90 protein-coding genes, 1 other RNA gene and 2 pseudogenes (2 of these 93 only partly in view) are annotated in these 115,343 nt (G+C 63.4%); 49 read left to right on the top strand and 44 right to left on the bottom strand.

Annotation, left to right across the window (positions count from 1 at the left end):
• The 5 genes from ACMGGG_RS06720 to ACMGGG_RS06700 form a co-directional block, all read left to right on the top strand.
• A protein-coding gene (locus tag ACMGGG_RS06720; RefSeq protein WP_226938276.1) for an ABC transporter ATP-binding protein crosses the window boundary here: on the top strand, positions 1–176 show its 3' end. It extends 640 nt beyond the left edge of the window; only the last 176 of its 816 coding nucleotides appear in the window; its start codon lies beyond the left edge, outside the window; the stop codon is at positions 174–176.
• An 11-nt stretch (positions 177–187) separates the two neighbouring features.
• Entirely contained in the window at positions 188–682 is a 495-nt protein-coding gene (locus ACMGGG_RS06715; RefSeq protein WP_054892429.1) for an Lrp/AsnC family transcriptional regulator, read from the top strand.
• A 300-nt stretch (positions 683–982) separates the two neighbouring features.
• Positions 983–2,293, top strand: coding sequence for a C4-dicarboxylate transporter DctA (locus ACMGGG_RS06710; protein WP_054892430.1), 1,311 nt, complete (start codon positions 983–985; stop codon positions 2,291–2,293).
• A gap of 70 nt (positions 2,294–2,363) precedes the next feature.
• A complete protein-coding gene (locus ACMGGG_RS06705) occupies positions 2,364–3,071 on the top strand; it encodes a FadR/GntR family transcriptional regulator (RefSeq protein ID WP_414155095.1) in 708 nt (235 codons plus the stop codon).
• A 16-nt stretch (positions 3,072–3,087) separates the two neighbouring features.
• Positions 3,088–3,783, top strand: coding sequence for a GntR family transcriptional regulator (locus ACMGGG_RS06700; RefSeq protein WP_054892432.1), 696 nt, complete (start codon positions 3,088–3,090; stop codon positions 3,781–3,783).
• Here the strand turns inward: ACMGGG_RS06700 and ACMGGG_RS06695 are convergent.
• Positions 3,765–4,730: a GlxA family transcriptional regulator gene (locus tag ACMGGG_RS06695; protein ID WP_414155094.1), complete on the bottom strand. Its 966-nt coding sequence runs from the start codon at positions 4,728–4,730 to the stop codon at positions 3,765–3,767. The two genes, ACMGGG_RS06700 and ACMGGG_RS06695, sit on opposite strands and share 19 nt — an antisense overlap.
• 177 nt (positions 4,731–4,907) lie before the next feature.
• On the opposite strand from ACMGGG_RS06695, the gene ACMGGG_RS06690 reads away from it, so the two are divergent.
• From ACMGGG_RS06690 to ACMGGG_RS06680, 3 genes are all read left to right on the top strand, one after another.
• Positions 4,908–5,549, top strand: a complete 642-nt coding sequence (locus ACMGGG_RS06690) for an HD domain-containing protein (protein WP_063544044.1) — start codon at positions 4,908–4,910, stop codon at positions 5,547–5,549.
• A gap of 67 nt (positions 5,550–5,616) precedes the next feature.
• A complete protein-coding gene (locus ACMGGG_RS06685; RefSeq protein ID WP_112897857.1) occupies positions 5,617–6,060 on the top strand; it encodes a GNAT family N-acetyltransferase in 444 nt (147 codons plus the stop codon).
• A gap of 98 nt (positions 6,061–6,158) precedes the next feature.
• On the top strand, positions 6,159–7,157 hold the full coding sequence (locus ACMGGG_RS06680) for a hypothetical protein (protein ID WP_414155093.1): 999 nt from the start codon (positions 6,159–6,161) through the stop codon (positions 7,155–7,157).
• Between the two features lie 4 nt (positions 7,158–7,161).
• Here ACMGGG_RS06680 and ACMGGG_RS06675 read toward each other — a convergent pair whose 3' ends face one another.
• Positions 7,162–7,590, bottom strand: a complete 429-nt coding sequence (locus tag ACMGGG_RS06675) for a PACE efflux transporter (RefSeq protein ID WP_054892437.1) — start codon at positions 7,588–7,590, stop codon at positions 7,162–7,164.
• Between the two features lie 101 nt (positions 7,591–7,691).
• Here ACMGGG_RS06675 and ACMGGG_RS06670 point away from each other — a divergent pair, with 101 nt between their 5' ends.
• From ACMGGG_RS06670 to ACMGGG_RS06655, 4 genes and pseudogenes are all read left to right on the top strand, one after another.
• Complete coding sequence (locus tag ACMGGG_RS06670; RefSeq protein ID WP_063544036.1) at positions 7,692–8,570, top strand: LysR family transcriptional regulator; 879 nt, start codon at positions 7,692–7,694, stop codon at positions 8,568–8,570.
• Positions 8,497–9,741 (top strand): annotated as a pseudogene (locus tag ACMGGG_RS06665) (cache domain-containing protein); the annotation flags it as partial. The gene ACMGGG_RS06670 and the pseudogene ACMGGG_RS06665, both read left to right, overlap by 74 nt.
• Entirely contained in the window at positions 9,718–10,596 is an 879-nt protein-coding gene (locus ACMGGG_RS06660; protein WP_371926246.1) for a methyl-accepting chemotaxis protein, read from the top strand. The pseudogene ACMGGG_RS06665 and the gene ACMGGG_RS06660, both read left to right, overlap by 24 nt.
• A 316-nt stretch (positions 10,597–10,912) precedes the next feature.
• The gene (locus ACMGGG_RS06655) at positions 10,913–11,698 is read left to right on the top strand and encodes a sulfite exporter TauE/SafE family protein (protein ID WP_414155092.1); all 786 of its coding nucleotides are present in this window, start codon (positions 10,913–10,915) and stop codon (positions 11,696–11,698) included.
• Positions 11,699–11,707: 9 nt separating this feature from the next.
• Here ACMGGG_RS06655 and ACMGGG_RS06650 read toward each other — a convergent pair whose 3' ends face one another.
• Positions 11,708–12,253: a histidine phosphatase family protein gene (locus ACMGGG_RS06650; protein ID WP_414155091.1), complete on the bottom strand. Its 546-nt coding sequence runs from the start codon at positions 12,251–12,253 to the stop codon at positions 11,708–11,710.
• Between the two features lie 97 nt (positions 12,254–12,350).
• Here ACMGGG_RS06650 and ACMGGG_RS06645 point away from each other — a divergent pair, with 97 nt between their 5' ends.
• Positions 12,351–12,956 carry a biliverdin-producing heme oxygenase gene (locus ACMGGG_RS06645; protein ID WP_414155090.1) on the top strand — a complete coding sequence of 202 codons (606 nt, stop codon included), beginning with the start codon at positions 12,351–12,353 and terminating at the stop codon, positions 12,954–12,956.
• A gap of 193 nt (positions 12,957–13,149) precedes the next feature.
• On the opposite strand, the gene ACMGGG_RS06640 is transcribed toward ACMGGG_RS06645, so the two are convergent.
• The 4 genes from ACMGGG_RS06640 to rlmM form a co-directional block, all read right to left on the bottom strand.
• On the bottom strand, positions 13,150–15,345 hold the full coding sequence (locus tag ACMGGG_RS06640; protein WP_414155089.1) for a TonB-dependent siderophore receptor: 2,196 nt from the start codon (positions 15,343–15,345) through the stop codon (positions 13,150–13,152).
• Between the two features lie 195 nt (positions 15,346–15,540).
• Positions 15,541–16,683 carry a 4-phosphoerythronate dehydrogenase PdxB gene (pdxB, locus tag ACMGGG_RS06635; RefSeq protein WP_414155088.1) on the bottom strand — a complete coding sequence of 381 codons (1,143 nt, stop codon included), beginning with the start codon at positions 16,681–16,683 and terminating at the stop codon, positions 15,541–15,543.
• A 56-nt stretch (positions 16,684–16,739) separates the two neighbouring features.
• A complete protein-coding gene (gene tusA, locus ACMGGG_RS06630) occupies positions 16,740–16,982 on the bottom strand; it encodes a sulfurtransferase TusA (protein ID WP_054892445.1) in 243 nt (80 codons plus the stop codon).
• An 81-nt stretch (positions 16,983–17,063) separates the two neighbouring features.
• On the bottom strand, positions 17,064–18,128 hold the full coding sequence (rlmM, locus tag ACMGGG_RS06625; protein WP_414155087.1) for a 23S rRNA (cytidine(2498)-2'-O)-methyltransferase RlmM: 1,065 nt from the start codon (positions 18,126–18,128) through the stop codon (positions 17,064–17,066).
• Positions 18,129–18,342: 214 nt separating this feature from the next.
• On the opposite strand from rlmM, the gene acnA reads away from it, so the two are divergent.
• The 3 genes from acnA to ACMGGG_RS06610 all read left to right on the top strand — a co-directional run bounded on the left by acnA (position 18,343) and on the right by ACMGGG_RS06610 (position 23,729).
• Positions 18,343–21,084, top strand: coding sequence for an aconitate hydratase AcnA (gene acnA, locus ACMGGG_RS06620; RefSeq protein WP_414155086.1), 2,742 nt, complete (start codon positions 18,343–18,345; stop codon positions 21,082–21,084).
• 103 nt (positions 21,085–21,187) lie between these two features.
• Complete coding sequence (locus ACMGGG_RS06615) at positions 21,188–21,964, top strand: lysostaphin resistance A-like protein (RefSeq protein ID WP_414155085.1); 777 nt, start codon at positions 21,188–21,190, stop codon at positions 21,962–21,964.
• Between the two features lie 199 nt (positions 21,965–22,163).
• Complete coding sequence (locus ACMGGG_RS06610) at positions 22,164–23,729, top strand: methyl-accepting chemotaxis protein (protein ID WP_054892449.1); 1,566 nt, start codon at positions 22,164–22,166, stop codon at positions 23,727–23,729.
• Between the two features lie 36 nt (positions 23,730–23,765).
• Here ACMGGG_RS06610 and ACMGGG_RS06605 read toward each other — a convergent pair whose 3' ends face one another.
• From ACMGGG_RS06605 to ACMGGG_RS06585, 5 genes are all read right to left on the bottom strand, one after another.
• The gene (locus ACMGGG_RS06605; RefSeq protein WP_414155084.1) at positions 23,766–24,650 is read right to left on the bottom strand and encodes a pseudouridine synthase; all 885 of its coding nucleotides are present in this window, start codon (positions 24,648–24,650) and stop codon (positions 23,766–23,768) included.
• Between the two features lie 49 nt (positions 24,651–24,699).
• Complete coding sequence (locus ACMGGG_RS06600; RefSeq protein ID WP_054892451.1) at positions 24,700–25,008, bottom strand: hypothetical protein; 309 nt, start codon at positions 25,006–25,008, stop codon at positions 24,700–24,702.
• 71 nt (positions 25,009–25,079) lie between these two features.
• Positions 25,080–25,511, bottom strand: coding sequence for a D-Ala-D-Ala carboxypeptidase family metallohydrolase (locus tag ACMGGG_RS06595; protein WP_414155083.1), 432 nt, complete (start codon positions 25,509–25,511; stop codon positions 25,080–25,082).
• 90 nt (positions 25,512–25,601) lie between these two features.
• The gene (locus ACMGGG_RS06590; protein ID WP_414155082.1) at positions 25,602–25,838 is read right to left on the bottom strand and encodes a glutaredoxin family protein; all 237 of its coding nucleotides are present in this window, start codon (positions 25,836–25,838) and stop codon (positions 25,602–25,604) included.
• 68 nt (positions 25,839–25,906) lie between these two features.
• On the bottom strand, positions 25,907–27,115 hold the full coding sequence (locus tag ACMGGG_RS06585; RefSeq protein WP_054892452.1) for an ammonium transporter: 1,209 nt from the start codon (positions 27,113–27,115) through the stop codon (positions 25,907–25,909).
• Between the two features lie 312 nt (positions 27,116–27,427).
• Here ACMGGG_RS06585 and ACMGGG_RS06580 point away from each other — a divergent pair, with 312 nt between their 5' ends.
• From ACMGGG_RS06580 to ACMGGG_RS06555, 6 genes are all read left to right on the top strand, one after another.
• Positions 27,428–27,742 carry a DUF883 family protein gene (locus ACMGGG_RS06580; RefSeq protein WP_054892453.1) on the top strand — a complete coding sequence of 105 codons (315 nt, stop codon included), beginning with the start codon at positions 27,428–27,430 and terminating at the stop codon, positions 27,740–27,742.
• A gap of 9 nt (positions 27,743–27,751) precedes the next feature.
• On the top strand, positions 27,752–28,126 hold the full coding sequence (locus tag ACMGGG_RS06575) for a phage holin family protein (protein WP_063544010.1): 375 nt from the start codon (positions 27,752–27,754) through the stop codon (positions 28,124–28,126).
• On the top strand, positions 28,123–28,452 hold the full coding sequence (locus ACMGGG_RS06570) for a hypothetical protein (protein ID WP_063544008.1): 330 nt from the start codon (positions 28,123–28,125) through the stop codon (positions 28,450–28,452). The genes ACMGGG_RS06575 and ACMGGG_RS06570 overlap by 4 nt, the downstream gene beginning before the upstream one ends.
• A gap of 75 nt (positions 28,453–28,527) precedes the next feature.
• On the top strand, positions 28,528–29,859 hold the full coding sequence (locus ACMGGG_RS06565) for a deoxyguanosinetriphosphate triphosphohydrolase (RefSeq protein WP_125930368.1): 1,332 nt from the start codon (positions 28,528–28,530) through the stop codon (positions 29,857–29,859).
• A 277-nt stretch (positions 29,860–30,136) separates the two neighbouring features.
• Positions 30,137–30,757: a response regulator transcription factor gene (locus ACMGGG_RS06560; RefSeq protein WP_063544006.1), complete on the top strand. Its 621-nt coding sequence runs from the start codon at positions 30,137–30,139 to the stop codon at positions 30,755–30,757.
• A gap of 8 nt (positions 30,758–30,765) precedes the next feature.
• A complete protein-coding gene (locus ACMGGG_RS06555) occupies positions 30,766–34,365 on the top strand; it encodes an ATP-binding protein (RefSeq protein WP_414155081.1) in 3,600 nt (1,199 codons plus the stop codon).
• Between the two features lie 7 nt (positions 34,366–34,372).
• Here ACMGGG_RS06555 and ACMGGG_RS06550 read toward each other — a convergent pair whose 3' ends face one another.
• The gene (locus ACMGGG_RS06550) at positions 34,373–34,717 is read right to left on the bottom strand and encodes a YggL family protein (protein ID WP_054892459.1); all 345 of its coding nucleotides are present in this window, start codon (positions 34,715–34,717) and stop codon (positions 34,373–34,375) included.
• A gap of 186 nt (positions 34,718–34,903) precedes the next feature.
• Between ACMGGG_RS06550 and dacB the strand changes: the two genes are divergently transcribed.
• A complete protein-coding gene (dacB, locus tag ACMGGG_RS06545) occupies positions 34,904–36,367 on the top strand; it encodes a D-alanyl-D-alanine carboxypeptidase/D-alanyl-D-alanine-endopeptidase (protein ID WP_054892460.1) in 1,464 nt (487 codons plus the stop codon).
• A gap of 42 nt (positions 36,368–36,409) precedes the next feature.
• On the opposite strand, the gene ACMGGG_RS06540 is transcribed toward dacB, so the two are convergent.
• Positions 36,410–38,797 (bottom strand): diguanylate cyclase, encoded by a 2,388-nt coding sequence (locus tag ACMGGG_RS06540; RefSeq protein ID WP_414155080.1) that lies wholly within the window; start codon positions 38,795–38,797, stop codon positions 36,410–36,412.
• 94 nt (positions 38,798–38,891) lie between these two features.
• Positions 38,892–41,084 (bottom strand): bifunctional 23S rRNA (guanine(2069)-N(7))-methyltransferase RlmK/23S rRNA (guanine(2445)-N(2))-methyltransferase RlmL, encoded by a 2,193-nt coding sequence (gene rlmKL / locus ACMGGG_RS06535; protein WP_414155079.1) that lies wholly within the window; start codon positions 41,082–41,084, stop codon positions 38,892–38,894.
• A gap of 549 nt (positions 41,085–41,633) precedes the next feature.
• Here rlmKL and rmf point away from each other — a divergent pair.
• The gene (gene rmf, locus ACMGGG_RS06530; RefSeq protein WP_080642046.1) at positions 41,634–41,849 is read left to right on the top strand and encodes a ribosome modulation factor; all 216 of its coding nucleotides are present in this window, start codon (positions 41,634–41,636) and stop codon (positions 41,847–41,849) included.
• Between the two features lie 102 nt (positions 41,850–41,951).
• Here rmf and ACMGGG_RS06525 read toward each other — a convergent pair whose 3' ends face one another.
• The gene (locus ACMGGG_RS06525; RefSeq protein ID WP_414155078.1) at positions 41,952–42,974 is read right to left on the bottom strand and encodes a quinone-dependent dihydroorotate dehydrogenase; all 1,023 of its coding nucleotides are present in this window, start codon (positions 42,972–42,974) and stop codon (positions 41,952–41,954) included.
• A 128-nt stretch (positions 42,975–43,102) separates the two neighbouring features.
• Here ACMGGG_RS06525 and ACMGGG_RS06520 point away from each other — a divergent pair, with 128 nt between their 5' ends.
• From ACMGGG_RS06520 to ACMGGG_RS06505, 4 genes are all read left to right on the top strand, one after another.
• Positions 43,103–44,317 (top strand): CmpA/NrtA family ABC transporter substrate-binding protein, encoded by a 1,215-nt coding sequence (locus ACMGGG_RS06520; RefSeq protein WP_414155077.1) that lies wholly within the window; start codon positions 43,103–43,105, stop codon positions 44,315–44,317.
• A gap of 11 nt (positions 44,318–44,328) precedes the next feature.
• Complete coding sequence (locus ACMGGG_RS06515) at positions 44,329–44,904, top strand: ANTAR domain-containing response regulator (RefSeq protein WP_054892484.1); 576 nt, start codon at positions 44,329–44,331, stop codon at positions 44,902–44,904.
• A gap of 181 nt (positions 44,905–45,085) precedes the next feature.
• Positions 45,086–46,297: a nitrate/nitrite transporter gene (locus ACMGGG_RS06510; protein WP_414155076.1), complete on the top strand. Its 1,212-nt coding sequence runs from the start codon at positions 45,086–45,088 to the stop codon at positions 46,295–46,297.
• 4 nt (positions 46,298–46,301) lie between these two features.
• Positions 46,302–47,972 carry a protein kinase domain-containing protein gene (locus tag ACMGGG_RS06505; RefSeq protein WP_414155075.1) on the top strand — a complete coding sequence of 557 codons (1,671 nt, stop codon included), beginning with the start codon at positions 46,302–46,304 and terminating at the stop codon, positions 47,970–47,972.
• A 122-nt stretch (positions 47,973–48,094) separates the two neighbouring features.
• Here the strand turns inward: ACMGGG_RS06505 and ACMGGG_RS06500 are convergent, their stop codons facing one another.
• The 8 genes from ACMGGG_RS06500 to ppsA all read right to left on the bottom strand — a co-directional run bounded on the left by ACMGGG_RS06500 (position 48,095) and on the right by ppsA (position 56,247).
• The gene (locus tag ACMGGG_RS06500) at positions 48,095–49,132 is read right to left on the bottom strand and encodes an OmpA family protein (protein WP_054892467.1); all 1,038 of its coding nucleotides are present in this window, start codon (positions 49,130–49,132) and stop codon (positions 48,095–48,097) included.
• A gap of 111 nt (positions 49,133–49,243) precedes the next feature.
• Positions 49,244–49,834, bottom strand: a complete 591-nt coding sequence (sigX, locus tag ACMGGG_RS06495; protein ID WP_172964783.1) for an RNA polymerase sigma factor SigX — start codon at positions 49,832–49,834, stop codon at positions 49,244–49,246.
• Positions 49,835–49,921: 87 nt separating this feature from the next.
• Positions 49,922–50,746 carry a mechanosensitive ion channel family protein gene (locus tag ACMGGG_RS06490; RefSeq protein ID WP_414155074.1) on the bottom strand — a complete coding sequence of 275 codons (825 nt, stop codon included), beginning with the start codon at positions 50,744–50,746 and terminating at the stop codon, positions 49,922–49,924.
• A gap of 2 nt (positions 50,747–50,748) precedes the next feature.
• Positions 50,749–51,003 (bottom strand): hypothetical protein, encoded by a 255-nt coding sequence (locus ACMGGG_RS06485; RefSeq protein WP_054892470.1) that lies wholly within the window; start codon positions 51,001–51,003, stop codon positions 50,749–50,751.
• Positions 51,004–51,101: 98 nt separating this feature from the next.
• On the bottom strand, positions 51,102–52,097 hold the full coding sequence (locus ACMGGG_RS06480; protein ID WP_054892471.1) for a zinc transporter ZntB: 996 nt from the start codon (positions 52,095–52,097) through the stop codon (positions 51,102–51,104).
• A 27-nt stretch (positions 52,098–52,124) separates the two neighbouring features.
• On the bottom strand, positions 52,125–52,616 hold the full coding sequence (gene rraA / locus ACMGGG_RS06475; protein ID WP_054892472.1) for a ribonuclease E activity regulator RraA: 492 nt from the start codon (positions 52,614–52,616) through the stop codon (positions 52,125–52,127).
• A 122-nt stretch (positions 52,617–52,738) separates the two neighbouring features.
• Positions 52,739–53,704 (bottom strand): alpha/beta fold hydrolase, encoded by a 966-nt coding sequence (locus ACMGGG_RS06470; protein ID WP_414155073.1) that lies wholly within the window; start codon positions 53,702–53,704, stop codon positions 52,739–52,741.
• A gap of 167 nt (positions 53,705–53,871) precedes the next feature.
• Positions 53,872–56,247, bottom strand: coding sequence for a phosphoenolpyruvate synthase (gene ppsA / locus ACMGGG_RS06465; RefSeq protein WP_054892474.1), 2,376 nt, complete (start codon positions 56,245–56,247; stop codon positions 53,872–53,874).
• A gap of 181 nt (positions 56,248–56,428) precedes the next feature.
• On the opposite strand from ppsA, the gene ACMGGG_RS06460 reads away from it, so the two are divergent.
• Complete coding sequence (locus tag ACMGGG_RS06460; protein WP_054892475.1) at positions 56,429–57,247, top strand: pyruvate, water dikinase regulatory protein; 819 nt, start codon at positions 56,429–56,431, stop codon at positions 57,245–57,247.
• A gap of 120 nt (positions 57,248–57,367) precedes the next feature.
• On the opposite strand, the gene ACMGGG_RS06455 is transcribed toward ACMGGG_RS06460, so the two are convergent.
• Positions 57,368–62,233: an NAD-glutamate dehydrogenase gene (locus ACMGGG_RS06455; RefSeq protein ID WP_414155072.1), complete on the bottom strand. Its 4,866-nt coding sequence runs from the start codon at positions 62,231–62,233 to the stop codon at positions 57,368–57,370.
• Between the two features lie 331 nt (positions 62,234–62,564).
• On the opposite strand from ACMGGG_RS06455, the gene ACMGGG_RS06450 reads away from it, so the two are divergent.
• On the top strand, positions 62,565–62,918 hold the full coding sequence (locus ACMGGG_RS06450) for a hypothetical protein (RefSeq protein ID WP_063543983.1): 354 nt from the start codon (positions 62,565–62,567) through the stop codon (positions 62,916–62,918).
• Between the two features lie 122 nt (positions 62,919–63,040).
• On the opposite strand, the pseudogene ACMGGG_RS06445 reads toward ACMGGG_RS06450, so the two are convergent.
• The 5 genes and pseudogenes from ACMGGG_RS06445 to uraH form a co-directional block, all read right to left on the bottom strand.
• Positions 63,041–63,232 (bottom strand): annotated as a pseudogene (locus ACMGGG_RS06445) (hypothetical protein); the annotation flags it as partial.
• Positions 63,233–63,329: 97 nt separating this feature from the next.
• Positions 63,330–63,845: a hypothetical protein gene (locus ACMGGG_RS06440; protein ID WP_155738201.1), complete on the bottom strand. Its 516-nt coding sequence runs from the start codon at positions 63,843–63,845 to the stop codon at positions 63,330–63,332.
• Between the two features lie 3 nt (positions 63,846–63,848).
• A complete protein-coding gene (locus tag ACMGGG_RS06435) occupies positions 63,849–74,543 on the bottom strand; it encodes a DUF637 domain-containing protein (RefSeq protein ID WP_414155071.1) in 10,695 nt (3,564 codons plus the stop codon).
• 89 nt (positions 74,544–74,632) lie between these two features.
• Entirely contained in the window at positions 74,633–76,327 is a 1,695-nt protein-coding gene (locus ACMGGG_RS06430; protein WP_112897795.1) for a ShlB/FhaC/HecB family hemolysin secretion/activation protein, read from the bottom strand.
• A 249-nt stretch (positions 76,328–76,576) separates the two neighbouring features.
• Positions 76,577–76,930: a hydroxyisourate hydrolase gene (gene uraH, locus ACMGGG_RS06425; protein ID WP_054893660.1), complete on the bottom strand. Its 354-nt coding sequence runs from the start codon at positions 76,928–76,930 to the stop codon at positions 76,577–76,579.
• A 400-nt stretch (positions 76,931–77,330) separates the two neighbouring features.
• On the opposite strand from uraH, the gene puuE reads away from it, so the two are divergent.
• The 7 genes from puuE to ACMGGG_RS06390 all read left to right on the top strand — a co-directional run bounded on the left by puuE (position 77,331) and on the right by ACMGGG_RS06390 (position 84,372).
• Complete coding sequence (puuE, locus tag ACMGGG_RS06420) at positions 77,331–78,257, top strand: allantoinase PuuE (RefSeq protein ID WP_054893659.1); 927 nt, start codon at positions 77,331–77,333, stop codon at positions 78,255–78,257.
• A complete protein-coding gene (gene uraD / locus ACMGGG_RS06415; RefSeq protein WP_197892486.1) occupies positions 78,257–78,772 on the top strand; it encodes a 2-oxo-4-hydroxy-4-carboxy-5-ureidoimidazoline decarboxylase in 516 nt (171 codons plus the stop codon). The genes puuE and uraD overlap by 1 nt, the downstream gene beginning before the upstream one ends.
• Before the next feature lie 105 nt (positions 78,773–78,877).
• Complete coding sequence (locus ACMGGG_RS06410; protein ID WP_054893657.1) at positions 78,878–79,381, top strand: ureidoglycolate lyase; 504 nt, start codon at positions 78,878–78,880, stop codon at positions 79,379–79,381.
• 56 nt (positions 79,382–79,437) lie between these two features.
• Complete coding sequence (locus ACMGGG_RS06405) at positions 79,438–80,757, top strand: urate hydroxylase PuuD (RefSeq protein WP_414155070.1); 1,320 nt, start codon at positions 79,438–79,440, stop codon at positions 80,755–80,757.
• A gap of 199 nt (positions 80,758–80,956) precedes the next feature.
• A complete protein-coding gene (locus ACMGGG_RS06400) occupies positions 80,957–82,312 on the top strand; it encodes a nucleobase:cation symporter-2 family protein (RefSeq protein ID WP_112897792.1) in 1,356 nt (451 codons plus the stop codon).
• A 137-nt stretch (positions 82,313–82,449) separates the two neighbouring features.
• Positions 82,450–83,235, top strand: a complete 786-nt coding sequence (locus ACMGGG_RS06395; protein ID WP_063543971.1) for an outer membrane protein OmpK — start codon at positions 82,450–82,452, stop codon at positions 83,233–83,235.
• Positions 83,236–83,589: 354 nt separating this feature from the next.
• Complete coding sequence (locus ACMGGG_RS06390; RefSeq protein WP_054893653.1) at positions 83,590–84,372, top strand: outer membrane protein OmpK; 783 nt, start codon at positions 83,590–83,592, stop codon at positions 84,370–84,372.
• A gap of 54 nt (positions 84,373–84,426) precedes the next feature.
• Here ACMGGG_RS06390 and ACMGGG_RS06385 read toward each other — a convergent pair whose 3' ends face one another.
• Positions 84,427–85,341 carry a DUF808 domain-containing protein gene (locus tag ACMGGG_RS06385; RefSeq protein WP_414155069.1) on the bottom strand — a complete coding sequence of 305 codons (915 nt, stop codon included), beginning with the start codon at positions 85,339–85,341 and terminating at the stop codon, positions 84,427–84,429.
• A 273-nt stretch (positions 85,342–85,614) separates the two neighbouring features.
• On the opposite strand from ACMGGG_RS06385, the gene ACMGGG_RS06380 reads away from it, so the two are divergent.
• A complete protein-coding gene (locus ACMGGG_RS06380; RefSeq protein WP_054893651.1) occupies positions 85,615–86,226 on the top strand; it encodes a TetR/AcrR family transcriptional regulator in 612 nt (203 codons plus the stop codon).
• Positions 86,227–86,292: 66 nt separating this feature from the next.
• On the opposite strand, the gene ACMGGG_RS06375 is transcribed toward ACMGGG_RS06380, so the two are convergent.
• On the bottom strand, positions 86,293–86,733 hold the full coding sequence (locus tag ACMGGG_RS06375) for a GlcG/HbpS family heme-binding protein (RefSeq protein WP_054893650.1): 441 nt from the start codon (positions 86,731–86,733) through the stop codon (positions 86,293–86,295).
• Between the two features lie 257 nt (positions 86,734–86,990).
• On the opposite strand from ACMGGG_RS06375, the gene gcl reads away from it, so the two are divergent.
• From gcl to ACMGGG_RS06335, 8 genes are all read left to right on the top strand, one after another.
• On the top strand, positions 86,991–88,766 hold the full coding sequence (gcl, locus tag ACMGGG_RS06370; RefSeq protein ID WP_054893649.1) for a glyoxylate carboligase: 1,776 nt from the start codon (positions 86,991–86,993) through the stop codon (positions 88,764–88,766).
• A gap of 54 nt (positions 88,767–88,820) precedes the next feature.
• Positions 88,821–89,603 carry a hydroxypyruvate isomerase gene (hyi, locus tag ACMGGG_RS06365; RefSeq protein WP_063543965.1) on the top strand — a complete coding sequence of 261 codons (783 nt, stop codon included), beginning with the start codon at positions 88,821–88,823 and terminating at the stop codon, positions 89,601–89,603.
• 154 nt (positions 89,604–89,757) lie between these two features.
• Positions 89,758–90,651, top strand: coding sequence for a 2-hydroxy-3-oxopropionate reductase (locus ACMGGG_RS06360; RefSeq protein WP_063543963.1), 894 nt, complete (start codon positions 89,758–89,760; stop codon positions 90,649–90,651).
• Between the two features lie 241 nt (positions 90,652–90,892).
• Positions 90,893–92,167, top strand: a complete 1,275-nt coding sequence (locus ACMGGG_RS06355) for a glycerate kinase (RefSeq protein ID WP_197892479.1) — start codon at positions 90,893–90,895, stop codon at positions 92,165–92,167.
• Complete coding sequence (gene pyk, locus ACMGGG_RS06350) at positions 92,164–93,579, top strand: pyruvate kinase (protein ID WP_054893645.1); 1,416 nt, start codon at positions 92,164–92,166, stop codon at positions 93,577–93,579. Before ACMGGG_RS06355 ends, pyk begins: the two co-directional genes overlap by 4 nt.
• A 231-nt stretch (positions 93,580–93,810) precedes the next feature.
• Positions 93,811–94,686: an urea transporter gene (locus ACMGGG_RS06345; RefSeq protein ID WP_112897790.1), complete on the top strand. Its 876-nt coding sequence runs from the start codon at positions 93,811–93,813 to the stop codon at positions 94,684–94,686.
• A 47-nt stretch (positions 94,687–94,733) separates the two neighbouring features.
• Positions 94,734–95,570: an ion transporter gene (locus tag ACMGGG_RS06340; protein WP_414155068.1), complete on the top strand. Its 837-nt coding sequence runs from the start codon at positions 94,734–94,736 to the stop codon at positions 95,568–95,570.
• A 93-nt stretch (positions 95,571–95,663) separates the two neighbouring features.
• Positions 95,664–96,662, top strand: a complete 999-nt coding sequence (locus ACMGGG_RS06335; protein WP_414155067.1) for a sulfate ABC transporter substrate-binding protein — start codon at positions 95,664–95,666, stop codon at positions 96,660–96,662.
• 29 nt (positions 96,663–96,691) lie between these two features.
• Here the strand turns inward: ACMGGG_RS06335 and recR are convergent, their stop codons facing one another.
• The 3 genes from recR to dnaX all read right to left on the bottom strand — a co-directional run bounded on the left by recR (position 96,692) and on the right by dnaX (position 99,827).
• Complete coding sequence (recR, locus tag ACMGGG_RS06330) at positions 96,692–97,294, bottom strand: recombination mediator RecR (RefSeq protein ID WP_063543953.1); 603 nt, start codon at positions 97,292–97,294, stop codon at positions 96,692–96,694.
• Positions 97,295–97,377: 83 nt separating this feature from the next.
• Positions 97,378–97,713 carry a YbaB/EbfC family nucleoid-associated protein gene (locus ACMGGG_RS06325; RefSeq protein ID WP_054893640.1) on the bottom strand — a complete coding sequence of 112 codons (336 nt, stop codon included), beginning with the start codon at positions 97,711–97,713 and terminating at the stop codon, positions 97,378–97,380.
• Between the two features lie 62 nt (positions 97,714–97,775).
• Complete coding sequence (dnaX, locus tag ACMGGG_RS06320; RefSeq protein WP_414155066.1) at positions 97,776–99,827, bottom strand: DNA polymerase III subunit gamma/tau; 2,052 nt, start codon at positions 99,825–99,827, stop codon at positions 97,776–97,778.
• Between the two features lie 132 nt (positions 99,828–99,959).
• Between dnaX and ACMGGG_RS06315 the strand changes: the two genes are divergently transcribed.
• The gene (locus ACMGGG_RS06315) at positions 99,960–100,718 is read left to right on the top strand and encodes a substrate-binding periplasmic protein (protein ID WP_125930391.1); all 759 of its coding nucleotides are present in this window, start codon (positions 99,960–99,962) and stop codon (positions 100,716–100,718) included.
• Here the strand turns inward: ACMGGG_RS06315 and ACMGGG_RS06310 are convergent.
• The 4 genes from ACMGGG_RS06310 to ACMGGG_RS06295 all read right to left on the bottom strand — a co-directional run bounded on the left by ACMGGG_RS06310 (position 100,712) and on the right by ACMGGG_RS06295 (position 104,847).
• Positions 100,712–102,652: a hypothetical protein gene (locus ACMGGG_RS06310; protein ID WP_414155065.1), complete on the bottom strand. Its 1,941-nt coding sequence runs from the start codon at positions 102,650–102,652 to the stop codon at positions 100,712–100,714. The two genes, ACMGGG_RS06315 and ACMGGG_RS06310, sit on opposite strands and share 7 nt — an antisense overlap.
• A gap of 9 nt (positions 102,653–102,661) precedes the next feature.
• Positions 102,662–103,072 carry a hypothetical protein gene (locus ACMGGG_RS06305; protein ID WP_063543945.1) on the bottom strand — a complete coding sequence of 137 codons (411 nt, stop codon included), beginning with the start codon at positions 103,070–103,072 and terminating at the stop codon, positions 102,662–102,664.
• A 106-nt stretch (positions 103,073–103,178) separates the two neighbouring features.
• Positions 103,179–103,799 carry a hypothetical protein gene (locus tag ACMGGG_RS06300; protein ID WP_414155064.1) on the bottom strand — a complete coding sequence of 207 codons (621 nt, stop codon included), beginning with the start codon at positions 103,797–103,799 and terminating at the stop codon, positions 103,179–103,181.
• 1 nt (position 103,800) lies between these two features.
• Positions 103,801–104,847: an N-acetylmuramidase family protein gene (locus ACMGGG_RS06295; protein WP_054893635.1), complete on the bottom strand. Its 1,047-nt coding sequence runs from the start codon at positions 104,845–104,847 to the stop codon at positions 103,801–103,803.
• A gap of 240 nt (positions 104,848–105,087) precedes the next feature.
• On the opposite strand from ACMGGG_RS06295, the gene ACMGGG_RS06290 reads away from it, so the two are divergent.
• A complete protein-coding gene (locus ACMGGG_RS06290; RefSeq protein WP_414155781.1) occupies positions 105,088–106,032 on the top strand; it encodes a GNAT family N-acetyltransferase in 945 nt (314 codons plus the stop codon).
• A 129-nt stretch (positions 106,033–106,161) separates the two neighbouring features.
• Here ACMGGG_RS06290 and ffs read toward each other — a convergent pair.
• The 5 genes from ffs to ACMGGG_RS06265 all read right to left on the bottom strand — a co-directional run bounded on the left by ffs (position 106,162) and on the right by ACMGGG_RS06265 (position 114,314).
• An RNA gene (gene ffs, locus ACMGGG_RS06285) (signal recognition particle sRNA small type) lies at positions 106,162–106,258 on the bottom strand.
• Between the two features lie 237 nt (positions 106,259–106,495).
• Positions 106,496–108,826: an NAD-dependent DNA ligase LigA gene (gene ligA, locus ACMGGG_RS06280; protein WP_414155062.1), complete on the bottom strand. Its 2,331-nt coding sequence runs from the start codon at positions 108,824–108,826 to the stop codon at positions 106,496–106,498.
• Positions 108,827–109,073: 247 nt separating this feature from the next.
• On the bottom strand, positions 109,074–109,958 hold the full coding sequence (zipA, locus tag ACMGGG_RS06275) for a cell division protein ZipA (protein WP_054893632.1): 885 nt from the start codon (positions 109,956–109,958) through the stop codon (positions 109,074–109,076).
• 204 nt (positions 109,959–110,162) lie between these two features.
• Positions 110,163–113,651: a chromosome segregation protein SMC gene (gene smc, locus ACMGGG_RS06270; RefSeq protein ID WP_414155061.1), complete on the bottom strand. Its 3,489-nt coding sequence runs from the start codon at positions 113,649–113,651 to the stop codon at positions 110,163–110,165.
• A gap of 3 nt (positions 113,652–113,654) precedes the next feature.
• Complete coding sequence (locus ACMGGG_RS06265) at positions 113,655–114,314, bottom strand: GntR family transcriptional regulator (RefSeq protein WP_063543931.1); 660 nt, start codon at positions 114,312–114,314, stop codon at positions 113,655–113,657.
• Between the two features lie 269 nt (positions 114,315–114,583).
• Here ACMGGG_RS06265 and xdhA point away from each other — a divergent pair, with 269 nt between their 5' ends.
• A protein-coding gene (gene xdhA / locus ACMGGG_RS06260) for a xanthine dehydrogenase small subunit (protein WP_063543929.1) crosses the window boundary here: on the top strand, positions 114,584–115,343 show its 5' portion. The gene runs 695 nt beyond the window's last position; 760 of the gene's 1,455 nt are visible here — the first part of the coding sequence; its start codon is at positions 114,584–114,586; its stop codon lies off the right edge, out of view.

The raw sequence follows: 115,343 nt of genomic DNA, 5'->3' as shown, positions 1-115,343 counted from the left end.
CCGAGGAAGGACGTACCATGCTCATGGTCACCCACGAGATGGGCTTTGCCCGCCAGGTGTCCAGCCAGGTGCTGTTCCTGCACCAGGGACTGGTGGAGGAGCACGGCAGTGCCGACATCCTGGACCACCCGCAGAGCCCACGCCTGCAACAGTTTCTCTCAAACCGTTTGAAGTGAAGTCACGCCGTATGGATAGCAAGGCCACCCGCTCCCCCGCCAATCCGCCGCTGGACCGCATCGATGAAGCGATCATCGATGTGCTGCGCCACCACGGCAGGATCACCTACGAGAAGCTCTCGACCCTCGTGCACCTGACGCCCAGGCCTTGCCTTGAGCGGGTGCGCAAGCTGGAGCGCCGAGGTGTGATCCGCGGCTACGGTGCGATCATCGACCTGCAGCAGGTGTCGCCTGGCCTGTCGCTGCTGGTCCTGGTGGCCTTGTCCAACCAGAGCGGACGTTCCGCCCAGCGCGCCTTCGAGGCCACCGTGCGGGCCTGCCCGCAGGTCTATGAATGCCAACTGATCAGCGGCCATTTCGACTACAGCCTGCGCATGCGCTGCCGCGACATGGAGCACTACCGGGTGCTGACCGAAGCCTGGATGAACGACGACGAACTGCATATCGACAAGCTGGTCGCCCACCCGGAACTGGCGTCGGTCAAGAGCCTCGCACCACAAGCCTGACCCCTTCAAAATCCCCCATTCGCTGATATCGGGCCGCCTGTCGGCCCGGTATCCAGCGACGCCACACCCGTCAAAATTTATTTTCCCCTCCAACACCCCACGCAGAGCGCCTGCAGTGCGCCCGCCTGCAACTGGTCAGACCGGTAAGTCCAAAAGCCCTTGCCAAGCTCGGAAATTCGCGCTTACATTTACCCCGCACTGGACAAACCGGTAAGACCACAATAATTAAGTCCTGCGCTCTTTCGCCCGCCATCCCCTGGCGTGCATCGAAGCAGGGACACCGAATCAGAGATCCCTCCCATGCTCAAATGGTGCTCGCGTTCGATCTTCCTCCAAGTTGTCCTGGGCCTCGCCCTGGGCGTTATCTGCGGTCTCAGCTTTCCCGAAGTTTCCCTGCAGCTCAAACCCCTCGGTGACGGCTTCATCAAGCTGATCAAGATGCTCATCGGCATCATCGTGTTCTGCGTGGTGGTCAGCGGTATCTCCGGCGCGGGCGACCTGAAGAAGGTCGGACGCATCGGCCTGAAGTCGGTGATCTACTTCGAAATCCTCACCACCATCGCCCTGGTCATCGGCCTGGTGCTGGCCTTCTCCACCGGCATTGGTCAAGGTGCCAACATCCACCTCGACCAGCTCTCCAGCGCCGATGCCGGCGCCCTGGCCGATCGCGGTGCGCACATCCACGGCGCCACGGCGTTCTTCATGGAGCTGATCCCGACCTCGGTGATCGGTGCCTTCGCCGACAACAACATCCTCCAGGTCCTGCTGTTCGCCGTGCTGTTCGGCAGTGCACTGAACCTGGTCGGCGAGTCGGCCTCGGGCATCTCGCGCCTGATCAACGAACTCAGCCATGTGATCTTCCGCATCATGGGCATGATCGTGCGCCTGGCGCCGATCGGCGTGTTCGGCGCCATCGCCTTCACCACCAGCAAGTACGGCCTGGAATCGCTGCAGCACCTGGGCGGGCTGGTGGCGCTGTTCTACATCACCTGTGCAGGCTTCGTGCTGCTGATCCTGGGCACGGTAATGCGGGTGTCGGGCCTGAAGCTGATCCCGTTCATCAAGTACCTGCGCGAGGAACTGACCATCGTCCTCGGCACCGCCTCCTCCGACGCCGTACTGCCACAGGTGATGCGCAAGCTCGAACACCTGGGGATCGGCAGTTCCACCGTGGGACTGGTGATTCCGACCGGCTACTCGTTCAACCTGGACGGTTTCTCGATCTACCTCACCCTGGCCATCGTGTTCATCGCCAACGCCACCGGCACGCCACTGGCCATGACCGACCTGCTGACCATCCTGCTGGTGTCGCTGGTCACCTCCAAGGGCGCCCACGGCATCCCGGGCTCGGCGCTGGTGATCCTGGCCGCCACCCTGACCGCCGTGCCGGCGATCCCGGTGGTCGGCCTGGTGCTGGTGCTGGCCGTGGACTGGTTCATGGGCATCGGCCGGGCACTGACCAACCTGATCGGCAACTGTGTCGCCACCGTGGCCATCGCCCGTTGGGAGAAGGACATCGACATGGAGCGCGCCAACAACGTGCTGGCCGGCAAGCCCGGCTTCGCACCGGTAGCGCGCAAACCGGGCCAGGCCCATCAGCAGGAATTCTGACCGTGCCAGGGCCGGCGTTCAGCGCCGGCCCACAGGCGCCAAGACTCAGGTTTCGATCAGGGAGCGAACCGTGATCAGCTCATCGACCGTCGTCAACTCCGTGGTGGAAAAGCTGCGCAAGGCCCTGGCCCGCGGCCAGTGGCGTAGCGGCGAAATGCTGCCAGGCCAGCGCGAGCTGGCCGAACAATTGGGCATCAGCCGCCCCAGCCTGCGTGAAGCGGTGACCGTACTGGAAACCCTCGGACTGGTGCGTTCGATGCCTGGCAAAGGTGTGCTGGTGCTGGAGGCCGACGCCACGCTGGTACAAAGCACCGATAGCGTCGGCGCTGCCAGCCTGGCCGATGTGCTGGAGCTGCGCTACACCCTCGAGCCCTTCATCGCCGGGCTGGTCGCGCAATCGGCGGGCAACCAGGACATCGGCCAGCTGCGCCTGACCCTGATGGACCTGCGCGAAGCCGTTGACGCCTGCGACAGCGAGGCAGGCGTAGCCGCCTACATCGCCTTCCACGAGGCGCTGTTCGCGCTGACCACCAACCCGATCTTCCAGAGCGTGGTGCAGCAGACCAGCAACGCGCTCAAGCAGAGCGCGGCCATGCTGCACGACTCCCCTGAACACCTGGCCGCACGGCTCGACGAGAACGAGGCGGTGGTGCGCGCCATCCGCGCACGCAACAGCGCCCAGGCCAGCGCCCAGATGCGCCGGCACATCCTCGCCGAGGGCCAGCGCATGGGCATCGAACTGAACATCCCGGACGACCATCCGGACCCGCATCTTTGACGTCAGGAGAGCGATCATGACCGCCTTCGCCCACGCCGACCCGTGCCTGCCCCAGTTGATCAAGACCGGCGAAGGCCGCCTGGGAGCCGAACAGATCTACCCGCGCCTGTTCGACGCCATCCTCGAACAGCGCCTGCCACCTGGCAGCGCCCTGCCCGAGCAAGCGCTGGGCAATGCCTTCGGCGTCAGCCGCACAGTGATCCGCCGGGTGCTCGGGCGCCTGGCCGACCAGCAGGTAGTGGTGCAACGCCCCAGCCACACCGCACACCTGGCCGCGCCCGATCCACAGCAGGCGCGCCAGGTGCTGAGTGCACGGCGCCTGGCTGAAACCACACTGATCGGCCTGGCCACCCAGCGCGCGCGTCCGGGGCAGATCCGGCAACTGCGCCAACTGGTCGAGCGCGAGCGCCTGCACCACGAACGCGGCGAGCGCTGCACGGCCATCCGTCTGGGCGGCGAATTCCACCTCAAGCTTGCGCAAATGGCCAACAACGCACCCTTGGCGCGCTTTCTCAATGGCCTGGTGCCGATGACTTCGCTGATCATCGCCCGCTACGAGTCGCCCTGCTGCGAGCACTGCGCCTGGGAAGAGCACGCGGCAATCATCGACGCGGTGGAAGATGGCGACAGCACCGCGGCGCTGGCGTTGATGCACCAGCACCTGGACCGCCTCGAAGCCAAGCTCGACCTCGATCAGAGCGTGCGCGCGTAACGTTTGCGGTAGTCCGCCGGGGTGACCCCGACATGCCGCACGAAGGCGCGGCGCAGGGTGTCGACATTGGCGAAGCCACACAAGGCGGCCACCTGCTTGGGCGGCTCGCGTCCGCCCTCGAGGCGCTCACGGGCGGCATTGACCCGTGCCAGTTCCACCCAGGCCGCCGGGGTCATGCCCACATCGGCCTGGAACAGCCGGGCGAAGTGCCGCGGGCTGAGACCCGCCCGCTGCGCCAGGCTGGCGATGCTGTGATCCTCGGCCGGATTGGCGGCCACATAGCGCTGCAACCCCTGAAGCACCGAGCGCCCGACCGGCGACGAGGCGCCCTGGCGACTGAACTGCAATTGCCCGCCCGGACGCTTGAAGTACATCACCAACTGCCCTGCCACCTGCTTGGCGAGCTCTCGCCCCAGGTCCTCCTCCACCAGGCTCAACGCCAGGTCCAGCCCGGACGTCACCCCCGCCGCAGTGCGCACCTTGCCGTCATGGACCTGGATCGCATCGGCGTCCACCTGCACCTCGGGATAGCGCTCGGCCAAGGCCTCGGCGACCGCCCAGTGCGTGGTGATGCGTCGGCCATCGAGCAGGCCGGCAGCCGCCAGGGCGAAGGCGCCAGTACAGACTGATCCGTAGCGTCGACAACTGGCGGCGCGCCCACGCAGCCAGTCGAGGATGCCGCTGCGCAGGTGCTGGCTGGCCGCCTGCGGCGTACCGGCGATCAGCAGGGTGTCGATGGGCTCGTGGGTGTCGTCGATCCAGCCATCGGGCAGCAGGCGTGCGCCGGATGAACTGACCAGTGGGCCGGGTTCACAGGCCAGCAGGCGCAGGCGATACACCTCGCGACCGGCCTGGCGGTTGGCCTCGGCGAAGACATCGAGCGGGCCGCTGGCATCGAGCAACTGGACGCCGGGCATGGCAAGGATGGCGAGGGTCAGCGAGGGCATCTGGAGATCCTGTAGGCGCGCAAAAGGGTGAGTAGCGACAGCATAAAACCCCGGCCGAACCCGTGCGCAGGCCATGTCTGTCGCAGACCGACAATGGCAGGATATGACGCATAACGTCAATTGAGGACAATCACTCGCCCCGCCACACTGACTCCACCACCACACCAGGAGTCACCCATGTCCACCTCCATCGCCGGTATCCAGGTGCCTGACAGCGCCATGGCCCGTGAAATCACCGAACTGGTCCGCGACACCGCCTCGCCGCTGCTGTTCCACCACTCCAGCCGGGTGTTCTACTTCGCCGCCCTGGCCGGCAAGCGCCTGGGTCTGAAGTTCGACAGCGAACTGCTGTACTGCGGCTGCATGTTCCACGATATGGGCCTGACCCATCAGCACAGCAGCGACTGCTGCCGCTTCGAGGTCGACGGTGCCAACGCCGCCCGCGACTTCCTCAAGGGCCATGGCATCGCCGAACGCGACATCGAGCGGGTCTGGACCGCCATTGCCCTGCACACCACACCGGGTATTCCGGAGTTCATGCACCCGCTGATCGCACTGGTGACCGCCGGTGTCGAGACCGACGTCCTCGGCCTGCACCACGAGGGGCTGAGCACTACCGAGCGCGACGCCGTGGTCCAGGCCCACCCTCGCGGCGAGCAGTTCAAGGAAGCGATCATCCAGGCCTTCTACGATGGCATCCGCCACAAGCCGCAGACCACCTTCGGCAACGTCAAGGGCGATGTCATCGCCGACAAGGAACCGGGTTTCCATCCCGGCAACTTCTGCAGCGTGATCCGCCAGTCCTGCTGGCCGAGCTGAGGCCTCGCTGGCCAAGGCTTGCCGGGCGCCTTACCATGCGCCCGGCAATTACACGCCAGGAGGTCTTATGCAACACACCATCGCGCCAGTCGGCGCAGAGCAGTTCGAGCGACTGACCGAACTGTGGGAAGCCTCGGTGCGGGCCACGCACGATTTTCTTCCCGAAGGCTACATCGAACGCCTGCGCCCGCTGGTACGCGACCAGTACCTGGGCTTCGTCCAGCTGCGCGCCGCGTACGATGAACAGGGGCAGATCCTCGGCTTCGCCGGGGTACACGAGGGCAAGCTGGAGATGCTCTTCGTCGATCCGATCTACCGCGGCCAGGGCATCGGCAAGACGCTGTTGGCTGACGTCGTCGCCGAACTGGGCGTGCGCGAGGTCGATGTCAACGAACAGAACCCGCAGGCCGTGGGTTTCTACCTCAGCCAGGGCTTCGTCCAGACCGGACGCAGCGAAGTCGATGGCCAGGGCGATCCGTATCCGCTGCTGCATCTGAAACGCGAGGGCTGAACATGGCTTTCGCACTGCAAAAAGGGGCCGCTCTGCGGCCCTTCCCGCTCCTATAATCAGAAGACCTCATCCAGCCTCTACCCAGGGAGGCTACCCGCGTGAACCCGCGCATTCCCCTCTTGCTGCTGTGCCTGCTGCTGGCCCTGGCTGGCTGTGCCGGCAAACGCACCTCACCCGCCCCGCCCCCGGCCACGCTCACCCCCGCCCTCTGGCAACAGATCGACCAGGACCTGATTGGCGCCTCGGTTGCCGCCACCGGCTCGGCCAGCGACTATGCCCGTCGCTCGATGCGGGTCTGGCGCGAACAGGTGCAGCAACGCACCGAAAGCGACTTCATCCCCTGGTTCACCGGCTACTGGACCCAGCAGTGGCTGACTCTCAAGGTTGCCTGGTACAAGATGAACAGCGGCAACGGCAGTGACCCACCGGAAAAACGCCTGGCGCTGTACCTGCAGGCGCAGTACCACGAACGGGTGATCGAACCGGTCGCCGAGCAGATCAACCCCGAAGGCATCCGCGACCGTGCCAGCGCGCTGTACCTGGAACTGTTCGCCAAGCAGTTGCCGACAATCATCCAACGCTACAACGCCCCGCCCGATCAGGTCAGCCAGCGTCTGAATCACCTTGCGGCCATCGCCCTGGGCCCGCCCGCGGCCAGGGATGCGACGCTCTACCAACTGCTGCGCGCTCAGTCACTGGACCAGCAGCCCGCCTGGCAGGCGCTGCGCCAGCACCTGCACGGCCAGGCTGCCAAGGCTCCCGGGCAAACCGAGGTAGGGCTGTCGTCGGTGGCCACCCGCGCCAGCGAAAAACTCGGCGCCACCCTGGCCCCGCGCGGCATCGCCAGCGCGGTGGCGGCCGCAGTAGGCAAGGCCGCCGGAGCGATGATCTCGGTGGCGGTGGCCGGTTTCGGCATGATGACCCATGACCGCGAACAGCCGCAGATGGTCGAGCAACTGCGGGTGATCCTCAACGTGGCGCTGAACGAGGAATGGCGCGAACTGATGGAAAACCGCCAGAGCGGTGCGCTCTCGGGGGTGTACTACCTGTCGGGGCAGGTCGAGGATGGCTTGCTGTCGGGTGCTGGCCGGCCCTGACGCCTCAGGCCACTGCCATGGCCGAGGTCGGCAGGCCGAAGATGCGGTCGAACGCCCAGTTGTAGGCGAAGGTGTAGCACGGCACCAGCACGATGAACGCCAGGTCCACCACGAATGCCTCGACCAGGCTCATGTCCAGCCACCAGGCAATCAGCGGAATCAGGTACAGCACCAGCGTCAGCTGGAAGCCCACCGCGTGCGCCACACGACGTGCCAGGCTGCGCCCACGCTTGGCCTGACGGCTCTCCCAGTGTTCGAACAGGCTGTTGTAGACCAGGTTCCAGAACATGGCGATGGTGGTGATCATTACCGCCAGGGGGCCGGTGTGCGAGGCCGGGGTATCGGAGAGATAGGCCAGCCCCAGGGTCGACATGCCCAGGCCGATCAGTTCATAGAAGGTCACGTAGACCAGTTTGCGCTTGACGCCTTGCACCGTGATTACCTCGGAACGCAGGAAATGAAGGCGACGAGAATGAGTCAATATTCTTGACAGAAAAAGTCAGCACCTTTCAGATTGACTGAAAGGAGAACTGCATGAACTTTTCCAGCGACAACATCCAACTGTTCCTCGCCGTGCTCGACCGCGGCTCGTTCTCCGCTGCCGCACGGGTGCTGGGGCGGGTGCCATCGGCGGTGAGCATGGCCATCGGCAATCTCGAGGCCGAACTCGGCTACGCGCTGTTCGAGCGCGGAGCACGCGAGGTCCGCGCCACAGACCGCGCCCGCGCTCTGGAGCCGCACGCACGGCTGATCGCCGAGCAACTGGGGTTACTGCAAGTGCATGCGCTTGAACTGTCGCGAGGGCTGGAAAGCAGCCTGGCGATCGCCGTGGTGCCGGACATCGACCCGCGTCCGCTACTGGCCGCCATTGCGCGGCTGGGCGAACGCTATCCGCTGCTGGACATCGAGCTGCTCAGCGCACCGCAGGAGGACGCCCTGCACCTGCTGGACAGCGGCCGCGTCGGGCTGTGCCTGGCCTTTGCCGGGTTGCAGGTCGATCCGCAGCGCAGCTTCCAGCACCTGGGCAGCGAGTCGCTGGTGGCAGCCTTGTCGCCCAACCATCCAGCACTGCGCCAGGGGCGCATCCGCGACCTCGAAGACCTGGTCAGCCTCCGTCAGATCCTGGTACACAGCCGCGACCTGCCGCTGCGCGACACCCGCTCGCTGATCGGCACCACGCACTGGCGCACCGACAGCGTCGACCTGGCCCTGCAGATGGTCGAAGCAGGCCTCGGCTGGGGCGACCTGCCGGCAACACGGGTCGCCCCCTTGGTGGAAGCCGGGCGGCTGGTGCGCCTGGCGTTTCGCAACACCCGCAACGAACTGCAGTTGCCGGTGCATGCGCTGTGGCTCAAGCAACAGCCCCTCGGGCAGGCCGCGCGGGCGCTGGTGGAGCTGCTGGCTGGCGGTTGATCCGCACATGGCCGCTCGTCGGCCAGAACAACGTCTAACTCAACCTTTTGACCGGCAGGCCGATACCGATCCCGACAGGCGTCGCTACGCGCCAAAAGTGCATGGCGGCCTCCCCAGCATCGGCTCAAGGTCTCGAAACATGAACCTGAAGTTCCGCCACAAGATCCTCCTCAGCGCCTGCGGTGTCGTGGTATTGGCATTCGCATTGTTTACCCTCTACAACGACTACCTGCAACGCAACACCATCCGCCAGAACATCGAATCCTCGGTCCAGCAGGCCGGCGCGCTCACCGCCAGCAGCGTGCAGAACTGGATGGGCGGACGCATCCTGATCCTGGAGAACCTCGCCCAGGACATCGCCCAGCAAGGCACCGGCAATCAGGTCGCCGGGCTGGTCGACCAACCCTCATACACCAGCAACTTCCAGTTCACCTACTTCGGCCAGAACACCGGGCTGTTCACCCAGCGCCCCGACGCACAGATGCCCGAAGGCTACGACCCGCGCAAACGCCCTTGGTACACCGCTGCGGTGAGCGCCAACCAGACCCTGCTGACACCGCCCTACCAGGCATCGGTGGGCGGCCTGGTGGTGACCATCGCCATACCGGTCAAGGCCCGCAACAATGGTGAGCTGCTCGGGGTTGTCGGTGGTGACCTGAGCCTGGACAGCCTGGTCGACATCATCAACGCGGTGGACTTCGGCGGTATCGGCCACGCCTTCCTGGTCGACCGTGAAGGCCAGGTAATCGTCAGCCCCGACAAGGACCAGCTGATGAAGAACCTCAAGGACATCTACCCCGGCAGCGGCCTGCGGGTCGAGCCGGGCATGCAGGACGTGACCCTCGGCGGCGAAGAGCGGATCGTCTCCTTCACCCAGGTCAAGGGGCTACCCTCGGCGCAGTGGTACATCGGCCTGTCCATCGACAAAGACAAGGCCTACGCCGCCCTCGGCCAGTTCCGCAGTTCGGCCATCATCGCCATGATCATTGCCGTGGCTGCCATCGCTGCCGTGCTCGGCCTGCTGATCCCCCTGCTGATGCGCCCGCTGACCACCATGGGCCGCGCCATGCACGATATCGCCGAAGGCGAAGGCGACCTCACCCGTCGCTTGCAGGTGCAGCACAAGGACGAGTTCGGCGAGCTGGCCATGGCCTTCAACCGCTTCGTCGAGCGTATCCACGCCTCGATCAGTGAAGTGGCCTCGGCCACGCGGCAGGTGCACGACCTGTCCGAACAGGTGATGAGTGCTTCCAACGCCTCGATCAACGGCTCCGAGGAACAAAGCCTGCGTACCAACAGCGTGGCGGCAGCGATCAATCAGCTCGGCGCCGCCACCCAGGAAATCGCACGCAATGCCGCCGATGCCTCGCAGCACGCCAGCGGCGCCAGCGATCAGGCCAACGACGGGCGCCAGGTGGTGGAGGATGCGATCAACGCCATGACCGCGCTGTCGCACAAGATCAGCGAGTCGTGCGAGCAGATCGAAACCCTCAACGCCAGCACCGACGAGATCGGCAAGATCCTCGACGTGATCAAGGGCATCTCCCAGCAGACCAACCTGCTGGCGCTCAACGCCGCCATCGAAGCCGCGCGCGCCGGGGAAGCGGGCCGAGGCTTCGCCGTGGTCGCCGACGAGGTGCGCAACCTGGCACACCGCACCCAGGAGTCGGCCGAAGAGATCCACCGCATGATCACCAGCCTGCAGGTTGGCTCGCGCGAGGCGGTGCACACCATGAACGCCAGCCAGGTCTCCAGCGAGCAGACCGTGCAGGTGGCCAACCAGGCGGGCGAGCGCCTGGCCAGCGTGACCCTGCGCATCGGCGAGATCGATGGCATGAACCAGTCGGTGGCCACGGCGACCGAGGAACAGAGCGCGGTGGTCGAGAGCTTGAACTTGGATATCACCCAGATCAACGCACTCAACCAGCAAGGGGTGCAGAACCTCAACGAAACCCTGCGCCACTGCGATGCGCTGACCCAGCAGGCGGGACGCTTGAAGCAGTTGGTGGGCAGTTTCAGGATCTGAAACTGCTTCACTGCACTTGGAGGAGCAGCTGTCTTATTCAAAATCTGACAGCCAGCTCAATCCCTGTGGGAGTCACTGTCTTACTCAAAATCTAAAGGTCAGCCCAATCCCCTGTGGGAGCGGGCTTGCCCCGCGATCACCGGCGCAGCCGGTGCCATGCTCCGCGGTGTTCTTTTCGCGGGCAAGCCCGCTCCTACAGGAGACCTGTGGCGCTGCCGCGTTATAACCTAATAACGAACAATTCTATTTGGCTATAAAGAACAATCTATATCCTTCTGCCATCCGACAACGGGCTAGCGGGCAGATTGAGTAGCGTATGGATGTAGGTTCTTTCGGTTTCACCATTGCCGGGCTGGTCGTGGGCTTCATCGTTGGCATGACCGGCGTCGGCGGCGGTTCGCTGATGACGCCGATCCTGCTGTGGTTCGGTATCAATCCCGCCACCGCCGTGGGCACCGACCTGCTCTACGCGGCAATCACCAAGGCCAGTGGCGTCTGGGTGCATGCACGCAACAAGAACATCGACTGGAAGATCACCGGCTGGCTGAGCCTGGGCAGCGTGCCCGCGGCAGCGCTGACCCTGTGGTTCCTCAGCACCCTGCATGCCGATACCTCGGCACTCAACGCCATCATCAAGCAGGGCCTGGCGGTGGTGCTGATCCTTACCGCCCTGGCGATCCTGTTCAAGTCGCGCCTGCAGGCCTTCGCCAGCAAGCATGCAGGCGATCACTACCATCTCAGCGACCGCAGCCTGAACCTCCTCACCGTGATCACCGGTGTAGTGCTCGGGGTCATGGTCACCCTGACCTCGATCGGTGCCGGCGCCCTGGGCACCGTGGCGCTGTTCCTGCTCTACCCGTTCCTGGTGACCCGGCGCCTGGTCGGCACCGAAATCGCCCACGCCGTGCCACTGACCCTGGTCGCGGGCCTGGGCCATGCCGGCATGGGCAACATGGACTGGTCGCTGCTCGGCTACCTGCTGCTCGGCTCGCTGCCGGGCATCTACCTGGGCAGCCACCTCACAGGCCGCATCTCCGATCGTGTGCTGCGTCCCTGCCTGGCGGGCATGCTGCTGCTGATCGGCTACAACCTGGCCTTCTGATCCCGCCCCTCAGGCCGGGCCCAGGCGCATGCGCCAGACCTCGGTTCGGCTGAGTTCGAGCCGTGAGCACGGCGGGATATCGATACGCTGGTCGGCCCCGAGCGAACTGCCGAGCACTTCGACCATCGCGGCGCGCATCACCATCGGGTGCGTGACCGCCCACCAGTCGCCCGGCGTGTCGAATGCCTCCAGCCACTGCGCCACGCGCTTGTGCAGCGCGGCGAAGGACTCTCCACCATGGGGCGCCGCGTCCACGTCGACCTGCCACCACGCCAGGGCTTCGCTCTGCTCGCGCTGCAACTGCTTGAGCGCAACGCCCTGCCAATGCCCCATGTCACAGTCGGCCAGCGCCGTCTCGATACGCACCTCGGGGGCGAGCCAGGCGGCGGTTTCACGGGCGCGCAGTTCGGGTGCGCTGAGTACTTGCACTCCGTCGGGCACAGCCTTCAACAGCGGGGCATCGCCCAGTACGGGATCGTCGGCCAGCGCAAATCGCCCGGTTTTCTGGGCGTGGGTCAGGGCATGGCAGACCAGGGTCAGACGGACGGCTTTCACCTTGGAGTTTCTCTGGCAAATGAGGATTAGGGCATCGAGGAACGCTGCGTTAGGATCGCCAGTCTAACCCAGGCAATTAGCCATCAGAGTCGATTCGATGACCATCACCTCCCGCCCCCCTCCCGGTCCTGTCCTGCTCGCTCTGCGTGAAGGTACACAAGCCTGTCACAAGGCCCTGGAGGCGCGCCTGCCGTTTTTCAGCGAAGGTTTCGACCATGACGCCTATCGCCGCCTCATCGAGGCGTACTACGGCTTTCACGCACCGCTCGAAGCATTGTTGGCCATGCACCAGGGCAGTGAGCGCAACAAGGCTGAGGCGCTGTGCCGCGACCTGCAGGCCCTCAAGCTGAGTGCCGAGCAGATAGACGCGCTGCCGCTGTGCCGGGACTTGCCAGCCATCACCGATGAGGCCAGCGCGCTGGGTGTGATGTACGTACTGGAGGGCTCCACCCTCGGTGGCCAGGTGCTCAAGCGTGCCATGGCGCAGCGCCTGGGTATCGACGCCGACAGCGGCGGTGGTTTTCTCGATGTGTATGGCAGCGCCACCGCCAGCCACTGGCGCGGCTTTATCGAACGCCTGGATCGGCGCCCCCTGTCACCCGAAAACCAGGCCCGCGCCGTGGCTGCGGCGGTCGCGACCTTCACCTGCTTCGAGCGCTGGCTGGAGCAGCGCGCGGTGTTGTTGCCCGCAATTGAGTGCTAAGCGCCACCGTTGATCGACCTGAAAAACGTCACATACCCTGTAGGAGCGGGCTCGTCCCGCGATCGGGCGCGAAGCGGCCGTAAAACAGGGCTTCGAGGTGTTTCAGGAATACCCCGGTTGCCTGATCTACGGCCGCTACGCGCCCGATCGCGGGACGACCCCGCTCCTACAGGGGGGCGCCCGTGTTTTGATATCAGAACGAAATATTCAACGCCGCAAACAGCGCCCGGCCCGGCTGGTTGTAGGTGTTGGCACCGGCGCTGCTGGCGTTGCCGCCGCGCAGGATCTGCTTGTCGAACACGTTGTTCACCCCCACCCGCACATCGTAGTTGGCGTTGAACTTGTACCCGGCACTCACATCCACCAGCCCATAGGCTTCGACATCCTTCTGCGCCGACTCGTCATAGCGCTCCTGGGTGCGGTAGTTCCAGGTCGGCGACTTCTGCTTGCCGAACCAGGTACCGGCCAGCTGCAGCGACAACTTGTCGGTCGCACGCCAATCCAGGGTGGTGTTGACCGTGTACTCGGGGATCACCGACAGCGGCTCGCCGGTCTCGCGGTTGTCGTTGTCGAGCATCCAGGTCAGGTTGGTGTTCCAGTCCAGGCTCGGGGTGAGCTCGACGAACAGGTTGCCCTCGAGGCCCTCTACCCGTGCCTTGCCGGCGTTTTCCCACTGGGTCACACGACTGCCGCCATTGATCGCGTAGACCACGTCGGTGCCGCCAATGATCTTGTTCTGGTAGTCGTTGCGGAAATAGGTCGCACTGGTGCGCCAGGTGCCGCGGTCATACAGCAGGCCGATCTCCTTGTTGACGCTGATCTCAGGCTTGAGGTCGGCGTTGCCCTGCAGGTAGCAGCCGCCGGAGTTGGTCTGCTGCACGCTGCAGCCATTGCCGCGGCTGTAGAGCAGGTAGCTGGGGTTGGACTGGTACAGGTTCGGCGTCTTGTAGGCACGGGCGATGCCGCCCTTGAAGGTCAGTTCGTCGGTGATCTTGTGCGACAGGTTCAGGCTGGGGCTGAAGTTGTCGCCGAAGGTCTCGTGGTGATCGAAACGCAGACCCGGCGTGACGGTGGTCGCGCCAATGATGATGTTGTCCTCGACGAACAAGGCATGGCTGCGCGCCTGCATCTTCGAATCGCTACGGTCGAAGCCTGCGATCACGTCGTTGCCAACGCCTGTCGGGTCGGAGCTCTGCGGACGGAACGAGCCCTGGTCGTTGAGGGTTTCATAGAGGTACTCGCCGCCAACGGTCAGCACGTGCTCCGTGGCGCCCACGGCGAACGGCAAGTTGACCTCGCTCGACAAGCGCGTGTTGCGCAAGCGCGAGAATGCCGCATCGTTGCCGTCGATCGCCCCTTCGGTACGCCCGGCCATGCCCTCGTTCAAGCGCCAGTTGCGCACGTACTCATAGGCCAACACGGTCTTGCTGGTGCCCCAGGTGAAGTCGCCCAGGTGCGTCAGGTCGTAGGTGTTGCGCTGCATCACGTTGGTCTCGTGGCCATACAGGCTGGAGATCAGTTGCGCGTTGCCACCGCCGTTGCTGTTCATGGTGTCGCCAGCGTAGATATTGCCCTGGCGGCTGTAGCCTGCGCTCATCTCCAGGCGATGCTCGTCGTTGACCTTCCAGCTCAGCAGGCCGTTGATATCCTTGTTGCGCACACCCTCGCGCCCGGCCACGGTCGAGCTGCCGGCGTGTGCGGCGTTGATGCCCAGGTCGTCGGCGTCGGTCTTGGCCAGGCCGCCGTAGAGACGGAACCCCAGGTTGTCGGTCAGGCCACCACCGAGATTGAAGTTGGTCCGGTGGCTGGCGCCCTCGGCGCTGTCCTCAGGCATCAGGGTGTACAGGCTGACGCTGCCCTTGAGTGCTTCGCTGGGGCGCTTGGTGATGATGTTGACCACCCCGCCCATGGCGCCCGAGCCATAGCGCGCGGCTGCGGGGCCACGCAGGATCTCGATGCGCTCGACCGCTTCGGCCGGCACCCAGTTGGTCTCGCCGCGGGTATCGCGGTCGCCGTTCCAGCCATAGCGCACCGAGTTGCGTGCACTCGATGGCTTGCCATCGATCAGGATCAGGGTGTTTTCCGGGCCCATGTCGCGCAGGTCGATCTGCCGGTTGTTGCCACGGGCGCCGCTGGCACTGTTGCCGGTGAGGTTGACCCCCGGTTCGCGGCGGATGATGTCGGACAGGTCATTGGCCGGCGGGCGGCGCTTGATGTCCTCTTCGGTGATGACCGACGATCCCAGCGCCTGGCGCGCCTCACGCTCGGCGGTCACCAGCGTGTCTTCGATGACCAGCGCCTGCTCGGCGAATGCTGAAGTCGTTGCCACGGGCGCGGCCAGGGCAACGATGGCCAGCGCCAGGCGGTGCGGGGAAGGTCGGGTGTGCATCGGTACATCTCCTGAAATCGTGTGCGAGAAGCAAGCCGCGCCCCGGTCGGCAGGCCCCTCGCCCACCGGCCCGGCAAAAAGGCGGGTCCGTCAGGGATGGCGAATATAATGATTCTCAAATAGGTTTAAATCTTATTTACGAAATTTACAGATTGCCCGTAAACCCGCCTGGCAGACACCCGCACCCGACGTGGGCTAGACCAGCACCGCGCCCAGAGCATTGATGGCCTGCACCAGCTGTGGCGCGTCACCCTGTACCCGTACCGCCAGCCCTTCGATCTCGCGACGGACCGGATACTGCTTGCGCAGCAGGTCGAATGCCGCACGTTGCTCGGTGGGATCCTCGCTCAGGCTGCGACGAAAATCCGCATCGTCGCGACGCGGGTCGTAGACCGCACGGCACAGGGTTGCCAGCGCCCAGGCCGGGTCGGCGCTGGCATCGAAGTCCAGGCGTGCCAGCGCTGGCGACGGCAGCAGGTCGGCCAGGTGCACCTGCTCCGGCAAACCTTGCGAACGGCAGAAGGCCTGGTAGATCTGCGCGGTCCCGCGCTGCTTGCCATCGAGGCTGTAGCCGGCGATATGCGGCGTGGCCAGGGTGCACAGGTCGGCCAGCGCCAGGTCGACCTGCGGCTCGCCCTCCCAGACATCCAGCACCGCGTGGACATCCTCGCGGTCCAGCAGCAGCTCGCGCAGGGCGTCGTTGTCCACTACCGGCCCGCGGCTGGCATTGATCAGCCAGGCCCCTGGGCGCAGGCGGGCCAGTTGCCGCGCACCGAGCAGATGCCAGGTCGGATGTTCGCCGCCGCGTTGCAGCGGGGTATGCAGGCTGATGGTGTCACACTGTTCAAGCAACGTGTCCAGGCTGACGAAGTCGCCCTCTTCGCTGGCTGCGCGCAGCGGATCGCACACCAGCACCTGCCAGCCCAAGCCCCGCAGTACACGGACCAGACGCCCGCCCACCTCACCGGCTCCAACCACGCCATACACCCGCTTGGGCAGCTCCACGCCATCGAGCTCGGCCAGGGTCAGCAGGCTGCCCAGCACGTAGTCCACCACGCCGCGGGCGTTGCAGCCAGGCGCGCTGCTCCAGTGGATGTCGGCCTGAGCGAAGTATTCGAGATCAAGGTGGTCGGTGCCGATGGTGCAAGTGCCGACGAAGCGCACCTTGCTGCCTTCGAGCAGTTGCCGGTCGACGCGGGTGACCGAGCGCACCAGCAGCAGATCGGCATCCCTGACACAGGCTGCATCGATGGCCCGGCCAGGGTAACGGCGGATTTCGCCGAATCCGGCGAAGAAGGCATCGAGCAGCGGGATATTTTCGTCGGCAACGATCAGCATGGGCGCTCTCCTTTCAGGGGAGCGCAGTGTAGGCGCTGTGGCCTGTGCGATCCAGCTCAGTCGGCCTTCTTGCGAATCCAGTACAGGTAGGTGCCGGCGTCTTCCTGCTGTTGCACCAGCTCATGGCCGAGGAAGGTGCAGAACTTGGGGATGTCGCGGCGGGTCGAGGGGTCGGTGGCGATGACCTTGAGCAGGCCGCCGGCAGCGAGGTTGCGCACGTGTTGGTGCAGCATCATCACCGGCTCCGGACAGTTCAGGCCGGTGGCGTCGAGGGTCGCGTCTGGAGTGAAGTCGGTCATGGTGGGCTCCGCAAATTGTGGGGTATTGTCGCGCAAACCGCGTGCAGGTCAAACAGGGGCCGCAGCACGGCCCCGATCGTCTCAGCGCGGCTTGAGGTCGAGCCGGCGAAGGTGGCAAGTGACCTCTTCGCGGTCGTGGTACAGCTGTTTGCAGGCTATCGACACCTTGACCTTGCGCGCCTTGAACGAGGCCTCGATGCGATCGAGCAGCTTGCGCACCTCGGCGTGACGCTGCTTCATCGGCAGCTTGAGGTTGACCACGGCCTCGCGGCACAACCCCTCGCCCAGCCAGGTTTCGATCAGCGAGGCCGTGCGTGCGGGCTTCTCGACGATGTCGCAGACCATCCAGTCAACGGTCTGCTTGGGCTTCCAGGTAAAGCCGTCGGCCATCAAATGCTGCACCAGCCCCGTATCCATCAGGCTTTCAGCCATCGAGCCGTTGTCGATGGCGGTGACCAGCATGCCACGCTTGACCAGCTGGTAGGTCCAGCCGCCCGGTGAAGCGCCCAGGTCGACGCCGGTCATGTCGTCGTTCAGGCGTTGGTCCCATTGATCGCGCGGGATGAACTGGTGCCAGGCTTCCTCAAGCTTGAGGGTCGAGCGGCTCGGCGCCTCGCGCGGGAACTTCAGGCGCGGGATGCCCATCGGCCACAGTGCCGAATTGCCCGCTTCGGCCAGGCCGAGAAACACCCGTCGGCCACTGATGAACGTCAGCAGCAGGCGTGGCTTGCTGGCATCCTCGACCAGACGCCCGGCCTTCTCCAGCGCCTTGCGCAGCGGCACCTCGAATTTGCGGCAGAAAGTCGACAGCTCCTTGCCGTCGTTGCTGTCGAGCACCTCCAGCCACAGGCTGCCACACACCGGCAGGCCCGCCAGGTGCTCGAGCAGCACACTGATCCGGTCAGTCTCCGGCAGCTCGACGAAGTCGCCGCGCGCCCATTGGCGCGGGAAGATCAGCCGGTCGAAGCGCAGCTCACGCATCAGGCGTTCGGCACCGCCTTCGTCGAGGCAAACGAATTCGGCGCTGGCGCTCTGCGGCTTGCCCTTGGCATAGCCGGCCACGCCCAGGTGCGCGGCGTGTTCGCTGATTTCGGCGCAGACCTCGCCCTCGAAGCCGGGCCGGCAATGCATGAACAGGGTATTCATCTCTTACTCCACATCACTGGCGCAGACAGCGCCAGGGCGGCGAATGATAAAGGAAGTTCGGAACCTGCGACATGCCCCGCAGGTCCAGAACAACGTCAGGCCCGCCAAAGCGGTCTAACCTGATTGTTCAGCCTGGCCCGTGCCGTGCGGGCCGATACAGAGCGGTGATACCGGTAACCACGACTGCCGGGCACCGGAGCACAAGGAGTTGGCAATGCCCTCGCTCGATAGCCTGAAAACCCTCAAGACCCTCCAGGTGGCCGACCGCGCCTACCACTATTTCAGCCTCACCGAGGCCGCCAGCCAGTTGGGCGACCTGCAACGCCTGCCCATGTCGCTCAAGGTCCTGCTGGAAAACCTGCTGCGCTGGGAAGATGGCAAAACTGTCACCGGCGACGACTTGCGAGCCCTGGCCGGCTGGCTGCAAGAGCGACGCTCCGACCGCGAGATCCAGTATCGCCCTGCGCGGGTACTGATGCAGGACTTCACCGGCGTGCCCGCCGTGGTCGACCTCGCCGCCATGCGCGCGGCCATGGCCAAGGCGGGCGGCGATCCCCAGCGGATCAACCCGCTGTCGCCGGTTGACCTGGTGATCGACCACTCGGTAATGGTCGACCGCTACGCCTCCGCCGAAGCCTTCGAACAGAACGTCGACATCGAGATGCAGCGCAACGGCGAACGCTACGCCTTCCTGCGCTGGGGCCAGAGTGCCTTCGACAACTTCCGCGTGGTGCCACCGGGCACGGGGATCTGCCACCAGGTCAACCTGGAATACCTTGGCCGCACCGTGTGGACCCGCGAGGAAGACGGGCGCACCTACGCCTTCCCCGACACCCTGGTCGGCACCGACTCGCACACCACCATGATCAACGGCCTGGGCGTGCTCGGCTGGGGTGTCGGTGGCATCGAGGCGGAGGCGGCGATGCTCGGCCAGCCGGTGTCGATGCTGATCCCCGAGGTGATCGGTTTCAAGCTCACCGGCAAGCTGCGCGAAGGCATCACCGCCACCGACCTGGTGCTGACGGTCACGCAGATGCTGCGCAAGAAGGGCGTGGTCGGCAAGTTCGTCGAATTCTATGGCGACGGTCTGGCCGACCTGCCGCTGGCCGACCGCGCCACCATCGCCAACATGGCGCCGGAATACGGCGCCACCTGCGGCTTCTTCCCGGTCGATGACGTCACCCTCGACTACCTGCGCTTGTCCGGTCGCCCCGACGAGACGGTGCAACTGGTCGAAGCCTACTGCAAGGCCCAGGGCCTGTGGCGCCTGCCTGGCCAGGAACCGCTGTTCAGCGACAGCCTGGCGCTGGACATGCACGAGGTCGAAGCCAGCCTCGCCGGGCCCAAGCGCCCGCAGGACCGAGTGGCGCTGTCCAAGGTCAGCCAGGCCTTCGACGGCTTCATCGAACTGCAGCCCAAGCCCTTGGCCAAGGAGGTCGGACGCCTGGAAAGCGAAGGGGGTGGCGGTGTTGCCGTGGGTAACGCCGACCAGGCCGGCGAGATCGACTACACGCACAACGGCCAGACCCACAAGCTGCGCGACGGCGCCGTGGTGATCGCGGCCATCACCTCCTGTACCAACACCTCCAACCCCAGCGTGATGATGGCCGCCGGGCTGGTCGCCAAGAAAGCCATCGAGAAAGGCCTGGCTCGCAAACCCTGGGTCAAGAGTTCGCTGGCGCCAGGTTCGAAAGTGGTCACCGACTACTTCAAGGCGGCCGGCCTTACCCCCTACCTCGATCAGTTGGGCTTCGACCTGGTCGGCTATGGCTGCACCACCTGCATCGGCAACTCGGGCCCGCTGGACGAGGCCATCGAGAAAGCGATCGGCAGCGCCGACCTGACCGTGGCGTCGGTGCTGTCGGGCAACCGCAACTTCGAAGGCCGGGTGCACCCGCTGGTCAAGACCAACTGGCTGGCCTCGCCACCGCTGGTGGTGGCCTATGCTTTGGCCGGCAGCGTGCGCGTGGATCTCACCCAGGATGCCCTGGGCACTGGCAAGGACGGCCAGCCGGTATACCTGCGCGATATCTGGCCCAGCCAACAGGAAATCGCCGACGCGGTGGCCAAGGTCGATACCGCCATGTTCCACAAGGAGTATGCCGAGGTGTTTGCCGGTGATGCCCAATGGCAGGCCATCGAAGTACCCCAGGCCGCTACCTATGTCTGGCAGGACGACTCCACCTACATCCAGCACCCGCCGTTCTTCGACGATATCGTCGGCCCGCTGCCGGAAATAGCCGACGTGCACGGGGCGCGCATTCTCGCGCTGCTCGGCGACTCGGTGACCACCGACCACATCTCTCCAGCCGGCAACATCAAGGCCGACAGCCCTGCCGGTCGCTACCTGCGCGACAAGGGCGTGGAGCCGCGCGACTTCAACTCCTATGGTTCACGTCGCGGCAACCACGAAGTGATGATGCGCGGCACCTTTGCCAATATCCGTATACGCAACGAAATGCTCGGCGGCGAGGAAGGCGGCAATACGCTGCATGTGCCCAGCGGCGAAAAACTGTCGATCTACGATGCCGCCATGCGCTATCAGGCGCAAGGCACGCCGCTGGTGGTGATCGCCGGGCAGGAATACGGCACCGGCTCCAGCCGCGACTGGGCCGCCAAGGGCACCAACCTGCTGGGGGTCAAGGCAGTGTTGGCCGAGAGCTTCGAGCGTATCCACCGCTCCAACCTGGTAGGCATGGGCGTTCTGCCCCTGCAGTTCAAGGCTGGCGACGATCGCAAGCGCCTGGGCCTGACCGGCAAGGAGCGCATCGATGTGCTGGGGCTCAGTGGCGCGCAGATCCGCCCGGGCATGAACCTGCAGTTGCGCATCCTGCGCGAGGATGGCCAGCAACAGGAGATCGAGGTGCTGTGCCGGATCGACACGCTCAATGAAGTCGAGTACTTCAAGTCGGGCGGGATTCTGCACTACGTGCTGCGGCAACTGATCGCCGGTTGAAGGGAAGGCATCGCGGGTTCGCCCGCGATGCCTCTGCGACGTGTCCTGGCGGCCTCGAGGTGAGTCAAAGCACCATATCGATTTGCCACCTACCGGATTTCCGATGTCGCCTGCCCACTGGATCGTCCTCGCCCTGCTTGGTCTGGGCTATGCCCTGGCCCTGTTCCACGGCCACCTGGGGCTCGCCGCCCTGCCCGCCTTGCTCGCCCTGTGTTGTACGGCACTGCTGGTGCGACGACCCGCAGGTTGGCAAAGAGTGCTCGGGCATGGTTTGTTCATCGTCCTGGCCCTTGCCCTGGCGCTGCACTGGTTGCCCGGTTTCCAGGGGGCAAAGGTCATCGACAAGGTGGTGTTCAGCGACGGCGCGCTGCCGTTCTCCATGTACCTGAACCTGGACAAGCCGCTGATCGGCCTCTGGATTCTGCTGGCTTGCCCCTGGATCCTGAGCCTGCGCGGGCGCGGTCTACTGCCAAGCCTCGGGCTGGTCTTGCCGCTGACACTGCTGGCTTGCCTGGGTGGCGCCTGGTCGCTTGGGATAGTGGGTTGGGCGCCGAAATGGCCGGAACAGACCTGGATCTGGGCCCTGAACAACCTGCTGCTGGTCAGCCTGACCGAAGAGCTGCTGTTCCGCGGCTATATCCAAGGTGGGCTGCAACGCCTGTTCAGGCACCAGGGGCTTGCATTGATCGTGGCCGCGCTGTTGTTCGGCCTGGCGCATCTGGGGAGCGGATGGCAGTGGTTCTACCTGGCAAGCCTGGCGGGTATCGGCTACGGCCTGGCGTATCGCCTCGGCGGCTTGAGCGCTGCGGTCGTGTGCCATTTCGCTGTCAATCTGACCCATTTCGCACTGTTTACCTATCCAATGCTGGCCCCACGCTGAATAACGAGTCATGATCGGACCATAACGTCATAAATCGTTAAAAATGCTGACATCTTGAATGCAAATGCAACCAACGAGCCGCTTCCCTAGCTGATGGCTCATAGCCACTTATTGCTCCAGGTCAAGCAAGTTAAATATTCATTCAATAAAACCATGGGCTTGCCGATACCTGTCGAAAGCCTTGCGGATTGAACAGCCAATGCGTAACAACCAGCCGATTACCCAGAGAGAACGGACTTTCCCTGCCCAGCAGCGGTTGATTTCCACCACCAACGCCAAAGGCGTGATCACCTACTGCAACGATGCTTTCATCGAAATCAGCGGTTTCTCACGCGAAGAGCTCACGGGAGCGCCACACAATCTGGTACGCCACCCTGACGTGCCCCCAGCAGTGTTCGCCCACATGTGGCAGACCCTCAAGCAGGGCCTGCCGTGGATGGGGATCGTCAAGAACCGCTGCAAGTCGGGCGACCATTACTGGGTCAATGCCTACGTCACGCCGATCTTCGACAACAACCAGGTAGTCGGTTTCGAGTCGGTGCGGGTCAAGCCCACGGCCGAACAGATCCGTCGCGCCGAAGCGCTTTACCAGCGTCTGAACCAGGGCAAGCCGGCGGTGCCGCGTCGTGACAAGTGGTTGCCGGTACTGCAGGACTGGCTGCCGTTCATTCTCATCAGCCAGATCGGCTTCCTCATCGGCAACTGGCTCGGCCACTCCTGGGGCTTTGCCCTGGCTGCTGCCGTTTCCGTCCCCCTCGGCCTGCTTGGCCTCACCTGGCAGCAGCGCGGCCTCAAGCGCCTGTTGCGCCTGGCCGAACAGACCACTTCCGATCCGCTGATCGCGCAGATGTTCACCGACAGCCGTGGCGTGCAGGCACGCCTGGAAATGGCCATGCTCAGCCAGGAATCCCGCCTGAAAACCTGCCTCACCCGGCTGCAGGACAGTGCCGAGCACCTGAGCGAGCAGGCGCGCCAGTCCGATGTGCTGGCGCACAAGAGTTCTTCGGGGCTGGAACGCCAGCGCGTGGAGACCGAGCAAGTCGCCGCTGCCGTCAACCAGATGGCTGCTACCACGCAAGAAGTGGCCAACCACGTGCAGCGCACCGCCGACGCCACCCAGGAAGCCAATCGCCTGACCAGCCAAGGCCGTCAGATCGCCGGGGAAACCCGCGAAGCCATCGAACGCCTCTCCGCAGCGGTGGGTGAAACCGGGCAGACCGTCACCCAATTGGCCAAGGACAGCGACGAGATCGGTGGTGTGGTCGATGTGATCAAGGGCATCGCCGACCAGACCAACCTGCTGGCGCTCAATGCTGCCATCGAAGCGGCCCGCGCCGGCGAAATGGGCCGGGGCTTCGCCGTGGTTGCCGACGAAGTGCGCCAGCTGGCGCAACGTACCGCCGAATCCACCGGACAGATCCACGGCCTGATCGCCAAGCTGCAGCAGACTGCCAGCAATGCCGTGCAAACCATGGAGACCGGCCACCGTCAGGCCGAGGAAGGCGTCGAGCGAGTGATGCAAGCCGACCAGGCGCTGGTAGGGATCAGCGAAGCGGTGGCCAACATCACCGACATGGCTACCCAGATCGCGGCTGCCACCGAAGAGCAGACTGCAGTGGCGGACGAGATCAGCCGTAACATCAGCACCATAGCCGATCTGGCCGACCAGACGGCAGAGCAGGCGCAGCATTCGGCACTGCTCAGTGAAGAACTGACCAGTACGGCTGGAACGCAGTACTCGCTAGTGGAGCGGTTCAACCGCTGAGTGACAAAAAAGGGGCTGCCTGAGGCAGCCCCTTTTTTACCAGTCCAGACTCAAACGGCTCTGGAAATACCGCTTTTCACCCGTCAGCGGATCGTCGAACCCTAGACTTTGCGCCAGCAGTTTCAATGGCCGCTCGTAGTCGTCCTCGCCCTCGAGCAATGTCGGGTAGAACGGATCGTTGCTGATCGCGGCGCCCAGTGCCGCCATGTGCACTCTCAACTGATGGGTCTTGCCGGTCACGGGCGAGAGCCCGTAACGCCACAGGTTACCGTTCTTCTCCAGGACTTCAGCCAGGGTCTCGCTGTTCGCCACCCCTTCGACCTCACGCATGCGAAAGAACGGCTCACCATGCTCCAGCCGACTACGGTGCACCAACGGAAATTCCCGCGTCGGCAGCGGTGCAGCGATGGCCTGGTAGCGTTTGTCGATGCGTCGCTCGGGAAACAGCCGCTGATAGGCGCTGCGCGACTGCGGATTGGACGAGAACAGCACCAACCCCGCCGTATGCCGGTCGATGCGGTGCAGCGGCACCAGATGGGGATTGTCCAGACGATGGATCAGGCGTCGAAGCAGGGTGTGCTCGACATATTCGCCCGTGGGTGTGACTGGCAGGAAATGCGGCTTGTCCGCCACCACCAGGTGCTCATCGCAATGCAAGATCGTTTCCTGGACGGGAATGGGCCTTTCATTGGGGACTTCACGAAAGTAATGCAGACGCATGCCACGGCGGTAAGGCAGATCGGCCGCCACTGCCCTGCCCTCGGCATCGAGCACTCGCCCTCGACTGAAGCGATCGAGCCATTGGTCACGACCAATGCCCTTGAAGTGATCGCACAGGCAATCGAGGACCGTGCTCCAATCGCCAGGCGGCAAACAAACGGTACTGGCTTGCTGGTGAGCGGGGTCGAACGGCGTGGACATGGCAGGCTCTGTAATCAATGAGCGGGCATTATCGCCAATGCCCGCTCACTCAACCAGCCTCGCCAACTTGCTCACAACGCGACTTGAGCCAGCGCAACACCTGCACCGCCTCCCAGCGTCCGGCATCATAAAGGGCGTAGACCACCCCCTCGTAGCCAACGACATCCAGCGGGCGATGAAACCCTGCGCGCTGGAACAGTGCCTCGATCTCGGCAAAGCAGGTATTGAAATGGACCTTGCCGAACGGAGTACGGTCGTCGGTCACCAAGCCCTCCATGCGCAGCTCGAGCACCGCATCGCACACCGCTTCCGGGGGCATGCGGTTGACGCTGTACTTCAGTTGCTCGACATTGTGCATCGCCTAACCCCCAATACTGTATCTTTATACAGCATACGAATACCGTGGCCATTCCGTCAATTCGCAACAGCTCATTGCAAGCCTGGCAGGTGGCCGGTCCCCTTGCGAACAGTCATTACCTGGCGCCTGGGGTTGTCGCGTGAAATGGCCAGGTGAACCCAGGTGTCGAACTCCAGGATCAGTTGATCGAACACAATGGAACTGTCGCGAATGCATTCGGCCAATTGCCGGGGCGTCATCGTTTTCACGCACATGTCGGCGGCCAGGCCGAGGCAATGCGCACTGTTGCGCACGCCGCCCACAAGCTGGTTGACGGTTTCATTGCGAAAACCGCTGGTGATCTGGATCGGGGAGTCGATCAAGGCTCGCACCTCTTCGAGCACCCCGCACAGCAAGCGCAGATTGGCCATGGCCTCGGGACCGGGATCGTTGGGTATAGCGTTGTGCGCGGCGGCCAGCGAAAACGTCATCTCTTCGAGCGTGAAGTTCGGCGTAAGAAACATGATGTGTCCCCGGGTGATCGGCTGTATCGGGCCAGCATCATCGACCAGGACCACACCGGACGGGATGAAGGAAACGCTCCCCTCTACCTGTCACTTGAGGAACGCCGCCACCTGCTGCGCGTCGAACGGCCAGAGCAGTTCGGTGCCGCTGTCGCAGCGACGCAAGACAGGGATGATCAAGCCGTAACGCTCGAACATGGACTCATCATCGGCGATATCAACCAATTCGACCCACAGCCCGTGCTCGACGAACGGCATCAACACAGCCTCGGCGACTTCACACAAATGGCACCCCAAGGTGCCGAACAATTGGCATTCAGGCAGCATTTTCAGTTCCCGGGCCCACTGAAGAGACGCTCATTCTAGGCTCGCCGGGAGCCGCCTGCATCTGTTGCTCAATCCTGGCTGGTGGCGCCGATACGGTGCAGGGACAGGTCCGCCCCCTGGAACTCCTGCTCATGGCTCAAGCGCAACCCATGTACCGCCCTGACCAGCCCGTACACGGCAAAGCCACCAGCCAAGGCCACCAGTACGCCTGCCAGGCTGCCAAACAACTGGCTCGCCAGGCTGACACCGCCCAGCCCTCCGAGCGCCGACTGGCCGAAGATACCGCACGCCAAGCCGCCCCAAACACCGCATACACCATGTAGCGGCCATACGCCCAGGACATCGTCGACTTTCCAACGATTCTGCGAGGCAGTGAAGCACCACACGAACAGTGCTCCCGCCACCAGCCCGGTCACCAGCGCGCCAACCGGATGCATGAGATCGGAACCGGCACACACCGCCACCAATCCGGCCAGCGGGCCATTGTGCAGGAAGCCTGGGTCATTGCGCCCGACCAGCAAGGCCGAGAGCGTGCCGCCCACCATCGCCATCAGCGAATTGATCGCCACCAGGCCGCTGACACCCTCCAGGGTCTGTGCGCTCATGACGTTGAAGCCGAACCAGCCGATGATCAGGATCCACGACCCCAGCGCGAGGAACGGGATACTGGAAGGAGCGAAAGCCACCAGCCGTCCATCACGGTACCGTCCGCGACGGGCACCGAGCAGGATGACGGCAGCCAGCGCCAGCCAGCCGCCCATGGCATGCACCACCACCGAACCGGCAAAGTCATGGAACGGTGCGCCGAACCGGGCTTGCAACCAGGCCTGGACGCCCAGGTTGCCGTTCCACACCGCCCCTTCGAAGAAGGGGTAGACGAAGGCCACGATCAGCGCGGTGGCACATAACTGCGGGGCAAAACGTGCACGCTCGGCGATGCCTCCGGAGATGATTGCCGGAATCGCCGCAGCGAAGGTCAGCAGGAAGAAGCACTTGACCAAGGCATAGCCATGATCGCTGGCCAACTCCGCAGCCGGCTGGAAGAAGCTGACGCCGTAGGCGATCCAGTAGCCGATGAAGAAATACACCAGCGCCGAGACGGCGAAGTCGCTGAGAATCTTGCACAGGGCATTGACCTGGTTCTTGTGCCGCACGGTACCGACCTCGAGAAAGGCGAAACCCGCGTGCATGGCCAGGACCAGAATGGCCCCCATGAGGATGAACAGGGTGTTGGAGCCATGGACCAGTGAGTCCATCGCGCTATGCATGTTTTCCATGGAATGGGCAGACCTGCTGAAAAGTGCACCAGGACAGTTCAGAAACCTTGCTCGCGCACCTGATCGGTGCCTGCCGTGCGCCCCATTTTGGGGGAGCGGCTACACAGGGAGTGGTTTTTTCTTGGGTTTGTCGTGGATTGGGTTAAGGTTTATCGGTGTCGGCCAGGGCCTTGCACGCATACGGGGCAGCGCCCGGCATCGACGCCCCGCGACACGGCAGAACAAAGCAAACGCCGTACCAGCGACAAGTGGTGAACCTTCCGCCACACTCATCACTCGAAATAGCCACACACATCGACAGGGAGAGACCCCATGGCCAGCAAATCGGCAAAGACTGCACAAGAGATCTTGATGGCTGACTTCCAGGCACTGGTGCGCGACACCGAGAAATTGCTCGCCGACACCGCCAATCTGGCGGGCGACCAGGCCGACGAGCTGCGTGGCCAGATCCACGACCGCCTGCAGCAGGCCCGCGAAAGCCTGCAACTGACCCAGGACTCGGTCCGCGAACGCGGTCAGGCAGCGCTGGGCAGTGCCGAGGAGTACGTACAGGAAAACCCATGGCAGGCCATCGGCATCGCGGCCGGTGTCGGGCTGCTGGTCGGCCTGCTCGCCAGCCGCCGCTGAGGAGGACGCATGGACAACGATGCCATCGGCGCCGGCGTTTCCGGCAGACGCCTCGGCGCGGCCATCCTGGGGCTGCTGCACAGCCACATCGAACTGTTCGGCATCGAATTGCAGGAGCAGAAAGGCCGAACCCTTCGCCTGCTGCTGTTCGCCGGCCTGGCACTGGTATTCGCCCTGCTCCTGCTGACCGCGCTGTCAGGGCTGATCCTGGTACTGCTGTGGGACAGCTACCGATTGGCCGGCATCGTCGGCCTTTGCGTGTTCTACAGCGCCGCGGCACTCTTTTGCGGCTTGCGCCTGAAGGCCGCTGTGTTCGATGAATCTTCACCGTTCAACAGCACCCTCGAAGAACTCGCCAAGGACCGGGAGCGCCTGTTGCCATGAGCCTGCCTGAACTGCCTAATACCCGTAATCCTCGCGAACTGCGCAAGGCGCTGCTACGCCTGCGTCTGGAAATGCACCGCCAGGAGATCCGCCACGAGTCCCGTCAACTGCTCGAGCCGGTCCAGCGCCTGCGCGGCATGGGCGCATCAGTCCAAAACGGCCTCGGCATCAAGCACGCTCCGCTGTGGGGCCTGGGTGTCGTGGTCGCCATGGGCTTTCTGACCGGAAAGGGCGTGCGCAGCGGCAACCTGGCGCGCCTGGTGCGCCTGGGTGGCAGCCTGGCCCCTCTGGTGCGCCTGTTCCTGCAGAACGGCCGTCATCGCTGAAACGAGGCGCCCGCCGCTTGCGCGGGCGCCCGTGACACGGGAAGCTATGGCCACCATCTGACGGGAGATCGAGCCTTGGACTGGCATACCCTGCTCAACCGCGAACGCCTCGGCAAAGCCTTGTACAGCCCCGAAGAACTGGGCCGCAGCCCATTCCACAAGGACCATGACCGCATCATCTTCTCCGGCGCCTTCCGCCGCCTGGGGCGCAAGACCCAGGTCCACCCGGTGTCCAGCAACGACCACATCCACACCCGCCTCACCCACTCCCTCGAAGTCAGTTGCGTAGGCCGCTCGCTGGGCATGAGGGTCGGCGAGACCCTGCGCGCCAACCTGCCCGACTGGTGTGCACCAAGCGACCTGGGCATGATCGTGCAATCGGCCTGCCTGGCTCACGACATCGGTAACCCACCGTTCGGCCACTCCGGTGAAGACGCCATCCGCCACTGGTTTCAGCAGGCAGCGGGCCGTGGGTGGCTCGACGACATGAGCGACGACCAACGTGCCGACTTTCTCAACTTCGAAGGTAACGCCCAGGGTTTTCGCGTGCTCACCCAGCTGGAATACCACCAGTTCGACGGCGGCACCCGCCTGACTTACGCCACCCTTGGCACCTACCTCAAGTACCCATGGAGCGCCCGTCATGCCGACGCGCTGGGGTACAAGAAACACAAGTTCGGCTGCTACCAGAGCGAACTGCCGCTGCTGCAGCAGATCGCTCACAAGCTGGGCCTGCCACAGCTCGAGGAACAACGCTGGGCTCGTCACCCGCTGGTGTACCTGATGGAGGCCGCGGACGACATCTGCTACGCGCTGATCGACCTGGAGGACGGCCTGGAGATGGAGCTGCTGCAGTACGCCGAGGTCGAGGCGCTGCTGCTGGACCTGGTCGGTGACGACCTGCCCGACACCTATCGGCAACTGGGCCCGGCGGACTCTCGTCGGCGCAAGCTGGCCATTCTGCGCGGCAAGGCCATCGAGCACTTGACCAACGCCGCCGCCGAGGCCTTCGTCGAACAGCAACAGGCACTGCTGGCCGGGCATCTGGCAGGGGACCTGGTCGAGCACATGCACGGACCGGCCAAGCACTGTGTGCTGCAGGCCAAGGATATCGCGCGCAAGAAGATCTTCCAGGACAAGCGCAAGACCCTGCACGAGATCGGCGCCTATACCACGCTGGAGATCCTCCTCAACGCCTTCTGCGGCGCAGCGCTGGAGCAACACGGCGGGCGCACGCCGTCATTCAAGAGTCGGCGTGTGCTGGACCTGATCGGCAACCACGCCCCCGATCCACACGGCACCCTGCACAACGCCTTCCTGCGCATGATCGACTTCATCGCTGGCATGACCGACAGCTACGCCAGTGAAATGGCTGGAGAAATGACAGGACGCTCCAGCCCTCATTGACAAACAACGAGGGACGGTCAGCCGCGGCTTGCCGTCCCTCTTGAGAGAAACTTCCTACGCAACCACTGTGCCATTAAATACTCAGAAGAATAATTTGAGATTTGGTGACTTTCTCGTCTTGACTCCTTACAAAACTCATACATATCCAAGCTGCGTGTAGTACTTGGACGTAGGTCTTTTCCCATATATGGCGTTACGCCTAGCCTCTCATGCGCGAAGGCGGTCAACTGCGATAAGGTTTTGTTTGCATCTGACAATCGCCGACTGGGAAGTTGATATGAGCTCCATATTTATTGTTGATGACCACCCCGTGATTCGCCTGGCCATTCGCATGTTGCTGGAAAATCAGAGCTACAAGGTCATTGGCGAGTCTGACAACGGCGTCGAGGCCATGCAGATGATCCGTGAGACCCAGCCTGACCTGGTCATCCTCGACATCAGCATCCCCAAGCTCGACGGTTTGGAAGTCCTGGCACGTTTTCAGACCATGGGGCTGCCACTGAAAGTGCTGGTACTGACGGCACAGTCGCCTGCGTTGTTCGCGATCCGTTGCATGCACTCAGGCGCTGCCGGATTCGTATGCAAGCAGGAAGATCTGAGTGAATTGCTCAGCGCAGTCAAGGCCGTACTTTCTGGTTACAACTACTTCCCCAGCCAGGCAATGAACCCCCACCAGGAAATATCCGCTCGTGACATGGATCTTTTCCGACAAGTTAACGACAGAGAGTTGATGGTTCTTCAACTTTTCGCACAGGGGCGCAGCAACAAGGAAATAGCCAAAGGCATGTTCCTCAGCAACAAGACGGTCAGCACCTACAAAAAACGCCTGATGCAGAAGTTAAGGGTCGATACCTTGGTCGACCTGATCGAAGTGGCCAAGCGCAACGCGCTGGTCTGAGGTGGATCATGCCGAGGTACATCGTCTGCGTGCTGCTGACCCTGCTCAGCCTGGGTTGCCAGGCTCAAACGAAGCAGGAGCCCGCCCCCAGGAAACTCAACCTGCTGGTCCGCTCCACCTCCGAAGCAACCGTGCCAGCTTTTTCGACCGCGCAGCAGCAATGGCTGCAATGCCGCACCAGCCTGATACTGGGAACCTCAACGCCCAACAATCCGCCCTTCGACGTCACCAATGGCAACGAATATCAAGGCTTGACAGCGGAGTATGCCGGCCTGATCGGCAGGGCACTGGGGCTGGAAATAAAGGTGCTGCGCTTTAATCACCGCCAGGACGCAGTGGAAGCACTCAAGGCCGGGCGCATCGATCTGCTTGGCAGTGCAAACGGCTATGAGGCCGCGGTCGGGGGGGTGGCGCTGTCCAAACCCTACGCTGTAGATCGCCCCGTTCTGGTCACCCGTGAAGACGAGACACGCCCCCTCGACCTGGGGCTCGCCGACTTGCGCCTGAGCACGCTATATCACTACCTGCCGCTCGAGGATATACATGCGCTTTACCCGCAAGCCCAGCTGAAAACCTTCGGTTCCACCTCCGAAGCGCTGAACGCTGTCGCATTTGGCCAGGCCGACGTCTTTCTCGGCGATACCATTTCGACTCACTTCCAGCTTACCCGCGGTCATCTGCCACAGCTGCGCATGAGCAATTTCGGCAAGCACGAAGCCGTGGGCTTCAGCTTTGCCGTGCGTGCCCAGGATGAGCTGTTGATGAGCCTGATCAACACCATCCTGGACAGCCAGCCGGCCAGCGTCAGGAATTCGATCTTCAAGCGCTGGAGCGCGGGCAGCGACCTGCTGCTTACCGATCGTCGGCTGCAACTGACGCCGCGCGAGCAGCAATGGCTACATGATCACCCGAGCATGCGCGTGGTGGTAAACGATACCTCGGCTCCCCTGTCATTCTTCGACGGCAACGGCCATTTCCGCGGCATCACTGCCGACCTGCTGGAGCTGGTTCGACTGCGCACCGGCTTGCGTTTCGAGATCCAACGCGCTACCGGGATAAAGGAAATGATCCAGTCACTCGCGCAGGGCAGTGCTGACCTGATTGCCGCACTTGCCATCGCATCGCCTGCCCGAACAGACCTGCAACTCAGTCGCCCGTATCTCGAGAGCCCCTATGTACTGGTTACCCGCAGCGGCCGACCGTACACGTCGCTGGAACATCTGAATGGCCGCCGGGTCGCCGTTACACGACATACCTCCCCCTCCGTCCTGCTGGCGACGGCACACCCGAAGATCCGACTGATCGAGACCGAAAGCACTTTCTACTCCATGGCCCTGCTGGGCAGCGGCGCCGTGGACGCAGCGATCACCACGCTGCTGGATGCCAATCACGCCATCGCCGCCAACAACGATCTGGTGATCCGCAGCACCGTCGGCAACGACCCGGCCACCTTCTCCATGGCCAGCGTCAAGGACGCCAGCCCCCTGGCCTCCATCCTCGACAAAGCCTTGCTGAGCATCACGCCTGAAGAGCTGGGTGTCATCAACAGTCGCTGGCGCGGTTATGCATTGCACGATGGTGGCCAATGGCGCGAGTACCAGCGCCTGGTGCTGCAGGTCGTTCTGGGGATCGGCATCCTGCTGTTACTGGCGCTGGCCTGGAACGCCTACTTGCGACGCCAGATACGGCAGCGTCGCCGGGCAGAACGCGCCTTGAACGATCAGCTCGAGTTCATGCGCGCCCTGCTCAATGGAACCCCTCACCCGATGTACGTACGCGATCGCGAAGGACGGTTGCAAAGCTGTAACGACAGCTATCTGGAGGCCGTCGACGCGAGTGCCGACGCGGTCATGGGCAAACTGCTCCATGAAAGCCTGTTCAGCAACTGCGACTATACCCGGCAGATCCAAACCGACTATCTGCAGGTAATGGAAGCAGGCACGCCGCTGATCATCGACCGCCCCCTGCGTCTCAAAGACCGCGAACTGACCATCTACCACTGGATCCTTCCCTACCGCGACTCGCTGGGCGAAGTGCAAGGCATCATCGGCGGCTGGATCGACATCAGCGAACGCCGCAAGCTGATCCAGGACCTGCGCCTCGCGAAACAGCAGGCCGACGATGCCAACCGGGCCAAAAGCACCTTCCTCGCGACCATCAGCCATGAAATCCGCACGCCGATGAACGCCGTCATCGGCATGCTCGAACTCGCGGCCAGACGCGCCGATCAGGGGCAGTTGGACAAAGCGTCGATCGAGGTCGCCTATCATTCGGCACGGGACCTGCTCGGGCTGATCGGCGATATTCTCGACATCGTCAGAATAGAGTCCGGGCATATGTCCCTGAGCCCTGAACCGATCGATCTGGCATCCCTGATCGAATCGGTGCGACGGGTATTCGAAGGTCAGGCACGAGAAAAAGGCCTGCTGCTGGAAGTGGTCATAGATCCCTCGGCACGTTGCCACGCCCTGCTCGATCCACTGCGCTTCAAGCAGGTGCTCTCCAACCTGGTGAGCAACTCGATCAAATTCACCAACGACGGCCATGTACGCATCAAAGCCTCGGTACAGAAGAGCGAGCGCGACATGCTTGAGCTGGAAGTGCGCGACAGCGGGATCGGCATTCACGATGACGACCTGCGACGGTTGTTCACCCCCTTCGTACAGGTCGACCCTCAGAGCGAAAGCGCCCGTGCCGGCACCGGGCTGGGCCTGGCGATCTGTCGCACCCTGTGCGAAATGATGGGCGGCCAACTGGCGATCAAGAGCCTGCAGGGCGTGGGTACCCAGGTGCGACTACTGATGCCGCTGCAGCGCGTGGCACCGCCCCCGGACAGCGTCGTGCAGCCCCCGCACATAGAGGCACCCGACACGCGGCTCAGGGTTCTTGTCATCGACGACCATCCCGCCAACCTGCTGTTGATGGCCCAGCAACTGACCTACCTGGGGCTCTGGCATGACAGCGCCCGCGACGGTCAGGAAGGGCTGGAAAAATGGCGGCATACAGACTTCGACGTGCTGATCCTGGACTGCAATATGCCGCGCATGAATGGCTACCAGCTGGCAGAAGTCCTGCGCAGTGAAGAACGCCAACGGGGCAAGACGCCTTGCACCATTCTCGGCTACACCGCCAACGCCCAACCGGAAGTGCGCCAGCGCTGCCTGAACGCCGGCATGAACGACTGCCTGCTCAAGCCCATCAGCCTGCAAACCCTCGGCTTGCATCTGGCCAGCGTGAGCCCCTCGCAACGGCGGCAAGCACAAGAACCTTTCGACCTCGACGCACTGGCGAAGATCGTCGGTGACCGCTGCGAAGACCGGGCAAGAATGCTGGCTACTCTGCAACTGAGTCTCGAGCAGGACTTCACTCTACTGATGGCCCTGGACCCCGAACACGACGCACAGGCCATCGTCGACCAAGCGCACAAGATTCTTGGCGTGGCACGCATGTTGGATGCAAAGGGATTGATGGAGGCTTGTCAGGCGCTGGAAACAGAGGGTCTGTCGTCGACGCAACTGAAACTGCGTCGCCAGGCACTGGCGCGGCAGATGCGCCGCATAGAGAAGGCCTTGGCCGGTCAGCGTTGCCGACCAGCCAAGGCACAGTGACGCGGGATCAGGAAGCCGAGTTGATCGGCTTGTCCGGATACCAGGCATCCAGCAGCGGGCTGACTTCGATCTTGGTGAGCTCGCTGCGGCCCTTGAGCCACGCCTCGACAGTGGCGCGCTGCTCTTCGCTGACCGAGCCACGCTTGGCCAGGCAGACCAGGCCGAAGTCATCACCACCGACATAGTCCAGGCCGTTGGCGTCCATGGCTTCTGCCAGGAAGGCGTCGAGGAAGGCATCGATGGCTTCGTCGGACAGGTCTTCCTTGAAGTCCAGGTTCAGTTCGAAACCCAATTCCTGGAATTCATCCACGCACAGCTTCTTGCGCAGACGACGGGAACGGTTGGTAGCCATTGAAACAATCCTCTTGAGTAATTACGCGCGGCACTTTACCAGTTTCCGCGCCAGAGCGGCGCTTTTGTGTCGAACCTGCCCACAAACAGCACGCTTGGGGCATAATGCGCACTATATTTCGCCAAGGGGCCATCATCTCTTACAGCCCCGTCATCCCTTTCCCTCGCCCGCAGGGTTACAGCACTCATGATCAAGACGCTTCGCCCACTGCTTTTCGCCGGCCTACTCCTTCCCATCGCCTTGCCCAGCCAGGCTGCCGCCGTCAACACCAGCTTGCCACCGAAGGTGCAGCAGGCACTCAAGACCAACAAGCTGCAGGACAATGCCCTGTCGCTGGTGATGCTGCCACTCGATGGACCGGGCACGCCGACCATCTTCAATGCCGATGTCTCGGTCAACCCGGCCTCGACCATGAAACTGGTGACCACCTACGCCGCCCTCGAATTGCTCGGCCCGACCTTTCAGTGGAAGACCGAGTTCTACACCGATGGCACCCTGAACAACGGCGTGCTCAACGGTAACCTCTACCTCAAGGGTGGCGGCGATCCGAAACTGAACATGGAAAAGCTCTGGTTGCTGATGCGTGACCTGCGTGCCAACGGTGTGCGCACCGTCACCGGGGACCTGGTACTGGACCGCAGCCATTTCGTTCAACCCACCCTGCCGCATTTCGACGATGATGGTGGCGACGTCAACAAGCCCTTCCTGGTCAAGCCGGACTCGCTGCTGGTCAACCTCAAGGCCCTGCGCTTCGTGGCCCGCAACGATGGCGGCAAGGTCGTGGTTTCGGTCGAGCCGCCCATCGCCAGCATCCGCATCGACAATCAGGTCAAGGCCGTGGCCTCGAAGCAATGCACCGGCGATGTACGCTACAACCCCGTGGTGCAGCCCGATGGCGTGAGCGTCACGGTCAGTGGGCAGCTCGGCGACGGCTGCAACTCGCAAACATATCTGGCCCTGCTCGACCACCCCGCCTATGCGGCCGGTGCAGTCAGGGCGATCTGGAACGAGCTCGGCGGCAGCATCCAGGGCCGTGACCGCATCGAAAACGTGCCCAAGAGCGCACGCCTGCTGGCCCGGGCCTTCTCGCCAGACCTGGTCGAGGTGATCCGCGATATCAACAAATACAGCAACAACACCATGGCCCAGCAACTGTTCCTCAGCCTGGGCGCGCAATTTCGCACCGATGCCGACGGCGACGATGCCCGCGCGGCACAGCGTGTCGTGCGCCAGTGGCTGGCCAAGAAAGGCATCACCGCACCGCACCTCGTGATGGAGAACGGCTCTGGCCTTTCACGCGCCGAGCGTGTCAGCACACGTGAAATGGCGGCTTTGCTGCAAGCCGCGTGGAAGAGCCCCTATGCGGCCGAATTCATCAGCTCGATGCCATTGGTGGGCATGGATGGCACCATGCGCAAGCGCCTGAAGCGCACCGCCATGACCGGCGAGGCGCACATCAAGACCGGCACCCTCAACACCGTACGCGCGATCGCAGGCTTCAGTCGCGACAGCAACGGTCATACCTGGGCCGTGTCGGCGATTCTCAATGATCCAAAGCCGTGGGGCGCCTCCCAGGTCCTGGATCAGGTGTTGCTGGAGCTCTACCGCCAGCCCAAGGTCGGCACCGGGACTGTCGGCGTAGTGCCCTGACAGAAACGGACAAACCGGGGCTGTCACCCAGCCCCGGCCACCTCAAGGCAACTCCGCTTCCACGCGATCGCGCCCGGCCTGCTTGGCCGCATAGACCCCCGCATCCGCTCGCAGCAACAAGGCATCAGCCCCTTCACCGACACGCCATCCCGCCACGCCGAAACTGGCCGTCACCAGGCCGACCCCCTCGACCGGCACACCGCGTACTCCCTGCCACAGCTCCAACGCAAGCTTGCGGGCCTGCTCGGCATTGCTGCCCGGGCACAGCACCATGAACTCCTCGCCTCCCAGCCGGCAGAACACATCGGTCCGCCGCAAGCGATGGCCAATGCGCTGGCAAAGGCTGCGCAACACGCGATCGCCGACAGCATGGCCAAACTGGTCGTTTATGCATTTGAAGTGGTCGATATCGAGCATGATCACTGCCAGGTCCAGATCATCACGCTGGGCCCGCTCCAGCTCGACCTTGAGTCGCTCCTGGAAGTAACGCCGATTGTGGATGCCGGTAAGGACATCAGTCACCGACAATGCACGCAACTCCTCCTCCACCCGCTTGAGATCGGAGATGTCCGTCAGATAGCCATGCCAAAGGGTACAGCCCTCCTCCCCGATCTCCGGCGTTGCCTCCCCCCGCACCCAACGCAGACCGGCGCGGGGCAGGCAGACGCGGTACTCCTCGCGCCAGGGCGTCATACGCTCGGCCGACTGGCGCACCGAACGGCGCACCCGATCAAGATCGTCCGGATGAATGCGCTCGAACACCGTCGATGCGTCTTGGCGCAGCAGCTGCAGATCCACTTCATAAATGTCCAGCAGCCCGGCGCTGGCGTAGGGAAAACACGAATGGCCGTCGGCATCCAGACGATATTGGTAGATGCCGCCCGGCACCTCGGCACTGAGCTTCTCCAGCAGCCGATCACGGGCGGCCAACGCTTCATGAACACGACGACGCTCGGTGACATCGATGCAAATGGCCAGGTAACCCACCCACAAGCCTTGCTCGTCGAGCACCGCCGTCACCAGCATGTTGGCCAGCAAATGACTGCCGTCCTTGCGCATCAGGGTCCACTCCGCGGGCTCCCCTGCACCACCCTGCACGGTTTCGGCGAACATCGCCTGGCCTGCCGTGATCTCGCGCCCATAGCGCAGACTCAAGGCATGGGCACGCTGGCGCAGTTCGTCCGGCTGGACCAGATCCTCCAGCGTCAGGTGACCGAGCGCTTCGTCGGCCGAGTACCCCAGCATGCGCTGGGCTCCGGCATTGAAGGTGCTGATCACGCCCCGCAGGCTGGTGGCAATGATCGCTACCTGGGTCGCGGCATCCAGCACGCTGCGTAGCTGGTTGTGAGTCTCACGCAGCGACTGCTCGCTCACGCGCAGTGCCGCCGTGCGCTGCTCTACCAGGGTCAAAGCACGTTGACGCTGGCTGAACAGGCTGTAGAGCAAGGCGCTGAGCAACAGGCTCAACAAGCCACCGAGCAGCGTCACGGTGAACACCGCCGAGGAACGGTTGGCCTGGAGGAAGGCTTCGCTGGGGCGAATATCGAGCTGATAGTGGTGGTCGGCCAGATGCAGCAATTGGCTGCTGGTCAAAGGCAATGGCGCGCTTAGGTTGCCCGAATCGTACAACGTCTCATGGCCCTGGCTGCCCGACAGATCGAGGATACGTACCACCAGGTTATCGTCCGACGCGGTCGGCAGCCCCTCGCCAATCAGCTGACGCATGCTCAACAAGGCCATGACATAACCGGCAGGCGGCCCGCTCGGCGCCGACGCGGTGAACACCGGTGCGACGATCAGCAGGCCACGGGTGTAGGCCGGCTCGACATCGATCATGTCCAGTGGGGAGGAAACCGCCAGGCTGCCGGGCGTGGTGGCGCGGTCCAACGCATCCTGGCGCTGAGGCTGGCTACGCAGGTCGAGCCCGTAAGGCTGGTCGTGCTGGCGGGTGGCCTGGGTGTAGAGCACCGGATAATAGAAGGCCCGTGACGGCGATGCCTGCCAAAGGCCTTGGGCATCGAAATCACGAATCTGATAGGGGCGCCCCAGCCAGGTGCTGGCGCGGCGCTCGAAGGCATCGCGCTCGTCGGCTTCGACCCGCGGCGCCCAGGAATATGCCTGGGTACGGTGCAACAAGGGGCGGGCGTAACCGTCGAACTCCTCGGGGAGAATGTCACTGGAATAGGTGAAGAAGCGCCGCAGACCGTCCAGGCGCTGTTCCTGCTCCTCGAAGCGTTCGGCGATACGGCTATAGCGCTCACTGGCCAGCAGTTCGAAGCGCTGACGCAACTGCTGCTTGTAGAAGGCGTGGGCGGCGAAGGCCAGCGCAGCAGTGAGCAACCCGCCGGCCACCAGCGCGACCAGCGCAACGGCCCAGGCCGAGAGCGCCTCGCTGATCAGGCCGAACATCTTCGCACGCACCCTCGACATAGAGCATTCTCACCACGTCAGCGTCCTGCGAATTGTTCGGCCCTGGGCTGATTTATAGCCATTAGCCATCAGCGCTGCAATGCACTTCTTCTCTTCAGCGTAGCTGCAGGCGCCAGGCCCGGTGGATGCGGTTATTGCGGGCAAAATCCGGATCCAGGGTCTGTGCGCTGATCTCTTCCACCGCATAGCGCTCGAGCAGGTGCTCGTCGAGCTGGAACTTGCGGAAGTTGTTGGAGAAGTACAACACGCCCCCCGGCGCCAGACGCGCCATCGCCAGGTCCAGCAGACGCACGTGGTCACGCTGCACGTCGAACACCCCCTCCATGCGCTTGGAGTTGGAGAAGGTCGGTGGGTCGATGAAGATCAGGTCGTAGCTGTCCTGGGCATTCTCCAGCCAGGCCATCACATCGCTCTGTTCCAGGCGGTTGCGCTCGGAGAAGCCATTGAGCGACAGGTTGCGCCGCGCCCAATCCAGGTAGGTTTTCGACAGGTCGACGCTGGTGGTACTGCTCGCCCCCCCCTTGGCCGCATGCACGGTGGCGGTAGCGGTGTAGCAGAACAGGTTGAGGAAGCGCTTGCCCGATGCTTCGCGCTGGATACGCAGACGAATCGGACGGTGATCGAGGAACAGGCCGGTGTCCAGGTAGTCGGTCAGGTTGACCAGCAGCTTGACGCCGCCTTCGCTGACTTCCTGGAAGCGCCCTTCCGTGGCCTGACGCTCATACTGGCGTGTACCGCCCTGACGCTCGCGGCGCTTGAGCACCACGCGCTGAGGATCGACACCCAGGGCCTGGGGAATCGCAGCCAAGGCATCGAGCAGGCGCGCCTGGGCCTTGTCCGGGTCGACCGAACGCGGCGCTGCGTATTCCTGAACGTGCACCCAATCATGATACAGATCGACCGCCAGGGCATATTCGGGCATGTCGGCATCGTACAGACGGTAGCAGTCGACCTGCTCGCGGCGGGCCCACTTGCCCAGCTGCTTCAGATTCTTCTGCAAGCGGTTGGCGAACATCTGCGCGCCTTCGGAAAGGCGTGCCGGTTCATGGGCCACGGCCGGTGCCGCACGCGAGTCGCCGGCCTGATCATCGGTGGGGCGACGCTCACCCGTCACGAACTGGTCGGGCTGGACCTTGAACAGCAACAGCTTGCACGGCAGCGCACCGTTCCAGAACGCATACTGCTTGTGGCTGCGGATGCCCATGCGCTTGCCCAGTTCGGGTGCGCCGGTGAACACCGCCGCTTCCCAGCCCATGCAGGCCTGGCGCAGGCGCTCGCCGAGGTTCTGGTAGAGGTACAGCAGGCTCGCCTCGTCCCCCAGACGCTCGCCATAGGGCGGGTTGCTGATGACCAGGCCTTTCTGGTTCTGGTCCGGGCGCGGCTCGAAGCTGGCGACTTCGCCCTGGTAGATCTTCACCCAGTCACCCAGGCCTGCGCGCTCGACGTTGTTGCGTCCGGGCTGAATCAACCGCGGATCGGCCTCGTAGCCGCGAATCCACAACGGCGGCTTGGCCAGGCCCGCCTGGGCACGGGCCTGGGCCTCGTCATGCACCTTGCGCCACAGCGCTGGGACATGGCCCTGCCAGGCACTGAAGCCCCAACGCTCGCGCTTGAGGTTCGGTGCAATATCGGCGGCAATCATCGCAGCTTCGACGAGGAAGGTCCCGACACCGCACATGGGGTCGGCCAACGCGCCGCCCTCGGCGGCAATACGCGGCCAACCGGCGCGGATCAACACCGCGGCAGCCAGGTTTTCCTTGAGCGGTGCAGCACCCTGCTGCAGGCGATAGCCGCGTTGGTGCAGGCTGTGGCCGGAAAGGTCGATGGACAGGATGGCTTCGCCGCGGTCCAGGCGCAGGTGGACACGCAGGTCGGGGTCGATCTTGTCCACGGATGGTCGCTGGCCTTCACGGTTGCGCAGCTTGTCGACAATCGCGTCCTTGACCTTGAGCGCACCGAAGTGGGTGTTGTCGATGCCCGATCCATGGCCACTGAACTCCACCGCCAGAGTGCCGTCGGCGGCCAGGTGGTCCTGCCAGTCGACACCGTGCACGCCATCATAGAGGTCGTCGGCGTTTTTCATGGCGAAGCGCTTGACCACCAACAGCACGCGGTTGGCCAGGCGCGACCAGAGGCACAGCCGGTAGGCAGTTTCCATGTCGGCCGCGCCGCGGATCGCCGAGGTGTGCTCGCGCACGTCGGCCAGGCCCAGGCCGCGGGCTTCTTCCGCAAGCAGCCCTTCCAGGCCTTTGGGGCAGGTGAGATAGAGTTCGAGTGAGTCCGACATGTAGATTCCAGAGCCTCTGGGCTGTGTGCTGGCAACGCGACGCATCGCTGTTGCCTGAGTTTGCCGGATACCCTTCCAGCAGGTATCCGGGTGGCGTGCCGATCATTCGGCAAACCGGGCCACCCGATCGACATCCAGCGCCAGGTGGCGCAAGGCGGTTTGATCGTCGGGCAGTGTGAAAATTTCGTCTAACGAAGGCATCGATGTGACCCTTCGTCGCATTACCAGATGTTGCGTCAGTTCGATGGCGCCAATGGCCAAATGATTTCAATCATCGGCAAACCCTCATCATAGCGGGACAAAACCTAAACAAGGTTGAGTCGCATTTATTTACTTATCCCCTCACCCCTGGAAAGGTTACGTCCTTATGACAAATTGATCATTCACACTGTGACCCGCATTGGTTAGAACTGACCTCAGGCCGCTTCGCAACGAGGCGGCACTTTCAGCTCGCCACGCCGGCAGCGAGCGCAAAACCGGCAGAAAGATTCTGCCCGGCCTCGGAGAGGCCGACGGGACATTACAGTCAACAAGTGAGGGCAACACCCTATGAGAAGACTTAAGCGTGATCCGTTGGAAAGAGCATATTCACGTGGCTACCAATACGGGGTAACCGGCAAATCCCGCGAACTTTGCCCCTTCAATCTGCCATCCGTTCGCCAGGCATGGATCAACGGTTGGCGTGAAGGTCGCGGCGACAACTGGGACGGCATGACCGGCACCGCTGGCATCCAGAGACTCAACGAAAATCACGCCGTTGGCTGAACGAGGACACTGAATTCGAGTCACCATGCACGCCCCATCCGGGCGGCGGGCTGCGGCCCAGGGGCCCCTTGAAGGGGCCCTTTTTATTGGGCCGCGTCTTTGTTAGCGGGGCAGCGCCGCAATTGCATCCACCGCTTCGCGAATCAGTGCAGGGCCCTTGTAGATGAAGCCCGAATAGATCTGCACCAGGCTCGCACCGGCTGCGATTTTCTCGGCGGCATGGCGACCTTCGGTGATCCCGCCCGCAGCGATGATCGGCAACTTGCCGCCCAGTTCACCAGCCAGCACCTTGACGATGTGAGTGCTCTTCTCCAGCACCGGCGCGCCGGACAACCCACCCGCCTCGCCCCCGAACGGCAGCCCTTCGACCCCTTCGCGACCCAAAGTGGTATTGGTCGCGATTACCGCATCCATGCCCGACTCGACCAGGGCTGCCGCCACCAGCGCGGTTTCCTCATCGCTCATGTCCGGTGCGATCTTGATCGCCAGCGGCACGCGTTTGCCGTGCTCGCTCGCCAGCTGTTCACGACGCTCGGCCAGCGCGTCGAGCAGTTGCTTGAGCGAATCACCGAATTGCAGGCTGCGCAGCCCGGGAGTGTTGGGCGAGCTGACGTTGACCGTGATGTAGCTGGCCTGGGTGTAGACTTTTTCGAGGCAGATCAGGTAATCGTCCTGGGCACGCTCGACTGGCGTGTCGAAATTCTTGCCGATGTTGATGCCCAGCACGCCGTCGTAACGCGCCGCGCGCACCCGTTCCAGCAGGTGATCCACACCTAGGTTGTTGAAGCCCATGCGGTTGATGATCGCAGTCGCTTCCGGCAGGCGGAACAACCGTGGCTTCGGATTGCCAGGCTGTGGCCGCGGGGTGACAGTGCCGATCTCGACGAAGCCGAAGCCGAGCTGGGCGAAGCCATCGATGGCCGCGCCGTTCTTGTCCAGGCCTGCGGCAAGGCCCACGGGGTTGGCGAAGTTCAAGCCCATGACGGTCACCGGCACCGAGGCCGGGCGCTTGCACAGCAGGCCATTGAGGCCAAGGCGGCCACCGGCGCCGATGAGGTCGAGCGACAGGTCGTGGGAGGTTTCCGGGGAGAGCTTGAACAGCAGCTGGCGGGCCAGGGTATACATGGGCAGGCAGGACTCGGGGGTGAGTGAGGGATGCGATTATAGCCAGCGCGCCGTCCGCGCGACAGGGCCTTGGCACATGGGTTGCTTCGAAGCGCTGGCAACCCGATCGGTACGGGTGAGGATATTTCGTGAACACAGCCCCTCCGACAACACCCTTGGCCTGGGTCAACGGCAGCGATGCACCCGAGAAACCCAGCCTGAACATCGGCTTCATGGCCCTGACCGACTGCGCCTCGGTGGTGGTCGCGGCCACGCAGGGCTTCGCCCAACTCCAGGGTCTGACCCTCAATCTGCAGCGTCAGGCCTCCTGGGCCGGGACCCGAGACAAACTCGCCAGCGGCGAACTGGATGCTGCCCACTGCCTGTACGGGCTGGTCTACGCCATGCACCTGGGCATGGGTGGTGCCGTGGCCAACGATATGGCGGTACTCATGGGCCTGAACCAGAATGCCCAGGCCATCAACCTTTCCCCGGAACTGCAGCGCAAGGGCGTGACCAGCCCTGAAGCACTGGCACGGCTGGTGCACCAGCGTGGCGCACGCCTGACCTTCGCCCAGACGTTTCCCACCGGCACCCACGCCATGTGGCTGTACTACTGGCTGGCCGGCCAGGGCATCCACCCGCTGCACGATGTCGACAGCGTGGTGGTGCCACCGGCACAGATGGTCGCACACCTGCAGGCCGGGCGTATCGACGGCTTCTGTGCCGGCGAGCCCTGGTCGGCAGACGCCGTGGGGCAGAACCAGGGTTTCACCCTGGCAACCAGTCAATCGATCTGGCCGGACCATCCAGAAAAGGTCCTGGCCAGCACCCGCGCTTTCGTCGAGCACTACCCCAACAGCGCCCGCGCGCTGGTCAAGGCGATACTCGCCGCCAGCCGTTTCATCGAGCAAAGCGCGGAAAATCGCCGAGGCACGGCGCAGCTGCTCAGCGGCAGGGCCTACCTGGATACGCCAGTCAGCAACATCGAACCGCGCCTGCTGGGCGACTACCACGACGGGCTGGGCAACCGCTGGCAGGATCGTCACGCCCTGCGCGTGCATGATCAAGGTCGGGCGAACCTGCCCTATCTGTCCGACGGCATGTGGTTCATGACCCAGTTCCGACGCTGGGGCCTGCTGCGCGAGGATCCGGACTACCTGGCGGTGGCCACGCGTGTGCAGCAACTGGCGCTGTACCGTGAAGCAGCCCAGGCCGTGGGCGTACCCTGCGCCGATGCACCGATGCGCAGCAGCCTGCTGATCGACGGCATCCGCTGGGACGGCAGCGACCCCCATGCCTATGCCCGCAGCTTCCGCCTGCACGCCCTGGATGACGCCCCGCACATGCGGGTTGGTTCGTGAAGGTGGCCACCATGCTGCGTATTCTGCTGATCGATGATACCGAGAAGAAGGTCGGTCGCCTCAAGGCTGCTCTGATCGAAACTGGCTTCGATGTGATCGAGGCGCCGGGGCTGACCATCGACCTGCCCACCTGCGTCGAAACGGTGCGCCCGGATGTCGTGCTGATCGATACCGAGTCACCGGGTCGCGATGTGATGGAACAGGTGGTGCTGGTCAGTCGCGACCAGCCACGGCCCATCGTGCTGTTCACCGACGAGCATGATCCGGGGGTGATGCGCCAGGCGATCCAGGCCGGCGTCAGCGCCTACATCGTCGAAGGCATCCATGCAGCGCGCCTGCAGCCGATCCTCGACGTGGCCATGGCCCGCTTCGAGAGCGACCAGGCGCTCAAGGCGCAGCTGCTGGCTCGCGACCAGCAGCTGGCCGAACGCAAGCGCATCGAACAGGCCAAGGGCCTGCTGATGAAGATGAAGGACTGCAATGAAGAGCAGGCCTACACCCTGATGCGTCGCCAGGCCATGAGCCGTCAGCAGAAGCTGATTCAGGTGGCCGAACAGATCATCGCCATGTCCGAGATGCTTGGCTGAGTCGATGTTGGCCCGGCTCTTGCTCAGCCAATAGCTCAGGTAGCCAACGGCGGTTGCCACATCATCCCGACAAAGACGTCGCTCTCCCCTCCACGCTGATGGACCGGGTAGCGACGTCTTTTTCATTTGCGCCCTGCGCAGGCAGGGCATGACAACCGTTGCAAGCCGCGCGAGGTGTTCAATGAATACGAGCTTCTGGAAATCCGGGCATGTGCCTACGCTGTTTGCCGCCTTCCTCTACTTCGACCTGAGCTTCATGGTCTGGTACCTGCTCGGTCCCTTGGCAGTGCAGATCTCCGCCGACCTGCAGCTGACTGCCCAGCAACGGGGCCTGATGGTGGCAACACCGATCCTGGCCGGTGCCATATTGCGCTTTATCATGGGCATGCTGGTCGACCGACTGTCTCCCAAGACTGCCGGGCTGATCGGCCAGGTCGTGGTGATCGTCGCCCTGGCCTGTGCCTGGTTCATGGGCATCCACAGTTACGAACAGGCGCTGCTGCTGGGCGTGTTCCTCGGCGTTGCAGGTGCCTCGTTCGCCGTGTCGCTGCCGTTGGCGTCGCAGTGGTATCCACCTCAGCACCAGGGCAAGGCCATGGGCATCGCTGGTGCGGGTAATTCCGGAACGGTGTTCGCAGCCCTGCTCGCCCCAGTGCTGGCCGCAGGTTTCGGCTGGAACAACGTGTTCGGTTTCGCCGTCATCCCGCTGGTGATCACTCTCGTGGCCTTTGCCCTGCTGGCACGCAATGCCCCACAGCGCCCCAAGCCCAAGGCGATGGCCGACTATTTCAAGGCACTTGGCGACCGTGACAGCTGGTGGTTCATGTTCTTCTACAGCGTCACCTTCGGTGGCTTCATCGGCCTGGCCAGCGCCCTGCCGGGCTACTTCAGCGACCAGTATGGTCTGAGCCCGATCACCGCCGGCTACTACACGGCGGCCTGCGTATTCGCCGGCAGCCTCATGCGCCCGCTGGGCGGTGCCCTCGCCGACCGTTTCGGTGGCATCCGCACCTTGCTCGGGATGTACAGTGTGGCGGCGCTGTGCATCGCCGCGGTCGGCTTCAACCTGTCCAGCGCCGCGGCAGCCCTGGCCCTGTTCGTCAGCGCCATGCTTGGTCTGGGCGCTGGCAACGGTGCGGTGTTCCAATTGGTGCCGCAACGCTTCCGCCAGGAAATCGGGGTCATGACCGGCCTGATCGGCATGGCCGGTGGTATCGGTGGCTTCCTGCTGGCGGCAGGCCTGGGTGCAATCAAGCAGCACAGCGGCGACTATCAGCTTGGCCTGTGGCTGTTCGCCAGCCTGGGGTTGCTCGCCTGGTTCGGCCTGTACGGGGTCAAGCGTCGCTGGCGCACCACCTGGGGTTCGGCTGCCGTAACGGCGGCGCGGGTCTGACCGCATGAGCTTGCAACTGGCTTTCGCCCAGGCCAGCGCCACCGGCCCGCGCCCGGAAAACCAGGATGCCCTGCGCCTGGTCACCCCGGCCGCAGAGCTGGCCGCCAGCAAGGGCTACCTGTTCGCCCTCGCCGACGGCGTCAGCCAGTGCGCCGATGGTGGCCTGGCCGCCAGGGCCAGCCTGCAGGCCTTGGCACTGGACTACTATTCCACTCCCGCCACCTGGGGGGTGGCCCAGGCCTTGGATCGGCTGCTGCTGGCGCAGAACCGCTGGCTGCGCGCCCAGGGCAACGGTCAACCGCTGATGACCACGCTGACCGCCCTGGTGCTGCGCGGCAAGCGGTTCACCCTCGCCCATGTCGGCGACTGCCGCGCCTACCACTGGCACGACGGTCGCCTGTCGTGCCTGAGCGATGACCATGTCTGGGACCAGCCAGGGATGCATCATGTGCTCAAGCGCGCCTTGGGTCTGGACCAACACCTGCTGGTCGATTACCGGGAGGGTGAACTGCAGCCAGGCGAGTGCTTCGTGCTGCTCAGCGATGGTGTCTGGTCAAGCCTGAGCGATCAGCAGATCCTCTCGATCCTGCGTGAGCAGCCTGACTTGCAGGTGGCCGCCGATACCCTGGTCGCCACCGCGCACCTGTGTGGCAGCCAGGACAACGCCAGCGCATTGCTGGTCAGGGTCGAACAACCGGGCTCGGCGAATCTGGGGGACACCCTTGCGCAGTTGCAGGAATGGCCGATACCAACCGCCCTGCGTACGGGCCAGCGCATCGATGGCTGGTGTGTTGAGGCGCTGCTCGCCCAGAGCCGACAATCCTTGCTCTACCAGGTCAAGGATACCCAGGGCCAGACATGGCTGCTCAAGACCCTCCCACCGGCCCGCGAAACCGATCAAGGCGCCGCCCAACGGCTGCTGCTCGAAGAATGGTTTCTGCGCCGGGTTGCTGGCCGACACTTCCCCGAGGTGAATGCCGCCAGCCAGCGCCAGCACCTGTACTACCTCATGCGCCAATATCCCGGCCAGACGCTTGCCAGCTTGTTCGCCGAGCATGGGCCCTTGCCACTACCGCAATGGCTGGAACTGACGCGCCAGTTGCTGCAGGCGGTGGGTGTGCTGCACCGGCGCAACCTGCTGCACCGCGATATCAAGCCGGAAAACCTGCACCTGGGTGAAGATGGTCAACTGCGCCTGCTGGATTTCGGCCTGGCGTATTGCCCAGGGCTGTCAGAGGATCAGCCGCACGATCTGCCCGGCACGCCTTCGTTCATTGCCCCGGAAGCCTTCGATGGTGAGCCACCGACACCCCGCCAGGATCTCTATGCCGTTGGCGTGACCCTGTACTACCTGCTGACCGGGCACTATCCGTACGGCGAAGTCGAGGCGTTCCAGCGCCCACGCTTCGCAACGCCAGTCAACGCTGCGCGCTATCGTCCCGACCTGCCGGAATGGTTGCAGCGCAGCCTGGAAAAAGCCGTCTCGGTGGACCCTGCACAACGTTTCGAAACTGCCGAACAATGGCTGCTGCTGCTCGAACGCGGTGACCGCCAGGAGTTGGCCATGCGCCCTCGCCCCCTGCTGGAGCGCGAGCCGCTGAAGGTCTGGCGAACCTTGGCGCTGTTGTCGATGGTGTTGAACCTGGTGCTGCTGTACATCCTGCTTAAAAGGTAAGCCTGAGCGAACCTCTTCGCGGGCAAGCCCGCTCCCACAGATGCACGCCCGTGCGGCACACCCAAATCACAGGCAAAGAAAAACCCGGCCGAGGCCGGGTTTTTCGTGAAGCTTCAAACCAATTACTTGGCCTGGGCTTCTACCTGAGCTTCTACGCGACGGTTAACGGCGCGGCCAGCTTCGGTGGCGTTGTCAGCAACTGGACGGGTCTCACCGTAGCCAACCGAGTCAACACGGTTGGATTCGATGCCGTACTGCTGGGTCAGAACCTGCTTGACAGCATTGGCACGACGCTCGGACAGCTTCTGGTTGTAAGCGTCTGGACCTACGGAGTCAGTGTGACCTTCAACCACGGTGGTGGTTTGTGGGTACTGCTTCATGAAGTCAGCCAGGTTCTTGATGTCGCCGTAGCTGTTAGGCTTGACGACCGACTTGTCGAAGTCGAACTTCACGTCCAGCTCAACGCGGACGTTTTCAGCGGCAGCCGGGCAGCCGTCGGCGTCAACGGTAACGTTGGCCGGGGTGTCAGGGCACTTGTCGACGTTGTCGCAGACGCCGTCGTTGTCGCTGTCGGTGCAGACTTCGGCAACCGGAGCAGGAGCAGGAGCTGCGGACTGCTTCGGGCTACCGCCGAAGTTCAGGCCAACGCCGACGCTCGGTGCCCACTCGGTGTCACCTTTGTCGATGTTGTACTGGGCTTCAACGCCGGCACGGGCGTAGAACATGTCGGTGATGTACCACTTGGCACCAGCGCCCAGGTTGGCGAAGGTGGAGTGGTCACGACCGCCACGGCCGGTCTGGCCCAGCGACTGGTGGGAGAAACCAGCCGAAACGTACGGACGGATAGCGTCGTACGGGTTGTTGAAGTGGTAAACGGCATCCAGGGCGGTGTTCGAGCCCTTGATGTTCTTGCCGTCGTCGCCACGAGCGTTGTGAACTTCGTCGTAGCCCAGACGCAGTTCAACGTCGTCGGTCAGGAAGTAACCGATCGAGCCGCCGAACAGGTTGCCGTCGTTCTTGAAGTCGCGCTGGCTGTCGAAGAACTCCTTCTTGTAGAAGATCTCGGTTTCGACGGCGCCTTGGCCTTGTGCCATAGCGCCAATCGAGGTGGCGGCTACGAGCGAACCAATGGCCAAGCCCAAGGTATTTTTCAATTTCATCCGTTAAATCCCCATCTGGTGATAGTTAAGCAGCCCCACCAAAATCCGGGGGGACAACTCGACGGCAAGTCTAGCAGACCTTGCCGATTCGTTTGAGCCATTTGCATAAGACTAAGTTTCAACCGAGTCCGCAAATTTCTCACGAAGCTTGTCGAGCGCACGCTTGTAACGCATCTTCGTGGCGCTCAGGCCCATGTGCATGATGTCGGCGATCTCCTGAAACTCCAGCTCTGCGACAAAACGTAGCACCAGAATCTCCCGGTCGATCGGGTTCACATACACCAGCCATTTATCCAGCCCGCCTTTTTCTTCAGCTTTCGGAGCCTTGTCCTCGGACGCCTCTTCGACGGGGTCCAGGCTCAGGGCATCCATCAACCTTCTCTTGCGACGCTCCTTGCGGTACTGGGTGATACATTCGTTGTAGGTGATGCTGTAGAGCCAGGTCTTGAACTTCGATTTGCCCTCGAAATTCTTCAGGCCGTACAACACTTTCAGCATGACCTCCTGACAGACATCGTCAGCATCCCGATCGTTCCCCAGATAACGTGCACAGACGTTGAACAGGGTCCGCTGGTAGCGCCGCATGAGTTCCTCATAGGCGCGGGTAACATGAAACAGCTCCTCATGCGAACGCGCCACCAACTCCTCGTCGGTGAGCTCGCGGGGGTCGTAACGCATGGGCGGCGAATAGACTTTATTCAAAACGGATCTGGCCGACAGTCAGGTCAATGTCGCCGCTCAGCCCTTGGGCCGATTTTTGCGGCGGCATACATTAACAGCTTTGTGCGGTTAGCGGCTATTGACGCGCTGCTCAAGCAGCACCCGATTGGACAGCGACACCAACTCGCCATCATCGGTCAGTAGCGTCGTCTTGACCGTCCCGATCTCTTCGATATGCCCTTCGACCTCTCCAATCCGCACCTGCTGGCCAACCTGATACAACTCGCGCACGTAGATCCCGGCAAGGATCTGTCCGGCGATTTCCCGGCTGCCCAGGCCCATTGCCAGGGCCACGGCCAGACCAACGGTAATCAGTCCGATGACGATCACATGGTTGAGCAAGTCGGTCTTGACCTCAAGCTGGCTGATCGCCACCGAGATCGCGATGATGATGACCAGCCCCTGGGCAACGCGCCCGACGCCCGCTGCGTATTCCAGGCCGATGCCTTCGGCAGCGCCGCGCACCAGGCCGTTGACCAGCTGCGCCAGCAGTACACCGGCCAGCAATACCAGCGCCGCACCAAACACTTTGGGCAGGTAGAGGGCAAGCATGTCGAGGGTGGCGGAAACCCGCTCCAGGCCCAGCGATTCGGCGGCGGAAACCAGGAAGATCAGCAGGATGAACCAGTAGACGATCTTGCCGATCAAGGTCGAGATCGGCACCTGGATACCGACCCGGCCGAGCATCTTGGTCAGCCCGGTCCCGCTCATCAGGCGGTCGAGACCGAACTTGGCGAGCAGCTTGGACAGCAGTGTGTCGAGCAGCTTGGCCACCACGAAACCGAGCAGCACCACGACCAGCGCGCCGAACAGGTTGGGGATGAAGTTCGCCACCTTGGTCCAAAGGGCAGTCATGGCGGTGACCAGGCTCTGGGTCCAGAGATCGAGTTCCATATTCAATCGGCCTTATCAGCTTTCTGTCTGCCAGCGGCAGGGGTACGGCGCACCGGCGCGACATGCGCCGAGCCATTGTTGACAGCGATCAGCAGCGCCTGGCTCCAGCGGCCCAGCAGGCTGAACAGATCGCCCGCGCCAACCTGACGGTTGGCGGTTTTGAGCACGCGACCCAGGCAGGCATCGTCATCTCGGTCATGGCCGGACGGCGACGCCTTGAGCAGGTCGCGCAAGGATTCTTCAAACGGATCGTGCATGGGCACCTCGCGTGATGTCAGTCAAAGACGAGAGCTCTGGCCAACGGGTCACACAGCGATGTGGGACGAATGTTTCAAAATACATACGTGATCGTCGCTCAGACCCAGCGCAACTTGCGCAACAACCACCATTGCCCTGCGGCCAGCCCCAACACCACCAGGCAGGCGAACAGAAAGCCGTAGGGGTTCTCGGCCCCTGGAATACCACCGACATTGATGCCGAGCAGGCCGGTGATGAAGCTCATCGGCAGGAAGATGCAGGTGATGATGCCGAAGCGGTACATGGTCCGGTTCATCCGCTCGCTGCGCCGCCGGTCCTCGCCTTCCAGCACCAGCGCAGCGCGCTCTCGGGCCAGTTCCAGCTCCTCGAGATAACGGATCAGGCTGTTGTTCAGCTCGTTCCAGTAATCGGCATCGGCGTCGGCGAACCAACTCCACTTGTTGCGCGAAAGCTGAGCATAGATGTCACGCTGCGGCGCCAGGAAACGACGCAGGCCGGCGGCACGACGACGAATCTGCTGCAGGTTGCCCTGGGCCGGGCTATACCGTTCGTCGGATTCTACCTTTTCTTCCTCGAGATCGACCGCTTCGGACAGGTCGCTGACCAGTGCCTGGACCTTTTCGGTCAACAGTTCACCCATCAGCAGCAGCAATTCGGAGGCCGATTTCGGCCCCCTGCCCTCATCCAGTTGCTGCAAGACTTCGTCGCTCGCGCGCAAAGGCCGCAGCCGCAACGAAATGACGCGCTGCGCTTCGGCAAAGATGCGCACCGAAACCATGTCTTCCGGCTCTGCGCCAGGGTTGAGGTTGACCCCGCGCAGAAACAGCAGCAACTGCTCGTTGGCCAACGGCAGCAGGCGTGGGCGAGTGTTCTCCTCGAGCAGCAGGTCGCAGGCAAACTCGCTCAGGCCGCTATCGTGCAGCAGCCAGGTGCGGGTTTGCGGATGACTGCGGTCCCAGTGCAACCACAGGCTCTCTTGCGCCTGCAATTGCAGGTTGTCCAACTCGGTACGGGCAATGGCGCGCGCGCCTCCCTTGCCGTCGAGCACCAGGGCATGGACCAGCCCCCACTGCGCGTTGTCTTCCTCGAACATCAATGCTCCATCAGCGCGCGCGGCGCATCACTCCGGCATTTTCAGGGGGCTTGGCGAGACGATCACGCCATTGTTGTCGGCGTAGATGTATTCGCCGGGGCGAAAAGTGACGCCGGCAAAGCTGACCACGACGTCGAGGTCGCCAATGCCGCGCTTGTCGGTCTTCATCGGATGGCTGGCCAGGGCCTGCACGCCGACATCAGTCTGCACCAGCACATCCACGTCACGCACACAGCCGTAGATCACCAGGCCTTCCCAGCCATTCTTCGCCGCTTTTTCCGCGAGCATGTCGCCCAGCAGCGCCCGGCGCAGCGATCCGCCGCCATCGACCACCAGGACCTTGCCCTTGCCGTCGAGCTCGACCTGCTCCTTGACCAGGGAGTTGTCCTCGAAGCACTTGATGGTGACGATCTGGCCGCCGAAGGAATCGCGGCCGCCGAAATTGCTGAACATCGGCTCCAGCACCTGGACCAGGTCCGGGTAGGCGTCGCACAGGTCGGGCGTTACGTAATGCTGCATGGGAAGCTCCTGTCAGTCACAACGAAAGCGGGTATCGGGCAAGGCTACACCCTGAAGGCCGTTGCAGTCATCCGGGACCAGGCAGTCAGTTCGGCGCTACGACTTGCCCGCGAATGACCTGCTTACTCAATTGTGGCGGGCGGCGCCTGAACGTCGCTCAACCAGCGCGCCACCAGCGGCCACACCTGCGTCTGCGCCGCCTTGCTCACCAGCATGTCGACATGCCCGAAGGCTTCGAAGCCCTTTTCACGGCCCAGGCGCAGGAACTGCTTGCGCTCATCGCCCCACTGCTCGAACAGTTTGCGACAGGCCCACACCGGATCCTGGAAATCCGCTGCACCCGCGACTGCCAGCAGCGGTACATCCATCTGCGCCAACCCCGCCCACCAGTCTCGGTCCTTGACTCCGAAACGGCCGAACAGGCCATGCCAACGCAAGCTTTCCAGGGCCAGCCCGATCGGCTCGTCCTCCGGCCCACGCTTCAATCTGCGGCCGGAGAGCTGGGCAAATCGCTTGACCAGCAAGCGCGCACCCCACGCCACGGGCGGCACTTTCAACGGCCAGTAGATCCGGCTGACCTGGGTGCCGAACAACGCCACGCTGGCCACGCAGGCGCTGTCCAGGTAGCCGCCACCCAGTGCGGCCGCCAAGGTGGTGCCGCCCAGCGAATGGCCAATCCAGTGCGGCGCCTGGCCGGCTATTTCCTGGACGAAGGCGCCGATCACCGGCAGGTCGAAACGCGCGTAGTCGGCCACGGTGTTCTGCCGCCACTGGCGGTTGCGCGGCGACAGGCCATGCCCGCGCATTTCCGGAATCCACACGTCGAAACCGGCACGTGCGAGGAAAGCCCCCAGGCCAATGCCCTTGGGCGAATACCAGAAACGACGATTGGAGAAACTGCCGTGCAGGAGAATCACCGGCACTCCGGGGGTGGAGTGTTGATCGGCAAGCCCGAGACGGGTCAGGGCCAGTTCGACACTGGCGTCGGGGCTGTTGCCCGCCTTGATCCGGTAAACGTCTTCACAGAGGTCGCCGCGGCGCTCGGCACTGAGCAGGGCCACGGGAAAAAGGGTGCTGCTGCTTTGCATGGATTCACAGAATGAAAAGGGGAAACAGGATGGGGAACTGCCACGCTGAACCTGGGCTGCAGCGCATTCGCGGGCAAGCCCGCTGCCACAGGGCTCGGTGGCAGCGGGTTTGCCCGCGAAAAGGCAGAAACGCGGAGCGCGTCAGGACGCGCCCCGCGCCGGTTACATCAAGCGGCGCCCTGACCTTCGGCCAGGAAGAACCAGGTCTCGAGTACCGAGTCCGGGTTCAGCGAGACGCTCTCGATGCCCTGCTCCATCAGCCACTTGGCGAGGTCAGGGTGGTCCGATGGGCCCTGGCCGCAGATGCCGATGTACTTGCCGGCCTTGTTGCACGCGGCGATAGCATTGGCCAGCAGCTTCTTGACCGCAGGATTTCGCTCGTCGAACAGGTGGGCGATGATCCCCGAGTCGCGGTCCAGGCCCAGGGTAAGCTGGGTCAGGTCGTTGGAGCCGATCGAGAAGCCGTCGAAGTATTCCAGGAACTCTTCGGCGAGGATGGCGTTGGACGGCAGCTCGCACATCATGATCACGCGCAGGCCATTGTCGCCACGGGCCAGGCCATTCTCGGCGAGCAGGTCGACGACCTGGCTGGCTTCACCCAGGGTGCGCACGAACGGCACCATGATCTCGACGTTGGTCAGGCCCATCTCGTTGCGCACGCGCTTGAGGGCGCGGCACTCGAGTTCGAAGCAGTCACGGAACGACTCGCTGATATAGCGCGAGGCACCGCGGAAGCCCAGCATCGGGTTTTCTTCTTCCGGCTCGTAGAGCTTGCCGCCGATCAGGTTGGCGTACTCGTTGGACTTGAAGTCCGACAGGCGCACGATCACCTTTTTCGGGTAGAAAGCTGCGGCCAGGGTGCTGATGCCCTCGACCAGCTTCTCGACATAGAAGCCCACTGGATCGCTGTAGCCAGCGATGCGCTTGTCGACGCTCTCTTTCAGCTCAGGCGGCAGGCCCGCGTAGTTGAGCAGTGCCTTGGGATGCACGCCGATCATGCGGTTGATGATGAACTCCAGGCGCGCCAGGCCTACGCCCGCATTGGGCAGTTGGGCGAAATCGAAGGCGCGGTCGGGGTTGCCGACGTTCATCATGATCTTGAACGGCAGTTCCGGCATGGCATCCACCGAGTTCTGCTTGACGTCGAAGCCCAGCTCACCCTCGAAGATGAAGCCGGTGTCGCCTTCGGCGCAGGATACGGTCACGCCCTGGCCATCTTTCAACACCTGGGTGGCGTTGCCGCAACCGACCACGGCCGGGATACCCAGCTCACGGGCGATGATCGCGGCGTGGCAAGTACGGCCACCGCGGTTGGTGACGATGGCGCTGGCGCGCTTCATGACCGGTTCCCAGTCCGGGTCGGTCATGTCGGAAACCAGTACGTCGCCTGGCTGCACCTTATCCATCTCGGACACATCGTGGATCACGCGGACCTTGCCGGCGCCGATACGCTGGCCAATGGCGCGACCTTCGACCAATACCGTGCCCTTCTCTTTAAGCAGGTAGCGCTCCATGACATTGGCGCTGGCGCGGCTCTTCACGGTCTCGGGGCGAGCCTGCACGATGTACAGCTTGCCGTCGTCACCGTCCTTGGCCCATTCGATGTCCATCGGGCGCTGGTAGTGCTGCTCGATGATCATCGCCTGCTTGGCGAGTTCGTTGACCTCGGCGTCGCTCAGGCAGAAGCGCGCACGCTCGGCACGGTCGACCTCGACAGTCTTGACCGAACGACCGGCCTTGGCTTCGTCGCCGTAGACCATCTTGATCGCCTTGCTGCCCAGGTTGCGGCGCAGGATGGCCGGGCGGCCTGCCTGCAGGGTGTTCTTGTGCACGTAGAATTCGTCAGGGTTGACCGCACCCTGCACGACGGTTTCACCCAGGCCGTAGGCGCCGGTAATAAATACCACGTCGCGGAAGCCCGACTCGGTATCGAGGGTGAACATGACGCCAGCGGTGCCGGTTTCTGAACGCACCATGCGCTGCACGCCGGCCGACAGGGCGACCAGCTTGTGGTCGAAGCCCTGGTGCACGCGGTAGGAAATGGCGCGGTCGTTGAACAGCGAGGCGAACACTTCCTTGGCCGCGCGGATCACGTTGTCTACGCCACGGATATTGAGGAAGGTTTCCTGCTGGCCGGCGAACGAAGCATCCGGCAAGTCTTCGGCGGTCGCCGAAGAGCGCACGGCCACGGCCATGTTGTCGTTGCCGGCAGCCATTTCGGCGAAGGCGGTGCGGATTTCGGCGTCCAGACGTGCCGGGAAATCGGCCTCCATCACCCACTGGCGAATCTGTGCGCCGGTCTTGGCCAAGGCGTTGACATCGTCGACATCCAGCGCGTCGAGCGCGGCATGGATGCGGTCGTTCAGGCCACTTTGTTCGAGAAAGTCGCGATACGCCTGAGCCGTAGTGGCAAAGCCGCCCGGCACCGATACGCCGGCACCGGCAAGATTACTGATCATCTCGCCCAGGGATGCGTTCTTGCCCCCCACATGCTCCACATCATGGACGCCGAGCTTATCGAGGGAAACTACGTACTCTACCAAGGTGATCTCTCCACTAACTGTATTGGAAAAGCTCAAGGGCGCCCGCCTGTCGACTCTGCGGCTGGGCCGGGACGCTTGTGGCCTGGACCTGGAAAATAAGTGAGAATGCCGAACGACCGCGTTCGGCAAACCGAACCTATCATATCCAGAAACATTCGGCAGCTTAAGGCCTCAGGTGCAAATGAAACGATCCGCGTTCTTCATCTCCGACGGTACCGGCATCACGGCCGAAACACTGGGCCAAAGCCTGCTGGCGCAGTTCGAAAGCATTCCCTTCGCCAAATTCACCCGCCCCTACATCGATACGCTCGACAAGGCGCGCGCCATGGTCCAGCAGATCAATGCCGCGGCCGAGCGCGACGGTGTGCGCCCCATTATCTTCGATACCATCGTCAACCAGGACATCCGTGAGGTCATGGCTACGTCCAATGGCTTCATGATCGACATCTTTTCGACGTTTTTATCCCCGCTCGAGCAGGAATTGACCGCCCATTCGTCGTATTCCGTGGGCAAATCGCACTCGATCGGTGGCAATTCCAACTACATGGAGCGCATCGAGGCGGTCAACTTCGCCCTGGACAACGACGATGGTGCGCGCACCCATTACTACGACAAGGCCGACCTGATCCTGGTGGGCGTGTCGCGCTGCGGCAAGACACCAACCTGCCTGTACATGGCCATGCAGTTCGGCATCCGCGCCGCCAACTACCCGCTGACCGAAGACGACATGGAGCGCCTGCAGTTGCCGGCCGTGCTGAAAAAGCACCACAACAAGCTGTTCGGCCTGACCATCGACCCCGACCGCCTGACCGCCATTCGCCACGAACGCAAACCCAACAGCCGCTATTCGAGCTTTGCCCAGTGCGAATTCGAGGTGCGCGAGGTAGAGAACCTGTTCCGCCGGGAGAACATTCCCAACATCAACTCCACGCATTTTTCGGTGGAAGAGATTTCGGCGAAGATTCTCGTGGAGAAAGGGGTGGAGCGGCGGTTCAAGTAAGGTCGGCCGCGGCCTTTTAGCGGGCAAGTCGCAGCGGCGAACCACAGCCCACAGGGCCGCTAGAGACGAATAAAAAAGCCCCGGCATTGCTGCCGGGGCTTTTTCATTTCAGGGCCAAGGTCAGGACGGAATCACCACCGACTGCCCGCTCAGCGCCAGGTCGACCAGCTCGCGGTTGGCCACCGCGTACATCGCATAGTCGGTGCCTGTGGCGTTGCGCAGGTCGTCGAGCATGGCGCGCCAGCGCTCGACCATCACCCGGTGCTGCTCGGCCCACAGCGCCACGCGGGCGTCCATGTCGTCCGGTGCATCGGCCATCTGCAGCACGGAAATGGTGATCGCGCGCTGCTGCAGGTCGATGTCGTCGCGGAACGCCTCGCGGGCCAGGGCCTGCCAGTTGTTCTCCACCGGCAGGTTGCTGATTTCCTGCAGGTACCAGGTCAGGTCGAGCGCGCTGCCCACGGCGAAGAACGCCTTGGCCACCTGCGCCGGATCGTGACCGGTGACATCCGAAGCTTCGATGATCGGCAGCAGGGTGTACAGGTGAGTAGTGCCTGCCACCATGCGCGCCAGCAACTCCGGCACCCCGGCTTCGACGAAGCCCTGGTAGCGCACCTGCCAGCGTTCGCGGGTCGGCCCTTCCAGCAGTTCGTCGAGCTTGAGCCCCAGTTGCGCGATCTTCGGCCCGAAATGGGCAGCGTCACGACCGGCATCCTGCTCGTTACGACGGCTGCGCAGGAACCAGCGGGTGGCACGACGCCCCAGGCGCATCAGCTCGTCCATCAGGGTCAGCTGGATCTCGGCCGGCACCTGGTAGTCCAGCGCCTCGATCTGGCGGAACCAGTGCGGCAGGTGGAAGATGTCGCGCACGATCACGTAGGCACCGGCAACGTTGGCCGGGCTCATGCCGGTGGACTCCTTCAGGCGCTGCACGAAGGTGATGCCCATGTTGTTGACCAGGTCGTTGGCGATCTGGTTGCTGACGATCTCGCGCTTGAGGCGGTGACGGCGCATGGCTTCGGCGAACTTGCTGACCAGTGACGGCGGGAACGCAGTCTCCATGTCACGGGTCAGGTAGTCGTCGTCCGGCACCAGCGACTTGAGCAGTTGCTCCTTGAGATCGATCTTGCTGTACGAGATCAGCACCGACAGCTCGGCACGGGTCAGGCCCTGGTCGGCCGCCAGGCGTTCGGCCAGTTGCTCTTCGGTCGGCAGGAACTCGATGGCGCGGTCCAGCTTGCCCCGCGACTCAAGGTCGGCCATCAGGCGCTTGTACTCGGCGATCCGCTCGCGGGCGCGGCGGGCCGCAAGCGACAGGGCCTGGGTCTGCTTGTAGTTGTTGCCGAGCACCAGCGAGGAGACTTCCTCGGTCATGCTGCCCAGCAGCTGGTTGCGCTGCTTCTCGGTCATGTCGCCAGCCTGCACCACTTCGTTGAGCAGGATCTTGATGTTGACCTCGTGGTCGGAGCAGTCCACGCCACCGGCGTTGTCGATGAAGTCGGTGTTGGTGGCGCCGCCATGCAGGCCGAACTCGACGCGACCGAGCTGGGTCATGCCCAGGTTGCCGCCCTCGCCCACCACCTTGCAGCGCAGCTCGTTGCCGTTGACGCGCAGGGCGTCGTTGGCCTTGTCGCCGACATCGGCGTGGCTCTCGCTGCTGGCCTTGACGTAGGTGCCGATACCGCCATTCCACAGCAGGTCGACCGGCGCCTGCAGCAGTGCGTGCAGCAGTTCGGTCGGGGTCAGGCGGTCGGCTTCGATGGCGAAGCGTTCCTTCATCTGCGGGCTGATGGCGATGCTCTTGGCGCTACGCGGGAAGATCCCGCCGCCTTCGGACATGATCGCGCTGTTGTAGTCGGTCCAGGCCGAACGCGGCAGCTCGAACAGGCGCTTGCGCTCGGCGAAGCTGGTGGCCGGGTCCGGATTCGGGTCGACGAAGATGTGCAGGTGGTTGAATGCGGCTACCAGTTGCAGCTTGTCGGACATCAGCAGGCCGTTGCCGAACACGTCGCCGGCCATGTCGCCGATGCCGACCACGGTGATCGGGTCTTCCTGCACGTTGATGCCGCGCTCACGGAAGTGGCGCTGCACGCCCACCCAGGCGCCACGGGCAGTGATGCCCATGCCTTTGTGGTCGTAGCCAGCCGAGCCACCGGAGGCGAAGGCATCGCCGAGCCAGAAGCCGTAGTCGTTGGCGATGCCGTTGGCGATGTCGGAGAAGGTCGCGGTGCCTTTGTCTGCGGCTACTACCAGGTAGGGGTCGTCGTCGTCATGACGCACCACGTTGGCCGGCGGCACCACGCCACCGTCCTTGAGGTTGTCGGTGATGTCGAGCAGGCCACTGATGAAGATGCGGTAGCAGGCGATACCCTCGGCGGCGATCTCGTCGCGGCCGCCACCCAGTGGCAGGCGACGCGGCAGGAAGCCACCCTTGGCGCCGACCGGCACGATCACCGAGTTCTTCACCTGCTGCGCCTTGACCAGGCCCAGCACTTCGGTGCGGTAGTCTTCCTCGCGGTCCGACCAGCGCAGGCCGCCGCGGGCGACGTTGCCAAAGCGCAGGTGCACGCCCTCGACCCGCGGCGAATAGACGAAGATCTCGAATTTCGGTACGGGCTTGGGCAGCTCGGGGATCAGGCGCGGGTTGAACTTGAAGCTGAAGTACGACTTGCTCTGGCCAGCGGCGTCGGGCTGGTAGAAGTTGGTGCGCAGGGTGGCCTTGATCAGGTCCAGGTAGCGACGCAGGATGCGGTCCTCGTTGAGCACCTGGACGTCGTCCAGGGCGGTGAGGATCGCCTGCTCCAGGCGCTGCTGCTTGTCGTCCAGGTCATCCTGGCCGAGCTTGCGCGCGAGGTAGAAGCGGGTCTTGAACAACCGCGTCAGCTCGCGGGCGATGTCGGTGTGGTTGTTCAGGGTGCTGGCGATGTAGCCCAGATCGAAGCCCAGGCGGATCTGCTTCATGTAGCGGGCGTAGGCGCGCAACAGCGCCACATCGCGCCATGGCAGGCCGGCGGTGAGCACCAGGCGGTTGAAGGCGTCGTTCTCGGCGTCGCCCTTGACGATGTGGATGAAGGCATCCTGCAGGGTGTCGTTGAGCTGCTGCAGGTCCAGGTTCAGGCCTTCGCTGTAGGTGAAGGCGAAGTCATGGATCCAGAACTCGCGACCGTTGGCGTGGCGCAGGCGGTACGGGAATTCACCCAGCACGCGCAGGCCGAGGTTCTCCAGGATCGGCAGCACGTCGGACAGCGCCAGCGGCGTGTCGGCGTGGTACAGCTTGCAGTGCAGCTGGCGCTCGCCCAGTTGGGTGAGTGGCTGGTAGAAGCTCATGGCCAGCGGCTTGGCTTCGGACAACGCCAGCACATGCTGCATGTCCACCACCGCCGAATGCGCGGCGAAGCGCTCGCGGTAACCCGCCGGGAAGCCCTTGGGGAAGTCGGCGAGGATGTTGGTGCCCTGGGCTTCGCCGAAGTTCTCCACCACCAGCGCGGAGAAGTCGTCCTGCCACGAGCGGCAGGCCTGGATCACTTCGTTTTCCAGCTGCTGCGGGTCGATGTCGATGCGGTTCTTCGGGTCGACCCGCAGGATCAACTGCACACGCGCCAGCACCGACTCGGAGAAGAAGGTCCAGAACTCGCAGTCGGTAGCCTTCAGGCGCTCCATCAGCACTTGCTGGATCTTCTGGCGCACTTCGGTGGAGTAGATTTCACGCGGTACGTAGGCCAGGCAGTAGCAGAAGCGGCCGTACGGGTCCTTGCGCAGGAACACGCGGATCTTGTTGCGTTCCTGGATCTGCACGATCGACATGACGGTGTTGAACAGCTCGTCGATCGGGGTCTGGAACAGGTCGTCGCGCGGCAGCACTTCGAGCACCTGCGTGAGTTCCTTGCCCAGGTGCGCCTTGGGGTCGAAGTGCGAGCGGCGCTCGATCTCGGCGACTTTCCCGCGGATGTACGGGATGGTGTACACGCTTTCGCCGTACACCGTCGAGGTGTACAGGCCCATGAAGCGGCATTCCTTGATGACCTTGCCATCGGCATCGATCTGGCGGATCGACACGTAGTCCGGGTAGGCCGGACGGTGCACGCGGCTCGGTTGCGAAGCCTTGGCGAACGACAGCAGGCGCGGCTCGCGCAGGTAGCTGACGGCGTAGTCCTCGATGCGCAGGTCTTCATTGCTCAGGCCGCTGCGCAGCACGCGCGGCAGGCCGAGGAAGGACGATTCGTCGTAGACCAGGCTGCCGCCGGCAGCGTCGGACTCGACCACGAACTCTTCGTAGCCGAGGAAGGTGAAGTGGTTGTCCAGCAGCCAGGTGAGGAAGCTCTGCACCTCGGCCTTGTCGTTCTGCGCCGGGCCGAAGGCGTTTTCGCCCACCAGCGCCAGCAGGTCGCGGACCTTGGCCTTCATCGGGTCGAAGTCGGCGACGACGACGCGCACATCGGCCAGCACCAGCTCCAGCTCGCGGGTCAGGCTGGTCAGCTCGGCGGCATTGGCGCAGCGGTCGATCTCCAGGTACATCAGCGACTCGTGACTGACGCCTTCACCCTGGGTGCCCTTGGGCAGCAGTTCGAGCAGCTCGCCCTTCGGCCCGCGGCGGGCGCTGAGCACGGTGGTCTGCAGGGTGTGGATGCTGTAGCCGCGGCGGTTGAGTTCGGTGCGTACCGAGTCGACCAGGAACGGCAGGTCATGGTGCAGCACTTCGACCACGGTGTGCGTGGATTGCCAGCCATGGCGTTCGTAGTCAGGGTTGTAGACCCGCACTTGCGCAGTGTTCGGGTCGAAGCGCTCGATGGTGCGCCAGGCAGAGAGGGTGCAGCCGGCCAGGTCGGACAGCCGACGCTGGGTGAGTTCGTCCAGAGAGATGATGCCGAAGAACTGTTCGGCGAACAGCGCCACTTGTGGCAGGGACTGCTCGCTGATGTGCTGCGCCAGGGCCGCCTGCAGTTGATGCTGGAAGTCGGCTTTGCTGGCTGCGGTGAAAAACGCCATCTGTGGTACTCCGCTTGGGCTTTGTTATAGGTGAAGCGTCGTGTACGTGCGCCATGTACGGATCAACGATAGCCAACCCGTAGCAGGAAGACGGTAAAACCAAGGCGTAGGACGCTTCCTTCGCGTCCATGTTCCAGGGATGGGCAGCTGCAAAGACGACTGCCGGTGGCTGTGTCTTTACGGTTGTCCATCAACTGGGCAGCTTAACGACTGAGCGGTCATCCCGGCTTGCAGCGCTGCGACATATTCGGTCAAAGGGCGGTAACATTGCGTTTATGCGCAAGGCCCAGACTGGCACAATCGCATTTCATTTCCTTGAACCGAGCTGCCCATGCAACTGAAAACCGCCCTGCTCTTCGCCACCCCCTGCGATGACGAGGAAGACAACATGGCGACCCTGTGCTGCCACAGCGACAAGGGCCAGATGTTCCTGCTCACCCGCTATCCGGACGAAGACACCGTCGATCTCACGCTGGACGACGAACCGTCGACGCTGGACGGGCTGAAAGTGACCTTGAGTGCCGAGCGCCTGCTGATCGAGGTTTCACCAGGGGATCGGGATGCACTCAGGGGTGATGAATCGCTGGAGATCCTGCTTACGTCGGCCGGAAGCGATCTGGAGGAAGTGGCGCTGACGCTGCGCAATATTCTCGAGGGAACGGGGACGTTCGTTTCCGAGATCTGAGACGGCGCTCCCGTTGCGGGTCAGCCCGCACAGGGGTAAGCAAGCACCGACAGCGCACACAACAAAGGCGACCCAAGGGTCGCCTTTGTGTACTTGCGGATCAGCGCATGGATCGAAAGCGCTTACTTGCTTTCCTTCGCGAGGGTGCCCAGCGACGCATCCTTGACCAGGTAGCGGCCTTCAAGGTCGCTCAGCACCTTGAGACTGTTGCGCCCCATGACCACGCCGACTTCGACTTCCTGCTTGAGGTAGATGACCTCACCGGCCTTCGCGTTCACGGTCATCTCGGCCCAGTTCTCGGCCTTGGAGCTGATCCCGAATTACACAAATCGCTGTAATAAGCTGGTTTGACTGCTCCTCCAGAGGAACCCCCACCCCATAACTTCAAGAACTTGGCTTGCCCGCTATTTTTTATCGAAGGGTCCAGTCATGTATTGATATAAAATGAATAAATTGCTCTGGAGCGTCTTCCAAAGAAGACCTATGGTCCGTCACAAAACTAATCCCCGTCAATATGCTTCCATTTTTCCCCAAAAGAAAGTCATCATCCGCATCATTGAACAAAACATCAAATTCCTTTTCCAATCGCCGAAGGTCATCCCCCACACTGACATTATTAAATTTCCCACAATACCCCTCACCTACCGCAATCCTATAAAGCTTTCCGCTACTCTCAAAGTACAGCGACACCATCTCATTCATAAATCTATATGAAAGTAACCGCTCATTACCAAAACCAATCTTCCTCTCAACTCCCACCCATGAGTTATTCTTAAGGAGAATATCACGAACAGCCACTTCCGGACCGTACCACTCAACCGCACCAACTTTATTGCCAACGTCGGAAAACGTTTCACCTAAAGAAAATCCAGCGGCTGACGTACCCGGGACAAGATCAGAGTACAAATCAGGGAACAAATTGCTCATAGATCACTCCCACCCTTTCCATTCACCGCCTTCATATTTCAGACGATTTCCATGGGTATCATAGTATTGTTGATAACGCGTAATGGTGCCAGGACTAAAATCAGGCGAAGGATCAATTACCCGTATCTCTATATTTTTATTGCCAATCTTTGCAGTACTAATAATTTTATAATACGGACTATCACCGTGAGTTCCCCCACCTGGATGGAACTCTACCTCTTTTATTGCAGGGTGTCCTTCAACGCTAAAGACCTTTGCTTTACCTGAAGTTCCAGCCAATGGTGCTTTCGGCGTAACGCTCGCACCATCAAGCGTTAGTGACTGCTTGATATCATCAATCGATTTACCCCACATGCTAGACGGCGATTCAGCAATATTTCGAGGAATACCTGCCTGGGCGGCCAGATCGTCTCGCAGACCAACACGCGCGATTGCAGACGTAGCCGGTACTTCTGCTGCACCAGTCGCTTTCGCCCCACCTGCCAATTTCGAGTCAGCAACGACTACAGGCCCCGCTCCACCCTTGATGGCAGGAATCCCCAGTGTAGCCATCCCCAGCAGGCCGGCCACCATATTACCAGCGGCATTCCATCCATCACCATCAACCGCTTGCTTGGCACCCTGGGTAAACTGCAGCGCCCCGTTGGTCGCCGCCACAGCCCTGATCGTGCTGCCGATAGAGCCGGTCAGGAAGTAGATCGCAGGATCACCCAGGTTGGCCAAACCTTGCTGCTGCTCGCCAATGCGCAGGCTGGACTTGGCATCAAGGTAGGTCTGCTCGTCGACGCTACGGTCCCGGGTCCAGGCCAGGTTTTCAACCAGTCCCATTTGGCTGCGCTGAGCATCTGCCCACGCGAGCTTGTCCTGGCTGCTACCTGCATAGGGATAGCCATAGCCCAAGGTCTGCTCACCACTGAGCAAACTGGCGACACTTGCCTGGACGGTTGCCAAGCTATGGCTGATACCCAAGCCATTTTGGGCATCCAGTTTCCTGACGGCATCCAGTCTCTCGAAGGCATAAACCTGCAGGTATGCCGCGAGCTCGACCTTGTCATCCTGGCTAAGCAATGAGGGATCGCGCTTGTAGAGTTGCAACAGCTTGTCGCTACGCTGATCCGCGCCTTCCAGGTTGACCAGATCACGCGCGGCGTCCATTCCGCCGTCTTTGCGATAATTGTCCCTTGCCTCGTCTCGCTGCTTAGCCGAGTGGTCTCCGAGGAAGTTGTATTGCGTGCCGTTTTTGGCTACCCATGCCGCTTTGTTCAACGAGCTGGCGTCAGCATCCTCCTGACTAGCCGCCGCCAGCACCCCGACGATCTGCGAGCTCATGGTCAGCAGGTTTTCATTTCCCCCAACCAGCTTGTTGAGCTGCACCACCAGCGCCTCATTCGCGCCGGCCGCCAAGGCACCCGTTTTGAAGTCACCGCCAGTGGCCTTCGACAGCAAGCCACCCACCATCGCATGGATGGCAATCTTGGGGAGGCTGCCGTTCTCGATGCCGAACTGCTTGGTGTAATCCCCCACCGCATTGAAACTGGCTGCCGCCAGCGTATTGAACAGCGCGCTTTTCAACGCATCGCTGGCACTGCCGCCCTGCCCAAGGGCCTTGCTCAGCAGCAGGGAGGTGCCATTCTGCAACGTCTGGTTGGCTGCGAACTGACCTACGCCTTTGACTGTGTACAGTTCGGGCCCAAGGACTTTGCCCGTGACTGGGTCGGTTTTCGTTCCCGTCCAGCCATCGAAATAGGCCGCTGTCAGACCTGCAGCCACACCCGAGATGACATAGCCTTTCATCGCATCGGAGGAGGTCACATCCTTGACCACAGCCCCCAGATCGCCTCGATTGTTGATGACGCTTACCGAAGCATTGGTCGCAGCGCCCGTGGCAACGGCCCCGACGGCGGCTCCAGCGACACCGCCGTTGGCCCAGGCCGCTGCGGCAGGGCCGACGACGGCCGCCATGACGATCGCAATCGCGAGCTGAGCAGCCGGCCCCAGCCCCGAATTGCTGTACTTGAACGAGTCGTGGATTTCCTTGACCTGACGCCAGTCCACGCCACCTTGTGCTTCGACCTGCTTGAGCCAGGCCAGCTTGGGATCAGCCTTGACCATGGCATCGATGGACTCGCTCACCGTCTGCTGGTTGACCTGGCGCACATCCACATGAATCTTGCCAACGGCATTGATCACTAAGTCGCCTTTGGCGACCAGCTCGCTCTGGCGAACCGTTTCATCCGTACGGCCCTCGCCCTTCATGCTGAACCAGCCAACGTTGGACTTGCTCTTCTCGTGACTCTCCTGATGCAGGTCCTTGACCGCCTCGAACGTCACCGCGCCGCCACTATCGATGGTCAGGTCATTACCCGAGGCGAGCTTCGCGCCCTGGTACAACTGATCACCACCGCTCTTGAGCGTCAGGTCGCCACCGCTGCTGACTTCGCTGCCCACCGCCTTGACGTCGGTGACTTCGTCGCGCTGGGTCTGCTTGCTGCCCCAGCCGCCTTTCTTGCTCATGTCGTACAGCGAGTACTGGCTGTCGTTGGCCGCCAGCAGCTCCAGCTTGTCGCCGGCCACCAGGTAGGCTTCCTCGCCGGCGCTGACTTTGCTCGCCACCAGGCGCAGGTCACGCCCGGCGTCGATGGCCAGGTCGCCACCGGCCTTCACCACGGCAGACTGCTGCTCGACGTCATCCTCCTGCCGCTCGTACTTGGTCTTGCCCTTCTTGCCCTTGGCGTAGCTGTGCTCCTCGTTCGCCGCAGCAGCCAGGGTCACGTCGCGGCCGGCCTGCAGGGCCAGGTCGCGGCGTGCCTCGACTTCGCTGGCGACGATGCTCAGGTCCTGGCCTGCCGTGGCGGTGAGGTTGCCGCCTGCGCTGATCTCGCTGCCGTACTGGGTGATGCTGGTGTCGTGGCCGCTGACACGGCGGCGTTGATACTCGTGGCTGTCGACGCCTTCCTGGCTGACGATGGACAGGTCGCGACCGGCATCCAGCCTGATATCGCCACCCGCCTTGAGCACCCCACCCACGTTGCCGATATCGCGCCCGGCGGTGATGGTCAGGTCGTTCGCCGCCTCGATGCGTGCTGCGCTGTCGACCAGGTCCTTGGTCACATGCTCGCCACCGGCCCGGCCTTCCAGGCGGGTGACGCTGCGCTCGTTGATCACATCGCCGGTCAGCGCGGTCAGGCTCACTTCACGACCGGCGATGATCCCGCCCTGGGCGTTGCGGATCGAGTCGGTGGCGAGCATGTCCAGGCGTCCGCCTGCTTCGATCAGCCCGCTGTTGCTGATGTTGGTGGCGCTGGCGGCGAGGTTGTTGGTGGCACGCAGGGTGCCGACGTTGACCAGGTCGCCGCCGCTGATCAGGTTGACGTCACGGCCCTGGATCAGCGCGCCGTTGGGGGCGACGCGACCGTTGGCGTGGGCCAGGTACAGCACTGGGGCCAGCACCTTCTCGCCGTTGACCTCGACCTGCTCCATCCAGACGATGTCGTGGGTCAGGGCGGCGACCTGCTCGGCGCTGAGCGACACGCCCACGCTCAGCGACAGCTTGTCCTTGCTGGCGATGGCGTTGTCCATCAGGTAGCGGAACAGCGTCTCGTCGCTGGTCATGCCATCGATGTAGCGCTGGCCGGTCCGGGCCACCACAGCTTCGCGGATCAGGCGTTGTTCGTAGAGACCGTCGCCCAGGCGCTTGATGGCCTGGTCTGGATTGACGTTGAGCTGGCCAAGCAGGTAGTCGGAGCTCAGGAACTGCTTGAGGTCGGTCAGGGCCGGGTTGGTCTCCACCAGGTATTTGTGCGAGGTGCTCGGCACGCTGCGCTCAGGGACGCCCTGGACCAGTCGAACACCCGCTGCCAGGCCATCCAGCGCCACACCGGCGCCGCTGACGGCGCCTTGGGCCGCAGCCGAGCCTTGGGCGGACAGCGTCTGCGCCGCACGGTTGTCGGCATTGGTGGTGCTGGCCAGCGGTGAGATGAAGGTGCCGCTGCCTGCTTGGGTATGGTCGGCGGTGGCGCCCAGGGCATCGCCGCTGATCGCGGCCTGACCGGTCTGGGTGCTGATGCGGAACAGGCCGTTGCTGCCTTGCGGCAGGCTGAAGCTGGGCAGCGTGACCGGGTTGACCTGGCGCTGGGCGAGGTCGGGCGGCAACTGCGGGTTGAGCGCGCGCACCTGGGTCTGGGCCTGGCGCGGAGCAGCCGTGGCATCGCCACGGGCGCCGATGGTACCGGCGCCGGCCTGATTGACGCGCACCACGCTGTTGTCGATGCGCTGGGTGGCGTTGATGGTCACCGCGCCAGCCGACTGCACGACCGCCGGGGCAACCACGGCGCCAGCGATCGGCGTCCTGTTGTCGATGACGTCATAGATGCTGTACTGCGGATACCCCGCAGCGGCCATGACCTGGTCGAGGGTCAGCGAGCCGGGGTTCTGGTTGAACTGGTTCTTGGCCTGGATGAACGCGTTGTACTGGCCGCGATCACGGGTATACATGCTCGCGGTGAGGTTGCGCTGCTCGCCTCCACCGGCGCCCTTGTTCTCGAACACCGCCGTGTTGATGGCGATATCACCCGCCGCCGAAACACTGCTGTAGTGGTTGCGGAATGCGTCACCGGCGAAGGTCAGCTTGCTGCCGGTGGTGATGAAGGCGGTGGGGGTATCGCGGTCGATGACGTCTTCCCAGCTTTCCGTTGCCGAGAAGTACAGCTCGCAGCCCTTGCCCTTGCAGCGGTCGTCGGAATAGACGTTGACGTTGCCGGCGACCAGTTTCTTGGTCGAGCTCAGGAATTCCTTGCGGTTGAGCAGCGTGTCCACTGCCAGGGTCATGTTGCCGGCGCTTTCCACGCTGCCGGAGATGTTGTCCAGCAACACCGCGCGGGCACTGGCGTTGCCGGCAAAATCAAGGGCACCAAGGCTGTAGATATCGCCGTAGTAGTTGCTCAGGCTGCCGACGCGCAAGGTCATGTCATTGCCGCTGAACACCAGGCCGCGCTGGTTGCTCAGGCTGTTGGCGGCCAGCTTCACCGCCGCAGCGCCACCCAGGGTGCCGCGGTTTTCGAGGCTGGCGGCCGTCACCGTCAGGCCGCCCAGGGCGGTCAGGCGACCGTCGTTGCTCAGCAGGTTGCGCGCGGTCACCGCGGTGTCGGCGCCACCGGCCAGGCTGGCGGTACTGGACAGGCGGATATCGTTGGCGCCCAGCGTCAGTGCGCCAAGGCTGCTCAGGCGGCCACTGCCGTCATAGTTGCCGGTCAGATCCAGTTGCAGGCTGCCATCGCTGGCCAGCAGGCCATGGTTGGTCCAGTCGCCGCCCCGGCCCTTGAGGCTCTCGACGGCCAGCAACTTGCCGCTGGCGGTCTGGACGAAGCGACCGATGTCCAGCTCCAGGCGCCGGGCTTGCAGCACGCTGCTGTTGGTCCAGCTGGCAGCGGCGATGCTCAGCAGGCCATCGGTGTGCAGCACGCCGCCGGCCTGAGTGACCTTGTCGGAAGCCAGGCCGAAGCTACCCTGGCCGGTGTGCAGCAGTTGCCCGCCGCTGTTGCTCAGGCCACCGATCTGCAGGTCGAGGTCCTGGTTGGCGGTGGCCAGCACGCCGTTGTCGTTGAGCAGGTTGCCCGCGACGATCAATCGACTGGTGCCGGTCTTGCCAAGGGCGCGCAGGTTGCCGCTGCGGTTGTCGAGTTCGCTGGCGCGCAGTTGCAGCTCGCTCTCGCTTTCCAACTGGCCGAGGCTGTTGTACAGCGCGCCGCTCAGGCCGAAGTCGATGCGCCCGGCGCCGATCTTGCCGCTCTGGTTGAACAGTTGCTGGCCCTGCACCTTCAGCAATCCGGCGGCGTACAGGCCACCGCCGCGGTTGTCGAGATCGGCGGTGACGATCTTGCCGTCACCGCTCAGCGCCGAAAGGTAGCCGCCCTGGTTGTTCACCTTGGCGTCGGCTGCGATGTCCACGGACTGCGCCTGGGTGGTACCGCCAGCGTTGTCGAACAGGTCGCTGAAGACGCCCTTGAACAGGCCTTTGGCCGCGCTGAGCATGCCATTGCCACTGTTGTCGAGGCTCGCCGCGTGCAGTTCGAGGTTGCCTGCCTGGCTCTCCAGGCGACCGCCGCGGTTGTCCAGGCGCTTGTCCAGGCGCACGTCGATATCGCCCTGGCTCTTGAGCGCGCCGGCCTGGTTGTCCAGGGCAACCGCGTGGATATCGAGCTTGCCGTGCTCACTGAACAGCAGGCCATCGTTGCCGTTGAGCAGATCGCCGCTCAGGCGCAACACCAGGTTCTGCTGGCTGGCCAGATTGCCACCGTGGCTGTTGTCCAGCGTGCCCGAATCGACATGCAGCAACCCATGGCTGATCAGCGTGCCGCCTTGGTTGTCGACACGCACGGCCTTGAGCAGCAGGTCGGCGCCACTGACCAGGCGCGCATCGTCGGTATTGAGCAGTGCATCGGCCAAGGTCAGGTCGAGCGCCGCACGGCTGACGAGCTGGCCCTTGGCGTTTTCCAGACGCTTGCCGGCGATGCTGATCGCCTGGCCATTGATCTGCCCGCCCTGGTTGTCGATGACGGTGCCGTCCTGGTCGAGCGTCAGGTCACCTGTGGCGGAAATGAGCCCGCCGCTGTTGTCCAAACGATCGCCGACACTGAGGGTGATCGCCTGCTCCGAGGAGACGATGCCCTTGCGGTTGTCCAGGCTGGCCGCCGTGACCTGCTGGCGGCCCTTGCTGACCAGAGCGCCCTGGTCACGGTTGTCGAGGGCGCCGGTCAGGGTCACGGTAAGATCGCCGTCCTTGCTCGACAACGTGCCTTCGCCGCTGTTGTTCAGGTCGCTGCCGCTGACCTGCAGGCCTTGAACGCCGGACATCAGGCCCTTGGTGCTGTTGTCCAGCTGTGCCGCCTCTACGGTCAGCCGGCCGTCGCTGAGGATGCGGCCCTGCTGGTTGTCGATGCGCTTGGCGAGCAGGCTGAAGGACTGCTGGCTGGTGACTTCGCCAGCGCTGTTGTCGAGCGTGCCCAAGCGCTGGATGATCAGCGGGCCATTGGCACTGATCAGGCCGCCCTGGTTGCTCAGGTCGCCGCCGTTGAGGTCGAGGTCGAGTTTCTGTTCACCGATCAGACGCCCCTGGCGCTGGATCAACGCACTCACCCGCAGCAGCAGATCGCCCTTGGCGGAGATCTCGCCGCCCTCGCTGGAATCGACCTGCCCGGCCACCAGCGTCAACTCGGCATCGCTGTGGATGCGACCGCCGCGCTGAAGGGCATCGGCGCCGTTGCGCACGTCGCCCGTGGTCAGGGTCATGGCCTGCTTGCTGCTCAAGGCGCCGCCACGGTTGTCGAGGCCGTCGCTGGTGACGGTCATCGCCGCCTGGCTGATGAGCTGGCCGCCCTGGTGGTTATCCAGTTGTCCGGTCGTGACGGTCAGGCCGGTGTTGCCCGACAGCAGGCCGCGCTCGCTGTTGAGCACGCCTGCACTGGTGACGGTCAGCGCTGCGGCGGCGGAGAGGATGCCCTGGTCGTGGTTGTCGAGTTGGCCGTCGATCACGGCCTTGAGGGCCTTGCCGCTGGCCAGGGTGCCGCCGCTGAAGTTATCGAGGCTGGCAGCCTCGACGTCGAGATCGTGGCTAGCCGACAACACGCCCTTGAGGCTGTTGTCCAGAACACCGGCAATGCGCAGGGTCAGGTCCTGGGCGCTGATCAGGCGTCCGCCACGGTTGTCGAGGCGGTCGGCAATCAGGCTGAAGCCGTGGTCGCTGGAAATCTCTGCGCCGTTGCGGTTGTCCACCGCGCCGATCTGGCGCAACAGCAGGCTGCCTGGCGAGCGCAGCAAGCCACCGTCGCGGTTCACCAGTTGGCCGTGCTGCAGGTCGAGGTCGATGCCGGTCCCGCTGACCAGTTGCCCGTGGTCATGCTGGTCAAGGCCGGTCAGCGTCGCATCGATCTGGCCGGAGGCACTGATGCGACCACGGGCGCTGTTGTCGAGCTGGGTGACGACCAGCAGCAGGCTGCCGACACCGATGTTGCCCTTGGCGCTGTTGTCGATGGCGCCGCTGCGCAACTGGGCATGGCCAACTGCACTGATGGCGCCGCCCTGGCTGTTGTCCAGGCGGGCGGCGTCAAGCACCAGCCCGGCATCGGTCACCAGAATGCCGCCCTGGTTATCCAGCAGCCCTTGGCTGGTCAGGCCCATGGCAGCGATGGCCGAGACCTTGCCGCCCTGGCGGTTATGCAACGTGCCGGCGTTCAGCGTGAGGGTGCCGTCACTGACGATGAGGCCGGCGTCGCTGTTGTCCAACTGGCCGTCCAGGGCCAGCTCGATATGCTTGTGGCTGCTCAACCGGCCGCCGTTGTTGAGCAGTTCGGTGCCTTTCAGGCTCAGGCTGTCGTAGCCGCTGAGCAGGCCCTTGTTCTGGTTCAGCAGGCGCTGGACGGTCAGGGTCAGGCCACGGTCGCCAATGACCTTGCCAGCCTGGTTGTCCAGCAGTGCGCTGGCGTCGAGCACGACCTTGCCTGCGCTGGAGATCTCACCCTGCTGGTTGAGCACGCGCGCCGCGCGGATGTCGACCAGATTGGTCGCGCCAATCCCGCCGCCGTTCTGGTTGTCGATCGTGTTGGCGGTGAGCAGCAAGCTGCCCAGGCTGGTCAGCCTGCCGCCCTGCTGGTTCAAGGTGCCCAGGTGGGCTTCGAGGTCACCTTTGGCCGTGATGTTACCCAGGCGTTGATTGTCGACCTTGTCGGCGATCAGTTCGAGGCGGCCATCGCTCTGCAGGTGGCCGGCATCGCTGTTGGCCAGGCTGGCAACTTCGATGTGGGCCTTGCCCTTGGTGGTGGCTACGCCCTTGTCGCGGTTGTCGAAGTCCCCGCCGGTGACGGACAGCGAGCGGTCGGCAAGCACCAGGCCGCCACGGTTGTCGAGGCGTTTGCCGTGCAGGGCGAGGTCGCCGACGCTCGACAGCATGCCGTTGTCGCGATTGTTCAGGGTGGCCACTTTGACGGCCAGTGTGCCGTCGCTGAGCAGGTTGCCCTTGCCGCTGTTGTCCAGGCCCACGGCTTTGAGATCGAGCAGGCGCTTGGCCGAGATCAGGCCGAGGCGGTTGTCGATGTCGGCGCTGGCGACGATCAGCACGTCGCCGCCCAGCATCTGCCCGCCGCTGTTGAGCAGCCCGGCGGTGGTGATGTCGAGGCGATCGGCCTTGAGCTTGCCGCCGTTCTGGTTGTCCAGCAGCGCGCGGGTGGTCAGCTTTGCCTGCTTGTCGCTGCCGATCAGACCGTTGCCGCGGTTGTCCACCTGGGCGGCGGTGACCTGCAGATCCCCCTGGCCGACCACACGGCCGCCACGGTTGTCGAGGTTGCCGGTGATATTCACCACGGCCTGGCCCTTGCCTTGCAGCAGGCCTTGCTCACGGTTGTCGATCGTACCGCCCGTGGCTTTCAGGGTGTCGTCGGCCAGCACCTGGCCTTTGCGGTTGTCCAGCAGGCCTGCGGTCAGCGTGGTGGTGCGGCCCTTGAGGCTGCCACCCTGGTTGTCGAGCGTGGCGCTGCTGTCGATCTCGAGGTTGCGGTTGGCGACCACGCTACCGCGGTTGTGCAGGGTCTGGCCCTTGAGGCTCACGTCGCCCTGGGCGTTGCGGCTGTTGTCTGGCTCCACGCCGGCTTCGATGATGCCCTGGTTGTCGATCCGCGCGCCCTGCACGCTGATGCTGCCCTTGGCGGCGAGGCTCTGGCCGACAGTCACATCGTCACGCACACGCACGGTGGCGCTGCCGGCGGTGTAGGTCTTGCCGGTCAGCTCGGCGCTTTGCGCGGCAATCTTCAGGTCGCCGGCGCTGGAGGTCTGAGCAAGCGTCACCTTGCCGTTGGCGTCTACCTGGATATCGCCGGTGGTAGCGGCCATGTTGCCAGCCAGCTTGACGCCCACGCCCTGCTCGGTGCCGACCAGGCGGATGGTGTTGGCATACATGCCGCCCAGCGCCGAGCTGTCGATGGCCAGCAGAGGCTTTTCGCTGCCGTCATCGGCACGCGGGGTGGCCTGCAGGGTATCGGCCTGGACGTCGTTGCGCCCGGTGACGATGTTCAACTGCTTGGCATGCAGCTCGGTATTGAGCTTGGCACTGCGGGTGATCAGGTCGAACTGGTCGAGGTTGGTGGCGTTGAGCGCATCGCCCTCGATGGCGATGTCGCCGCCATCGACCTGGAAGCGGTCCAGGCGCTCGCCGTCCATGATCGGCTTGCCGGTGGTGAGGGTCGCCCGTGGCGTGTTGATGAAGCCGCAGCCGTTGCAGGTGATGCCGTGGGGGTTGGCGACGATGACCCGGGCCGCCTGGCCCGCCACCTCGGTGTAGCCTTGCAGGGTACTGCGGTTGCCGCCGGTGACCTGATTGAGGATGACCTGGGCCGCCTGCCCCCTGAGATTGGGGTTGCCGACGATGATGCCGCCCAGTTGAGTCGACTGGGTCTTGCCGGTGGCGTTGTTGAGGATCAGCCCGTTGCTGCCGACGTTGTAGTCACGGAAGGTGTTGCTCGACAGGCCGCTGCCGTTGGGGGTGGCGATATTGACGATCGGCACCCCGTTGCCGGCCTGGTTGATGCTGGTGTTGGCATTGGCCGCCGCATCGACGGTCAGCTGTGCAGCCGTGCTGACGATGGGGTTGAGAAACATCACGCCAGCAACGATCAGGGCGATGCACTGGTTCAGTGGGGTGCGGATATCCATGTCGAACAAACTCCAGTCGCAGCTCAGGCCAGTTGCCGGCCTGCCCCGCAAGGGGCAGCGATGTCACGGGTAATGGGTAGGGCCGGCGCTCAGAAGAAGGCGTCGACGCGGAAATAGATCGGGTGCTCGCGGCGGGTCACCGCATCGGGCCGCTCCAGCGAACGGGCAAAGGTTGCGCTGGCAGCGAAGTACTGGCCGCGCACATTGAACTCCAGGGCATTGCCGCTCAGGCGCCCATGGTCCTTGCCGTTGCCATGCTGGCCCTTGATCACACCGGCGTCGTAGGCGAACGCCATGCCGTATTCGCGCAGCCAGGGCTGTAGCGCAGCCCAGGTGACCGGCCGACGCCAGCGCAACTGGTTGCGCCAGTAGCCGCCGCTGTCGCCGGTGAGGGTCTGATCCTTGAAGCCACGCACCGAGGTCAGCCCGCCGACACTGATGCGCTGGGCACTGTAGAGCGCGTCCTCGCTGCGCTGGCCGGTGGCCAGGCTGTCGAAGCTGAACTGTTCGCCCCACAGCTGGAACGGCTGCAGGTAGCTCAGGGTCAGGGTGTACTTGTTGTAGCGCGACACCGGTTCGTTGCCGTGGGGGTCGCCTGCGCCCTGGGCGTCGAGCGCGCCGATGCCCTGCTGCCAGCCGGCATCGAGGTTGACGAAGGCATTGCCGATGCGTCGGCCGTGGTTGACGCCAAGCTGACGCTCGGTGATGCGGGTGCTGGAGACATCGATCAGGGTGTCGTCAAGGTAGTTGCGCGCACGCAAGTGGCTCACCCCGATATTCACCGCCGTCTTGCTCAGGCTGTCGCGGTGGATCACCCGTTCGGCCTGGAACTGGTGCACGCTGTTGTCGCCGTCGAGCTTGAAGGGAAAGCCGCTGGAGGTGTCGCGGGTGCGGTAGTAGTTGTGGTTGTAGCTGTAGTTGAAGGTCCACCAGCCCCACGGCAGGCTGTAGTTCAGGCCATGGCTGTCGGAATGGCGCCAGTGGTCGCTGACCACATCACGCCCGCCCCTGAGGCTCAGCTGATCGGCCAGGCCCAACGGGCTGTCCCACTCCAGGCCCAGGTTCATCTGCTGCTCGCCGCTGCTGGCATCACCATTGTTGTGGCGGCTGGCCGAGACTCGCCAGGGTTTGTCACGCTGGCCCTTGAGCTGCACGCGGCTACCGCCCACTTCCTGGCCTGGCACCAGCTCGACTTCGACCTGACGCGACGGCAAGCGACCAAGCTGGTCGACCATCTGCTCCATGTCGCGCAGGTTGAGCACTTCGGAGACCTGGCCGGGGAAGGTCATGGCCATTTCCCGTGGGCTGGCAAGCGCTGAGCTGTCCAGGCCTTCCAGGCGCCCTTCGACGATGATGATCTGCAGGATGCCCGAACCCAGATCCTGCTGCGGCAGGTAGGCACGGGTGGTCAGGTAGCCACGGTCGATGTAGTGATCGGTGATGCGCTTGAGCAGGCCGTTGAGCTCCCCCACTTGCAGGCACTTGCCTTCATAGTCCTCGACCAGTGCCTGGCGTTGCCGCTCGCTGAGCTGGGTCGCACCTTGCAGCTCGACGCTGCGGATCTGGAAGCACCGCCCTTGCTCCGCGGGCGCCACAGGGGCCTGTGGGGCCTGCTTGCCGGGTAATTGCTGCAGTTCCTCAAGGCGCTTGCGCTGCTCTTGCAGAAGGTTTTCCTGACGATCACGAATCAGGTCGCGGTCGCCGGGAGACTGGAAGGGGGCGGCACTGGCAAGCAGCGGCAGGAGCGCAAAGCCGGTCGCCAGCGCACGGAGGAAGAGGGACATGCAAGTAATCCGTCACTTGAGAACTGATCGCATCACTGCGAAAGGGTGCGCAGGATACAAGAGCAGAACCACGCCATCAACGCGCCACTCAGTGCTTTGCGACGAACGCTGATACGTTTCCATGCCTGGAATAGCGGAGGGATGCGGGACTGGGGGATCGGGCGGGGTTTCGGACAATTGCTACAGAATGAAAAAAGCCCGCCAGTGTGATAGCGGGCAAGGACCTACGAAGATTCTTCTAGCGACCAACTAGCTCCCACGATAGGTCGAATAGCTGTACGGCGAGATCAGCAACGGCACGTGATAGTGCTCCTGCCCTTCATCGATGCCGAAGCGCAGCACCACGACATCGAGAAACGCCTGGTCAGGCAGTGCAACACCTTTGGCCCGGTAGTAGTCCCCGGCGGCGAACTGCAACTGGTAGACACCAGTACGGTAGTCATCGCCCTGCAACAAAGGCGCATCGACACGGCCATCGCTGTTGGTCAGTGCGCTGTTCACCAGCTCCAGTTGCTGGCCTTCGACACGGTACAGCTCGACCTTGATCGAGCTGCCCGGGCAGCCGTGAGCGGCATCCAGTACGTGTGTGGTCAAACGTCCCATTTGCTTGTCGCCTCTTGTCGTTTGCATGGGCAGAAAATACACGGCATGCACCAACACGAGGCTGACGAAATGCCGGAATGGGCTCATTAAGACACTTTCGATTCAGATTGTACACAATTTTTTGAACCCCGCTGCGCACCGCTCACACCAGGCCTTCCGAGCATGAGCATCCGTCGCAAATACAGGGCCTGTGCAGCAGGCCGAGGTATTATCTGACCGATCAGGCAGGTTTCTTGCAGTGCTTTTCCAGCCTGAGTTTGAGGCGACAAGTGGGAAGAAATGCGGAAAAACGGGCTTACAAATGGTCAAATAAGTTGTATACAATCATCCCATCCGGTGCGTGCGACAACCCGCCGCGGTCCACCCACCACCCGCACCTACGAACATAAGGAAGACTGCAGTGAGCGCTGACTACCCTCGCGACCTGATCGGTTACGGCAACAACCCACCTCACCCGCAATGGCCGGGCAACGCCCGCATTGCCCTGTCTTTCGTGCTCAACTACGAAGAAGGTGGCGAGCGCAACATCCTGCACGGTGACAAGGAGTCCGAAGCCTTCCTCTCTGAAATGGTGGCTGCCCAGCCGCTGCAGGGCGTGCGCAACATGAGCATGGAGTCGCTCTACGAATACGGCAGCCGCGCCGGGGTGTGGCGCCTGCTCAAGCTGTTCAAGGACACCGGCGTACCGCTGACCGTGTTCGCCGTGGCCATGGCCGCCCAGCGCCACCCGGACGTGATCCGCGCCATGGTCGAGGCCGGCCATGAGATCTGCAGCCACGGCTACCGCTGGATCGACTACCAGTACATGGACGAGGCGCAGGAGCGCGAGCACATGCTCGAGGCCATCCGCATCCTCACCGAACTGACCGGCGAGCGTCCGCTGGGCTGGTACACCGGTCGCACTGGCCCGAACACCCGGCGCCTGGTGATGGAGGAAGGCGGCTTCCTCTATGACAGCGACACCTACGACGACGACCTGCCCTACTGGGAACCGAACAACCCCACCGACAAGCCGCACCTGGTGATCCCCTACACCCTGGACACCAACGACATGCGCTTCACCCAGGTGCAGGGCTTCAACTGCGGCGAGCAGTTCTTCCAGTACCTCAAGGACGCCTTCGACGTGCTCTACGAAGAAGGCGAGCACGCGCCGAAGATGCTCTCCATCGGCCTGCACTGCCGCCTGGTCGGCCGCCCCGCGCGCCTGGCCGCGCTCAAGCGCTTCGTCGAGTACGCCAAGAGCCACGAGCAGGTCTGGTTCGCCCGTCGCGTGGACATCGCCCGCCATTGGCACGCCACCCATCCGTACAAGAAAGAGAACGCCTGATGACCGCTTTCAACACCCTCAAGCCCTCGAGCCTCGGCCGTGACGCCTTCGTCGCGGCCTTCGCCGACATCTACGAGCACTCGCCGTGGGTCGCCGAAAAAGCCTACGCGCTGGGCAACCTGAGCGAGCTGGACGAGATCGAGGTGCTGCACCAGCGCATGAGCGACATCCTGCTCAGCGCCAGCCACGCCGAGCAACTGGCGCTGATCAACGCTCACCCGGACCTGGCCGGCAAGGCAGCGGTGCAGGGCGAACTGACCGAATCGAGCACCAACGAACAGGCCGGCGCCGGCATTCACCAGTGCACTGCCGAAGAGTTCGCACGTTTCACCGAACTCAATGACGCCTACAAGGCAAAATTCCAGTTTCCGTTCATCATGGCGGTCAAGGGCAGCAACCGGCACCAGATCCTCGCCTCCTTCGAAAAGCGCATCCACAACGACACCGATGCCGAATTCAAGGAAGCACTGGCGCAGATCAACCTGATCGCCCTGTTCCGCCTGCTGCAGCTTTGAGGACCAAACCCGGACTGGCCCGAGTGCGTGACGCGACCGCACCCAGGGCCTGCCCGAACGAGGTCCGCCCTACATACCGATAACGAATACAGAAGAGATAACCGCATGCGTACCCTGATGATCGAGCCCCTGACCAAAGAAGCCTTCGCCCAGTTCGGTGACGTGATCGAAACCGATGGCAGCGACCACTTCATGATCAACAACGGCTCGACCATGCGCTTCCACAAGCTCGCCACGGTCGAGACCGCCGAGCCGGAAGACAAGGCGATCATCAGCATCTTCCGCGCCGACGCGCTGGAGATGCCGCTGACCGTACGCATGCTGGAGCGCCATCCGCTGGGCAGCCAGGCTTTCATTCCGCTGCTCGGCAACCCCTTTCTGATCGTGGTCGCGCCAGTTGGCGATGCACCTGTATCAGGCTTGGTCCGAGCCTTCCGCAGCAACGGCAGGCAGGGCGTTAATTACCATCGCGGCGTCTGGCACCACCCGGTGCTGACGATCGAAAAGCGGGATGACTTCCTGGTGGTTGATCGCAGTGGTTCCGGCAACAACTGCGACGAGCATTACTTCACCGAGGAACAGATGTTGATCCTCAATCCCCACCAATAAGAAAAGGTCGGTCATCCCGGGTCTCGGCCTGTCGGTGATCGGCAGAGGTACATACTGTGGAAGCACACCTTCACGAATGGCTGAACCTGAGCATTCGCTGGGTTCACATGATCACCGGCGTGGCCTGGATCGGTGCATCGTTCTACTTCGTCTGGCTGGAGAACCACCTGAATCGAAGCAACCCGCGCGATGGGTTGTCAGGTGACCTCTGGGCCATCCATGGCGGTGGTATCTACCACCTGGAGAAATACAAGCTCGCACCACCGAAAATGCCCGAGAACCTGCACTGGTTCAAATGGGAAGCCTACTTCACCTGGATGTCCGGGATCGCCTTGCTGTGCGTGGTGTTCTACTGGAACCCAACCCTGTACCTGCTGGCACCTGGCAGCACCCTGAGCGGCGCCGAAGGCGTGGCCATCGGCATCGGCTCGCTGGTCGTCGGCTGGTTCGTCTACGACTTCCTCTGCGACTCACCACTGGGCAAGCGCCCCGCCCTGCTCGGCGCCGTACTGTTCGTGCTGATCATCGCGGCATGCTGGGGCTTCAGCCTGGTGTTCAGCGGTCGTGGCGCGTACCTGCACACCGGCGCGATCATCGGCACCATCATGGTGGGCAACGTGTTCCGCATCATCATGCCGGCCCAGCGCCAGCTGGTGGCGGCGATCGAGAACAACCAGACCCCTGATCCGGTACTGCCGGCCAAGGGCCTGCTGCGCTCGCGACACAACAACTACTTCACCCTGCCGGTGCTGTTCATCATGATCAGCAACCACTTCCCGAGCACCTACGGCAGCCAGTACAACTGGCTGATCCTGGCCGGGATCGCAGTGGCTGCGGTACTGATCCGTCACTATTTCAACACCCGCCACGACAGCAACAAATACGCCTGGACCCTCCCTGTAGGTGCCCTGGCGATGATCTGCCTGGCCTATGTGACTGGTCCCAAGCCGCTGCCGACCTCGTCCGAGCAGGCTGCTGCGAAGATCGAGTACCAGCCATTGCCCGCCACTGCAGTCGGCGGCAAGACTGCAGCCGAGCTGCGCGCCGAGGAAGCTGCCAAGGCTGCCCAGGCACCTGCCGAAGCGCCGGCCCAGGCCACCGCCCAGGCTGCGCCCGGCAACTTCGAGAAGATCCACAACGTCATCCAGGAACGCTGCACCGTGTGCCATTCGTCGAAACCGACCAGCCCACTGTTCAGCACCGCCCCGGGCGGCGTGATGTTCGACACCCCGCAGCAGATCCAGGCCCAGGCCGCGCGCATCCAGGCGCAGGCCGTCGCCAGCCAGATCATGCCGCTGGGCAACATCACCCAGATGACCGTCGAGGAACGCAAGCTGGTCGGCGACTGGATCGCCAAGGGTGCCCCGGTCAACTGACACCCCACATCCTGTTTGTGGGAGCGGGCTTGCCCGCGTGGAGGCCGGTGTTGCCGGCCTCGCTTCCAATGAAACACCGTAACAAGCAAGCATCGAGCGTACGGCTCCATCCGGAAACCCCAGGTCCTTCAACCGAAGCGCCTGCCGCCTGGAGCCGCCCGCTTGGATCCGAGAATAAAAACAAAACTCGAGGTGCTGCATGTCCGAGTCACCCAAGGCGTACATCCCCGTTGCGCCGCCACGACAGCCCCTGCCCCTGTTCCAGCTGATCCTGGTGGGCCTGCAACATGTCCTGCTGATGTACGGCGGCGCCATCGCCGTGCCGCTCATCATCGGCCAGGCCGCCGGGCTGTCCCGTGAAGAAGTCGCCTTCCTGATCAACGCCGACCTGCTCGTGGCCGGTGTCGCTACCATCATCCAGTCGTTCGGCATCGGCCCGGTGGGCATCCGCATGCCGGTGATGATGGGCGCAAGCTTCGCCGCCGTCGGCAGCATGGTGGCCATGGCCGGCATGCCCGGTGTGGGTTTGCAGGGGATCTTCGGCGCGACCATCGCCGCCGGGTTCTTCGGCATGCTGATCGCGCCGTTCATGTCCAAGGTGGTGCGCTTCTTCCCGCCGCTGGTCACAGGTACCGTGATCACCTCCATCGGCCTGTCGCTGTTCCCGGTCGCGGTCAACTGGGCCGGCGGCGGGCAACAGGCGGAAACCTTCGGTTCGCCGATCTACCTGATGGTCGCAGGCCTGGTGCTGGCCGTGATCCTGCTGATCAATCGCTTCATGCGTGGCTTCTGGGTCAACGTGTCGGTGCTGGTGGGCATGGGCCTGGGTTATGTGCTGGCCGGTTCCATCGGCATGGTCGACCTGTCGGGCCTGAACGAAGCGCCGTGGCTGCAGGTGGTCACGCCACTGCACTTCGGCATGCCGACCTTCAGCCTCGCGCCGATCCTGTCGATGTGCCTGGTGGTGGTGATCATCTTCGTCGAGTCCACCGGCATGTTCCTGGCCCTGGGCAAGGTGACCGACCGCGAGGTGACACCCGGCATGCTGCGTCGCGGCCTGCTGTGCGATGCCGGCGCCTCGTTCGTGGCCGGTTTCTTCAACACCTTCACCCATTCCTCCTTCGCCCAGAACATCGGCCTGGTGCAGATGACCGGGGTGCGCTGCCGCTATGTCACGGTGGTCGCGGGCGCGCTGCTGATCCTGCTCAGCCTGCTGCCCAAGGCGGCCTTCCTGATCGCCTCGATCCCGCCTGCGGTACTGGGCGGCGCATCCATTGCCATGTTCGGCATGGTCACCGCCACCGGCATCAAGATCCTCCAGGAGGCCGACATCAGTGATCGGCGCAACCAGTTGCTGGTCGCAGTCAGCGTCGGCTTCGGGCTGATCCCGGTGGTGCGTCCGGAGTTTTTCGCGCAGATGCCCCAGTGGATGGAGCCTATCACCCACAGCGGCATCGCCATGGCCACGCTCAGCGCCCTGATACTGAACGTGCTGTTCAACATCCTCGGGGGCGCCGAACGCGCGGCCCACAACGAGGCCTGTCACCCGCACTGAGTCAGCGGGCGGCGCCCTGGCCGCCCGTCTCGCCCAAGCAGTGAAACGCAGTACCGGCGGCCCACGGGAGCGGGCCGTCCGGGGCGCCTGCGCGCCGAAGAAACCTCGAACAACAACAAGAACACGGGAATTCGCACATGAAGCGCACCACCTCGTCCCTGCTGCTGGGCAGCAGCCTGCTGGCCACCCTCCCCGCGTTCGCGGGCGACTGGCTGCAATGGCACGGCGAAAGCCTGACCTACCTCTACGGCAAGGATTTCAAGGTCAACCCGGACATCCAGCAGACCATCACCTTCGAGCACGCCAACAAGTGGAAGTACGGTGATACCTTCCTGTTCATCGACAAGATCTTCTACAACGGCAAGACCGACGCCAGCAAAGGCGTGAACACCTACTACGGCGAGTTCAGCCCGCGCCTGTCGTTCGGCAAGATCCTCGACCGAAAACTGGCCTTCGGCCCGGTCAAGGACGTGCTGCTGGCCATGACCTACGAGCGTGGCGAAGGGTTGAACGCCGCCTACCTGATCGGCCCCGGGTTCGACCTGGACATCCCTGGCTTCAACTATTTCTACCTCAACATCTACCTGCGCAACACCGAGGGCAGTCGCCCCGGCGACAACGTCTGGCAGTTCACCCCCGGCTGGTCGTACACCATTCCCCTGGGCCGCTCCGACCTTCTGATCGACGGCTACATGGACTGGGTGACCGACAACGACCAGACCCGCCGCGGCACCTACCACGCCAACCTGCACTTCAACCCACAGGTCAAGTACGACCTGGGCAAGGCCCTCAACCTGGGCGCCAAGCAGTTGTATGTCGGGTTCGAGTACAGCTACTGGAAGGACAAGTACGGCATCGACAGCCGCGGCAATCTGCAGAGCAACCAGAGCGTGGCCAGTGCGCTGGTCAAGGTGCATTTCTAAGAACCTGACCGAACGCCCAATTTTGTATCACCGCGCTCCAGGACGGAGCACTTGAGGACCGGCGCGCAAGCCAGTAATCTGCGCGCCCCCTCGCTCAGGGCAGGCCGGATCCTGCCCGCGTTTACTGACCGCTCAGTCAATGAATTCGGGCGGTTGGTCGATGTTTTGCCAGCCAGAAACACCCTTTTCATCCGTTCAGAACGACGTCGAGCAGGATGGTTGTGCCCAACCCGGAAAGTTGGCGCAGCACTTGCCAGAGAGCTGTGGCCAACCCGAAAAAACTGACCCGAAAGACAAGAAAGGCGCCGACACGAGCGCTGACAGCAACATCCAATCAAGGGAGCGACACACGCAATGCGCATCATCAACAGCCTGATCCTCGCCGGCGGCCTGCTCGCCTGCGGCACCAGCTTCGCCGACGACCTGCTGCAGTGGCAGACCAACAGCCTGACCTACCTCTGGGGCAAGAACTTCAAGGTCAACCCCGAGACCCAGCAGACCGTCACCTTCGAGCACGCCGATGCCTGGAAGTACGGCGACAACTTCATCTTCGTCGACAAGATCTTCTACCAGGGCAAGAAAGACGCGAACAACGGCCCGAACACCTACTACGGCGAGATCAGCCCGCGCCTGTCGTTCGGCAAGATCTTCGACCAGAAGCTGGAGTTCGGCCCGGTCAAGGATGTGCTGCTGGCCATGACCTACGAGTTCGGCGAGGGTGATACCGAGTCCTACCTGATCGGCCCTGGCTTCGACCTGGCGATTCCTGGCTTCGACTATTTCCAGCTGAACTTCTACCACCGCACCACCGATGGCAGCCGCCCGGGTGATCATGTCTGGCAGATCACTCCAGTGTGGTCCTACACCATTCCCGTGGGCTCATCGGATGTGCTGATCGACGGCTTCATGGACTGGGTGGTGGACAACGACGAGAACAGCCGTGGCAGCTACCACGCCAACCTGCACTTCAACCCGCAGGTCAAATATGACCTGGGCAAGGCATTGCACCTGGGTGAGAAGCAGTTGTACGTCGGTATCGAGTACGACTACTGGAGCGACAAGTACGGGATCAAGGACAGCGATGCCTTCACCACTGACCAGAACACCATGAGTTTCCTGGTCAAGGTGCACTTCTGATCTGAGCGGTGGGTCTGCTTCGCGGGTAAAACCGCGAAGCAGACCCACCGATGATCACGCTGCTGGCCGCAGCATCCGCCACAACTTGCCAGCCACACTTACCACCGCCAGCACCACCGCCCCGGCTACCACTCCCAGCACGCCGTTGATCAACGCCCCGGTCAGCGCTCCGCCACGGCCGTCGGCAAAAGCCTCGATGGCATGGTGCAGCGGCGCGATGCCATGCACGAGAATGCCGCCACCGACCAGGAACATGGCCGCGGTGCCGATCACCGACAGACTCTTCATCATGTAGGGGGCCGCACGCAGGATGCCATTACCGACCGCTTGTGCCAGGCCCGAGCCCTTGCGGGTCAGCCACAGCCCCAGGTCATCGAGCTTGACGATTCCGGCCACCAGCCCGTACACACCCAATGTCATGACCACGGCAATGCCTGACAGCACGATGATCTGCTGGCTCAGCGGCGCATCGGCCACCGTACCGAGGGTGATGGCGATGATTTCGGCGGAGAGGATGAAGTCCGTGCGCACTGCGCCCTTGATCTTGTTCTTCTCGAAGGCGACCAAGTCGACATTGGCATCGGCCACGGCCTCCTTGCGTGCCGTGTGCTGCGCCTGCTCCTCCTCCTTGCTGTGCAGGAACTTGTGCGCCAGCTTCTCGAAGCCCTCGAAGCACAGGTAGGCACCCCCAAGCATCAGCAACGGCGTGACCGCCCAGGGGATGAATGCACTGATTAACAGGGCAGCCGGCACCAGGATCGCCTTGTTCAGCAGCGAGCCCTTGGCCACCGCCCAGACCACCGGGATCTCCCGCTCGGCCCGTACCCCGGTCACCTGCTGGGCGTTGAGCGCCAGGTCATCGCCCAGCACGCCTGCGGTCTTCTTCGCCGCGACCTTGGTCATCAGCGAAACATCGTCCAGCACCGTGGCGATGTCGTCGATCAACACCAGTAAGCTGCTTCCTGCCATGTCGTTGTGTTTCCAATGATTGCAAAGGTCCGATTCTAGCCCAATGCCGTCGCCTTGAGCCGCTCTCCGGGCCGGTGCTACCATGCCCGACGCTCTCAGGGTCTGTATGAAAAGCCTTGAGACGAAGGTCAGGCAAGGCGAAAACAGCCGAGGAAGCGGAGTTTACGAATTGTAAATGAGCATTCCGAGGCTGTTTTCAACGCAGCATCACCGAGTATCAAGGCTTTTCGTACAGAGCCTAGAGGCGGCCAGTCACAGGAAGATTCATAGACCATGAGCACGATTCGCGAGCGCAACAAGGAACTGATCCTGCGCGCGGCCAGCGAGGAATTCGCCGACAAAGGCTTCGCCGCCACCAAGACCAGCGATATCGCTGCCAAGGCCGGGCTCCCCAAGCCGAACGTCTACTACTACTTCAAGTCGAAAGAGAACCTCTACCGCGAGGTGCTCGAGAGCATCATCGCGCCGATCATGCAGGCGTCCACGCCGTTCAACGCCGATGGCGATCCCAAAGAAGTGCTCAGCGGCTACATCCGCTCGAAGATCCGCATCTCCCGCGACCTGCCGCATGCCTCCAAGGTGTTCGCCAGCGAGATCATGCACGGCGCCCCGCACCTCTCGCCAGGGCAGGTCGAGCAGCTCAACGAGCAGGCGCGACACAACATCGAGTGCATCCAGCGCTGGATCGAACGCGGCCAGATCGCCCCGGTCGATCCACATCACCTGATGTTCAGCATCTGGGCGGCGACGCAAACCTACGCCGACTTCGATTGGCAGATTGCCGTGGTGACCGGCAAGGCCAAGCTCGCCGACAGCGATTACGACGCCGCCGCCGAAACCATCATCCGCCTGGTGCTCAAGGGGTGTGAGCCCGAGGCGGCCTGACGGTCGGCGTACACCGCTCCCATCCTTGGCCGACGGGCCCTGGCGGGAGCGCAGGCCAACGCGGTATCAGACAGCTACCCCAGCATCAGCCGTAAGCCCGAGCGCCTCGATGGCAGTGATTGCGCACTGCTCGTCGATGTCCGACGTGTCCCCGCTGATCCCCACCGCACCCAGCACTTTCCCCGCCTGATCACGGATCAGCACCCCACCTGGCGCGGGTACCACCGACCGCTCGCCCAAGCCGTTCAACGCCGCGAAAAACGCCGGTCGCTGCTGTGCATCCAGCGCCAGCAGGCGTGACCCCTTGCCCAGGGCCACAGCCCCCCAGGCTTTGCCCATGGCCACCTGCGGACGTAACAGACTGGCACCGTCCTCGCGTTGCAAGGCCAGCAGATGGCCGCCGGCATCCAGCACCGCCACGGTCAGCGGTGCGGCGTCGATCTTGCGCCCGGCAGCAAGGGCAGCAGCGACCAAGGTGTTGGCGACGTTGAGCGTCATTGCGTTCATGGAAAGGTCCTCTTCTTGTTGTGAGAAGCCCTGAGGGGCAGTTGAAAACCGATAAGCAAATAGAACACAACAGAAAGATTTTTTGTATACAATATTTTTGAACGATCGTACTCCATCAGATAGAACGCCTTTTCTGTGGGGTTTCCAGCGAAAGCCAATCGACCCGATGAAAATGCATTGACCTGAAGCTCAGAGCGTGAATACACTTTGGCGCAAAGCAAGTTGTATACAATTACAAAATCGATGAGGCACAAATCATGAGCAAAATGAGAGCAATCGATGCAGCCGTTCTGGTCATGCGCCGTGAAGGCGTAGAGACGGCATTCGGCATTCCCGGGGCTGCCATCAACCCGCTGTACTCGGCCCTGAAGAAAGTCGGCGGCATCGATCACGTCCTCGCTCGCCACGTCGAAGGTGCCTCGCACATGGCCGAGGGCTACACCCGCGCCAACCCAGGCAATATCGGTGTGTGCATCGGCACCTCCGGCCCAGCCGGCACCGACATGGTCACCGGCCTGTACAGCGCCTCGGCCGACTCCATCCCGATCCTGTGCATCACCGGCCAGGCCCCCCGCGCCCGCCTGCACAAGGAAGACTTCCAGGCCGTCGACATCACCAACATCGTCAAGCCGGTGACCAAGTGGGCCACCACCGTGCTGGAGCCGGGCCAGGTGCCCTACGCCTTCCAGAAAGCCTTCTATGAGATGCGTACCGGCCGCCCAGGCCCGGTGCTGATCGACCTGCCATTCGACGTGCAAATGGCCGAAATCGAATTCGACATCGACGCCTACGCGCCACTGCCGGTACACAAGCCTTCGGCCACGCGAATCCAGGCCGAGAAAGCCCTGGCCCTGCTCAATGACGCCGAACGTCCGCTGCTGGTCGCAGGTGGCGGCATTATCAATGCCGACGCCAGCGACAAGCTGGTCGAGTTCGCCGAACTGACCGGCGTGCCAGTGATCCCGACCCTGATGGGCTGGGGCACCATCCCTGACGACCACGAACTGATGGTCGGCATGGTCGGCCTGCAGACCTCGCACCGCTATGGCAACGCTACGCTGCTCAAGTCCGACCTGGTGTTCGGCATCGGCAACCGCTGGGCCAACCGCCACACCGGCTCCGTCGATGTCTACACCGAAGGCCGCAAGTTCGTGCATGTCGACATCGAACCGACCCAGATCGGCCGTGTGTTCACCCCTGACCTGGGCATCGTCTCCGACGCCGGCGCTGCGCTGGACGCCTTCCTGGAAGTGGCCCGCGAGTGGAAAGCGGCCGGCAAGCTCAAGTGCCGCAAGGCCTGGCTGGAAGATTGCCAGCAGCGCAAGTCGAGCCTGCAGCGCAAGACTCACTTCGACAACGTGCCGGTCAAGCCGCAGCGCGTATACGAAGAAATGAACCAGGTATTCGGCAAGGACACCTGCTACGTCAGCACCATCGGCCTGTCGCAGATTGCCGGCGCGCAGTTCCTGCACGTGTACAAGCCGCGCCACTGGATCAACTGCGGCCAGGCCGGCCCGCTGGGCTGGACCATCCCCGCGGCCCTCGGCGTGGTCAAGGCCGACCCGAAACGCAAGGTGGTGGCGCTGTCGGGTGACTACGACTTCCAGTTCATGATCGAGGAGCTGGCGGTCGGTGCGCAGTTCAACCTGCCCTACGTCCATGTGCTGGTGAACAACGCCTACCTCGGCCTGATCCGCCAGGCCCAGCGTGGCTTCGACATGGATTACTGTGTACAACTGGCGTTCGAGAACATCAACTCCAGCGAAGCCGGCAGCTACGGCGTGGATCACGTCGCCGTGGTCGAGGGCCTGGGCTGCAAGGCGCTGCGCGTGTTCGAGCCGGGCGAGATCGCCCCTGCCCTGCTCAAGGCGCAGAAAATGGCCGAAGAGTTCCGCGTGCCGGTGGTGGTCGAGGTGATTCTCGAGCGCGTCACCAACATTTCCATGGGTACCGAGATCAACGCGGTCAACGAGTTCGAAGACCTCGCGCTGGTCGGCAACGACGCGCCGACTGCCATCTCGCTGCTCGACTGATTGCCGACGCCCCCGCGCAGGCTGCCGGGGGCTTTCATCTGCAAGGAGACAACCATGCCTCGCTTCGCTGCCAACCTGTCCATGCTGTTCACCGAACAGGACTTCCTCGCCCGCTTCAAAGCCGCTGCCGACGCGGGCTTCAGCGGTGTCGAATACCTCTTCCCGTACGACTTCAGCGCCAGCGAGATCAAGCAGCAGCTCGACGCCCACGGCCTGACCCAGGTGCTGTTCAATCTGCCTGCAGGCGACTGGGCCAAAGGTGAACGCGGCATCACCTGCCACCCTGATCGCATCGAAGAGTTCCGCGCCGGCGTCGACAAGGCCATCGAATACGCCAAGGTGCTGGGCAACAAGCAGGTCAACGCCCTGGCCGGTATCCGCCCACAAGGCCTGCAGTGCGCCGAGGTGCGCAAGACCTTCGTCGACAACCTCAAGTACGCCGCCGACAAGCTCGAAGCCGCCGGGATCCGCCTGGTCATGGAGATGATCAACACCCGCGACATCCCAGGCTTCTACCTGAACACCACCGCCCAGGCCCTGGAGATCCAGGCCGAGGTGGGCAGCGCCAACCTGTTCCTGCAGTACGACATCTACCACATGCAGATCATGGAGGGTGACCTGGCGCGGACCCTGGAAACCCACCTCAAGCAGATCAACCACATCCAGCTCGCCGACAACCCCGGCCGTCACGAGCCGGGCACTGGCGAGATCAACTACCGCTTCCTGTTCGAGCACCTGGACCGCATCGGTTACCAGGGCTGGGTGGGTGCGGAGTACAAGCCCAAGACCACTACCGAGGCCGGGCTCGCCTGGCTGAAAACCCATAACGCGATCTAACGAACACAGTCGCTCCCTGTAGGAGCGGGCTTGTCCCGCGATGGCGCCCGCAAGGACACCTCCGTCGCCTGACCTGCCGCATTCGCGGGCAAGCCCGCTCCCACAAGGCGCTCAGTTCGCTTGAGATATCACAAATACAAAGAGGCACATTCTCATGGCTAAAATCGGTTTCATCGGCACCGGCATCATGGGCAAGCCCATGGCCCAGAACCTGCAGAAAGCAGGTCACAGCCTGTTCGTCTCCACCCACCACGACGCCGCTCCTGCCGACCTGGTCGCCGCAGGTGCCGTGGCCCTGGCCAACCCTAAAGAGGTGGCGCAGGAAGCCGAATTCATCATCGTGATGGTGCCCGACACCCCGCAGGTCGAGAGCGTGCTGTTCGGTGAAAATGGCGTCGGTGAAGGCGTCGGCCCGAACAAGGTGGTGATCGACATGAGCTCGATCTCCCCCACCGCGACCAAGGCCTTCGCCGAGAAAATCAAGGCAACTGGCGCCACCTACCTGGACGCCCCGGTATCCGGCGGTGAAGTCGGCGCCAAGGCCGCAACCCTGAGCATCATGGTCGGCGGCTGCCCGAAAGCCTTCGAGCGCGCCCTGCCGCTGTTCGAAGCCATGGGCAAGAACATCACGCGCGTCGGTGGCAATGGCGATGGCCAGACCGCCAAGGTGGCCAACCAGATCATCGTCGCCCTGAACATCCAGGCCGTCAGCGAAGCGCTGCTGTTCGCCGCCAAGAACGGCGCCGACCCGGCCAAGGTGCGCGAAGCGCTGATGGGCGGTTTCGCCTCCTCGAAGATCCTCGAAGTCCATGCCGAGCGCATGATCAAGGGCACCTTCGACCCGGGCTTCCGTATCAGCCTGCACCAGAAAGACCTCAACCTGGCCCTGCAGGGTGCCAAGGAGCTGGGCATCAACCTGCCCAACACCTCCAATGCCCAGCAGGTGTTCAACACCTGCGCAGCACTGGGTGGCAGCAACTGGGACCACTCGGCACTGATCAAGGGGCTGGAACACATGGCCAACTTCTCGATTCGTGACGACCAGTAATTTGTAAGCCTTACCGGCCGCTTCGCGGGCAAGCCCGCTCCTACGAGGGATCCACAGTCCCCGAGGACTGCGTTGACCCTGTAGGAGCGGGCTTGCCCGCGAAGCAGCCAACACCGCTGAACCTGCGACCACAGGCTCAGGGGTGACACCGAGCAACACCCGCCCCTGGTTCGGCCTGCACGGAGGCAGTTCCAGGGGCGTTTTCGATTCTGCAGAACAACAAGAATTTTGGGAGCCTGCCATGTCGGTCGATCCACAGAAACTCCTGCGCGAGCTGTTCGACACAGCCATCGCCGCCGCCCATCCCCGTCAGGTCCTCGAACCTCACCTGCCCGCCGATCGCAGCGGCCGGGTCATCGTCATCGGCGCTGGCAAGGCCGCCGCCGCCATGGCCGAAGTGGTCGAGAAGAGCTGGCAGGGCGAAGTCTCGGGCCTGGTCGTGACCCGCTACGGCCATGGCGCCAATTGCCAGAAGATCGAGGTGGTCGAAGCCGCCCACCCGGTCCCCGACGCCGCCGGCCTTGCGGTCGCCAAGCGCGTGCTGCAACTGGTCAGCAACCTCGATGAAGACGACCGCGTCATCTTCCTGCTCTCCGGCGGCGGCTCGGCCCTGCTGGCACTGCCCGCCGAGGGCCTCACGCTGGCCGACAAGCAGCAGATCAACAAGGCGCTGCTCAAGTCCGGCGCCACCATCGGCGAGATGAACTGCGTGCGCAAGCACCTCTCGGCGATCAAGGGCGGACGCCTGGCCAAGGCCTGCTGGCCCGCCACCGTCTATACCTACGCCATTTCCGATGTGCCGGGCGATCTGGCTACCGTCATCGCCTCCGGCCCCACCGTGGCCGACCCGAGCACCTCGGCCGATGCCCTGGCGATCCTCAAGCGCTACGACATCGAGGCGCCCAAGGCGGTCATCGACTGGCTGAACAACCCGGCATCGGAAACCGTCAAGGCCGATGACCCGGCCCTGGCGCGCAGCCACTTCACACTGATCGCCAAACCCCAGCAATCGCTCGAGGCTGCCGCGGTGAAAGCCCGCCAGGCCGGTTTCAGCCCACTGATCCTGGGGGATCTGGAAGGTGAATCGCGCGAAGTGGCCAAGGTGCACGCCGGCATCACCCGGCAGATCGTCCTGCATGGCCAGCCGCTGAAGGCCCCTTGCGTGATCCTGTCCGGCGGCGAGACCACCGTCACCGTGCGCGGCAATGGCCGTGGCGGGCGCAACGCCGAGTTCCTGCTCAGCCTCACCGAAAGCCTCAAGGGTCTGCACGGCGTATACGCACTGGCCGGCGACACCGACGGCATCGACGGCTCCGAAGAAAACGCCGGTGCCCTGATGACCCCGGACAGCTTCAGCCGCGCACAGGCCCTGGGCCTGTCGGCCAGTGACGAGCTGGACAACAACAACGGCTATGGCTACTTCGCCGCGCTCGATGCGTTGATCGTCACCGAGCCAACCCGCACCAACGTCAACGACTTCCGCGCCATCCTGATCCTCGAGACCTCGCAATCATGACGCCCGATAAAAAAGTGAAAATCCTCGCCACCCTGGGGCCGGCGATCAACGGCATCGATGACATCCGCCAGCTGGTCGAAGCCGGAGTGAATATCTTCCGCCTCAACTTCAGCCACGGCGAACACGCCGACCACGCCCTGCGCTACCAGTGGATCCGCGAGGTCGAGCAGCAACTGAACTACCCGCTGGGCATCCTCATGGACCTGCAGGGGCCGAAACTGCGTGTCGGCCGTTTCGCCGAAGGCAAGGTGCAGTTGCAGCGTGGCCAGGCCCTGCGCCTGGACCTGGACAAGGCCCCCGGCGACAGCCGCCGGGTCAACCTGCCGCACCCGGAAATCATCGCCGCGCTGGAGCCCGGCATGGACCTGCTGCTCGATGATGGCAAGCTGCGCCTGCGGGTCACCGCCAAGCACGCCGACGCCATCGACACCGAAGTGCTGGCCGGCGGCGAGCTGTCCGACCGAAAGGGCGTCAACGTCCCTCAAGCTGTGCTGGACCTCTCCCCGCTCACCGAGAAAGACCGCCGCGACCTGGCCTTCGGCCTGGAACTGGGCGTGGACTGGGTGGCGCTGTCGTTCGTCCAGCGGCCAGAAGACATCGTCGAGGCGCGCCAGTTGATCGGCGAACGTGCCTACCTGATGGCCAAGATCGAGAAGCCCTCGGCCGTCGAGCAACTGCAGGCCATCGCCGAGCTGTCCGATGCGATCATGGTCGCCCGTGGCGACCTGGGCGTGGAAGTGCCAGCTGAAAGCGTGCCGCAGATCCAGAAGCGCATCATCAGTACCTGCCGCCAACTGGGCAAGCCGGTGGTGGTGGCGACGCAGATGCTCGAGTCGATGCGCTTCTCGCCTGCTCCGACCCGCGCCGAGGTCACCGACGTGGCCAATGCCGTGGCCGAAGGCGCCGACGCGGTGATGCTGTCGGCCGAGACCGCCTCCGGCGACTACCCACTGGAGGCGGTGCAGATGATGAGCAAGATCATCCGCCAGGTGGAAAACGGCCCGGACTACCAGGCCCAGCTCGACGTCGGCCGCCCCAAGGCCGAGGCCACGGTTTCGGATGCCATCAGCTGCGCGATTCGGCGCATCAGCGGCATCCTGCCGGTGGCAGTGCTGGTCAACTACAGCGAGTCAGGGGCCTCGACCTTGCGCGCCGCCCGCGAGCGGCCACGGGCCCCCATCCTCAACCTGACGCCGAACCTCAAGACCGCGCGCCGACTCAGCGTCACCTGGGGTGTGCATTCGGTGGTCAACGACCGCCTGCGCCAGGTCGATGAGATCTGCTCGACTGCGCTGGAGATCGCCCAGGCACAAGGCATGGCCAGCCGTGGCGACACCCTGCTGATCACCGCGGGGGTGCCGTTCGGCCAGCCGGGGAGCACCAATACCTTGCGGATCGAGACCTTGATCTGAAGACCGGCCCTGCAATTTTGTAGAAGCAACTGTCTTGTTCGAAATCTAAAGGCCAGCCCAATCCCTGTGGGAGCGGGCTTGTCCCGCGAACACGGGCGTAGCCCGTGCCAGGCAGCGCGGTGTCTTTTTCGCGGGCAAGCCCGCTCCTACAGAGCGCGCAGAGCCAATCCAATGGCGCACAACCGAGGCCCGAAGAGGCCCAGCGCCTTTCACTCACCTTGCCGACTGCCCATGTACACCAAGAATTTCATCAACCCGTGCCCCGACTGGGCCACGGCGCTGCTCAACGGCTTCAGCCAGGTGCTGCTGCTGCGCGATCCCCTGTGCGGCCTGTGCTGCCTGCTGGCCATCCTCCTCACCGCCCCGGACCTGGTCGGCGGCGCGCTGCTCGGCGCCCTCGCCGGCCTGCTCACGGCGCAGCGCCGCGGCTATGCCCGCGCTGATCGCCAGGCCGGCCTTTACAGCTACAACGGTGTGCTGATCGGCCTGCTGATCAGTGCGCTGGTGCCTTGGTCGGCGATCGTGCCTGCGCTGATCCTTGCTGCCGGCGGCCTGTCGAGCATCATCACCCACCAGTGGCGCAAGCGCGGCGGCCCTCTGCTGTTGGCCTACACCGCGCCTTTCGTGCTGCTGGGCTGGATCATGCTGCTGATCATCGAGCCCGGCGTCAGCGGCCAGGCCGAAGCCAGCCACGTGCACGGGGTACTGCGTGGGGTCGGCCAGGTGTTTCTGCTCGATGCACCGCTGGCGGGCCTGCTGATCGTCGCCGGCATGTTCTTCGCCCATCCTCGTGCTGCGTGCTGGGCCCTGATCGGCTCAGCCATCGGTGGCGGTGCGGCCTTGCTCGCTGACCAGGCAGCTGCGGCCTGGATGGGCTTGTATGGTTTCAACACCACACTGGCCGCCCTGGCCTTCAGCCGCCAGGGCGAACGCCCCTGGGTCCCGCTGCTGGCCATCGCCCTGGCCCTGCTGCTGCAGGCGCTGTCCAGTCTGTGGCCGCTGCCGGCGCTCACCGCGCCCTTCGTCCTCGCTTGCTGGTTGATGCATCTGGGCGGCCACCTCGTCCAGCAAGCCCGACAGCGCAGCGCGCAGCGCTTGCACGGCTGAGAGCCAGCCCCTAGGCTCTCACCGGCAACGTATAACGGAACGAGCCCATGGACACCCCTTCGAGCCTGCGCGAGCGGCTCTATGTGATCGTCTTCCAGACCGACACCGTCGCTGGAAGACGCTTCGACAAGATCCTTCTGCTGATCATCCTGGCCAGCCTGGTCACCGTCATCCTCGACAGCATCGACGATGTGCACCGCAATTATTCCGGCCTGCTGGCCGGCATCGAGTGGGCCTTCACGGCGATCTTCCTCGCCGAGTACCTCACCCGCCTGTACTGCTCGCCAAAGCCGCTGCGCTACGCGTTCAGCTTCTACGGCCTGGTCGACCTGCTGGCCATCGTGCCGGGGATCATCGCCCTGTACTACAGCGACGCCCAGTACCTGCTGATCATCCGGGTGATCCGCATGCTGCGGATCTTCCGCGTGCTCAAGCTCAGCCCCTACCTCAAGCAGGCGCACTATCTGCTCGAGGCGTTGCGCGGCAGCAAACAGAAGATCATCGTGTTCCTGGTCAGCGTTTCGACCCTGGTCACCGTGTTCGGCACGCTGATGTACGTGATCGAAGGGCCCGAGCACGGCTTTACCAGCATTCCCAAGGGCATCTACTGGGCCATCGTCACCCTGACCACGGTCGGCTTCGGCGACATCGTGCCCAAGACGCCGTTGGGCCAGGTACTGTCATCGCTGGTGATGATCATCGGCTACTCGATCATCGCCGTGCCCACCGGGATCTTCACTGCCGAGCTGGCCAACGCCATGCGCGGCGAACAGTTGCGCCACGATTGCCCGACCTGCACCAAGAAAACCCATGAGCCGACGGCAGCATTCTGTTCGCGCTGTGGCAATGCGCTGTTTCCCAAGGCAGCGACCAAGCAGGCATAAGCAAAGTCTGTTTTGATCTTTAATGGCTCAAGAACCAAAGGTTATAGTTACTGGCACATTGCCAAACTTTCACTCACAACAAGGAACGCCCCTGTGAAAAAACTCTTCAGCGCCTCGCTGCTCGCCGCAGGCCTGGCCCTCGGCAACCTGGCCCAGGCCGCGCCGACCCTGCTGAACGTCTCGTACGATGTGATGCGCGACTTCTACAAGGACTACAACCCGGCGTTCCAGAAGCATTGGGAAGAAGAGCACAAGGAAAAGGTCGTTGTGCAGATGTCCTTCGGCGGCTCGAGCAAGCAGGCGCGTGCCGTGATCGATGGCCTGCCGGCCGATGTCATCACCATGAACATGGCCACCGACATCAATGCCCTGGTCGACAACGGCAAGCTGGTGCCGGACAACTGGGTTACCCGCCTGCCGAACAACAGCGCGCCGTTCACCTCGGCCACCGTGTTCATCGTGCGCAAGGGCAACCCGAAGGCGCTGAAAGACTGGCCGGATCTGCTCAAGGATGGCGTGCAGGTGATCGTGCCCAACCCCAAGACCTCGGGTAACGGCCGCTACACCTACCTCTCGGCCTGGGGCTACGTACTCAAGCAAGGCGGCGACGAAGCCAAGGCCCGTGATTTCGTCGGCAAGCTGTTCAAGCAGGCACCGGTGCTCGACACTGGCGGTCGCGCTGCCACCACGACCTTCATGACCAACCAGATCGGCGACGTACTGGTCACCTTCGAGAACGAAGCCGAGATGATCGCCCGCGAGTTCGGTCGTGATCAGTTCGAGGTGGTCTATCCGAGCGTGTCGGCAGAAGCCGAGCCACCAGTGAGCGTGGTCGACAAGGTGGTCGACAAGAAACAGACCCGCGCCGTGGCCGAGGAATACCTCAAGTACCTGTGGTCGCCGGCGGCCCAGGAAATCGCCGCGCAAAACTACCTGCGCCCGCGTGATGCCACCGTCCTCGCCGAGTACACCGACCGCTTCCCGAAAGTCGACTTCCTCTCGGTGGAGAAGACCTTCGGTGACTGGCGCACCGTGCAGAAGACCCACTTCAACGACGGCGGCGTGTTCGATCAGATCTACACCAACAAGTAACTGGCTTGGGGCGCGCTGCGCCCCAACACTTACAGCGAGATAGGACGGCGCCCGGCAAAGGCATGCGCAAGCGTGCCACCGTCCACCAGCTCCAACTCCCCACCCAGCGGTACGCCATGGGCGATACGCGAGGCAGTCAGGCCCTTCTCGGCCAGCAACTGGGCGATGTAGTGCGCCGTCGCCTCGCCTTCCACCGTGGGGTTGGTCGCCAGGATCACCTCGCTGAAGGTGCCCTGCTCCTCGATCCGCGCCATCAGTTGTGGAATACCGATCGCCTCGGGGCCCAGGCCGTCGAGCGGCGACAGGTGCCCCTTGAGCACGAAGTAACGGCCACGGTAGCCGGTCTGCTCTACCGCATACACATCCATCGGCCCTTCCACCACGCACAGTTGCGTGTCGTCGCGGCGTGGATCGGCACACTGCGGGCACAGCTCCTGCTCGGTCAGGGTGCGGCACTGGCGGCAATGGCCAACACCTTCCATGGCCTGGCTCAGGGCCTGTGCCAGGCGCGCGCCTCCGCTGCGGTCGCGCTCGAGCAACTGCAGGGCCATGCGCTGGGCGGTTTTCTGGCCGACACCCGGGAGCACACGCAGGGCATCGATCAGTTGGCGAATCAGGGGGCTGAAGCTCATGTAGGCAGGCCTGTCAGTGGTACAGAATGAAGAAGGGAGCAGCGATCAGTCGATCGTGCTCCCCATGTGCTGCAAACCGTCGATCAGAACGGCATCTTGAAACCAGGCGGCAGCTGCATGCCGGCAGTCATGCTGCCCATCTTGTCCTGGCTGTTCTGCTCGACCTTGCGCACGGCGTCGTTGAGTGCCGCGGCGATCAAGTCCTCGAGCACTTCCTTGTCGTCCGGATCGGTCGACATCAGGCTGGCGTCGATGTTGACGCGCTTGACGTCATGACGACCGGTCATCACCACGCTGACCAGACCTGCACCGGACTGGCCGGTGACTTCTGCATTGGCCAGCTCTTCCTGCATCTTGGCCATTTTTTCCTGCATCTGCTGAGCCTGCTTCATCAGGCCGGCCATGCCACCTTTCATCATGGGAGAATCCTCGATTGGGTCATGTATGCGGCCGGCACGAGGCCGGGCGCAAGGGGTTCGCTTCACTGCCCCGGGGTTGCCAGGGCCGCGTCTACAGGTTCGATTGTATCGTGCCGCACCCGGGCGCCGAACTGCTTGATCATCTGCTGGATGAGCGGGTCCTGCTCGATCGACAGCTCCGCGTCATGCTGGCGCTCGGCGCGCTTGCGCGCGGCGGCCTGCGCGGGGGTTTCCTGCTCGGGGCGGATCAGCTCGATCTGCAGGCGTAGCGTACGCCCCAGATGCTGGTTGAGCGCCTCGTTGAGTCGACGTTGCTGGGTGCTGTTGAACAACGCACCCTGGCCTGGGTCCAGGTGCAGCAGCCAGTCATCGCCATCGGCGCTGATCAGCGTACAGTTCGCGGCGATGTTGCCTGTCATACCGGAGACAGGCAACTGTGGGAATAATTCCAGCCATTGCAGGGCCAGGCCCGTGGCCGGCTGCGCCGCAGGCAGAGGCTCGGGCGCCGCCGCAGGCGCGTCCTCCTGGATATGCTCGGCGAGCTCGTCCAGGTAGCTGAAACCTGTCGGATCGGCTTGCGGCACGTAGTAATCGTCATCCGCACCGTCGTCGTCGCGCTCCATGCCGACCGACGCATACGCCGACGGATCGAAGGGAGGTTCGTCGTAGTCCGGCTGATCGTCAGGCGGCTGCGCGACGACGGCCGGGAAGACCGGCGCCGAGGGCGCGACCGTTGGGGAAGGCTCTTCCCACGGCAGATCGACGACTGTCTCTGGCCCCGCAACGGCGTGCACGGGCTCGGGCTCGATCGAAGGCACCGCTTCCGGAGCCACGGCGGACGCAGCAGCTACCGGCTCGGCGGCGGGTGCTTGATCGACCACAGGTGCGGGCGGCGCAACAGGCTCAGGCGCAGCGGCAACCACGGAGGGCTCGGCCACCACGGTCGCAGCTGCCACCGGTCTGGCTGGATCAGCTGTGGCCTGGCTGATCCCCACCGACTTTAGCGCAGGTTTCGGCGCGTCATCGGTGTCGGCCGGGCGGAAGGCGAGCATGCGCAGCAGGACCATCTCGAAGCCGCCCCGCGGATCCGGCGCCAGCGGCAGGTCGCGCCGACCGATCAGGCCCATCTGGTAGTAGAACTGCACATCCTCGGCCGGCAACGCAGCCGCCAGCGCGAGCACCTTGTCGCGATCGCCCTGGCCGTTGTCCACCGCCTCCGGCAAGGCCTGGGCGATGGCGACCCGGTGCAGCACATTGAGCATCTCGGACAATACGCCATTCCAGTCAGGCCCCTGCTCGGCCAGGGCGCGCACCGCCTCGAGCAGCGCCCGGGCGTCACCTTCGAGCAAGGCCTGCAGCACACCGTACACCTGGCCATGATCGAGCGTGCCGAGCATCGCCCGCACATCGGCGGCCAGTACCTTGCCCTCGCCGAAGGCGATGGCCTGGTCGGTCAGGCTCATGGCATCGCGCATCGAGCCGTCGGCGGCGCGGCCCAGCAGCCACAGGGCATCTTCCTCGAATGGCACGTTTTCGGCGCCGAGCACGTGGGTAAGGTGCTCGACCACCCGCTCCGGGCTCATGTTCTTCAGCGAGAACTGCAGGCAGCGCGAAAGAATGGTTGCCGGCAACTTCTGCGGATCGGTGGTGGCGAGGATGAATTTGACGTAGGGTGGCGGCTCTTCCAGCGTCTTGAGCAAGGCGTTGAAGGAGTGGGTGGACAGCATGTGCACTTCGTCGATCAGGTAGACCTTGAAGCGTCCGCGGCTGGGCGCGTACTGCACGTTGTCGAGCAGTTCGCGGGTGTCTTCGACCTTGGTGCGGCTGGCGGCGTCGATCTCGATCAGGTCGACGAAGCGACCTTCATCGATTTCCCGGCATACCGAACAGGTGCCGCAAGGTGTGGAGGTGATACCGGTTTCGCAGTTCAGGCACTTGGCGATGATCCGCGCGATGGTGGTCTTGCCGACCCCTCGGGTGCCGGTGAACAGGTAGGCGTGATGCAGCCGCTGGTTGTCCAGGGCGTTGATCAATGCCTTGAGCACATGGGTCTGGCCTACCATCTCGCGGAACGAGCGCGGGCGCCATTTACGTGCAAGAACCTGATAACTCATCAAAAAACCATCGCAGCCTGATCGAGCGGAAGATCGCTAATGCTAGCGGAGCGGGGGCAAAATTGCACCCTGCCCGGCTCGTCTAGACTATGGGCGCTGCCGGTGAACATGGAAAGTCCAAGGAGGATAGACGTGCGGCGACTTCTCGCCATCCTGTTGCTATGGAGCTCAAGCGGCCTTGCCGAGCAGCCGGTGCTGCGCTTTTCCGTCGCGGAGAGCTGGAGCATGCCGTTGATGCGCACCGAGGGCGACGTGCCGGTCGACGGCATTCTCTTCGACCTGATCCAGGCCCTGGCCCGCGAAGCCGGGGTACGCCCGCAATACCACGTGATGGCGCGCCTGCGCCTGGAGCAGGCCATGGCCGCTGGCGACATCGACGTGCGCTGCTACGTGGCCAGCAACTGGCTCAACGAACGGCCCGGTGAGTTCATCTGGAGCGTGCCGCTGATCCACCAACGCGACCTGCTGGTCGGGCGTGCTGGCGATGGGCTGCCCGGCGGCCTGGCGCAACTGCCCGCACAACCCATCGGTACAGTACTGGGCTACACCTACCCGACCCTGGACCCGATGTTCGCGCAGCGTCTGCTGACGCGGGAAGACAGCCGCAACCAGGATCTGGCCCTGCAGAAACTGCAAGCCAGCCGTTATCGTTATGCGGTGAGCAACCAATTGTCGCTGCAATGGTTCAACCGCCAGCAACCCCGGGAGCAGCGCCTGCGCCCGCTGGCCCTGCTGGAAGAGCAGGACCTGGGCTGCATGGTGCGCAACGATCCGGCCATTCCCGCTCAGCAGGTGCTGCGGGCCTTGGTGCGCCTGAAGCAGTCCGGCGAGATCGATCGGATCATCGAGCGCTACACCCAGGTGCAAGGGACGCTGTCGGCCGATCAGTAGCCGTGTGACTCGCGGAATTTCTGGCCCTTGTGGTACGCCACCCACTCGTCCACATCGTAGGGCAGATACAGATGGCGCCGGGCACGTGACAGCGCGATATAGACCGCGCAGACCCGGTTGTCGAAGGCGTAGGCATCCTTGAACGGATTCAGCGCCATCAGCTCCTGGGTCAACAGCACGTGATCGAACTCCTGCCCCCCGGCCTCCTGCGCCGGCATCAGCAACAGGCTGTCCGGCTCATTAGAGAAGCGTGCCGACAAGGCGTTGAGCTCGGCAATCCGAAAACCATCCTGCAGCCGCGCCTCGACCCACAGGAATGACTCGTCGAAGCGATTGTCCTCCTGCACTTGTCGCCAGTTCAGCGCATGGGCGAAATAGGCATGCGTGTCCTGGCCATCGCTGCCCGCGCCATAGAGGTCGGCACGGAACAACTGCACGGCGCTGGACATGAAACGCTGCATCCCGAAGTTATCGGAGAAGCCCACCCGGCACTGGTTGTCGGCCAGTTGCATGGCCCACTTCATCGAATCCCAGGGCGACGCGGTGAGCACCACACAGCCTTGCGGTGGCACGAAATCGAGGGGGTAGTGCTCGATGCCGACATCCACGCTGCCGGCGCCTTCGAAGGCGAGCTTGGATTTTTGCGAATGCACACCGATCAGCGGGTTGATCAGCCGCTCCACTTTCGGCCCGCAGCGCACCGAGAAGGCGATGTCGCGCTGGCGCACCTGACGAGCGCGGCGCAGCCCAGGCCCGTCGGCACGCTGGTATTCGTCACCCAGCGTGATCAGCACCTGGCGGCCACGCTCGATGATCTGCATCAACGGGCCAGGCATGTCCTGGCTCTCGTCGACGATCACATGGCTGTAGCGGCTCGGCACACTGTGGCCAGCGAGGCTGGCGCGCTTGAGCAGCAGCAACGTGGGGAAGCCGGTCTGGCGATCCCAGGCAGGGTTGTCCTGCAGATAGGTCCACAGGCGGCTGGCGTATTCGAGCAGCACCTGGCTATCCAGCCGCGACAGCGCCTGGGCGAAGTGCGGAAGGTGGCGCACAGTGAGGCTGTGATCGCGGGACTCGCAGTAGTTTTTCAGCAGCTCCAGGCAGATATCCAGGGTCTTTTCGCCATCGTATTGGCGAAAGCCCAGGATGTTCAGGGTTTCGGCCACCGCGCGCTTGCCCGGCAGGCGTGCCGATGCGCGTGCGGCAGGCCGCCCAGGCACGCTCAGCAGGGCCTGGGCAAACTCGGCGAACGTCTTGCCAGCCTTGGAGCCTTTTCCGATACGCCGCCGCAGGGCGTCGAGCTTGCCGGGCGTGCGCGCCAGTGCCAACACCCGCCCCCTGGGCAGGCAATCTATCAGCGCTCCCAGCAGGTAGCTCTTGCCGATGCCCGCATAGCCCTGCACATGCAGGTCTTCGTCAGGATTGGCGCGCAGCACCCGCAGCAACTTGTCTTGCTCGCGGGTCAGCCAGCGCTCTTTATTGAAGCCGGTGATGGCCTGCTGGCTGAACGGATTGTGGCGCGGGTGGCGAAGCGACCTGAAGCGCATGTCCCAGGTCCCGTCATCCAACAAGTACTCGCGCTGCGCCACCTCCTCGGCCCCCAGCAGTTGCAAGCGCGAGCCCTTGATGACTTCCAGGCCGAAATACAGCTTGCGCGCATCGAACAGCCGCCGCGCCTCGGAGCCCAGCCCTACGCCCGGCGCATGCGGCCCCCGCACCGACCACTGCAGCAACCTGGCCAGCACCTTTTCCGCCGCCGCAGGGTCGAGCACCTGCTCGCGCGCCTGGGACAGGTTCTGGATCACCAGCACCGCCGCCAGCTCCGGATCGCTCAACCCTTCGAGCCCGGAGGCATCCTCGAGCAGGCCTTGGCAGACTTCCAGAGTGACGGGAAGAAACACGGTGTTGGCGAAATCGTAATGTTCAGGTTGCATGCGCGCAGGTCATTCGCTGGTATCGGGATTGGCTTCAAGTTCATAGGCGTAGGCGCCCAGCGAGCCGGACATGCCGCCCGGGTAGACGCGCCGCGCGTCATCCTCGCAGCGGGCTTCGGCAGCCAGCGCGCTATCGAGCTCGTGCAGCGCCATCTCCAGCAGCTTGCGCAGGTCCTGGGCATTGCGCGCCGAGACGCTCAGGCGAAAATCCAGCCCCGGTGCCTGATCGACCGCTGCTGGGGTGTCGGCTGCGGGCGTGGCTTCGCCAAGGATGCGTTCGTGTTCCTCTTCCATCTGGTCGAGTACTTTCGAAAGCTCAAGGGTGCGCTCGGGGTGCGAGGCCATCTGGTCCTTGATCTCCAGGCGGCGCGCTTGCCAGTCGCGGATGCGCTGGCGGGTCAGATCGTCAACCTGATCCATGCTGATGGCCTCTCTCAGAAATGGGTGGGCTGCGAGAGGCGCATCATAAGCCTGTTTGCCGATAAATGCAGGTGCGGCGGGCTCGGCTCGTCAACCGAGCAAAGCTTCAGCCCTTGGGCGCAACGAGTCGGCGGTACTGATCCTGGCTGATCCAACCCGTGAACGAGCGGTCGTCCTGGTTGATGAACTCGACCTTGGCCCAGCCGTCCTTGAACGCCAGCACGCCCACTACATCGCCCTTGACGATATAGGGTCGTTTGCTCGCGCTGCTGCCCGCCTGCTTGCGCAGATAGGCCTTGTCGGCAGTGACCGTCAGCAGCGCGATCCAGGGCTTTTCCGCATAGCGACTGAGCTCCAGCCCCGTGGCGATCTCCGGCATCAGCACACTGACGCAGCCGGGGTGCTCGCGGCCTCGTGCAACGGTGAGGGTAACGCCATCGCCCGTGGCCGCCAGGCTGCCGGGGAAGGTCTGGTCTTCCCAGGTGGCCAGCGTAACCGCCCCATCGCCGCTGATCTGCCCCTTGAGGTAGAAGGTGCAATGCCGGGTCACACCTTCGCCAAGGGTCTCGGAATAGTAGCCCTCCACCTGGCGATCCGGCGTGACCGCCAGCATCAGCGCGTCGTATTGCCCAGGCTTCAGTACGGCGGCGTCTGCATGAACAGACCCGGACGATCCCAGCAGTGCGGTGGCCAGAACAGCCAGTCGGCGAGAGAAACTCTTTGCCATGTCACTTCTTCCCTTCAAGTGCTTCGTAGGCCTTCTTGATACGCACGTCATAGTCACCATAATCCTTGCCGTTGTAACTGGCAGCCATGCCGGCGTAGTCCTTGTTCTTCGCGGCCTTGATAAACGACGGGTTCTTGCTGCAGAAACCGAGGAAGGCCTTGAGTTGCTGCCCGGCATTGAGTTTCATGGCCGCGACGAATTCAAACACATTGGCATGCCCGCAATCGGCGAAGTTGAAGCCCATGATCTGGAACATGCCCCAGGAAGCAGATTTCAATGCCGCCTCCTGATCCAGCCCGAATGCCGTCGCCATGGTTTCCCAGGCCTTGGCCTGATCCTTGTTGTTGGCTTGCCACTGCGGGCCGGCTTTCTTCTTGTACTTGTACGAGAGCAGCGGATGAGTCTGGTCGTACTTGTGCTTGGTATAGCGCTGGAAGTGATGCCCCTCGAAGGCGATCACCGGCAGCTTGGCCGGCCCGAAACCCGAACGACCACCCGACTCCACCGTGGCGAATGCCTTGATCAGGTTGGCTGAAATCCCGTTGCCCAATTGAGTGGCGGCATTCTGGAAGTCGCTGTCGCTGAGCGTCATGCCGCCATCGCAGGTGACCTGCAGCACCATCTGCCGATTGCGCCGCTCGGCTTCGATCACCGCGCGCATCCGGTCCAGATAATGATTGACCGTGGCCTGCACCTGGGCGTCGACATTATTGGCGAAGACATTGATGAAGGTGGGCAGGCGCAGTGCTGGAATCAACTTGACCGGCACTCGAACAGCCTCCTCGACCAGGCTGTTGAAGGTGCGCCCATTCGGATCGACGACCCCATCGGGATGTGCGTACTTCAGGTGACGGAACTGGTACTGACTGATGCGCTGCACCAGCTGCCCGTCGCAACGGCCATTCTCGGGCAATGGAAAACCGAGCCGCGGGATGAGTAGGTTGAACAGGTACTGGATGCACTGAACATCGGCGGGCAAGTTTCGGGCTTTACCGGGCGTGCCTACCGAAGCGCTGATAAGACTGGGCAAACCTTGCAGGCTTTTCATTCAATGCGTCCTTGCTCGTCATAAATTGATATCAAATCAATATCGCTTAAGTGCCACTGTCATATTTTGAAATATATGGCGAACGCAAACTAACAAGGGTGTTTTCAGTTGTCCAGAACCGGACTTCAAGGCTGTGAAGCAGTCTTCACCCGCAGCGAACCGCCCAGGGGCCGGCGAATGGTTGCGCAATACAACCAAACATGGTTGTATTGCGCAACCATTCCTAATGAGACCTTGAAAATGATCGACCCTTCGGTCGTGGCGCAAATCCGCTCCGCCTCACGCACGATGGTCCGTGAACTGGGCTTCATGCGAACGACGCTGGCAGGCACGGAGTACTCCCCCTCTGCCGTTCACACGCTGCTTGAGCTAGGCGAGCATGGGGAGCGGACTGCCGCTCAACTGGTGCAGGCGCTGGGGCTTGAGAAGTCCAGCGTCAGCCGCATGGTTGCCAAGCTCGTTCAACTGGGTGAACTGCAAGAGCATGAAAGTGAGCAGGATGGCCGCACCAAGCAACTGCGCCTGACCGAGCAAGGGAAACGCACCCTTGAAGAGATTCATGCCTACGGACAAATGCAGGTCAGCTCAACGCTGGCCCCACTGCCCCCGCAAGAACAGCAGGTCATCGCCCAAGGCCTGAATGCCTATGCCCAGGCGTTGAAGGCTTCCCGCCAACAGCCCACCGAAACAGCGGCCTCCAGGATTCAAATCACCCTCGGATACCGACCCGGCCTGATCGGACGCATGACGCAGATGCATGCAAGCTACTACTCGCGCCATGCCGGTTTCGGCCAGTTCTTCGAGAGCAGGGTTGCAACCAACATTGCCGAGTTTGCTGGACGGCTGGGGAATCCGCGCAACGCGGTCTGGGTCGCGGAAAACGCGGGCCGAATCGTAGGGTCGGTGGCTATCGACGGCGAGGACCTCGGGAACGATGAAGCTCACCTGCGCTGGTTCCTGCTGGATGATGGCTGCCGTGGTGGGGGTATAGGTCGCCGGCTACTCACTGAAGCAGTCGCTTTCTGTGACCGGCAGAACTTCTCGGCAATCCAGTTGCACACGTTCAAAGGACTGGAAGCCGCCCGGCACCTCTACGAATCGCTAGGCTTCGAACTGACTCATGAAGAGCAAGGCAGCCAATGGGGCTCGACGGTTACGGAACAGCAGTTCACGCGTAAACGCTGACAATGGGACCGAGTGGCGGGGTAAGCAAAGGCAGGGAGGGCTAGGCGTACGGTGCGTCACGCTTTGGATCACCAGGCGGTGAAGAGCGAAAGCCGTTCGAGAGCAGGACTTCGAGAGAAATGGAGGCAGCCCCACCAGCCACACCCCGGCACTCGATGTTCCCGCTGTGGCTGCTCCCTTCCGGGCCTGACCAGGTTAACGGGTAATCAATGCGGGGGGACCGGTGGGGCCACCATAACGCAGCTCATCAGGTGACGAGCCGCGCCATTGTACCGTTACGGGGGGAAGTTACAACCTTTGATGGCAAAAAAACCATCATTTCTCAAGGACTTGTCCGCCAGGGATGAGGTTCTCGGGGATTTGTGCCGGCCTCATCGCGGGACGAGCCCGCTCCCACAGGATAAATGCAAAGGCGCACCTGTGGGAGCGGGCTCGTCCCGCGATGAGGCCAGGGCAGGCAACATCAGACCGTGATGCCCTGCCCCGCCAGGAACGCGACGAAGGCCTCTTCGTCCAGCACCTTGACCCCCAGCTCACTGGCCTTGGCCAGCTTCGACCCCGCCCCCGGACCTGCCACCACGCAGTGGGTCTTGCCGGACACCGAACCCGCCACCTTGGCGCCGAGGCTTTCCAGCTTGTCCTTGGCGATGTCGCGGCTCATGCGCTCCAGGGTGCCGGTCAGCACCCAGGTCTGACCGGCCAGGGGCAGGCCCTCGGTGGTTTTCTTCTCGCTGTGCCAGTGCATGCCGAACGCTTGGAGCTGGGCTTCGATGGCGCGGGCGAGTTGCTGGTTGGCCTCGACCTTGAAGAACTCGCGCACGGCATCGGCCTGCTTGGTATTCAGGGCCTGGCGCAGGTCGATACCGTCGGCGGCGATGATCTTGTCGAGGGTGCCGAGCTTGTCCACCAGCTTCTCGGCGCCGGTCGGGCCGACCGAGGGGATATCGAGCTTGGCGATCATGCCGGCAAGGGTGGTGCTGGCGGCGAACTCCGCCGCCAGCTCGCCCTGGTCCTGTAACTGCATGCCGCTGTCGAGCAACTGCTGGATGACTTCGCGGTTGTGCGCATCCTCGAAGAAGTTATGGATCTCGTAGGCGACTTCAAGGCCGATGTCCGGCAGGTAGGTCAGCACCTGCGGCAGCGCCACCTGCACCCGCTCCAGGCTGCCCAGGGAGCGGGCCAGGACCTTGGCGGTCTCCTCGCCCACATCGGGGATGCCCAGGGCGAAGATGAAGCGCGCGAGCGGCGGGCGCTTGCTCGCCTCGATGGCTTCGAGCAGCTTGCGGCTGGAGACTTCGGCGAAGCCCTCCAGCTCGACGATCTGCTCGAACTGCAGCTTGTACAGGTCTGCCGGGGAACCGATCAGGCCTTCGTCGACCAATTGCTCGACGCTCTTCTCGCCAAGGCCGTCGATGTCCATCGCCCGTCGCGATACATAGTGAATGATCGCCTGCTTGAGCTGGGCGCCACAGGCCAGGCGGCCGACGCAGCGATACACCGCCCCTTCGCTGGTGGTCTCCTTGCCCTTGCTGCGCTTGACCAACTGCGTGCGCTCGACCTGCGAGCCGCACACCGGGCAGGCGCTCGGCACCTCGACCGGGCGAGCGTCATCAGGGCGACGATCGAGCACCACCTGCATCACCTGCGGGATCACGTCACCGGCACGGCGGATGATCACCGTGTCACCGATGCGCAGGCCCAGGCGGGCGATCTCGTCCATGTTGTGCAGGGTGGCGTTGGACACGGTCACCCCGGCCACCTTGACCGGTTTGAGGCGAGCGACCGGCGTCACCGCGCCGGTACGGCCGACCTGGAACTCGACGTCCAGCACCTCGGTGAGCTCTTCCATGGCCGGGAACTTGTGGGCGATGGCCCAGCGCGGCTCACGCGCACGGAACCCAAGCTCGCGCTGGGCCGCCAGGCTGTTGACCTTGAACACCACGCCGTCGATCTCATAGGGCAGCGCGTTGCGGCGGGCGCCGATGTCCTGGTAATAGGCCAGGCATTGTTCGATACCGGCGGCGTGCTTGAGCTCAGGGCTGATCGGCATGCCCCAGACCTTGAGCTGCTCGAGGATGCCGATATGGCTGTCGCCGACGCTCGCTGAAGTCTGGCCGATGCCATAGCTGCAGAATTCCAGCGGGCGGCTGGCGGTGATCTTCGAGTCCAGTTGACGCAGGCTGCCAGCGGCAGCGTTGCGGGGGTTGGCGAAGGTCTTGCCGCCGATTTCGGCCTGAGCGGCATTGAGCCGCTCGAAGCCCGCCTTGCTCATGTACACCTCGCCACGCACTTCGAGCACTTCGGGCCAGCCGCTGCCATGCAGCTTCAACGGAACGTTGCGGATGGTGCGCACGTTGGTGCTGATGTCTTCGCCGGTCGTGCCGTCGCCACGGGTGGCGCCCTGCACCAGCTGGCCGTCGCGGTACAACAGGCTCACCGCCAGGCCATCGAGCTTGGGCTCGCAGCTGTAGTCCACCGCCTCGGCCTGGTCGAGCCCTTCGACCACGCGCCGCCCGAACTCACGCAGGTCAGCCTCTTCGAAGGCGTTGCCCAGGCTGAGCATGGGGATCTCGTGGCGCACCTGGGTGAAGGCCGCCAAGGCTGCACCGCCGACGCGCTGGGTGGGCGAGTCGGGGGTGACCAGGTGTGGGTTCTCGGCTTCCAGGGCCTTGAGTTCGTTGAACAGCCGGTCGTATTCGGCGTCGGGCACACTGGGCTCGTCCAGCACGTAGTAGCGATAGTTGTGCTGGTCGAGTTCGGCGCGCAGTTCGTGGATTCGGTTTTCGGCGTTCATCTTTCAGGTCTCTTGCAAAGCAAAAGAGCAGCCTGGGTGATGCCGGCACGGATCGGGATGCTGTTCAGCATGTACTGACCTCATCACCGGACAAGCCGGACGCCGCACCGCCGCTCCCACAGACAATCGTGTATCTGTGGGAGCGGCGGTGCGGCGTCCGGCTTGTCCGGCAATGGGGCCGGCACAGGCAATGACATCTGCCGAACCGACCAGCAATCCCCATGGGCTGCTCTTGAGTCTGGATCTATCAGCGCTTCTGGGTCAGCGCACGGCGCTCGAACTCGACGATACGCTGGCGGTAGTGCTCGATGGTCTGCGCGGTCAGTACGCTGCGCTGGTCATCCTTGAGCTCACCGTCGAGCTCGTGGGCCAGCTTGCGCGCGGCGGCAACCATCACGTCGAAGGCCTGCTTCGGATGACGCGGGCCGGGCAGGCCGAGGAAGAAGCTGACCGCACGGGTGCTGAAATGGTCGATGTCATCCAGGTCGAATATGCCTGGCTTGACTGCGTTGGCCATGGAGAACAGCACCTCGCCGTGACCGGCCATGCTTTCGTGGCGATGGAAGATGTCCATCTCGCCGAAACGCAGGCCGCTTTCCAGGATGTTCTGCAGCAACGCCGGGCCCTTGAAGCCACCTTCGTCACGGGAGATGACGCTGATCACCAGCACCTCTTCGACCGGAGGCAACTCCTTGGCGGCGTTGTTGCTCGTGGCGAAACCGCTGTTGCGGTTATTGTCGGCGCTGAAGTCGTCATCGCTGTCGGCGAACAGATCGGGCTCGCGCGGTTCAGCGACCAGATTCAGGTCGCCCTGCTGCGACTCGGCAGCAGCACGCTTGCCACGCTTGGGCGCCTTGGCCGGCTTTGGCTCGCGCTCGCGTTCACGGGCCGGGGCGCTCATCGACGGCAGGTCGGTTTCGTCCAGCTCCGGCTCTTTATGCGTGTCCAGGACGCGCGCAGGGCCGAGCACCTCGGCACTGCCCTCGTCGTCCGGGAGGTTGGAATAGCTACGATCCAGACGGAACTTCAACTTGCCCTTGCCGCCGCGCATGCGGCGCCAGCCGTCGAAAAGAATACCGGCGATGACAATGATGCCGATGACGATCAGCCACTCGCGCAGACCGATTTCCATGTAATCCCGTGCCTCTATAAAAATATGCTTGAAAACAAAGGCTTCAAAGCCCTTTAACACGTGGCGCCAACTCTATGTTCTGACAGGCGTTTTACCCACGCAAAAAACGAGTGACATTAAGCTAGCACGACCAAAGACAACTTTACACCGTCTGTCGCACATGCAAGGCGCATTTGCCTACAGATATCGCCCAATCTTCATGCATCAGGCGTCAACCATGGCCATGGCCTCCTCCACATCAACTGCAACAAGACGTGAACAACCGGGCTCATGCATGGTGACTCCCATCAATTGATCGGCCATTTCCATGGCAATCTTGTTATGCGTAATGTAGACGAACTGCACGGTCTCGCTCATTTCCTTCACCAACCGGGCGTAACGCCCGACGTTGGCATCGTCCAGCGGCGCATCGACTTCATCGAGCATGCAGAACGGTGCCGGGTTCAGCTTGAAGATGGCGAACACCAACGCCAATGCGGTCAGTGCCTTCTCGCCGCCGGACAGCAAATGGATGGTGCTGTTCTTCTTGCCCGGCGGGCGCGCCATTATCGTCACCCCTGTATCGAGTAGATCTTCGCCCGTCAGTTCCAGATAAGCGCTGCCGCCACCGAAAACTTTTGGGAAAAGTGCCTGTAATCCGGCATTTATCTGATCAAAGGTATCCTTGAAACGGTTTCGGGTTTCCTTGTCGATCTTGCGGATGACGTTCTCGAGCGTCTCCAGCGCCTCGACCAGGTCAGCGTTCTGAGCATCGAGATAGCGCTTGCGCTCGGACTGCTGCTCGTACTCCTCGATTGCCGCCAGGTTGATCGCACCCAGGCGCTGGATCCGCGCTTCGGTCTGCTCCAATTCCTGCTCGGTACCCTGCTCGCTGGCTTCGGGCTCGAGCGTGGCGAGCACACCCTGCAGGTCGTAACCGTCGGCGAGCAGTTGCTCTTGCAAGGTCTTGCGCCGCACATCCAGGCCCTGGGACTCAAGGCGTGACTGCTCCAGTTGCCCGCGCAACAACTGGGCCTGCTGTTCAGCCTGGGCACGGCGTTTTTCGACGTCGCGCAGTTCGCGATCGGCCTCGTCCATGTGCAGGCGCGCCTGGCGCATTTCCTCATCGACACTCATGCGCCGTTCGAGCAGCTCTTCGAGCTTCAGGCGCAACTCTTCCAGCGGCGCCTCGCCCTCTTCAAGATTGAGGCTCAACTGCTCCTGGCGCTCGCTCAAGCGTGCAGCTTGCTGCTCAAGACGCTCCAGGGCCTGGCGCGTGGAGTCGTGCTGGGCACGCAGGGAACCCAGGCGCACCGCCAACTGGTGGGCATGGTCCTTGTGCTGACGGGCCTCCTGGCGGACGCGATCGAGGGTTTCGCGCAGGGTGTCGCGACGGGCCATCAGTTGTTCACGCTGCTCGGTGTCCTGGGCCATGAGATCCAGGGCCTCCTGCAGCACCAGGCGCGCCTCGCCCAGTTGCTCATGCTCCAGGGCGCGTTGTTCCTGGAGTTCGGCCAGTTCTTCCTGCAAGCGGCGGCGGCGCAGCTCCAACTGTTCGGCACGAGCACGCCCGGCAGACAGGCTCGCCTTCAGCTCGCCAAGCTGACGGTTTTCGTCCTGGCTGCGGCGGCGCAGTTGCTCGCGCTGCTCTTCCTGGTCGAGCTGTTGCTCGCGAAGGTCTTGCAGCTGCTGCGTGAGCTGTTCGAGCAACGCCTCGTGCTCCAGTTGCTCATGGCCGAGGCGCTCGATCTCCTGCCCTCGCGCCAATACGCCACCCTGGGACTCGCCACCACGGCTGACCCGCAGGAAATGCCGGCCCACCCAGTAGCCATCACGGCTGACCAGGCTGTGGCCCTCTTCAAGCGTGGCGCGCAGGGCCAGGGCCTGCTCCAGGGATTCGACCGGCTTGACCTGGCCGAGCCAGGGTGCCAGATCGATGCGTCCGTCGACCTTGTCCAGCAGGCTGCCGGGCAGGCGCGCACCCTCGCCGCTCGCCTGCAGCAGGCGCAGGTCGCCCTGCTCCAGGGCGGCAAAATCAAGTGCAGCAAAATCGTCCACCAGCACCGCCTGCAGGTCGGCACCCAGTACGGTCTCCACCGCCAGCTCCCAACCGGGCTCCACACGCAGCCCTTCAGCCAGGCGCGGGCGGCTGCCCAAGCCCTGCCCCTGCAGCCATTCAGCCGCGCCACTGCCGGGTTCGAGGGCCGCTTGCTGCAGGGCCTCCAGTGACGCCAGACGCCCGCCCAGGCGCTGCAATTCACCCTGCTGTTGCTGCTGGGCCTGGGTCGCCTGCTGCAGTTGCTCGCGCATAGCCTCAAGCCGCTCGACTACCTGCTGCTCCTGCAACTGCAACGCTTCGAGCTGCAACTCGCTGCCAGCCACCTGCTCCGACAGTTCGAGCATGGCGGCGTCCTGGGGATCGGCGCCCAGTTGCTGGTTCTCTTCGCTCAGCTTGCGCTGGCGCTCGGCCAGACGTTCCAGGCTGCTCTCCAACTGCTGCAGGCGTGCCTGCTGGACCTCGGCCTGACGCCGTGGCTCGGCGGAGCGGGTATTGAAATCGTCCCACTGAGCCTGCCAGCCGTGCATGCCCAGCTCGGCCTCCTCGAGCGTCGCAGCGGACTCTTCGGCGGCGGCGAGGGTCATTTCCTGCTCGGGCTCGAGCATCGCGAGATCTTCGGCCAGGGTCGCCAGCAGGGTGCGGTCGTGGCCCAGGTGCGACTCGGTTTCCAGGCGCGTGCGCTCGGCTTCCTTGAGATCATCCTGCAACTGGCGCAGGCGCTGCTGGCCGTGCTGGATGCTCTGCTCGACCCGGGCGATATCGCCCGCTACGGAATAGAAGCGCCCCTGCACCTGGTTGAACCGCTCGGACAGCTCATGGTGCCCGTCGCGCAGGCGTTCGATGCTGGCATCGGCATTGCGCTGCTCGGCCACCAGTGCCTCGAAGGCCACTTCCTGGTCACCGATGATGCTTTCGCGCTGGCGCACGCGCTCATCCAGTGCACGCCAGCGCAGTGCCGACAAGCGCGCCTTGAGTTGGCGCTCCTGGGCCTTGTATTCGCGGAATTTCTCGGCGGCCTGGGCCTGGCGATGCAGGCGTTCGAGCTGGCGCTCCAGCTCTTCGCGCAGGTCGGTCAGGCGCGCCAGGTTCTCCTGGGTGCGGCGGATGCGGTTCTCGGTCTCGCGGCGACGCTCCTTGTACTTGGAGATGCCCGCCGCTTCCTCGATGAAGTTGCGCAGCTCCTCGGGCTTGGCCTCGATCAGCTTGGAGATCATGCCCTGCTCGATGATCGAGTAGCTGCGCGGGCCCAGGCCGGTGCCGAGGAAGATATCGGTGATGTCACGGCGGCGGCACTTGGTGCCGTTGAGGTAGTAGGTGTTCTGTGCGTCGCGGGTCACCTTGCGACGGATGGAGATCTCGGCATAGGCGGCGTATTCACCGACCAGCGTGCTGTCGCTGTTGTCGAACACCAGCTCGATGCTCGCCTGGCTCACCGGCTTGCGCCCGGAGGAGCCGTTGAAGATGACATCGGTCATCGACTCGCCACGCAGGTTCTTCGCCGAGCTTTCGCCCATCACCCAGCGTACGGCGTCGATGATGTTGGATTTGCCACAGCCGTTGGGCCCGACCACCGCCGCCATGTTGCTGGGGAAATTGACCGTGGTGGGGTCGACGAACGACTTGAACCCGGCCAGGCGAATGCACTTGAGGCGCATCGGTCAGGCCTGCGCCAGCGCAGCCAACACCAGCTCGCAGCTGCGTTGGCAATAGGCGATCAGCACCTCGCGGATACGCGGCAGGTCGCGCAGCAATACTGCCTCCAGCAGGCGGGCGAACAGGTCGACGTAGTCGTCCATGCTGGCCTGGCGTTGATCCAGCGCCAGGTAGTAGGCGCGGCTCATGGCCGGCTGCAGGTTCTCCACGGTCTCCTGCAGGTAAGGGTTGCGTGCGAAGGGGAAGGCGGCGCGCATGACGGCGAAACTTTCGGCGACGAAGGCCTTGATGTCCAGGTTGTTGCGAGCCTGGTGCAGGCGCTGCTGGATCTCCAGGAACGGCAGCAGGTCGGTCTCGCTGCGCCACTGCTGGGCGACGGCGTTGCCCAGCAGGATGTACAGCTCGCCCATGAGGCTGCACAGGCTGCGCACACTGTGCTCGTCGAGCTCGGTGACGTGGGCTCCGCGACGCGGCAGGATCGCTACCAGATGACGACGTTCAAGAATCAGCAGCGCTTCGCGTACCGAGCCGCGGCTGACATTCAGGGCCTGGGTGACCTTCTGCTCCTGGATGCGCTCGCCGGGTGCAAGCTCGCCGCGAATGATCCGCTCGGCCAGGTAGTGGGCAATTTGCTCGGAGAGGCTGTCCGGCGCCTTGAACGTCATGATTTTCCTTCGGAATCGAAAACGGGGCACGAAAGGCGCGATTGTAGCGCACTCGCCGGGCTTGCGCGCAGCGGCGCGCGAGGCTTTGTGCGACCTGTCGGTCAGTCGCAGTGCCCGGCGCGATCTATGCTTGTAAAGAGACAGGGTTGGGCGGCCAGAACCCGGCATGGGCAAAATCTTGACCTTTGGGTCAGAAAAATATTGACCTCAAGGTCAGCCCTTGCTTAGAGTCCGCCCAACAACAATAAAACCATTACGAGGCCTTCCCCGTGATCCAGTTTCTCGTCAACCAGGAGCTGCGCAACGAGCACGCCCTGGACCCGAACATGACGGTGCTGCAGTACCTGCGCGAGCACCTGGGCAAACCCGGCACCAAGGAAGGCTGCGCCAGCGGCGACTGCGGCGCCTGCACCGTGGTCGTGGGCGAACTGACCCCGGATGACCTGGGCCAGCCGACGCTGCGTTATCGCAGCCTCAACTCCTGCCTGACGTTCGTTTCCTCCTTGCACGGCAAGCAACTGATCAGTGTCGAGGGCCTCAAGCACCAGGGCGAGCTGCACAGCGTGCAGAAGGCCATGGCCGACTGCCACGGCTCGCAGTGCGGCTTCTGCACTCCAGGCTTCGTCATGTCGCTGTTCGCCCTGCAGAAGAACAGCAGCGGCCACGACCTGCACCAGGCCCAGGAAGCCCTGGCCGGCAACCTGTGCCGCTGCACCGGCTACCGGCCGATACTCGACGCCGCCGAGCAGAGTTGCGCACGCCCCTGCCAGGACCAGTTCGACGCCCAGCAGGCGCAGACCATCGCCCGTCTCCAGGCCATCGCCCCGCAGCAGACCGGCGAGCTCAACAGTGGTGACAAGCGCTGCCTGGTCCCGCTGACCGTCGCCGACCTGGCCGACCTGTACAGCTCGCACCCCGAGGCACGCCTGCTCGCAGGCGGCACCGACCTGGCACTGGAAGTCACCCAGTTCCACAAGACCCTGCCGGTGATGATCTATGTCGGCCATGTCGCCGAGCTCAAGCGCATCG

The sequence above is a fragment of the Pseudomonas sp. BNK-44-b genome (assembly GCF_047456245.1).
GTDB lineage: Bacteria > Pseudomonadota > Gammaproteobacteria > Pseudomonadales > Pseudomonadaceae > Aquipseudomonas > Aquipseudomonas machongensis.
The sequence above is the reverse complement of the archived record's forward strand: the minus strand, read 5'-3'. Positions and strand labels throughout refer to the sequence as shown.

Excerpts from the sequence above, each read along its gene's own strand:
- ACMGGG_RS06715 (WP_054892429.1), top strand. The coding sequence starts at position 188 with ATGGATAGCAAGGCCACCCGCTCCCCCGCCAATCCGCCGCTGGACCGC.
- ACMGGG_RS06710 (WP_054892430.1), top strand. The coding sequence starts at position 983 with ATGCTCAAATGGTGCTCGCGTTCGATCTTCCTCCAAGTTGTCCTGGGC.
- ACMGGG_RS06700 (WP_054892432.1), top strand. The coding sequence starts at position 3,088 with ATGACCGCCTTCGCCCACGCCGACCCGTGCCTGCCCCAGTTGATCAAG.
- ACMGGG_RS06695 (WP_414155094.1), bottom strand. The coding sequence starts at position 4,730 with ATGCCCTCGCTGACCCTCGCCATCCTTGCCATGCCCGGCGTCCAGTTG.
- ACMGGG_RS06690 (WP_063544044.1), top strand. The coding sequence starts at position 4,908 with ATGTCCACCTCCATCGCCGGTATCCAGGTGCCTGACAGCGCCATGGCC.
- ACMGGG_RS06685 (WP_112897857.1), top strand. The coding sequence starts at position 5,617 with ATGCAACACACCATCGCGCCAGTCGGCGCAGAGCAGTTCGAGCGACTG.
- ACMGGG_RS06670 (WP_063544036.1), top strand. The coding sequence starts at position 7,692 with ATGAACTTTTCCAGCGACAACATCCAACTGTTCCTCGCCGTGCTCGAC.
- ACMGGG_RS06660 (WP_371926246.1), top strand. The coding sequence starts at position 9,718 with ATGGCCTTCAACCGCTTCGTCGAGCGTATCCACGCCTCGATCAGTGAA.
- ACMGGG_RS06655 (WP_414155092.1), top strand. The coding sequence starts at position 10,913 with ATGGATGTAGGTTCTTTCGGTTTCACCATTGCCGGGCTGGTCGTGGGC.
- ACMGGG_RS06645 (WP_414155090.1), top strand. The coding sequence starts at position 12,351 with ATGACCATCACCTCCCGCCCCCCTCCCGGTCCTGTCCTGCTCGCTCTG.
- ACMGGG_RS06640 (WP_414155089.1), bottom strand. The coding sequence starts at position 15,345 with ATGCACACCCGACCTTCCCCGCACCGCCTGGCGCTGGCCATCGTTGCC.
- pdxB (WP_414155088.1), bottom strand. The coding sequence starts at position 16,683 with ATGCTGATCGTTGCCGACGAAAATATCCCGCTGCTCGATGCCTTCTTC.
- tusA (WP_054892445.1), bottom strand. The coding sequence starts at position 16,982 with ATGACCGACTTCACTCCAGACGCGACCCTCGACGCCACCGGCCTGAAC.
- rlmM (WP_414155087.1), bottom strand. The coding sequence starts at position 18,128 with ATGAATACCCTGTTCATGCATTGCCGGCCCGGCTTCGAGGGCGAGGTC.
- acnA (WP_414155086.1), top strand. The coding sequence starts at position 18,343 with ATGCCCTCGCTCGATAGCCTGAAAACCCTCAAGACCCTCCAGGTGGCC.
- ACMGGG_RS06615 (WP_414155085.1), top strand. The coding sequence starts at position 21,188 with ATGTCGCCTGCCCACTGGATCGTCCTCGCCCTGCTTGGTCTGGGCTAT.
- ACMGGG_RS06610 (WP_054892449.1), top strand. The coding sequence starts at position 22,164 with ATGCGTAACAACCAGCCGATTACCCAGAGAGAACGGACTTTCCCTGCC.
- ACMGGG_RS06605 (WP_414155084.1), bottom strand. The coding sequence starts at position 24,650 with ATGTCCACGCCGTTCGACCCCGCTCACCAGCAAGCCAGTACCGTTTGT.
- ACMGGG_RS06600 (WP_054892451.1), bottom strand. The coding sequence starts at position 25,008 with ATGCACAATGTCGAGCAACTGAAGTACAGCGTCAACCGCATGCCCCCG.
- ACMGGG_RS06595 (WP_414155083.1), bottom strand. The coding sequence starts at position 25,511 with ATGTTTCTTACGCCGAACTTCACGCTCGAAGAGATGACGTTTTCGCTG.
- ACMGGG_RS06590 (WP_414155082.1), bottom strand. The coding sequence starts at position 25,838 with ATGCTGCCTGAATGCCAATTGTTCGGCACCTTGGGGTGCCATTTGTGT.
- ACMGGG_RS06585 (WP_054892452.1), bottom strand. The coding sequence starts at position 27,115 with ATGGAAAACATGCATAGCGCGATGGACTCACTGGTCCATGGCTCCAAC.
- ACMGGG_RS06580 (WP_054892453.1), top strand. The coding sequence starts at position 27,428 with ATGGCCAGCAAATCGGCAAAGACTGCACAAGAGATCTTGATGGCTGAC.
- ACMGGG_RS06575 (WP_063544010.1), top strand. The coding sequence starts at position 27,752 with ATGGACAACGATGCCATCGGCGCCGGCGTTTCCGGCAGACGCCTCGGC.
- ACMGGG_RS06570 (WP_063544008.1), top strand. The coding sequence starts at position 28,123 with ATGAGCCTGCCTGAACTGCCTAATACCCGTAATCCTCGCGAACTGCGC.
- ACMGGG_RS06560 (WP_063544006.1), top strand. The coding sequence starts at position 30,137 with ATGAGCTCCATATTTATTGTTGATGACCACCCCGTGATTCGCCTGGCC.
- ACMGGG_RS06555 (WP_414155081.1), top strand. The coding sequence starts at position 30,766 with ATGCCGAGGTACATCGTCTGCGTGCTGCTGACCCTGCTCAGCCTGGGT.
- ACMGGG_RS06550 (WP_054892459.1), bottom strand. The coding sequence starts at position 34,717 with ATGGCTACCAACCGTTCCCGTCGTCTGCGCAAGAAGCTGTGCGTGGAT.
- dacB (WP_054892460.1), top strand. The coding sequence starts at position 34,904 with ATGATCAAGACGCTTCGCCCACTGCTTTTCGCCGGCCTACTCCTTCCC.
- ACMGGG_RS06540 (WP_414155080.1), bottom strand. The coding sequence starts at position 38,797 with ATGTCGAGGGTGCGTGCGAAGATGTTCGGCCTGATCAGCGAGGCGCTC.
- rlmKL (WP_414155079.1), bottom strand. The coding sequence starts at position 41,084 with ATGTCGGACTCACTCGAACTCTATCTCACCTGCCCCAAAGGCCTGGAA.
- rmf (WP_080642046.1), top strand. The coding sequence starts at position 41,634 with ATGAGAAGACTTAAGCGTGATCCGTTGGAAAGAGCATATTCACGTGGC.
- ACMGGG_RS06525 (WP_414155078.1), bottom strand. The coding sequence starts at position 42,974 with ATGTATACCCTGGCCCGCCAGCTGCTGTTCAAGCTCTCCCCGGAAACC.
- ACMGGG_RS06515 (WP_054892484.1), top strand. The coding sequence starts at position 44,329 with ATGCTGCGTATTCTGCTGATCGATGATACCGAGAAGAAGGTCGGTCGC.
- ACMGGG_RS06510 (WP_414155076.1), top strand. The coding sequence starts at position 45,086 with ATGAATACGAGCTTCTGGAAATCCGGGCATGTGCCTACGCTGTTTGCC.
- ACMGGG_RS06505 (WP_414155075.1), top strand. The coding sequence starts at position 46,302 with ATGAGCTTGCAACTGGCTTTCGCCCAGGCCAGCGCCACCGGCCCGCGC.
- ACMGGG_RS06500 (WP_054892467.1), bottom strand. The coding sequence starts at position 49,132 with ATGAAATTGAAAAATACCTTGGGCTTGGCCATTGGTTCGCTCGTAGCC.
- ACMGGG_RS06490 (WP_414155074.1), bottom strand. The coding sequence starts at position 50,746 with ATGGAACTCGATCTCTGGACCCAGAGCCTGGTCACCGCCATGACTGCC.
- ACMGGG_RS06485 (WP_054892470.1), bottom strand. The coding sequence starts at position 51,003 with ATGCACGATCCGTTTGAAGAATCCTTGCGCGACCTGCTCAAGGCGTCG.
- ACMGGG_RS06480 (WP_054892471.1), bottom strand. The coding sequence starts at position 52,097 with ATGTTCGAGGAAGACAACGCGCAGTGGGGGCTGGTCCATGCCCTGGTG.
- rraA (WP_054892472.1), bottom strand. The coding sequence starts at position 52,616 with ATGCAGCATTACGTAACGCCCGACCTGTGCGACGCCTACCCGGACCTG.
- ACMGGG_RS06470 (WP_414155073.1), bottom strand. The coding sequence starts at position 53,704 with ATGCAAAGCAGCAGCACCCTTTTTCCCGTGGCCCTGCTCAGTGCCGAG.
- ACMGGG_RS06460 (WP_054892475.1), top strand. The coding sequence starts at position 56,429 with ATGAAACGATCCGCGTTCTTCATCTCCGACGGTACCGGCATCACGGCC.
- ACMGGG_RS06455 (WP_414155072.1), bottom strand. The coding sequence starts at position 62,233 with ATGGCGTTTTTCACCGCAGCCAGCAAAGCCGACTTCCAGCATCAACTG.
- ACMGGG_RS06450 (WP_063543983.1), top strand. The coding sequence starts at position 62,565 with ATGCAACTGAAAACCGCCCTGCTCTTCGCCACCCCCTGCGATGACGAG.
- ACMGGG_RS06440 (WP_155738201.1), bottom strand. The coding sequence starts at position 63,845 with ATGAGCAATTTGTTCCCTGATTTGTACTCTGATCTTGTCCCGGGTACG.
- ACMGGG_RS06435 (WP_414155071.1), bottom strand. The coding sequence starts at position 74,543 with ATGGATATCCGCACCCCACTGAACCAGTGCATCGCCCTGATCGTTGCT.
- ACMGGG_RS06430 (WP_112897795.1), bottom strand. The coding sequence starts at position 76,327 with ATGTCCCTCTTCCTCCGTGCGCTGGCGACCGGCTTTGCGCTCCTGCCG.
- uraH (WP_054893660.1), bottom strand. The coding sequence starts at position 76,930 with ATGGGACGTTTGACCACACACGTACTGGATGCCGCTCACGGCTGCCCG.
- uraD (WP_197892486.1), top strand. The coding sequence starts at position 78,257 with ATGACCGCTTTCAACACCCTCAAGCCCTCGAGCCTCGGCCGTGACGCC.
- ACMGGG_RS06410 (WP_054893657.1), top strand. The coding sequence starts at position 78,878 with ATGCGTACCCTGATGATCGAGCCCCTGACCAAAGAAGCCTTCGCCCAG.
- ACMGGG_RS06400 (WP_112897792.1), top strand. The coding sequence starts at position 80,957 with ATGTCCGAGTCACCCAAGGCGTACATCCCCGTTGCGCCGCCACGACAG.
- ACMGGG_RS06395 (WP_063543971.1), top strand. The coding sequence starts at position 82,450 with ATGAAGCGCACCACCTCGTCCCTGCTGCTGGGCAGCAGCCTGCTGGCC.
- ACMGGG_RS06390 (WP_054893653.1), top strand. The coding sequence starts at position 83,590 with ATGCGCATCATCAACAGCCTGATCCTCGCCGGCGGCCTGCTCGCCTGC.
- ACMGGG_RS06385 (WP_414155069.1), bottom strand. The coding sequence starts at position 85,341 with ATGGCAGGAAGCAGCTTACTGGTGTTGATCGACGACATCGCCACGGTG.
- ACMGGG_RS06380 (WP_054893651.1), top strand. The coding sequence starts at position 85,615 with ATGAGCACGATTCGCGAGCGCAACAAGGAACTGATCCTGCGCGCGGCC.
- ACMGGG_RS06375 (WP_054893650.1), bottom strand. The coding sequence starts at position 86,733 with ATGAACGCAATGACGCTCAACGTCGCCAACACCTTGGTCGCTGCTGCC.
- gcl (WP_054893649.1), top strand. The coding sequence starts at position 86,991 with ATGAGCAAAATGAGAGCAATCGATGCAGCCGTTCTGGTCATGCGCCGT.
- hyi (WP_063543965.1), top strand. The coding sequence starts at position 88,821 with ATGCCTCGCTTCGCTGCCAACCTGTCCATGCTGTTCACCGAACAGGAC.
- ACMGGG_RS06360 (WP_063543963.1), top strand. The coding sequence starts at position 89,758 with ATGGCTAAAATCGGTTTCATCGGCACCGGCATCATGGGCAAGCCCATG.
- ACMGGG_RS06355 (WP_197892479.1), top strand. The coding sequence starts at position 90,893 with ATGTCGGTCGATCCACAGAAACTCCTGCGCGAGCTGTTCGACACAGCC.
- pyk (WP_054893645.1), top strand. The coding sequence starts at position 92,164 with ATGACGCCCGATAAAAAAGTGAAAATCCTCGCCACCCTGGGGCCGGCG.
- ACMGGG_RS06345 (WP_112897790.1), top strand. The coding sequence starts at position 93,811 with ATGTACACCAAGAATTTCATCAACCCGTGCCCCGACTGGGCCACGGCG.
- ACMGGG_RS06340 (WP_414155068.1), top strand. The coding sequence starts at position 94,734 with ATGGACACCCCTTCGAGCCTGCGCGAGCGGCTCTATGTGATCGTCTTC.
- recR (WP_063543953.1), bottom strand. The coding sequence starts at position 97,294 with ATGAGCTTCAGCCCCCTGATTCGCCAACTGATCGATGCCCTGCGTGTG.
- ACMGGG_RS06325 (WP_054893640.1), bottom strand. The coding sequence starts at position 97,713 with ATGATGAAAGGTGGCATGGCCGGCCTGATGAAGCAGGCTCAGCAGATG.
- dnaX (WP_414155066.1), bottom strand. The coding sequence starts at position 99,827 with ATGAGTTATCAGGTTCTTGCACGTAAATGGCGCCCGCGCTCGTTCCGC.
- ACMGGG_RS06310 (WP_414155065.1), bottom strand. The coding sequence starts at position 102,652 with ATGCAACCTGAACATTACGATTTCGCCAACACCGTGTTTCTTCCCGTC.
- ACMGGG_RS06305 (WP_063543945.1), bottom strand. The coding sequence starts at position 103,072 with ATGGATCAGGTTGACGATCTGACCCGCCAGCGCATCCGCGACTGGCAA.
- ACMGGG_RS06300 (WP_414155064.1), bottom strand. The coding sequence starts at position 103,799 with ATGGCAAAGAGTTTCTCTCGCCGACTGGCTGTTCTGGCCACCGCACTG.
- ACMGGG_RS06295 (WP_054893635.1), bottom strand. The coding sequence starts at position 104,847 with ATGAAAAGCCTGCAAGGTTTGCCCAGTCTTATCAGCGCTTCGGTAGGC.
- ACMGGG_RS06290 (WP_414155781.1), top strand. The coding sequence starts at position 105,088 with ATGATCGACCCTTCGGTCGTGGCGCAAATCCGCTCCGCCTCACGCACG.
- ligA (WP_414155062.1), bottom strand. The coding sequence starts at position 108,826 with ATGAACGCCGAAAACCGAATCCACGAACTGCGCGCCGAACTCGACCAG.
- zipA (WP_054893632.1), bottom strand. The coding sequence starts at position 109,958 with ATGGAAATCGGTCTGCGCGAGTGGCTGATCGTCATCGGCATCATTGTC.
- smc (WP_414155061.1), bottom strand. The coding sequence starts at position 113,651 with ATGCGCCTCAAGTGCATTCGCCTGGCCGGGTTCAAGTCGTTCGTCGAC.
- ACMGGG_RS06265 (WP_063543931.1), bottom strand. The coding sequence starts at position 114,314 with ATGACGTTCAAGGCGCCGGACAGCCTCTCCGAGCAAATTGCCCACTAC.